At 56.3% G+C, this 87806-nt stretch carries 90 protein-coding genes, 2 tRNA genes and 1 pseudogene; 45 read left to right on the top strand and 48 right to left on the bottom strand.

What is annotated here, in order from left to right; genetic code table 11:
• The 4 genes from BM261_RS09740 to BM261_RS09725 form a co-directional block, all read left to right on the top strand.
• Nucleotides 1–2618: Ig-like domain-containing protein (locus BM261_RS09740; protein ID WP_143095772.1), on the top strand; the 2618-nt coding region annotated here is incomplete at its 5' end.
• Nucleotides 2619–2682: 64 nt separating this feature from the next.
• Nucleotides 2683–3558: a 1-acylglycerol-3-phosphate O-acyltransferase gene (locus BM261_RS09735; protein ID WP_369668770.1), complete on the top strand. Its 876-nt coding sequence runs from the start codon at nucleotides 2683–2685 to the stop codon at nucleotides 3556–3558.
• 155 nt (nucleotides 3559–3713) lie between these two features.
• Complete coding sequence (locus tag BM261_RS09730) at nucleotides 3714–4466, top strand: glutathione peroxidase (protein WP_074897794.1); 753 nt, start codon at nucleotides 3714–3716, stop codon at nucleotides 4464–4466.
• A gap of 292 nt (nucleotides 4467–4758) precedes the next feature.
• Nucleotides 4759–6207 (top strand): dihydrolipoyl dehydrogenase, encoded by a 1449-nt coding sequence (locus tag BM261_RS09725; protein ID WP_074897792.1) that lies wholly within the window; start codon nucleotides 4759–4761, stop codon nucleotides 6205–6207.
• A gap of 345 nt (nucleotides 6208–6552) precedes the next feature.
• Here the strand turns inward: BM261_RS09725 and BM261_RS09720 are convergent, their stop codons facing one another.
• From BM261_RS09720 to BM261_RS09700, 5 genes are all read right to left on the bottom strand, one after another.
• Complete coding sequence (locus BM261_RS09720; protein ID WP_070452924.1) at nucleotides 6553–6918, bottom strand: YkvA family protein; 366 nt, start codon at nucleotides 6916–6918, stop codon at nucleotides 6553–6555.
• 121 nt (nucleotides 6919–7039) lie between these two features.
• On the bottom strand, nucleotides 7040–8335 hold the full coding sequence (locus BM261_RS09715; protein ID WP_074897790.1) for an MFS transporter: 1296 nt from the start codon (nucleotides 8333–8335) through the stop codon (nucleotides 7040–7042).
• 15 nt (nucleotides 8336–8350) lie between these two features.
• Nucleotides 8351–8545, bottom strand: a complete 195-nt coding sequence (gene ccoS / locus BM261_RS09710; RefSeq protein WP_003773124.1) for a cbb3-type cytochrome oxidase assembly protein CcoS — start codon at nucleotides 8543–8545, stop codon at nucleotides 8351–8353.
• A gap of 2 nt (nucleotides 8546–8547) precedes the next feature.
• Nucleotides 8548–8865: an HLGFF motif protein gene (locus BM261_RS09705; RefSeq protein ID WP_074897787.1), complete on the bottom strand. Its 318-nt coding sequence runs from the start codon at nucleotides 8863–8865 to the stop codon at nucleotides 8548–8550.
• 77 nt (nucleotides 8866–8942) lie between these two features.
• Entirely contained in the window at nucleotides 8943–10082 is a 1140-nt protein-coding gene (locus BM261_RS09700; RefSeq protein WP_003773128.1) for a PilT/PilU family type 4a pilus ATPase, read from the bottom strand.
• Between the two features lie 275 nt (nucleotides 10083–10357).
• Between BM261_RS09700 and BM261_RS09695 the strand changes: the two genes are divergently transcribed.
• The gene (locus BM261_RS09695) at nucleotides 10358–10831 is read left to right on the top strand and encodes an OsmC family protein (protein WP_074897785.1); all 474 of its coding nucleotides are present in this window, start codon (nucleotides 10358–10360) and stop codon (nucleotides 10829–10831) included.
• A 158-nt stretch (nucleotides 10832–10989) separates the two neighbouring features.
• Here BM261_RS09695 and BM261_RS09690 read toward each other — a convergent pair whose 3' ends face one another.
• The 13 genes from BM261_RS09690 to ubiA form a co-directional block, all read right to left on the bottom strand.
• Complete coding sequence (locus tag BM261_RS09690) at nucleotides 10990–12213, bottom strand: beta-ketoacyl-ACP synthase (RefSeq protein ID WP_074897783.1); 1224 nt, start codon at nucleotides 12211–12213, stop codon at nucleotides 10990–10992.
• Nucleotides 12213–12941, bottom strand: a complete 729-nt coding sequence (gene fabG, locus BM261_RS09685; RefSeq protein WP_074897780.1) for a 3-oxoacyl-ACP reductase FabG — start codon at nucleotides 12939–12941, stop codon at nucleotides 12213–12215. Before fabG ends, BM261_RS09690 begins: the two co-directional genes overlap by 1 nt.
• 294 nt (nucleotides 12942–13235) lie before the next feature.
• Nucleotides 13236–13892: a leucine-rich repeat domain-containing protein gene (locus BM261_RS09680; protein ID WP_074897778.1), complete on the bottom strand. Its 657-nt coding sequence runs from the start codon at nucleotides 13890–13892 to the stop codon at nucleotides 13236–13238.
• A gap of 204 nt (nucleotides 13893–14096) precedes the next feature.
• Nucleotides 14097–14600, bottom strand: coding sequence for an ApeP family dehydratase (locus BM261_RS09675; RefSeq protein WP_074897776.1), 504 nt, complete (start codon nucleotides 14598–14600; stop codon nucleotides 14097–14099).
• Entirely contained in the window at nucleotides 14581–15807 is a 1227-nt protein-coding gene (locus tag BM261_RS09670; protein ID WP_074897798.1) for a beta-ketoacyl-ACP synthase, read from the bottom strand. The genes BM261_RS09675 and BM261_RS09670 overlap by 20 nt, the downstream gene beginning before the upstream one ends.
• Complete coding sequence (locus tag BM261_RS09665; protein WP_074897773.1) at nucleotides 15800–16222, bottom strand: hypothetical protein; 423 nt, start codon at nucleotides 16220–16222, stop codon at nucleotides 15800–15802. Before BM261_RS09665 ends, BM261_RS09670 begins: the two co-directional genes overlap by 8 nt.
• 139 nt (nucleotides 16223–16361) lie before the next feature.
• Nucleotides 16362–16940 carry a tetratricopeptide repeat protein gene (locus BM261_RS09660; protein WP_074897771.1) on the bottom strand — a complete coding sequence of 193 codons (579 nt, stop codon included), beginning with the start codon at nucleotides 16938–16940 and terminating at the stop codon, nucleotides 16362–16364.
• A 131-nt stretch (nucleotides 16941–17071) separates the two neighbouring features.
• Nucleotides 17072–18316 (bottom strand): NAD(P)/FAD-dependent oxidoreductase, encoded by a 1245-nt coding sequence (locus tag BM261_RS09655; protein ID WP_074897768.1) that lies wholly within the window; start codon nucleotides 18314–18316, stop codon nucleotides 17072–17074.
• Nucleotides 18317–18566: 250 nt separating this feature from the next.
• Complete coding sequence (locus tag BM261_RS09650; RefSeq protein WP_074897766.1) at nucleotides 18567–19985, bottom strand: TIGR00341 family protein; 1419 nt, start codon at nucleotides 19983–19985, stop codon at nucleotides 18567–18569.
• Between the two features lie 173 nt (nucleotides 19986–20158).
• A complete protein-coding gene (locus BM261_RS09645; protein WP_074897764.1) occupies nucleotides 20159–22471 on the bottom strand; it encodes an MMPL family transporter in 2313 nt (770 codons plus the stop codon).
• Nucleotides 22464–24119: an AMP-binding protein gene (locus tag BM261_RS09640; RefSeq protein ID WP_074897762.1), complete on the bottom strand. Its 1656-nt coding sequence runs from the start codon at nucleotides 24117–24119 to the stop codon at nucleotides 22464–22466. Before BM261_RS09640 ends, BM261_RS09645 begins: the two co-directional genes overlap by 8 nt.
• A 343-nt stretch (nucleotides 24120–24462) precedes the next feature.
• Entirely contained in the window at nucleotides 24463–25536 is a 1074-nt protein-coding gene (locus BM261_RS09635) for an MBL fold metallo-hydrolase (protein ID WP_074897760.1), read from the bottom strand.
• 200 nt (nucleotides 25537–25736) lie between these two features.
• Entirely contained in the window at nucleotides 25737–26633 is an 897-nt protein-coding gene (gene ubiA / locus BM261_RS09630) for a 4-hydroxybenzoate octaprenyltransferase (protein WP_074897757.1), read from the bottom strand.
• Between the two features lie 243 nt (nucleotides 26634–26876).
• On the opposite strand from ubiA, the gene BM261_RS09625 reads away from it, so the two are divergent.
• Nucleotides 26877–27131 carry a hypothetical protein gene (locus tag BM261_RS09625; protein WP_240317862.1) on the top strand — a complete coding sequence of 85 codons (255 nt, stop codon included), beginning with the start codon at nucleotides 26877–26879 and terminating at the stop codon, nucleotides 27129–27131.
• A 24-nt stretch (nucleotides 27132–27155) separates the two neighbouring features.
• Here the strand turns inward: BM261_RS09625 and BM261_RS09620 are convergent, their stop codons facing one another.
• A complete protein-coding gene (locus BM261_RS09620) occupies nucleotides 27156–27998 on the bottom strand; it encodes a ferritin-like domain-containing protein (RefSeq protein ID WP_074897751.1) in 843 nt (280 codons plus the stop codon).
• Between the two features lie 237 nt (nucleotides 27999–28235).
• Here BM261_RS09620 and lolA point away from each other — a divergent pair, with 237 nt between their 5' ends.
• From lolA to BM261_RS09560, 12 genes are all read left to right on the top strand, one after another.
• Nucleotides 28236–28856: an outer membrane lipoprotein chaperone LolA gene (gene lolA, locus BM261_RS09615; RefSeq protein WP_074897748.1), complete on the top strand. Its 621-nt coding sequence runs from the start codon at nucleotides 28236–28238 to the stop codon at nucleotides 28854–28856.
• A gap of 112 nt (nucleotides 28857–28968) precedes the next feature.
• Entirely contained in the window at nucleotides 28969–29523 is a 555-nt protein-coding gene (locus tag BM261_RS09610) for a DUF1287 domain-containing protein (RefSeq protein ID WP_107918779.1), read from the top strand.
• 44 nt (nucleotides 29524–29567) lie between these two features.
• Nucleotides 29568–29930, top strand: coding sequence for a hypothetical protein (locus BM261_RS13065; RefSeq protein ID WP_370446633.1), 363 nt, complete (start codon nucleotides 29568–29570; stop codon nucleotides 29928–29930).
• A 140-nt stretch (nucleotides 29931–30070) separates the two neighbouring features.
• Nucleotides 30071–30163, top strand: a tRNA-Ser gene (locus BM261_RS09600).
• 62 nt (nucleotides 30164–30225) lie between these two features.
• Nucleotides 30226–31281 carry an FAD:protein FMN transferase gene (locus BM261_RS09595; protein WP_074897741.1) on the top strand — a complete coding sequence of 352 codons (1056 nt, stop codon included), beginning with the start codon at nucleotides 30226–30228 and terminating at the stop codon, nucleotides 31279–31281.
• Complete coding sequence (nqrM, locus tag BM261_RS09590) at nucleotides 31278–31490, top strand: (Na+)-NQR maturation NqrM (protein WP_003771937.1); 213 nt, start codon at nucleotides 31278–31280, stop codon at nucleotides 31488–31490. The genes BM261_RS09595 and nqrM overlap by 4 nt, the downstream gene beginning before the upstream one ends.
• Before the next feature lie 68 nt (nucleotides 31491–31558).
• Entirely contained in the window at nucleotides 31559–32560 is a 1002-nt protein-coding gene (gene holA / locus BM261_RS09585; RefSeq protein WP_074897736.1) for a DNA polymerase III subunit delta, read from the top strand.
• A gap of 145 nt (nucleotides 32561–32705) precedes the next feature.
• Nucleotides 32706–33164, top strand: a complete 459-nt coding sequence (locus tag BM261_RS09580) for an NfeD family protein (protein ID WP_003771941.1) — start codon at nucleotides 32706–32708, stop codon at nucleotides 33162–33164.
• Nucleotides 33165–33253: 89 nt separating this feature from the next.
• A complete protein-coding gene (locus tag BM261_RS09575; protein WP_074897733.1) occupies nucleotides 33254–33754 on the top strand; it encodes a DUF1841 family protein in 501 nt (166 codons plus the stop codon).
• 144 nt (nucleotides 33755–33898) lie between these two features.
• The gene (locus BM261_RS09570; protein ID WP_074897730.1) at nucleotides 33899–34237 is read left to right on the top strand and encodes a hypothetical protein; all 339 of its coding nucleotides are present in this window, start codon (nucleotides 33899–33901) and stop codon (nucleotides 34235–34237) included.
• 301 nt (nucleotides 34238–34538) lie between these two features.
• Nucleotides 34539–34787 carry a hypothetical protein gene (locus tag BM261_RS09565; protein WP_049248545.1) on the top strand — a complete coding sequence of 83 codons (249 nt, stop codon included), beginning with the start codon at nucleotides 34539–34541 and terminating at the stop codon, nucleotides 34785–34787.
• Between the two features lie 42 nt (nucleotides 34788–34829).
• A complete protein-coding gene (locus tag BM261_RS09560) occupies nucleotides 34830–35159 on the top strand; it encodes an NGK_0946 family protein (protein ID WP_040665810.1) in 330 nt (109 codons plus the stop codon).
• A gap of 151 nt (nucleotides 35160–35310) precedes the next feature.
• Here the strand turns inward: BM261_RS09560 and BM261_RS09555 are convergent, their stop codons facing one another.
• From BM261_RS09555 to BM261_RS12695, 6 genes are all read right to left on the bottom strand, one after another.
• On the bottom strand, nucleotides 35311–35769 hold the full coding sequence (locus BM261_RS09555; RefSeq protein WP_074897726.1) for a DUF6636 domain-containing protein: 459 nt from the start codon (nucleotides 35767–35769) through the stop codon (nucleotides 35311–35313).
• A gap of 82 nt (nucleotides 35770–35851) precedes the next feature.
• Nucleotides 35852–36103 (bottom strand): DUF1289 domain-containing protein, encoded by a 252-nt coding sequence (locus tag BM261_RS09550; RefSeq protein WP_003771954.1) that lies wholly within the window; start codon nucleotides 36101–36103, stop codon nucleotides 35852–35854.
• A 4-nt stretch (nucleotides 36104–36107) separates the two neighbouring features.
• Nucleotides 36108–36551, bottom strand: coding sequence for a DNA polymerase III subunit chi (locus BM261_RS09545; protein ID WP_074897724.1), 444 nt, complete (start codon nucleotides 36549–36551; stop codon nucleotides 36108–36110).
• Nucleotides 36552–36735: 184 nt separating this feature from the next.
• A complete protein-coding gene (locus BM261_RS09540) occupies nucleotides 36736–37233 on the bottom strand; it encodes a hypothetical protein (RefSeq protein WP_074897722.1) in 498 nt (165 codons plus the stop codon).
• A gap of 106 nt (nucleotides 37234–37339) precedes the next feature.
• Entirely contained in the window at nucleotides 37340–39067 is a 1728-nt protein-coding gene (recD, locus tag BM261_RS09535) for an exodeoxyribonuclease V subunit alpha (RefSeq protein WP_074897720.1), read from the bottom strand.
• On the bottom strand, nucleotides 39060–39227 hold the full coding sequence (locus BM261_RS12695) for a hypothetical protein (RefSeq protein WP_162817042.1): 168 nt from the start codon (nucleotides 39225–39227) through the stop codon (nucleotides 39060–39062). The genes recD and BM261_RS12695 overlap by 8 nt, the downstream gene beginning before the upstream one ends.
• A 31-nt stretch (nucleotides 39228–39258) precedes the next feature.
• Between BM261_RS12695 and purN the strand changes: the two genes are divergently transcribed.
• The 6 genes from purN to BM261_RS09505 all read left to right on the top strand — a co-directional run bounded on the left by purN (nucleotide 39259) and on the right by BM261_RS09505 (nucleotide 43240).
• A complete protein-coding gene (gene purN, locus BM261_RS09530) occupies nucleotides 39259–39885 on the top strand; it encodes a phosphoribosylglycinamide formyltransferase (protein WP_074897796.1) in 627 nt (208 codons plus the stop codon).
• A 7-nt stretch (nucleotides 39886–39892) separates the two neighbouring features.
• Nucleotides 39893–40924: a tRNA dihydrouridine(20/20a) synthase DusA gene (gene dusA / locus BM261_RS09525; RefSeq protein ID WP_074897718.1), complete on the top strand. Its 1032-nt coding sequence runs from the start codon at nucleotides 39893–39895 to the stop codon at nucleotides 40922–40924.
• 15 nt (nucleotides 40925–40939) lie between these two features.
• On the top strand, nucleotides 40940–41500 hold the full coding sequence (locus BM261_RS09520; protein ID WP_074897715.1) for a nitroreductase family protein: 561 nt from the start codon (nucleotides 40940–40942) through the stop codon (nucleotides 41498–41500).
• A 61-nt stretch (nucleotides 41501–41561) separates the two neighbouring features.
• On the top strand, nucleotides 41562–41960 hold the full coding sequence (locus tag BM261_RS09515) for a hypothetical protein (protein ID WP_143095771.1): 399 nt from the start codon (nucleotides 41562–41564) through the stop codon (nucleotides 41958–41960).
• Between the two features lie 57 nt (nucleotides 41961–42017).
• The gene (locus BM261_RS09510; RefSeq protein WP_074897709.1) at nucleotides 42018–42356 is read left to right on the top strand and encodes a hypothetical protein; all 339 of its coding nucleotides are present in this window, start codon (nucleotides 42018–42020) and stop codon (nucleotides 42354–42356) included.
• 89 nt (nucleotides 42357–42445) lie between these two features.
• On the top strand, nucleotides 42446–43240 hold the full coding sequence (locus tag BM261_RS09505; protein WP_074897706.1) for a thymidylate synthase: 795 nt from the start codon (nucleotides 42446–42448) through the stop codon (nucleotides 43238–43240).
• 248 nt (nucleotides 43241–43488) lie between these two features.
• On the opposite strand, the gene BM261_RS09500 is transcribed toward BM261_RS09505, so the two are convergent.
• Nucleotides 43489–44583 carry a hypothetical protein gene (locus BM261_RS09500; protein ID WP_074897704.1) on the bottom strand — a complete coding sequence of 365 codons (1095 nt, stop codon included), beginning with the start codon at nucleotides 44581–44583 and terminating at the stop codon, nucleotides 43489–43491.
• A 150-nt stretch (nucleotides 44584–44733) separates the two neighbouring features.
• On the opposite strand from BM261_RS09500, the gene BM261_RS09495 reads away from it, so the two are divergent.
• The 3 genes from BM261_RS09495 (at nucleotide 44734) to BM261_RS09485 (ending at nucleotide 48053) form a co-directional block, all read left to right on the top strand.
• Complete coding sequence (locus BM261_RS09495; RefSeq protein WP_074897702.1) at nucleotides 44734–46026, top strand: murein hydrolase activator EnvC family protein; 1293 nt, start codon at nucleotides 44734–44736, stop codon at nucleotides 46024–46026.
• A 180-nt stretch (nucleotides 46027–46206) separates the two neighbouring features.
• Nucleotides 46207–47712 carry a S41 family peptidase gene (locus BM261_RS09490; protein WP_074897699.1) on the top strand — a complete coding sequence of 502 codons (1506 nt, stop codon included), beginning with the start codon at nucleotides 46207–46209 and terminating at the stop codon, nucleotides 47710–47712.
• A gap of 131 nt (nucleotides 47713–47843) precedes the next feature.
• Entirely contained in the window at nucleotides 47844–48053 is a 210-nt protein-coding gene (locus tag BM261_RS09485) for a hypothetical protein (protein ID WP_143095770.1), read from the top strand.
• Here BM261_RS09485 and BM261_RS09480 read toward each other — a convergent pair.
• On the bottom strand, nucleotides 48038–48487 hold the full coding sequence (locus tag BM261_RS09480; protein ID WP_074897694.1) for a CopD family copper resistance protein: 450 nt from the start codon (nucleotides 48485–48487) through the stop codon (nucleotides 48038–48040). The genes BM261_RS09485 and BM261_RS09480 overlap by 16 nt on opposite strands.
• 123 nt (nucleotides 48488–48610) lie before the next feature.
• On the opposite strand from BM261_RS09480, the gene BM261_RS09475 reads away from it, so the two are divergent.
• Nucleotides 48611–48817 carry a glycine zipper 2TM domain-containing protein gene (locus BM261_RS09475; protein WP_040665813.1) on the top strand — a complete coding sequence of 69 codons (207 nt, stop codon included), beginning with the start codon at nucleotides 48611–48613 and terminating at the stop codon, nucleotides 48815–48817.
• 76 nt (nucleotides 48818–48893) lie between these two features.
• On the opposite strand, the gene BM261_RS09470 is transcribed toward BM261_RS09475, so the two are convergent.
• Nucleotides 48894–49313: a hypothetical protein gene (locus BM261_RS09470; RefSeq protein ID WP_074897692.1), complete on the bottom strand. Its 420-nt coding sequence runs from the start codon at nucleotides 49311–49313 to the stop codon at nucleotides 48894–48896.
• A gap of 37 nt (nucleotides 49314–49350) precedes the next feature.
• Nucleotides 49351–49485 carry a lipoprotein gene (locus BM261_RS12935; protein ID WP_240317863.1) on the bottom strand — a complete coding sequence of 45 codons (135 nt, stop codon included), beginning with the start codon at nucleotides 49483–49485 and terminating at the stop codon, nucleotides 49351–49353.
• Nucleotides 49486–49641: 156 nt separating this feature from the next.
• Here BM261_RS12935 and rsmA point away from each other — a divergent pair, with 156 nt between their 5' ends.
• Together rsmA and BM261_RS09460 are read left to right on the top strand one after the other, a co-directional pair.
• Nucleotides 49642–50421: a 16S rRNA (adenine(1518)-N(6)/adenine(1519)-N(6))-dimethyltransferase RsmA gene (gene rsmA, locus BM261_RS09465; RefSeq protein ID WP_074897690.1), complete on the top strand. Its 780-nt coding sequence runs from the start codon at nucleotides 49642–49644 to the stop codon at nucleotides 50419–50421.
• An 11-nt stretch (nucleotides 50422–50432) separates the two neighbouring features.
• A complete protein-coding gene (locus BM261_RS09460; RefSeq protein ID WP_003771993.1) occupies nucleotides 50433–51158 on the top strand; it encodes an amino acid ABC transporter ATP-binding protein in 726 nt (241 codons plus the stop codon).
• A 78-nt stretch (nucleotides 51159–51236) separates the two neighbouring features.
• On the opposite strand, the gene BM261_RS09455 is transcribed toward BM261_RS09460, so the two are convergent.
• From BM261_RS09455 to BM261_RS09420, 8 genes and pseudogenes are all read right to left on the bottom strand, one after another.
• A complete protein-coding gene (locus BM261_RS09455) occupies nucleotides 51237–52115 on the bottom strand; it encodes a prephenate dehydrogenase (RefSeq protein WP_074897687.1) in 879 nt (292 codons plus the stop codon).
• A gap of 112 nt (nucleotides 52116–52227) precedes the next feature.
• The gene (locus tag BM261_RS09450; RefSeq protein ID WP_074897686.1) at nucleotides 52228–52530 is read right to left on the bottom strand and encodes a hypothetical protein; all 303 of its coding nucleotides are present in this window, start codon (nucleotides 52528–52530) and stop codon (nucleotides 52228–52230) included.
• A 136-nt stretch (nucleotides 52531–52666) separates the two neighbouring features.
• Nucleotides 52667–52779, bottom strand: a pseudogene (locus BM261_RS12520) (IS5/IS1182 family transposase); the annotation flags it as partial.
• A gap of 150 nt (nucleotides 52780–52929) precedes the next feature.
• On the bottom strand, nucleotides 52930–53943 hold the full coding sequence (ilvC, locus tag BM261_RS09440) for a ketol-acid reductoisomerase (RefSeq protein WP_003772002.1): 1014 nt from the start codon (nucleotides 53941–53943) through the stop codon (nucleotides 52930–52932).
• A 46-nt stretch (nucleotides 53944–53989) separates the two neighbouring features.
• Nucleotides 53990–54292, bottom strand: a complete 303-nt coding sequence (locus tag BM261_RS09435) for a putative quinol monooxygenase (RefSeq protein ID WP_070453752.1) — start codon at nucleotides 54290–54292, stop codon at nucleotides 53990–53992.
• A 71-nt stretch (nucleotides 54293–54363) separates the two neighbouring features.
• The gene (gene ilvN / locus BM261_RS09430) at nucleotides 54364–54855 is read right to left on the bottom strand and encodes an acetolactate synthase small subunit (RefSeq protein WP_074897673.1); all 492 of its coding nucleotides are present in this window, start codon (nucleotides 54853–54855) and stop codon (nucleotides 54364–54366) included.
• The gene (gene ilvB, locus BM261_RS09425) at nucleotides 54852–56633 is read right to left on the bottom strand and encodes a biosynthetic-type acetolactate synthase large subunit (protein WP_074897671.1); all 1782 of its coding nucleotides are present in this window, start codon (nucleotides 56631–56633) and stop codon (nucleotides 54852–54854) included. The genes ilvN and ilvB overlap by 4 nt, the downstream gene beginning before the upstream one ends.
• Nucleotides 56634–56922: 289 nt before the next feature.
• Nucleotides 56923–56998, bottom strand: a tRNA-Arg gene (locus tag BM261_RS09420).
• A gap of 269 nt (nucleotides 56999–57267) precedes the next feature.
• On the opposite strand from BM261_RS09420, the gene BM261_RS09415 reads away from it, so the two are divergent.
• The 7 genes from BM261_RS09415 (at nucleotide 57268) to hemH (ending at nucleotide 64459) form a co-directional block, all read left to right on the top strand.
• Nucleotides 57268–58137: a c-type cytochrome gene (locus BM261_RS09415; protein ID WP_074897669.1), complete on the top strand. Its 870-nt coding sequence runs from the start codon at nucleotides 57268–57270 to the stop codon at nucleotides 58135–58137.
• Nucleotides 58138–58413: 276 nt separating this feature from the next.
• Entirely contained in the window at nucleotides 58414–59547 is a 1134-nt protein-coding gene (locus tag BM261_RS09410) for an anhydro-N-acetylmuramic acid kinase (RefSeq protein WP_074897667.1), read from the top strand.
• A 96-nt stretch (nucleotides 59548–59643) separates the two neighbouring features.
• The gene (locus BM261_RS09405) at nucleotides 59644–62049 is read left to right on the top strand and encodes a DNA translocase FtsK (RefSeq protein ID WP_074897665.1); all 2406 of its coding nucleotides are present in this window, start codon (nucleotides 59644–59646) and stop codon (nucleotides 62047–62049) included.
• A gap of 55 nt (nucleotides 62050–62104) precedes the next feature.
• Nucleotides 62105–62638 (top strand): hypothetical protein, encoded by a 534-nt coding sequence (locus tag BM261_RS09400; protein WP_074897664.1) that lies wholly within the window; start codon nucleotides 62105–62107, stop codon nucleotides 62636–62638.
• Nucleotides 62635–63066: a hypothetical protein gene (locus BM261_RS09395; protein ID WP_074897662.1), complete on the top strand. Its 432-nt coding sequence runs from the start codon at nucleotides 62635–62637 to the stop codon at nucleotides 63064–63066. The genes BM261_RS09400 and BM261_RS09395 overlap by 4 nt, the downstream gene beginning before the upstream one ends.
• Nucleotides 63067–63136: 70 nt before the next feature.
• On the top strand, nucleotides 63137–63403 hold the full coding sequence (locus BM261_RS09390; protein WP_143095769.1) for a hypothetical protein: 267 nt from the start codon (nucleotides 63137–63139) through the stop codon (nucleotides 63401–63403).
• A 45-nt stretch (nucleotides 63404–63448) separates the two neighbouring features.
• A complete protein-coding gene (gene hemH, locus BM261_RS09385) occupies nucleotides 63449–64459 on the top strand; it encodes a ferrochelatase (protein ID WP_074897657.1) in 1011 nt (336 codons plus the stop codon).
• A gap of 71 nt (nucleotides 64460–64530) precedes the next feature.
• Here hemH and icd read toward each other — a convergent pair whose 3' ends face one another.
• On the bottom strand, nucleotides 64531–65769 hold the full coding sequence (gene icd, locus BM261_RS09380) for an NADP-dependent isocitrate dehydrogenase (RefSeq protein ID WP_041961321.1): 1239 nt from the start codon (nucleotides 65767–65769) through the stop codon (nucleotides 64531–64533).
• A 162-nt stretch (nucleotides 65770–65931) separates the two neighbouring features.
• On the opposite strand from icd, the gene BM261_RS09375 reads away from it, so the two are divergent.
• The 4 genes from BM261_RS09375 (at nucleotide 65932) to carB (ending at nucleotide 72665) form a co-directional block, all read left to right on the top strand.
• Nucleotides 65932–66252 carry a DUF2322 family protein gene (locus tag BM261_RS09375; RefSeq protein WP_074897655.1) on the top strand — a complete coding sequence of 107 codons (321 nt, stop codon included), beginning with the start codon at nucleotides 65932–65934 and terminating at the stop codon, nucleotides 66250–66252.
• A gap of 298 nt (nucleotides 66253–66550) precedes the next feature.
• A complete protein-coding gene (locus BM261_RS09370; protein ID WP_074897653.1) occupies nucleotides 66551–67933 on the top strand; it encodes a nucleobase:cation symporter-2 family protein in 1383 nt (460 codons plus the stop codon).
• Nucleotides 67934–68705: 772 nt separating this feature from the next.
• Nucleotides 68706–69419, top strand: coding sequence for a hypothetical protein (locus BM261_RS09355; RefSeq protein WP_074897650.1), 714 nt, complete (start codon nucleotides 68706–68708; stop codon nucleotides 69417–69419).
• Nucleotides 69420–69449: 30 nt separating this feature from the next.
• The gene (gene carB / locus BM261_RS09350; RefSeq protein ID WP_074897648.1) at nucleotides 69450–72665 is read left to right on the top strand and encodes a carbamoyl-phosphate synthase large subunit; all 3216 of its coding nucleotides are present in this window, start codon (nucleotides 69450–69452) and stop codon (nucleotides 72663–72665) included.
• A 338-nt stretch (nucleotides 72666–73003) separates the two neighbouring features.
• Here carB and BM261_RS09345 read toward each other — a convergent pair whose 3' ends face one another.
• The 3 genes from BM261_RS09345 to alaS all read right to left on the bottom strand — a co-directional run bounded on the left by BM261_RS09345 (nucleotide 73004) and on the right by alaS (nucleotide 77604).
• Nucleotides 73004–73603: a class I SAM-dependent methyltransferase gene (locus tag BM261_RS09345; RefSeq protein ID WP_074897647.1), complete on the bottom strand. Its 600-nt coding sequence runs from the start codon at nucleotides 73601–73603 to the stop codon at nucleotides 73004–73006.
• A gap of 345 nt (nucleotides 73604–73948) precedes the next feature.
• Nucleotides 73949–74500 carry a hypothetical protein gene (locus tag BM261_RS09340; RefSeq protein WP_074897645.1) on the bottom strand — a complete coding sequence of 184 codons (552 nt, stop codon included), beginning with the start codon at nucleotides 74498–74500 and terminating at the stop codon, nucleotides 73949–73951.
• A gap of 176 nt (nucleotides 74501–74676) precedes the next feature.
• On the bottom strand, nucleotides 74677–77604 hold the full coding sequence (alaS, locus tag BM261_RS09335) for an alanine--tRNA ligase (protein WP_074897643.1): 2928 nt from the start codon (nucleotides 77602–77604) through the stop codon (nucleotides 74677–74679).
• Nucleotides 77605–77792: 188 nt separating this feature from the next.
• On the opposite strand from alaS, the gene BM261_RS09330 reads away from it, so the two are divergent.
• Nucleotides 77793–78635, top strand: a complete 843-nt coding sequence (locus BM261_RS09330) for a 23S rRNA (adenine(2030)-N(6))-methyltransferase RlmJ (protein WP_074897641.1) — start codon at nucleotides 77793–77795, stop codon at nucleotides 78633–78635.
• Nucleotides 78636–78704: 69 nt separating this feature from the next.
• On the opposite strand, the gene BM261_RS09325 is transcribed toward BM261_RS09330, so the two are convergent.
• The 4 genes from BM261_RS09325 to BM261_RS09310 form a co-directional block, all read right to left on the bottom strand.
• Nucleotides 78705–78836 carry a hypothetical protein gene (locus tag BM261_RS09325; protein ID WP_003772058.1) on the bottom strand — a complete coding sequence of 44 codons (132 nt, stop codon included), beginning with the start codon at nucleotides 78834–78836 and terminating at the stop codon, nucleotides 78705–78707.
• A gap of 113 nt (nucleotides 78837–78949) precedes the next feature.
• Nucleotides 78950–80371: a phospholipase D-like domain-containing protein gene (locus tag BM261_RS09320; RefSeq protein WP_074897639.1), complete on the bottom strand. Its 1422-nt coding sequence runs from the start codon at nucleotides 80369–80371 to the stop codon at nucleotides 78950–78952.
• A gap of 82 nt (nucleotides 80372–80453) precedes the next feature.
• On the bottom strand, nucleotides 80454–81164 hold the full coding sequence (locus tag BM261_RS09315) for an SIMPL domain-containing protein (RefSeq protein WP_074897637.1): 711 nt from the start codon (nucleotides 81162–81164) through the stop codon (nucleotides 80454–80456).
• A gap of 85 nt (nucleotides 81165–81249) precedes the next feature.
• Complete coding sequence (locus tag BM261_RS09310) at nucleotides 81250–81975, bottom strand: YebC/PmpR family DNA-binding transcriptional regulator (RefSeq protein WP_074897634.1); 726 nt, start codon at nucleotides 81973–81975, stop codon at nucleotides 81250–81252.
• A gap of 191 nt (nucleotides 81976–82166) precedes the next feature.
• On the opposite strand from BM261_RS09310, the gene BM261_RS09305 reads away from it, so the two are divergent.
• Nucleotides 82167–82718: a YqgE/AlgH family protein gene (locus BM261_RS09305; RefSeq protein ID WP_074897632.1), complete on the top strand. Its 552-nt coding sequence runs from the start codon at nucleotides 82167–82169 to the stop codon at nucleotides 82716–82718.
• A complete protein-coding gene (ruvX, locus tag BM261_RS09300; RefSeq protein WP_074897630.1) occupies nucleotides 82711–83175 on the top strand; it encodes a Holliday junction resolvase RuvX in 465 nt (154 codons plus the stop codon). The genes BM261_RS09305 and ruvX overlap by 8 nt, the downstream gene beginning before the upstream one ends.
• A 96-nt stretch (nucleotides 83176–83271) precedes the next feature.
• On the opposite strand, the gene argF is transcribed toward ruvX, so the two are convergent.
• Nucleotides 83272–84267: an ornithine carbamoyltransferase gene (gene argF, locus BM261_RS09295; RefSeq protein ID WP_074897629.1), complete on the bottom strand. Its 996-nt coding sequence runs from the start codon at nucleotides 84265–84267 to the stop codon at nucleotides 83272–83274.
• 186 nt (nucleotides 84268–84453) lie between these two features.
• On the opposite strand from argF, the gene BM261_RS09290 reads away from it, so the two are divergent.
• A complete protein-coding gene (locus BM261_RS09290; RefSeq protein WP_049252289.1) occupies nucleotides 84454–85269 on the top strand; it encodes an undecaprenyl-diphosphate phosphatase in 816 nt (271 codons plus the stop codon).
• Nucleotides 85270–85330: 61 nt separating this feature from the next.
• On the opposite strand, the gene BM261_RS09285 is transcribed toward BM261_RS09290, so the two are convergent.
• Together BM261_RS09285 and BM261_RS09280 are read right to left on the bottom strand one after the other, a co-directional pair.
• Nucleotides 85331–86983, bottom strand: coding sequence for an electron transfer flavoprotein-ubiquinone oxidoreductase (locus tag BM261_RS09285; RefSeq protein WP_074897627.1), 1653 nt, complete (start codon nucleotides 86981–86983; stop codon nucleotides 85331–85333).
• Nucleotides 86984–87276: 293 nt separating this feature from the next.
• Nucleotides 87277–87720, bottom strand: coding sequence for a phage virion morphogenesis protein (locus tag BM261_RS09280; RefSeq protein WP_074897625.1), 444 nt, complete (start codon nucleotides 87718–87720; stop codon nucleotides 87277–87279).
• Between the last annotated feature and the right edge of the window lie 86 nt (nucleotides 87721–87806).

Raw genomic sequence — 87806 nt, 5'->3', positions numbered from 1 at the left:
TGATCAAAGGCCACGTTGAAGGCGTACCTGCGGGCAGCACCGTGACCCTGGTGGTGACCGATGCCCAAGGCGCAAGCCAGACCGTCACCGCCCAAACCGACGCCAACGGCGACTACCAAGTTGAAGTACCGGGTGCCTTGGCAGACGGCGTGTACACCGTTGACGCGAGCGTGAGCGACGCAGCTGGCAACAGCAGCACCGCCCAAGACAAAGGCGAAATCGACGCGACCGCGCCGGTGATTACCGTAGACGCAGCGGACGGCGTCAGCACAGACAACACTCCGCTGATCAAAGGCCACGTTGAAGGCGTACCTGCGGGCAGCACCGTGACCCTGGTGGTGACCGATGCCCAAGGCGCAAGCCAGACCGTAACTACTCAGACTGATGAGGTGGGTGACTACCAAGTTGATGTGCCGAAAGAGTTGGCAGATGGTAAATATACTGTTGAGGCTTCTGTGCGTGATAAAGTTGGAAATATTAGCCACAGTAGTGACAGTGGAGTAATAGATACAGTTGCCCCTGTAGTTGAATGCAAAACCGAAACGGTTGAAGAGGCATCTTCTGCAACAGTGAATGGGCAGATTAAGGTGACTGAAACTGGTGGACTTAGTTCTATTGAAGTTAATGGACGAGAAGTAATTACAGCAACAGAAACTAACCCTGTTGTAATTACAACCGCAAATGGTACGTTAACAGTAACAGGTTATGATGCAGTTTCCGGTACGATTATGTATCGCTATAACGAAAATGGTCAGGCTAAAGATCATACTGGCAAAGCAGATAATATGATTCGTGATAGCTTTACTGTATCTGTAACTGATTTGGCTGGTCATACTGCTCAGAATCTGTTGACTGTACGTGTTACTGATACAGCGCCAGTGGCGGCTAATGACGCTAATACCATTATGGAAGGTGATGCTTCAGTAACAGGGAATGTATTAACTAACGACACCATAGGTGTAGATGCACCTACTTTAGTTACCCAAACAGTTCAAGATGGCCAATTTGGTCAATTGAAACTGAATGCTGATGGTACCTATACCTATACCTTGGATAATAGTAATCCTGCGGTTAAGGCATTGTCTGAGAATGAAACGGTTCAAGATACCTTTACTTATACAATTACTGACGCTGATGGTGACACTTCTACTGCACAGTTGGCAATTACTGTGGAAGGTGCTCCTCAGAGCCAAATCATTGTAGATGGCAATACTGCAAATGGTAATTTGAATGGTGGTAAATTAGATGATGTACTAGTTGGTGATAAAGGCGGTATTGAAACTATCATTAATTCTGGTGCAGACTATAACGTTGCTATTGTGTTGGATAAATCCAATAGTATGAATACCCTGAAGTCGGGTGATAACCAGAGCTATTTCAATATGGCGAAACATGCTTTGTTGAAACTGGCGCATGACTTGGTTGGGCATGATGGTAAGGTTAATGTTTCATTCTTTACGTTCAATACGTTAGCAACATTAGAAGTTCATATTGCCGATTTGACTGAAGAGAATGTTGATCAACTGGTTCGTAGCATCATGAGCTTTAGAGCCAGCGGTCTGACCAACTATGATGATATCTTCCAAGATGTAACAGCATGGTTTAATTCGGTATCGAATAATGGTTACCAGAATGTGACTTATTTCATTACCGACGGTCAACCTACAGCTTATACTCAACAAGGTATCACTGTTGGTGGTGGTTACGTTAATCAGACAGTCATTGACGCAGCTCAGGCTAGCTTTAAAGACTTGGCTAAAGTTTCTTCGGTTCATGCGATTGGGCTGGCTAGAGGTATCCAGGAAAATGTGTTAAATCACTTTGATAACACAATGGAAAATGGTGGCTCTATTACTGAAGATTCCTACTCATACAATACGTACACAGGTACTGGTTGGAATGACGTTACCTATAGAGGTGCTACCGGTGATGCAGAGGTAGTGAACAATAAGAACGAGTTTGATGTCGCACTGAAATCGGGTACGCTCAAAACAGTAGATGTTGCTGTGTCCGACGACACCATCAATGGTGGTGCCGGTGATGATGTCATTTTCGGCGACAGTATCTACACTGACAACCTGACTTGGGTCAACGGCAATACAGGAGTTGCTTATACTGCAGCCAACCATGAAGGTGAAGGTATGAATGCTCTGAAAGAGTATCTGAAATGGTCTGTCAACGGTGGAAGTGATGTCGGCGATCAACAGATTCTTGATTATGTACAGAGCAATTGGAGCTCGCTCTTGGATGGCCGCTCTACCGGTGGTAACGATACCTTGAATGGAGGAACAGGTAACGACGTATTGTTTGGAGGTGCAGGTAACGACACCTTAACCGGTGGAGAAGGTGATGATAAATTCGTCTTCTTGGCCAACAGCAACAGTGGTAAGGATGTCATTACTGATTTCCAAGCGGGTTCGGATAAGGTTGTCTTTGCAGATGTGGTAAGTGCAGACAAACTCTCCAACGCAGTTTGGGATGATGCTTCTCATACACTGAGCTTCAGCGGTGTAGGTAAAGATGGTCATACTTACAGCAACAGCGTTACATTCAACGGTTTGTCCAGTGGTGAAACATTGGATAGCGTATTGCAAAAACATGTTGAATTCCTCGGTTAATAGCTGAAAGTCAAACCCCTCAATCCTAATCATTGAGGGGTTTTATTTCTTCAGCGGCAGAGGTATGGATTCGGGTACGGCCGTTTATGCAAAAAACCGAAAAACATCTGGCTTGATAGGCCGTCTGAATTTAGTATCGCACCCGTTTCGTATTTTATTGATTGTTCATTTTTGTATGAAAGACTATTCCACGCCATTTTTAACCCGCTTTTTCCGACTGTTTAAAATGCTTCTTTGGCTGTTTTCAACAGTACGGCGGATCAGGCGGTTGGACAAAGCTTCTGTCGAACAACGGAATGCCGAATTTTCGGCTATTTGTGCCGAAGCACTTTCCATATTGAATGTTCGTCTGATTGCAAATAACAGGCCGTCTGAAAGCTTGAAAGGCGTATTGGTGGTGGCCAACCACATATCGTTGCTGGATATTTTTGCAATTACCGCACTCTGCCCGAGCAGTTTTATCGCCATGAAGGAATTGAGTCGTTGGCCGGTAATCGGGCGGGTGGCGCGCAATGCGGATACGGTATTTATCGACCGGAGCAACCGAAAAGACATCAATATCATCAATGAAGCGATTTGCCGTTCGCTGGCAGAGGGAAAGAACGTCTGTTTTTTCCCTGAAGCACGTACTTCCAGCGGTAACGGCATCCTGCCGTTCAAAGCCGCGTTGTTCCAATCCGCAATTGATGCCGGTTCCAAAATCCAGCCTTTGGCCTTGCGATATTTCGACAGCCAAAAACGGCGGACCACGCAGCCTTCATTCAGTGAAGTCAATTTATTCGTTTCATTGTGGCGCATTGTTTCCATGCAAGAAATAGAAGTGCATGTGGACTTTTTGCCGCTTGAAAAACCGCAGGGTGACAGGTATGAGGTAAAGGATAAAATTGAAGCCGCGATTGGCAGGGAAGTCGGTAAAATTCATAAAGTTTTGGCAGAATAAATTATAATAAATAGTATAAAGCAATTAAAAAAATTTGAACAATAAATTATACAAATCGTGCAAGGTGTTTTAGAATGCACCTATTGAAATTCCACGGGTCAGACGCATTTCCCGTATTCCATTTACCCTTGAACCATTTAAGTCAGGAGATTGATATGAGCATCAACATTAAAACTTCAGAACAACTGGTCGGTACCAAAGTACCCTCAGTCGTATTCCACACCCGCCAAGGCGACGCTTGGGTAGACGTTTCTACCGACGACCTGTTTAAAGGCAAAACCGTGGTCGTATTCTCCCTGCCCGGTGCATTTACCCCGACTTGCTCTTCTACCCACCTGCCGCGCTACAACGAATTGGCCAAAGAATTCTTCAAACGCGGCGTGGACAGCATTTTGTGCGTATCCGTAAACGACACTTTTGTGATGAACGCATGGTTGGCCGATCAGGAAGCCGAAAACATCACCGTCGTACCGGACGGCAATGGCGAATTCACATGCGGCATGGGCATGCTGGTTTCTAAAGACCAACTGGGCTTCGGCGACCGCTCTTGGCGTTACTCTATGCTGGTTAAAGACGGCGTGATTGAAAAAGCTTTCGTAGAGCCGGTAAAAGACGGTGATCCGTTTGAAGTATCCGATGCAGACACCATGCTGAAATCCATCGATCCTTCTTGGAAAGAACAGCCTTCGGTTGCCGTATTCACCAAACCGGGCTGCCCGTTCTGCGCTAAAGCCAAAAAAGCCCTGCAAGACAAAGGCTTGGCTTACGAAGAAATCGTTTTGGGCAAAGATGCGACCACTACTGCCGTGCGCGCGATTACAGGCAAGGCGACTGCACCGCAAGTATTCATCGGCGGCCAATACATCGGCGGCAGCGAAGACTTGGAAGCTTACTTGGCTAAAAACTAAGTTTTCCGCTGTAAACGGGCGGTTTAACCACCGCCCGACGGATAACCTAAGGGTTATTCGGGTAACCCGACCCGCCGTGCCGTGTTACCCGAATAACCCTTTTCATTATCATGCCGTCCTCACGGCATCTTTATCGGGCTGCGCAAGACGCAAATACACCACCCAAACACACACATATCACAAAAGGCCGTCTGAAAAAACGTGCGGCCTCGACAATATTGCCAAAACGCAGCCCCAATATCAAGCCGCCATATCGACGGCAACCCCGCTAACCAATATGGAAGGAAATGCAATGAAACAACTGCAAGCAGACGTCGTCGTCATCGGCGGCGGTACAGCCGGCATGGGCGCATTCCGCAATGCCCGCCAATACACCGACAATGTTTACCTAATCGAAAACCATGTTTTCGGCACGACCTGCGCCCGCGTCGGCTGTATGCCGTCCAAGCTGCTGATTGCCGCGGCCGAAGCACGCCATCACGCCCTGCATACCGACCCCTTCGGCATTCATCTGGATAAAGACAGCATCACAGTGAACGGCGAAGAAGTGATGAACCGCGTCAAATCCGAGCGCGACCGCTTCGTCGGGTTTGTGGTGGAAGACGTGGAAGCGTGGCCGTCTGAAAAACGCATCATGGGTTCGGCCAAATTCATCGACGAGCACACCGTACAAATCGACGACCATACCCAAATCCGCGCCGACCGCATCGTCATCGCCACCGGTTCGCGCCCGATTGTTTTGCCGCAATGGCAGGCTTTGGGCGACCGCCTGATTATCAACGACGACGTGTTTTCATGGGATACCCTGCCTGAAAGCGTCGCCGTATTCGGCCCGGGCGTCATCGGTTTGGAACTCGGACAGGCACTTTCCCGATTAGGCGTAAAAGTTGAAATCTTCGGTAAAGGCGGCCTGATTGGCGGCATTACCGACCCCGTGGTGCTGGAAGAAGCCAAAACCGTGTTCGGCGAAGAACTGACCCTGCACCTGGACGCCGACACCGAAGTCGGCCTGAACGGCGAAGGCAATGTGGAAGTCAAATGGCGCGAAGACGGACAAAGCGGCACATTCACCGCGCAATACCTGCTGGCCGCCGTCGGCCGCCGTCCGAATACCGACAACATCGGTTTGGAAAACCTGAATATCGAATTGGACGAACGCGGCGTGCCGAAAGCCCATCCGCTGACCATGCAGACCAGCATCCCGCACATCTTCATCGCCGGCGACGCATCCAACCAACTGCCGTTGCTGCACGAAGCCAGCGACCAAGGCAAAATCGCGGGCGACAATGCCGGACGCTATCCGAATATCGCAAACGGCCTGCGCCGCAGCACGATCGGCGTGGTGTTTACCAATCCGCAGATTGCCAGCGTCGGCTTGCGTTACGCCCAGGTGCGTCAACGTTACAAAAATCCCGAATGCATCGCCATCGGCGAAGTTTCCTTCCGCAATCAGGGGCGCAGCCGCGTGATGCTGGTAAACAAAGGCCATATGCGCGTGTATGCCGAACAGGGCAGCGGCCGCTTCATCGGCGCGGAAATCTTCGGCCCTGCCGCCGAACATTTGGCGCACCTGCTGGCCTGGGCGCATCAGGCGGGTATGACCATTCCGCAGATGTTGGATATGCCGTTCTATCATCCCGTTATCGAAGAAGGCCTGAGAACCGCCCTGCGCGACGTGATGGCCAAGCTGAAAATCGGCGGCGAAATGCATAGCGAATGCAAGGAATGTGTTGGCGACTAAGTCGTGTTTTGATACATTGAGGCCGTCTGAAAGCCGGAAAACCGGTTTTCAGACGGCCTTTGTTTGTGTATTTGCCGCAATCGCTGATGGATTGGCTTAAACAGCCGAAGATTGTAAATCGGAAGCGGGCAGCATGCTAAGCGGTACGGCGTCGGTTTGTTGCCTGCCGTAACAAATACAATGTGTTTCAGACGGCCTGATGATGTTTTTGAACGGAAGGGCTGTTGATGAATAACAGACACATGATTGCTGCCGGTTCATCTATCATGCAGCGGGCAAAAATCCCGCCATACCGCATTACGGGTTTTCAGACGGCTTGATGGTTTCCGTCGGTGCTTAGAAGGTTTAGCGTTGCAGCAGTTCGTCGGTAGCGGCTTGGGCGCGGTCGAGGATGTCTGCGGTGAGGTAGGCTTTGATTTGGGCGTAGGCCAAAGCCAGTACGGCGATGTCGTCGGTAAAGCCCAAGGGGACCAGAATATCGGGAATGCTGTCTATCGGGCTGAGGAAGTAAATCAGCGCGCCGGCAATAATCCATTTCGCCTTGGTCGGCGTGGCGGGGGAGCGGTAGAGGTAGTAGAGCGCGTATAGCTGCTTGACCACCGGCGCGCCGAGGCGGGCGGCGTAGCGGGCGATTTTGCGCAGCAGGCCGGGTTCGTCCAGTTTGCGGCGGCGGAAGGAGGGGATGTAGTCTTCTGGTGCGGATTGGTTCATTTCAGACGGCCTTTCTTCTTAAAAAACAAACGGGCGTTTCCGTGGTGTCGAAGTACCGGAAAACACCCGCTATATGGTTTTCAGACGGCCTTATCTCAATACCCCTTTATGCAAAATCAGGTTAGGGCGCGCGGCGGATGAAGCGTTTGTCGAGCCTGATCAAATAAGCCAGCAGGAGTGGGTTGCCGACGGCAACGGCCAGGTAGAGCAGGGTGATGCTGTCTGACAGGAACAGCAAAACCGCGCTGATGATGGCGGCGGCCACCATAAACAGGCCGTTGATGATGTTATTGGCGGCGATGGCGTTGGCGCGGAATTCGTCGCTGCTGGCGGTTTGCAGCCAAGTGTAGAGCGGTACGGAGAAAAAGCCGCCGAAGAAGCCGATGGCAATCATGCAGGCCATAACGGGATAGGCATAACCGTTGGACAGAAAGCCGAATATGTCTTGGAATTGTCCGGCTTGGTAGTGGTTGCCGTGGGTGAGCCATACCAGCAGGATGCCGGAGGCGGTCAGGCCGAGGGTGCCGACGCTGACCAGCCTGAGGTGCAGGCGGTGGCGGCTGAGTTTGCTGCACAATATCGAGCCTACGGCAATGCCGATGGAAAACAGGGCAAGCATCAGGTTGTAGACATTGTCGTTGCCGCCGAGGTGTTTTTGCGTAAAGGTGGGCAGTTGGGTGGTATAAACCGCGCCAATCAGCCAAAACCATGAAATGCCGATGATGGCGGTGTAGAGTTCGCGTTGGGCGAAAGTGTCTTTCAAAAGCTGCTTGGTGCTGCGGAAGATGTTGAGGTCTATCGGCTGGTGCGGGTTTTTCGCGCCGACATAGGGCATGAAGAAGGAAGTCAGCGTGCCGCCGACGGCGATCAGGATGACGAGGGTCATGACAACCCAATGCGGCGCGCCGGCAACGACGGTGCCGATGATTTGGCCGAACAGGATGGCGATGAAGGTGCCCGACTCGATCAGGCTGTTGCCCATCATCAGTTCGCCTTCTTCGAGGTAGTCGGGCAGGATGGCGTATTTCAGCGGGCCGAACAGCGTGGACTGCGCGCCCATGCAGAACAGCATGGCCAAAAGCAATACGGACGACTGGATATAAAAACCGTAGGCCGCCACGCCCATGATGACGATTTCCAATATTTTGATGATGCGGGCGAAACGTGCTTTGTCGTAACGGGTGCTGAGTTGGCCGGAGATGGAGGAAAAGAGGAAATAGGGCAGGATGAACAGCAGTGCGCCGAGATTCAGCATTTGCGCGGGCGGCAGGATGCTGTTTTTCCCCAGGCCGTGATAGCTGATCATGACGAACAGGGCGGTTTTGAACAGGTTGTCGTTCAGCGCGCCTTGGAACTGTGTGCCGAACAGCGGGGCGAAGCGGCGGCTTTTGGCAAAGGAAAAATCGTTTGGTTTCATGGCTGTTCCTTGGTTTTAGTCGTCTGATTCGGCCGTATCCGCCTGTGTTTGTCCTGCCGGTTCGTGGTAGTTGTCGTCGTCCATCAGGATACGGTGGGCGGGGCCTTCGAGGTCGTCGAACTGGCCGGTTTTGCCCGACCACCAGAAGAAGTAGATGATGACGGCGCCGAGAATCAGGCTGATGGGCACCAGGATGTACATGCTTTCCATAATCAAATCAATCCGGTCAGGTCGTTAAGCAGGAAGGTTTTTCCGGACAGGGTAAGGTATTCGTTGCGGATTCTGCCTTCGATGCCGCCATCGCCGCCATAAAGTACGACATGGTCTTTTTCCGTTTGCCAGCGGCAGGCCGACCCGCTGTCGGTAAACGGTTCGAGCAGGAGGGCGATGTCGGCGGGCGGCGGTGTTTCGCTTTGCAGTTTGATGAGGAACTGCCCCGATTGCGGCGGCTGTTCGCTTTCGTCGTCGGCGGTCATAATCAGGAAGCCGATGTGGCTGCCGTTGTCGGTGTGGAGGCTGAAATAATGCATGGCGGATAAACGTGGTGAGAAAGGAAGAGGCCGTCTGAAAAAGTAGAAATGTGTTTTCAGACGGCCTCAATCGCGGGTTACAGCAGTTCGAAGTCGATGCCGGCATTTTGTCCGCGCCGGCTCTTCAGTTGGATGGCCAAACGCAAATCGTTGGCGGAATCGGCATTTTTAATCGCTTCGGCGTAGGAAATTTGGCCGCTTTCGAACAGTTCGTATAAGGCCTGGTCGAAGGTCTGCATACCGATGTCGGTGGATTTTTTCATGATGTCTTTGATGCCGTGCACCTCGCCGCGCAGGATGAGGTCGGAAATCAGCGGCGACTGTAACAGCACTTCCACTGCGGCCACGCGGCCTTTGCCGTTTTCTTTCGGAACCAGCCGTTGCGAAACAAAGGCTTGCAGGTTGAGCGAGAGGTCGGTCAGAAGCTGGGTACGGCGTTCTTCGGGGAAGAAGTTGATGATGCGGTCGAGTGCCTGGTTGGAACTGTTGGCGTGCAGCGTGGCCATGCAGAGGTGGCCGGTCTCGGCGAAGGCCAGGGCGTATTCCATGGTTTCCTGATCGCGAATCTCGCCGATGAGGATGACGTCGGGCGCTTGGCGCAGGGTGTTTTTCAGGGCGGCGAACCAGTTGTCGGTGTCCACGCCGACTTCGCGTTGGGTAACGATGCAGTTTTTGTGCGGATGGACGAATTCGATCGGGTCTTCAATGGTGATAATGTGGCCGTAGCTGTTTTCGTTGCGGTAGTCGATCATGGCGGCCAGCGAAGTGGATTTGCCCGAGCCTGTGCCGCCGACGAAAATCACCAGCCCGCGTTTTTGCATGGAGACTTTTTTCAGCACTTCGGGCAGTTTCAGGTCGTCCATTTTCGGAATCACGCTGTTGATGATGCGGATGACGAGGGCCACCGCGCCGCGCTGAATCATGGCGTTGACACGGAAACGCGCCACGCCGTCGAGGCTGATGGCAAAGTTGCATTCTTTGGTGTTTTCAAATTCTTCACGCTGTTTTTCGGTCATGATGGCCTGGGCGATTGCGCCGCAGGTACCTGCCGTCAGCGGGCGGTCGCTGATGGGGGTCAGCTTGCCGTCGAGTTTGATGGCAGGCGGAAATTCGGCCGTGATGAAGAGGTCTGACGCTTTTTGTTCGTACATATAGCGCAGCCAGTTGAAGATGGTTTCTTTGATGCTCAGCGGCTCGGTTGGTTTTTGAGTTTGCATGATGTATTCCCTGTAATAATTGGTTTTCCGTCCGATAATCCGCCTGTTTTTCAGACGGCCTGAAAGATGGCGATTATACTGTGATTTGTGCGGTCGGTAGGCGGTTTTTACCGTGTTCGATACGGTAGGCCGTCTGAAAAAGCAGCCTGCACATTCAATCAGTGCACGGTAAATCCGAATATTCGACTGCGCCGCCCGTTCGGTATAATCCGTGCAGGCTGCCATCAAAACGCAGTTTCAACGCAGCAAAACCACCAAGCCACAAGGAAACATCTATGAGCAAACAACACATCTACCGTGCCACCGTCGAATGGACGGGCAATTTGGGCAGCGGCACATCGTCCTACACCGCCTATTCGCGCGATTACACCGTCCAAATCACTGGCAAACCCGACCTGCTTGGCTCGTCCGACCCTGCCTTTCGCGGCGACGAACACCGCCACAACCCCGAAGACATGCTGCTGGCCGCCGTTTCCGCCTGCCACAAGCTCTGGTATCTGCACCTGTGCAGTGCCGCCGGCATCACCGTAACCGCCTACACCGACCACGCCGAAGCCGTGATGGACGAAGGCAGCCGCACGCAGCCCGGCAGGTTCGTCAAAGCCACGCTGCGCCCGCAGGTTACCATCACTCAAGCGCAGCACATCGAACAAGCCAAAGCCCTGCACCACGAAGCGCATCGTTTGTGTTTTATCGCCAATTCGTTGAATTTTGAGGTGGAATGTGAGTGTGAGATTGTGGTGGAGTGAGGGCTGATAAAACGCAGCTTATATCTGAATATTTAGGCTACCTGAAAGTTTCAGGTAGCCTTTATAGTAGTGTTGCCCCAAGTAAGTACAAACAAACGAAAGGCTACCTGAAAATATTTCAAACTGTTTTCAGGTAGCCTCTTAGTTGCAAACGAGCCTTACCAACGCTTGAATATCAGCGAGGTATTCACGCCGCCGAAGGCGAAGTTGTTGTTCATCACGTATTCGGTGTCGATGTGTCGGCCGGAGCCGGTGAGGTAGTCGGTTCCGCCGCAGCGGGGGTCGATGTCGTTCAGGTTCAGCGTGGGGGCGAACCAGCCGCTGCGCATCATTTCGATGGCAAACCAGGATTCGAGCGCGCCGCAAGCGCCGAGGGTGTGGCCGAGGTAGCTTTTTTGCGAGCTGATCGGGATGTGGCCGAACACGGCGGCGGTGGCTTGAGTTTCGGCGATGTCGCCTTGTTCGGTGGCGGTGCCGTGGCCGCTGACGTAGCCGACGGCGGAGGGCGGCAGGGCGGCATCTTCGAGGGCGAGTTCGATGCAGCGTTGCATGGTGCGCATTTCGGGGCGGGTGATGTGGCTGCCGTCGCAGTTGGCACCGTAGCCGACAATCTCGGCGATAATGTGCGCGCCGCGTGCTTGGGCGTGTTCCAACTCTTCCAGTACCATCATGCAGCCGCCTTCGCCGAGCACGAGGCCGTCGCGTGCGGCATCGTAGGGCCGGGGGGTGAGTTCGGGTTCGCCGTTGCGTCGGCTGGCGGCGTAGAGGCTGTCGAACACGTATGCTTCGGATGGGCAGAGCTGGTCGGCACCGCCGGCCAGCATCATAGGGATTTTGCCGTATTTGATGGCTTCGTAGGCGTAGCCTATGCCTTGGCTGCCGGAGGTGCAGGCGCTGGAGGTGGGAATCAGGCGGCCGGTGAGGCCGAAGAAGATGGCCACATTGGCGGCGGTGGTGTGCGGCATCATGCGCACATAGGTGTTGGCGTTGAAATTGTTGGGCTGGCGGGCGAGCAGCAGGCCGATGTCGAGCACGTCGGCAGTGCTGCCGCTGGAAGAGCCGGCGGCCACACCCATGCTGCCGTTGCGAATAACGGGATCGCCGAGCAAGCCTGCCTGTTTCAGCGCTTGTTCGGCGGCATCGGTGCAGTATTGCGCCAACGGGCCCATGCTGCGCAGCTGTTTGCGCGTCCAATGTGCGGGCGGTGCGTAGGCGGGCAGCGGCGCGCCGAGGAGGGTTTCCATTTCGGGGAAGGCATCCCACGCCTCCATGCGGCGCACGGCGTTTTTGCCTGCGCGGAAAGCGGCTTCGATTTCGTGCCACTCGCGGCCGAAGGCGCACACCGCGCCCACGCCGGTAATCACCACCCGTTTGGTTTTCATCAACACAATCCTCCGTTTACCGCAATCACCTGCCGCGTGATGTAGGCGGCGTGTTCGCTCATTAAGAAGCGCACGGCATGCGCCACTTCCTCAGGCAGCCCCATGCGCTGCGCCGGAATGGCTTTCAAAATTTCCTCCACCGGCACGTTTTCGTCCAAAATTTCCGTATCGATCAGGCCGGGGGCAACGCAGTTGACCGTAATCTTGCGTTTGGCCAGCTCCACCGCCAAAGCCTTGGCCGCGCCAATCAGCCCCGCCTTCGACGCGCTGTAGTTCACCTGCCCGCGGTTGCCGATCAGGCCGGACACGGAGGCCATGCACACAATCCGCCCCGGCGCGCGGCGGCGGATCATCGGCATGATGAGCGGGTGCAGCACGTTGTAGAAGCCGTCCAGATTGGTGCGCAATACGCGATCCCAATCCTCGTCTTCCAGCGCGGGGAAGGCATTGTCGCGCGTCAGCCCCGCATTCAGCACCACGCCGTAATACGCGCCATGCGCTTCGATATCCGCTTCCAGTACGCGTCGGCATTCGGCGCGGTCGGCCACGTCAAACTGCAATACCTGTGCCTGCCGCCCTAACGAACGGATTTGTTCCGCCACCGCCTCGGCATCCGCCATGCGGCTGCGGCCGTGTACCACAATGTCGAAGCCGTCTTGTGCCAAGGCCAAAGCGGCCGCACGGCCGATGCCGCGGGTGGAGCCGGTGATGAGGATGGTTTGGGTCATGATGTGTTCCTTTGATATGGGTTGGCGGCGGCCTATGTCGAGTGGAGGCTACCTGAAAACAAAGCGCGGCAAGTTTCCACCAAGCTGAAGTTTGGGCTGTATTTGGATTGGATGCGCAGCACGCGGATTGTACCTGCGAACCGGATTTGTCGGAATGGCTAGGCGGCTGTTTTGGCATTTCGTTGCCGTTTCATATTTGGATGGCATTGAAATTCTGTTTTCAGGTAGCCTGTGGCGGCTTGAAGCCGTCTGAAAGCCGATTATCCGTATCACCATGCCGCCGTTTTTTACTTTCTATTTCTGCCCAAACCCCTCGTCATGAAACTTTTCCGGCAGCCCAATATTTTTGACTTGGTGTATTGATTGCAGCCGGCGCAGGGCGAATACGTCGTTCAGGCTGTGGGCATAGCTAATGTCGATTGTTTCTAAGGCGGTGAGGTTTTCGATGCCGTTTAATGTGCACACGGAGGGGCGCACCAGCAATAAATCTTTCAGCCGCACCAGGTTTTGGAATTCAGTTAAGTCTTGGCCTTTGTAAGACCATAGGTATAAACGCTCTAAGCGGGTACATTGCCCGATATTTCGGATTTTTTTGTTGTAGTCCATCCTTAAATCTTTGAGCGCGGGCAATTGGGAGAGGTCGATGTCGATTGGCTGTTCGATGACCAGGGTTTCCAATTGCTCGAAGCGGTATAGGGCATCCGTATTGATGAATTCGGGCGACTCAAGATCGTGTTCGATTTGGAGGTGCGGCAGTTCGGGATAAGCGGCCAAATCGGCAAAATCCACCACGGCGTGTTTCGGCGCGGGTGTCGGGTTGATGACAACCGTCGGCCGGCTCAAAATCCGAATGCCGCAACGGTAACGCTTGGCCTGCCGCATGGCGGTACGGATAAATGCGGGCTGAACTTCGATGCAGTTGATGTTTTTATTGTAGAAATACGTTTCCATGGGTGTGCTCCGATGCGGGGTGGAGTAGGCGTGTTGGCAAATGTGGGTTTCAGGTAGCCTGGGAGAGGTTTGAGGCCGTCTGAAAACGGGATGCGGCAGTGCAAACGGCAGGCTTCAAGCCCGCCTTGCTTCATTCATTGTTTAGTTTCGTAGCAAACCATGTTTTCAGGTAGCCTTTCAGACGGCCTCAAGGCTACCTGGAACTTATCTGCCCAAAATCACATCCAAAGCCTCGCGGCTGGTGGGGCTGAATACATTGAGTGCGCCGGAGAGGAGCAGGGTACCGGGGGTGAGGTCGTCGCTGCCGGGGGGCGGGGTGCGGCAGGCGAGGGTGCAGTCGAACACACCCATGTTGGTGGCGTTGTCTTGCCAGGACAGGGTGATTTGCACGTCGAGCACGGTGCCGACGGGGATTTCGGGGCGGGCGAAGTGGAGTTTGCGGGTACTGAGCAGGAAGCCGAGCTGCACGGGGCGGCCGGCGTCCAGCGCATGCGCGCCCGCCCATGCGCCCACGCCTTGCGCCATGATTTCCATGCCGAGCCAGCCGGGCAGGGCATTTGCGCCGTCGGGGAGCAGGATGCAGTCGGGCCAGATGGTGCAGACGGCGTGCAGGCTGTTGTTGTCATAGGATAAAACTTCGTCCAGCAGCACCATGCGGCCGCTGTGCGGCAGGAGGGCGGCGGGTTGTTTAATCGGACATTGGGGCATGTTCTTCTCCGATGATGAGGACGCTGTTGTTGCCGCCGAAGGCAAACGACGAACTTGCGCCGATGCGCCGCCCCTGTGGCCACTGGCTGCCTGAAACGGTGAGCGCGATTGAGGGCAGTTCGGGGTCGGTTTGGCCGTCCCACAGTTGGGGCGGCAGGTTGCCTTCCGGGTTGTCGCGGCGGCTTGCGATGCCCCATACGAAGGCGGCTTCGAGCGCGCCGGCCGCGCCGAGGGTGTGGCCGGTGAGCGGTTTGGTGGAAGTGGCGGCGGTTTGGCTGCCGAATACTTCGGCCACGGCACGGCTTTCCATGCCGTCGTTGAGCAGCGTGCCGGTGCCGTGCAGATTAATCCAACCGATGCTTTCGGGCGGCAATTCGGCGTGGTTTAAGGCTACCTGAAAAGCCTGTGCCGCACCGAGGCCGTCGGGGCGGGGGGAAGACATATGGTGCGCGTCGCTGCTGGCGCCGTAGCCCAAGAGCGGCAGGGCGTCGCCGTTATCTTCGCGGGTCATCACGAACACGGCGGCGGCTTCGCCGATGTTGATGCCGTTGCGGTTGCGCGAAAACGGGTTGGCAATGCCGTCGGACAGCACTTCGAGCGAGGCGAAACCGTTGATGGTGAGCGGCGAGAGCGTGTCCACACCGCCGCACAACACCGCGTCGCACACACCCAGCCGCAGCAGCCGCGCCGCGCTGATGAGCGCCCGCGCGCCGGAGGTGCAGGCGGTGGACACGCCGTAGCACGCGCCCCGCAAGCCGTACGCTGCCGCGGCAAAATCGGCGGGCGAGGAAAGCAGTTGCGCCTGCTGTTTGAACGGAATGTCCGCCCAGCCGCCGCCGTTTGCAACGTGTTGGAACAGCGGGATATTTTCATCCGCACCGCCCACCGACGTGCCGATGACCACGCCGATTCTGTCCGCGCCGTAGCGGCTGAGGGCTGCCTGAATCTGCGGCTCGATTTGCGCCAAAGCGTCCCACAGCAATTGATTGTTGCGGCTGCGGTGTTCGGCGGGCAGATTGTCGGGAAACGGACGCAACGGCCGGTTTACCGCGCCGAAAGCACGGTTTTTGCCCTTCACCCATTCGGTGGAAAACGTGAGCGGGCTGTTTTCAGACGGCCTCAACAGGCCATTCAAATGCTCCGCCAAACCGCTGCCCAAAGCCGACACCAAACCCGGCCGGCCGAGGTATGCCCGCGCCTTATTCATCATTCTCTCCCAAAGGTGTCAGCCGCCATTTCGCCCCGCCGCCCTCCAACTCGCGCGGCCGGCCGTCTGAAAAACCGTTTTCCAACAGCGGGAACATCGCCGTGAACACCGCCTGCGCGGCATGGTTCGGCGGCACAAAACCGTCGCGCCGCCAGCCGCTCGGCGTGGCCAGCAAACGCGCCAGCGGCGCACCGAACGCATCGGTTTGAATCCAGCGCGACTGCCCGCCCGCCTCGCCCTGCACCACCAGCAGCGACACCTGATCCGCCGCACCGGTTTCATCCAGCCGCTCCAGCTTGAAACGGCGGCTCTCGCCCGCCGCCAAATGCGGCAAATCCTGCGGCGCGAAAGTGGCACCGCAGGCGGCAAGCAGCAGCGCGGCAACGATGGGGACGAGGAGCTTGGGGAAGGTCATTTCAGGCAGCCTTTGCGGAATGGGGATGGGGTGGGATTATAGACGAAGCGCAGCGGGAGTGGATTGTCGGGGATGAGCGTCTTGATGGTGGGCTTTCAGATGGCCTTTTTGTAGAAGGCCGTCTGAAAACGGCCGATGATTACTTGTCCAGCCGCTTCAATTGCTTGGCGGCATATTTGTTGCCTGCCTCGGCGGCACGGCAGTAGTACCGGACGGCTTTTTTCAGACGGCCTGCGTCTTCATAGAGATCGCCGAGGTTGGATAATGCACGGATGCTGCCCGCGCGGGCGGCGAGTTTGTACCATTTTTTCGCTAGGCTTTTGCTGCGGCGCACGCCTTTGCCGTTGTAGTAGAGGAAGCCCATGTTGTTGCAGGCGGTGGCATCTGCCTGCAGGGCGGCGCGGGCGTACCATTTGCGGGCGCGGCGGTAGTCGGGCTTTTCGGCAAATTCGTATAGGCAGCCTAGGGCTTCCTGTGCTTCGGCGTGGCCGAGTTTGGCGGCATGGCGGTAATATTTTTCGGCTTTTTCGGGGTTCGGCTTGACGCCGTAGCCGTATTGGCGGGCTCGGCCGAGGCCGAACCAGCCGTCGGGACAGCCTTTTCTGGCGAGTTGGCGGTAGCTGCGGTAAGCGGCGCTGGCTTCGGCCGGGTCGGCGGCAAAGGAGGCGCAATAGAGGTATTCGAGCAGGGCGGCGCGGTAGAGGGATTTGGGTTTCATGGTTGTTGCCTTTCTGGGGTTTTCAGACGGCCTCTGAGGCCGCCTGAAAGACTACCCGAACGGGTTTGAAACAAAATGCGGGCCATCGGGCCGTGCGGCAGTGCCGCCTGATGCCTGCCAGAATAAGGTTTTTATTGATACTGCTGCACGCCCACGGTTTCGGCCAGGGCTTTGAGGCGGCGTTCAGATTTTTCCACATAGGGGTTGTTGCTGTCCCAGGCGTAGCCGGCGAGGATGGAGCTGATCATGCGGCTGATTTCGGGGTTGCGGTTGGGGGCGTAGATGGCGTCTTGGAAGCTGCCGTCATACCAGCCGTTCACATAGGTGCGGAAGGCGTTGACGCCCGTCATCAGGGGTTCGGCGAATTCGCGCTGCCAATTGGCTTCTTGGCCTTTGAGCTGGCGGGCGAGCAGGTCGGCGGCGAGTTTGGCCGAGTGCATGGCGATGGTGACGCCGGAGGAGAAAACGGGGTCGAGGAATTCGGCGGCGTTGCCCAAGAGGGCGAAGTGGCGGCCGTGCAGGGTTTTGACGTTGGCGGAATAGCCTTTGATGTGGCGGAAGGGGAAGTCGTTTTCCCATTGGGCGTTGCCCAACACGCGCGCGAGCATGGGGATTTCGGCAGCGTAGCGGCGCAGGATGGCTTCGGAATCGCCCAGCCCGGCAAAGCGCTCGGGCAGGCCGACCACGCCGATGGAGCAGCGGTTGTCGCCGAAGGGAATCAGCCACAGCCACACGTCGCGGTGTTCGGGGTGGGTGGAAATCAGGATTTTGTTGCGGTCGAACTCTGGGTCGCTGATGTTGTCGTCGATATGGGTGAAATGGGCTTCGCGCACGGGCAGATGGGACGGGGTGTCCAAGTCCAACAGGCGCGGCAGCACGCGGCCGTAGCCGCTGGCATCGAGCACGAAGCGGGCGGTGAGTTCGTAGGTTTCGCCGTTGTCGGTTTCCACGCTGAGGCGGGCGGTGTCGCCGCTGTTGTCGAAGGCGGTAACGGCGTGGCCGAAGCGTACGTCCGCGCCTTGTTTGGCGGCTTCGTCGATCAGGATTTTATCGAAGATTTCGCGGCGCACTTGGTAGGTGGTGCCGGGGCCGGGGCTGAATTTGTCGGTGAAGTCGAAATAGGTGTAGCGGCTGCCCCAGGTGAAGGCGGCGCCGTTTTTAAACTGGAAGCGCTTTTCGGCTTCGACGGCGGGCAGGAAGCCGGCTTCTTCGATGAATTCCATGCAGTGCGGCAACAGGCTTTCGCCGATCACGAAGCGGGGGAAATGCTGTTTTTCGAGCACGCACACGGAAAAGCCGTGTTTGAGCAGCAGAGCTGCGGCGACTGCGCCGGAGGGGCCGGCGCCGATGATGGCGATATCGCAGGATTGGGTCATGTTTGGTCTCCTTAAAAGATGGGGGTGCGGGGTAGGCTTCAGGTAGCCTTTCAGACGGCTTGGAAGGCTACCTGAAAATGGAGGGATAAGGTTTGCGCGGCATCAATATATAAAACCGTTGGGTTTAAGTTTCAGACGGCCTTTTTGTAGTAGCGGGCGGGTTTCGTCATTCATAATTCACATTAGGGGAGGCTACCTGAAAAGTTCTAGCTAGCCTCCGGGGTTCAGGCGAAATATTTTGTGGAATGACCTATTGGTCTAACATTTTGGTATTGATCAACAAACGCACCGTTGTACCTTCATAACGCTGGTTCAACCATGCCTGTAACCGTTCGCGGTCTTTGGCGGGCAGAGGTTGGTCGAATTCGAGGGAGACAACAATATTGTTACTTGCGTCCGCTTCTTCGCTTTGAACTCTCTCAGGCTGCTCCTGCGTAGCGGGTGCAGTTTGTGCTTTTTCCCAAACCAAACCGCGCCCAACAACGATTTTTTCGGCTTCCGGATATTGGGCTTTGATTTCCCTCAGTACTGCTACGTCTTCGGGACTGGTGGTTTTGCCCGCCAGCACGGTATCGATGTAGGCCTGCTGCTCTTCCAGCTTGTTCTGTAACTGCACCGAGTTGTTATGGCTTGCCAGCAGTTCTTCAATTTTGGTGTCACTGCCCCCCGCATAGACTACTTTCACTTGCGGTTCTTTTATACCTGCCGCTTTCAGATTTGTGACCAGCAGAGTGGTAATTTTCTCGGCATTCCCTGTTCCGTTGACAATCAGCCCGACTGCACGTTCTTTGTAGTTCACCATTTTACGCAGCACGAAAAAACCTTCCTGCTGTTGTGCAGCGGCGATGGCATTGTTGGCTTTGGTATTAAACAGCTCCTGACGCACTAGTCCCGATGCCATATATCCGCTCGGAATCATCACTGCCAACACTACGGCTGTGATAATAATACGGTGCAGTCTGCGTTTGGTCTCACTTACCAGCCCCCTGCGCGGCAGCTTAAGTAGTTTGGAAAACAGTAGGGTGGAAAAAGCGATGAACACGCAGTTGATGGCAAACAGATAAAAAGCACCGAAAAAATAGTGCCAGTTACCGTGTGCTAGTCCATAGCCCGCCGTGCACAGGGGCGGCATCAGTGCAGTGGCAATTGCCACACCCGGGATGGCATTGCCTCCTTCTTTGCGCGTTAATGCCACAATGCCTGCACTACCGCCGAAGAAGGCAATTAACACGTCCCATAGGGTTGGCTGGGTACGTGCCAAAAGCTCGCTTTGTGCCTCTTTCAGCGGGGTTAGCAGGAAATACAGTGTAGCGGTAACCAAACTGATGGCGATGAACACAATAATATTGCGTGCTGCTTGGCGGATCAGTGCAGTATCGCCTACCGCGGCACCGTAACCCACACCGACGATCGGCCCCATCAACGGAGAAATCAACATCGCCCCAATCACTACCGCCGTGCTGTTTACATTCAAACCGATACTCGCCACGGCAATGGCAAACATCAATACCCACATGTTAGTTCCAGATACCCGCGTATTGGCACGGATGGCGGCATCGATTTTGTCAGGATGAGCTTGGTCATGTGCAAGGTTGAATACATCTTGCAGTTTGGTCATTGTGTGATTGTCTTGTACTTCCTGATTTTTACTATTTTCCTGTTCTTGCATTTTCTTATCCTCAAATTTTAACGATTGTTTTGAATGCCACCTCACAATTGTGATCAAGGATAGGCGGCACACTTTTTATTAAGAAGCTATATTTTAGTTTTGCAGAAGTCCAACCTTAGCTTTGCCAAGATGTCGATTCATTAGTTGAAGCTCACGTTTTCAGGTAGCCTTTTTCAGACGGCCTCCCGCCCCGCGCCTTCCTTCTTCAGCAGCCAGGCCGAGAGCAGTACGTTCAGCCCCACGCCGAGCGATACGGTGATGCCGAAGGCGGCGACGGCGGGGGTGGTGCTGATGGCGAGCAGCAGGAAGGAGATGGCGGTGGTGAGGGCGGCGAGGAGGATGCCGCCGAGTTTGGCGGCGGGGGTTTCGCGGGCGGTGAGGGCGTAGACGGCGTAGTCCGCGCCCACGGCGGCCACCAAGAGCAGGCCGAACATGGCGAACAGGCTGACGGGCAGGCCGAGCCAGCCGAGCAGGCCGACGGTGGCGGCGGCGGAAATCAGCGGCACGGCGAGGATGAGGCTGCCGCGCCGTGCGCCGAAGATGCGCCACAGCACGAGCCAGGCCAGGGCGAAGGAGGCGAGTTTGAGCCAGGCGGCGTGGTTGCGGGTGTGGCGGAAGAGTTCGTTCAGCCGGGCGCGTTTGTCCACCAGCCGGGCGCAGGTGCCGCCTTGGTTGCAGGGCAGCGCGGAGAGTGCGGTTTGCACGGCGGCGGCATCGTTCAGGCCTTGCACGCGCACGAGGGCGGCTTCTTGGCCTTGGATATTGCCCAGATAGAGGGTGCGCCAGGCTTCGGCGGTTTGCCCGCTTAAGGCTTGATCAAGCGGGACGACGGGCTGGACGGCAGCCTGTTGCAGGGCGGTTTGGATGGTGTCGGGCTTCAGGCCGAGTTGCAGCATGGGGTTGGTCGACGGGGCGGGCTGTTCGGCCAGGCGGTGCAGTTGGGCGAGCAAGGCTTGCTGTTCTTCGGCGGGCAGCAGCCATTGGTTGAGCGACTGCACGCCGCCGAGTTCGCCTTTGCCGACCAAGGGTTGCAGGGCAGCTTCCACTTGCGCGCTGCGGCGCAAGAGTTCGTCTGCATTGTCGGCCTGCACGAGGATGCTGCGGCCGCCGGTGTCGTTGCCGCTGATGTCGGCCACTTGGCGCATTTCAGCGATGAGTTGGGGCGATAAGGCAGCCCAGTCGCGGATGTCGTCGCGCCAGTCGGTTTTCAGGTAGCCTGCGGCGGCCAGCGGCAGGACGGGCAGGAGCAGCCAGTGCAGGCGGGCGGCGGCGAGTTTGTGCATGGCGGCGGCAAACCGGGCGGCGCGGGGGCGGTATCCGCGAAATAGCGGCGGCAGCAGGAGCACGGTGGCGGCAAACGCGCCGCCGAGCGCGGCCACGGAAAATACGGCGGTTTGGCGCAGCACGGGCAGCGGGGTGAAGGCGAGCAGCAGATAGCCAGTGGCGGTGATGCCCAGCCCGGCGAGGAAGGCGGGCTGGACGCGGCGCATGGCTTCTTTGGCCGCCCAGTCGGGAGAAAACACCGAGGGCGTGAGCCAGTGCAGCGGGAAGTCCACCAGCATCCCCACCAGGCTGGTGCCGATCACGACGGTGAGGATGTGAATTTGCCCGAACACGCCCACCACGGCCGCCGCGCCGAGCAGCATGCCCGCGCCCAGCGGCAACACCAGCGCAAACACGCGCGGGCTGCGGAACACGGCCAACAGCAGGGCGAAGGTGAGCGACAGGCCGATGGCGGACATCAGGCCGCTTTCGCGTTCGGATTGGGTTTTGGCTTCGGCGGCAAACAATGCGCCGCCGGCAGCCAAGAGGCGGTAGCCGCCGCGCTCGGCTTGGGCACGGGAATCGGCCAGAAGCGGCAGCAGGCGTTCGGCCTGATCGGCGGCGGCTTTTTCAGGTAGCCTGGCGCGCAGCCATACCCAAGTGATGCCGTCTTGTTCGCTATACATCATGCCGTTGCCGCTGTGCCATTGCAGGCGGCTGGAGGGCTGTTTTTGCTGCACGAAGCGGGCGAAGCCGAGCCAATCGTCTTCCAGCGGCACGATTTGCGCGGCAAACGGGTTGGCCGCGTCTTCGGCGCGCTGTTGGAAATAGGCGGCGGGGTCGTGCAAGAGCAGCTGTTGCTGTTCGCGCGGCAGGGCGTTCACGCCGAGGCTGCGGATTTCCTGCCGCAGTTGCGCCAAATCGGGGTTTAGGCGGCTGTCCACCGCGGCGAACAGGCCGCTGTTCTGCCAGCGGTCGGCCACTTGTTCGGCGGCGGCGAAGGCGCGGTCGGCATCTTCGCTGCCCACCAAGAGCAGGATTTGGCCGTTGAGCTGTTTTTCGCCCGCTTCGTCTGCCGCGCGCCACACCGCGTCCACCTGCGCGTCGGCGGGCAACAGCGCGGTGAGGTCGGTTTGCAGACGGCCTCCCTGCGCTATCCCCCAGCCCAGCCATGCGGCGGCGAAGGCCAGCAGCAGGGCATACAGCCACGCGAGCCTAGTCATGCAGCGCCACCCTGCCCGAAGCGCAATGCGTGTCGCCCTGCCTGATGGTGAAATGGATTTTGTTTTTCGCCGCGTCGTGCCGCAGCGTGAGCTGCACGGTGTCGTGCGGGCGCACAAAGTGCTGGTATTTCAGGTTTTCGATGTGTTGCACCGTTTTTCTGCCCCAGTCGAAGCACGCCGCCAAATCCATCGCCCACTGCACTTCAATCACGCCGGGCACCAGCGGGAAATCGGCGAAATGGCCGCCGAAATACGTCAAATCCAGCGGCACCGTGCCTTCAAACGCATATTCGCGCGTTTCTGCGTTTGCGTGCAGCACAGCCCACTGCGGCGCGGTTTGCGGCTGGGTAAAGGCCGTCTGAAAATCCTGTTCGCGGATTTTCGCCTGCGGATTGCGCGGCAGGGCGGCGGCGAAACGCCAATAGCGCGGCAGGGCGGCGGTGTCTTGCGTTTTGGCCAAATGCTGTTTCAGGGTTTGCACCACGGTGGCGCGCCCCTGCTCGCGCAGTGCGGCAATGCCCTCGGCGGAAAGTGCCGCCCAGGCGGCAATCCGGCCGTGCTGCGGATGGCGGGCGCAATGCGCGTCGGTCACCCAGGCGTGGGCCAGCAAATCGTGCTCCAGCTGCGAGAGCGACACGCGTTTGTCTTCCAGCTTGATGATGCGGTCTTGGCGGCCGAGCAGCTCCAGCCGGCGGCCATCCAGCCGCACCGCATCGGCGGTTTGCCGCACCCCGCCGCTCCACGGCGAGGCTACCTGAAAAATGTTTTCTGCGTTTACCGAAGCCTCCACTTCGGGCAACAGTTCCCACGCACCGCCCTGCCGCAGCGCGATGACGCCGGTTTCCGTGCTGCCGTACACATCGTGCGGCGCAAAGCCCAGCTTCTCTTGCAGCAGCGCGGCGGTGGCCTCCGGCAGCATTCCGCCCGCGCTGATGATGCCGCGCACATTCTGCCGCAGCCGCGCCCAATCACGCCCCTCGCCTAAGCGGTTCAACAGCGCGGGGCTGGCAATCCACACGCACTCGCGGCGCGAATCGGCCAGCAGCAATTCGGGATACACGCACTGCCGCCGCCCGATTTCACAGCCCGCCGCCAGCGACACGAACACGCGGAAGGTCAGCCCGTATAAATGCTGCGGGCTTACGCTGCCCACGGCGGCCAGGCCGTGCCAGCTTTCAGGTAGCCTTTCGGCCAGCGCCGCCGCTTCGGCCTGCATCTGCGCGCGCGTTTTGGCCTCCACTTTCGCCTCGCCCGAAGAGCCGGAAGTTTTCAGATACAGCACGTTTTCAGACGGCCATTCCAACGCTTCCGCCGTCGCGGCCGCCTGCTCAGCCGCCCCGTCGTACAGCCAGAGGCCGTCTGAAACTTCCGGCACGTCGCTCAACCACACCGCCCCACCCGCTTCCGCCCAACGGCGGTTTTCCTCCGCCAGATTCGGCGGCAGGTACACCTCCGCCCCCGCCAGCCACGCGGCCAGCAGCGCGGAAGTAAAGCGCGCCGCATCGTCGAACCACAGCGCGGCGGCCTGCACCTTGTACGCACACAAACGTGCGGCCAAAGCCAGCGTGGCGGCGGAAAACTGCGCGGCTGTCCAGCCTTCGGCCAGCAGGGAATCGGGGGAACGGTTTAAAAGCGGGAGTATGGGCATGGTTTCGGGTTAGGGTTGCAGTTGGATGGGACGGGCGGTTTGGGGCGTTTCATCAGCGGTTAAAAAATGTATTGCCGACTGACGCGCGTATCCGTGATGCCGTCTGAAAGTTTTGACGGCGGATTGTACAACGGGTTTGAAGGATGCGGGTATCCATACCGGCAGCATCTTGGGATTCCGGCATCTGATTGAAGCGGCGGAAGTCTGCCGTTTCCTGCGCCCCTCCATTATCGGCTATTTGTCGGGCACGACGCTTTGATACGGAAGGGCTGCAGACGGGGAACTATCGGAAAGGCCGTCTGGAAAACAGGGATGGTTTTCAGACGGCCTAGTGGGATTGGCTTTATTCGTGGTCAGGTTCGGCAAACCAATCTTGTGTGGTGGTGTCGGCATCGAATACCTGCCCCATCAGCGGGGTCAGCGGGTTCACGCCCAGGCTGCGCGCCAGCGGGAGGCTTTGCAATAGGGGTTCGTTCCAAGCGTGCAAGGCCATCGAATACGCGCCCCAGTGGATGGGCATGAAACGTTTGGGCGAGAGTTGTGCCGCATAGCGGGCGGTTTGTTCGGGGAAGAGGTGGTTGTTGGGCCAGTGTTCGCTGTATTGGCCGTTTTCGATAAAGGCGATGTCGAAGCCGTTGAATTTTCCGGCAATTTTATCGAAATGGCTGCCGTGGGCGGAGTCGCCGTGGAAATAGAATTTTTCGTTGCCGTGTTCGATGGCGAAGCTCGACCACAGGGCTTGGTTGCGGTCGGTCAGGGTTCGGGAGGAGTCGTGGCGTGAGGGCAGCGCGGTGAAGCGGATGCCGTTGCGTTCGGTATGCTGCCACCAGTCGAGTTCGGTGATGCGTTCGCGCGGCACGCCCCATTTTTCCAGCAGTACGCCCATGCCGAGCGAGACGACGAAGTGGCTGCCCTTTGAATTGAGTGCCTGCACGCTGTCTTTTTCGAGGTGGTCGTAGTGGCTGTGGGAAATCAGGACGACATCGACGGGCGGCAGTTCGCCGATTTCGGCAGGGGCGGGCTGAAAGCGTTTCATCATGACGGGGACGGGGGAAACGGAATCGCCGAATACGGGATCGGTGATGACGGTTTGCCCGCCGATGCGCATCAGCAGGGTGGAATGGCCGAACCAGATAAAGCGGCTTTTGCCTTCGGGGGCGGCGAGGAAGGCCGGCCAGTTGGGTTTGACTGTGGGTAGAGGCTTGGGCGGGCGGGTTGCCTGCGGGTCGGTCAGGATTTTCCAAAACGCGCCAGCCAGGCCGGACGGCTTTTGTTGCGGTTCGGGATTGAAGAAGGTTTGCGTTTCCGGGTCGTAGTGGTCGCTTGCAGGGTAAACGGGATGGCGGTCGGGATACAGGCCATAGGCCGATAAGGCGCAGGCGGCGGTGAGGGTGGCGAGTTTTTTCTTGTGCTTCATGGTGGTGCGTTTCGGCGGTCGCGCCGTTTTCAGACGGCCTGCATTGTAGCAGCAGGGCAGGGCCGGTTTTATTTTTTACTGAACGGGGTAATAAATTAACTTAATTTTTGCCTGAGGGGTGCGGCATCGATAGGCCGTCTGAAAGGTTGTTTGCAGTTTTCAGACGGCCTTTTCAGACGGCCTTTAGGGTGTGCGGCGGTTTATTGTCCGAAGGCAAAGGCGGCGATTTTGAAATAGAGGTAGTTGGCCAGCAGGGCGGCAAACCAGAGTGCGCCCAATCGGTTGTTGGCCAGGAATTCGCGGAAACAGGCGTTTCGGTCGCGCTGCCGGATGGCGCGGTATTGTTTGATTTGCCAGTAGAGGGCCAGGGGAACGGCGGGCCAATACGGCCAGGCGGCGGAAATCGTCAGGCCCAGCCAGATCATGAGGGCGGTGAAGCCGAGGTGACAGGCGAGTACGGCTTCGGCATCGCGGCGGCCGAAGGTGATGGCCGAGGTTTTGATGCCGATTTTGAGGTCGTCTTCTTTGTCGGCCATGGCGTAGGCGGTGTCGTAGGCCAGCGTCCACAGGACGTTGGCGGCAAAGAGCAGCCAGGCGGTGGGCGGGACGTGGCCGGTAACGGCGGCAAAAGCCATCGGGATACCGAAGGAGAAGGCCAGGCCGAGGTAGAGTTGGGGCAGGGGGAAGAAGCGTTTGGTGAACGGGTAGCTCATGGCCAAAAACAGTGCGGGCAGGCTCATCAGCCAGGTCAGGCGGTTCAGCGGCAGCAGGCAGAGCGCGGCGGCGAGGCAGAGCGCGGCGGTCAGCAGCAGTGCTTCTTTTTTGCTGACTGCGCCGCGTGCGAACGGTCGGTTTTTGGTGCGCTCGACCGCGCCGTCGAAGTTGCGGTCGGCAAAGTCATTGATGACGCAGCCCGCGCTGCGCATCAGGAAGGTGCCGATGACGAAGGCTGAGAGGATGGTCAAGTCCGGCATGCCTTGTGCCGCAATCCACAATGCCCACAGGGTCGGCCACAGCAGGAGCATGGTGCCGATGGGTTTGTCCGCGCGCATCAGTTGTCCGTAGATTTTCAGGCGTTCGGCTGTTGTGTTGTTCATGGTGTGTTTCCGTTGGTTTGAAACCGCCCGTGTCGGGTAAAATGCTTTGGAGGCCGTCTGAAAGCGGGACGGTGTTTCAGACGGCCTTTTGCATGCGGGGGCGGCGGTCTGTTCGATATGATAATAATTTACCGTTTGTCGGCGTGATATGCCGTTAATCTTTACCCGATTTAATGCCGCCATTGCTTTACTTGGCGGTTCGGCTGCCTATAATAACGCCTTCGCTGTGTTTGGTTTTGGACTATGAAACGCTCTGTCCTCTGTCCGATGCTGCTGGCCGCTGTCGGGCTGATTTATATCGTGCTGTTTACCTGTGCCATCAATTATATTGCCGAGCAGGTGTTCCGGTTTACTGTGTTTGCCAAGCCGCAGGCAGTCGTGATAACGGTTGCTTTGGCGGCATCGGTATTGTTTGCTTCGCCGCTGCTGCCTTTCTGCCGCAAGTTGTTCGAACGTTGCGGCGCGAAATGCCGTCATTATTTCGACCGTACCCGCTAATCCCATCCGTTCCGCCGTGTTTTTTCAGACGGCCTGTTTCCCTTCGGGCGGGTTGTCCGTCTTCATGCTCTGTTCGAAATCGTGCAGCAGCTCCAGTTCAAACCGGCTGAAGCCGGCTTTCTCCCGCGCATCCAGATTCACATATCCCCGAAATACGAACATGTCGTAACGCGACAACAGGTTGCGGAACAAGGCCATCGGTTCCAAGCTGCGTTGGCGGCACAAATGCTGATACCAGTAATTGCCGATTTTCACATGGCCGACTTCGTCGCGGTAAATGATGTCCAAAACACCGCATGTTTCCGTATCGCCGCGTTGCGCCACTTTGGCGCGTATGCCGGGGGTAACGTCCAAGCCGCGCGCTTCCAGCACCCTGGGTACCAACGCCATCCGCAGCAGGGGGTCGAAAGCCGTTTTGTAGGCCATGTCCCATAAGTGGTTGTGCGCGTCGAAATCGCCGTAGGCATAACCGAAGGCTTTCAGACGGCTCGACATCAGGCGGAAATGGTATTCCTCTTCGCAAGCCACCTGTATCCAGTCGTACACAAATTCGTCGGGCATCAGGCGGAAGCGGTAGGCCGCATCGAGCGCGAGGTTGATGGCGTTGAATTCGATGTGGCAGATGGCGTGCAGCATCGCGGCATAACCTTCCGGCGTATTCATTTTACGCGGCGTAACGGCTGAAGGCGGAACCAGCGCGGGTTTGTCCGGCCGGCCGGCTTCGCGGAAATCCAACGGCGGCGCGGCATTCTTCTCCAAAGGCGGGCGTTGTGCCGAACACTCGGCCAGTTCGCGCACCAGCCGGCATTTTTGTTCCGGGTCGCGGGACAAAAGTGCCTGTTCGAGCAGTGAATAAAGGGAGTGCATAAAGTTTCCCGACGGCGAAAAGCCGCTATTATAAGGTCAAACCCCCGCAAGGCCGTATCTGGCCCGGGCGGGGAATTAAATAATTGTCAAAGCTTGAGGCCGTCTGAAAATAAAACGGCAGTCAATACATATCCTTAACGGCTTTACAAAAATTAAACCCGTTCCGAAGTACTTGCCCGTTTGAAGATAGGCTTTATACTGCCGCTTTGTTGCAATCCAGCCGTAAGGAAATGTTTAATGAAACAGACGACTTATTCGAAATTCTTCGCTGCCGCTATGTTGGGCCTGGCAATCGGCGCGGCGCAGGCGGGCGGAATCGATGCCTTGAAAAAATTCAATGCCGATGCCGACGGCTTGAGCGGCTCGTTCAGCCAAACCGTGAAAAACAAAAAGAAAACGCAAACTTCCGGCGGTACGTTCCAAATTATGCGTCCCGGCCTCTTCCGCTGGGAATACAGCAAGCCCTACAAACAAACGATAGTCGGCGACGGCCAGCATATTTGGCTGTACGACGTCGATTTGAAACAGGTAACCAAATCCGACCAGTCGCAGGCCATCGGCGACAGCCCCGCATCCATCCTGTCGGACAAAAACGCTTTGGATTCCAGTTACAGCCTGAAGGAAGACGGCTTCGGCGACGGCATTGATTATGTGCTCGCCACGCCGAAGAAAAACAATGCCGGATACCAGTTCATCCGCATCGGCTTCAAGGGCGACACGCTGGCGGCCATGGAGCTGAAAGACGGTTTCGGCAATCAGACCAGCATCAAATTCAGCAATGTGAACACCCATCCCAACTTATCGCGCGGCAATTTCAAATTTGTGCCGCCCAAAGGTGTGGACGTGTTGAGTCAATAAACAAAACGGAGCTGCCGGCTTTACGGCGGCTCCGAATGTTTTTCAGGCCGTCTGAAAAACGGACGGCCGCGCAGGGGGAGGAGGAATGAAGACAAAAAGTAGGGCGATACGGATGAAGATATTCGCACTGGCTCTTTCGATGGCTGCCGTCCAGGCGCATGCCGTCTCGGCACAAAAGCTGGTGTGGGAGGCGCGCCAGCAAATCGGCCGCACCACCGCCTACGATCCCGCCTACAGCAATATCGGCTATCCGATGGGGGATGTGCCCGTGCACAAAGGCGTGTGTACCGATGTCGTCGTCCGTTCGCTGCGGCGGCAGAAAATCGATTTGCAGCAATTGATACACGAAGACATGAGCAAGAATTTTGCCGCCTACCCGAAAAAATGGGGTCTGACCCAGCCCGACCGCAACATCGACCACCGCCGCGTACCCAACATCGCCACCTATTTCCAACGCAAGGGCTATCAAACCCATGACGAAAAATTTCTGGCCGGCGACATCGTTACCTGGGATTTGGGTCGCGGCCTTACCCACATAGGCATCGTTTCCGACCGCAAAAGCGCGGGAGGAGAGCCGCTTATTCTGCACAACATCGGACGTGGGACCCGTGAAGAAAACATCCTCCGACGCTACAAAATCACCGGCCATTACCGTCTGCCGCGATAACCCCTTGTTACGGCACCGGAAGGCCGTCTGAAAAGGAGTAGTAAATGATGAAAACCAAATATCTGGCCGCCGTATCCGCCCTGCTGTTGGCGGGCTGCGTGTACAGCGAAACGCCGTACGGCCGTTATGCAGTCATCGACCTGCCCGTGGAAAGCCGCACCACCATCAACAAAACCGTGACCATCAATGCCCCGCCGGGCACCACCGTCGTTTACGGCGACGCCACCCCGGCTTCCGTCTATCAGGGCGGTTACGACTGTTATTACGACAGGGGCAACCGCCGCCGCTGCTATCCGCGCCACAATCCGCCGCCGAGACAGGTGTACCGCGTGGAAGGCCAAAGCGGCAGCATAGGGCAAACCTATGAAGGCGGCGGCTACTATATCGGCGGACAAATCAGCCGCTAGCCGGGTTTGCCGTATGCGGACGATTTGACAATGCCTTAATTCCTTAACATTTCATTTGCTTAAATCCGGGCCGTCTGAAAAAGCGGCTGCGGCGATTGACAGCGGCGGGCAAATTCCGTATAGTCCGCGGTTCTGAACACGGAGTAATGGCTGAGAGGCTGAAGGCACCTCCCTGCTAAGGAGGCATGTGGGGTCAACCTGCATCGAGGGTTCGAATCCCTCTTACTCCGCCAATCTTTGCAAAACCCCTGAGTTATTCAGGGGTTTTGCTTTACCTGCCGCCGTATTTCGATTTATGTCCTCCATCCGTCTTTTCTTTTCATTCTTCTTCATCGTCCTGCTTGCCGCCTGCGGCCCATCCGCCGAACGGCAGGCCATGGTTTTGCAGGGCAAAACCATGGGCACGACCTATACCGTCAAATATCTTTCAGACGGCCTCAAAGATTTGCCGCCTCCCGAACAGGTGCAAGCCGATTTGGACAAATTGCTGGTTGAAGTAAACCGCCAAATGTCCACTTACGACCCGTCGTCCGAAATCAGCCGCTTCAATCAGTTGCAGGCTGTCGGCGAGCCGATGGAAATTTCCGCTGATTTTGCCTTCGTTACCGCCGAAGCCTTCCGTTTGAACGGCCTCACCCAAGGCGCGTTGGACGTTACCGTCGGGCCGTTGGTAAATCTGTGGGGCTTCGGGCCTGACAAAACCGTTACCCTCGAACCGACGGACGAACAAATCCGGCAGGCTTCCGCCGTGGTCGGTACGGATAAAATCATCCTGGCCGGCGTGAGTGGAAAACAGACGCTGGCCAAAAAAGTTGCCGGCACATATCTCGACCTTTCTTCGATTGCGAAAGGATTCGGCGTGGACAAACTGGCCATCCATCTGGAAGGCCTGGGTATTGAAAACTATTTGGTGGAAATCGGCGGCGAATTGCGCGGGCGCGGTAAGAACGAACGCGGCGAAACTTGGCGAATCGGCATCGAACAGCCGCAAATCCTGCAAGGCGGCAATACGCAAATCGTCGTTCCGCTGGCCAATCATTCGCTGGCCACTTCGGGCGACTACCGCAATTTCCATGTCGACGCGCACGGCAGGCGGTTGTCGCACATCATCGACCCGCAAAAGCATGTCCCTATCAGCCACAACCTCGCCTCCGTCAGCGTGATTGCCGACAGCGCGACCACCGCTGACGGCCTTTCCACCGCCTTGTTCGTATTGGGCGAGCAGCGCGCCCTGCAGCTTGCCGAACAGCAGGGTTTGGCGGTATTCTTGATTATCCGCGACGGCAGCGGCTACCGCACGGAAATGTCTTCCGCATTCAAACAACTGCTACGCGACAAGGATAAATCATGAGTACCATCCTTCTGACTTTCGGTCTGTTTTTATTGATTATATTGGGCATGTCGGTCGGTTATATTTTTTCCAAACGCTCGATTAAGGGCAGTTGCGGCGGCATTACCGCGCTGGGCATGAAGAAAATGTGCGATTGCGAAACGCCGTGCGATACGTTGCAGCAAAAACTGGATCGCGAGGCATCGGAAAAAATTACCGTCGACCAATAAATCAGCCGCCGGATTGCTTTCCGGCGGTTTCATATCGTTTTACCCAACGCCCAAACTGGTTTTTCATCATGGCCGTCCAAAACATCGAACACATATCCGCCGCCGACAAGTTGCAACCGCTTTACGTCATCCACGGCGAAGAAGACCTGTTGCGCGTGGAAGCGTTGGACAAATTGCGTGCCGCCGCCAAGCAACAGGGCTATTTGAACCGTGAGGTGTACACTGCGGACAACGCCTTCGACTGGAACGAAATGCTCGCATCTGCCAACAGCATGGGTTTGTTTGCAGACTTGAAGCTGATGGAGATTCATATTCCGAATGGCAAGCCGGGGAAAACTGGCGGCGAGGCATTGCTGAGCCTGGCGGAAAACCTGCCCGACGATACTGTAACCGTCGTCATGCTGCCCAAACTGGAAAAGGCGCAGACACAGGCCAAATGGTTTGCGGCGATGGCACGGCAGGGCCTGGTGTTGGAAGCCAAAGCCGTTTCAGGCAACGCACTGCCTGCTTGGATTAAAGGCCGTCTGAAAAACGCGGGATTAGACATCGAGGCCGATGCCTTGACACTGTTTGCCGAGCGGGTGGAAGGCAACCTGCTGGCGGCCAAACAGGAAATCGACAAATTAGCTTTGCTGCACCCGAGCGGCAGCATTATCAGCGTGGCGGATGCCGAGCTGGCCGTGGCGAATGTGGCGCGGTTTGACGTATTCCAACTGGCGTCGGCCTGGATGAAAGGCGATGCCGTACGGACTTTGCATCTGCTGGAAGGCTTGGAGGCCGAAGGGGAGGAACCCGTGCTGCTGCTGTGGGCGGTGGCCGAAGACATCCGTACCCTGATTAGGCTGGCCGCCGTACTCAAGCAGGGGCAGAGCGTACAGTCTGTGCGCAACAGCCTGCGCCTGTGGGGCGATAAACAGACACTCGCCCCGTTGGCCGTCAAGCGGCTGTCCGTCAGCCGCCTGATCGGTGCATTGCAGGAGTGCGCCCGTATCGACCGGATGATAAAGGGCGCGGAGGACGGCGATGCTTGGGCGGCCTTCCGCCAAATGGTTTACGGCTTGGCGGTCTAGCGTTTCCGTTGCCGTCAATGAAGCGAACCGTACGGCAATATCGAAATATGTGAACCTGCCGTTGAGGCCGTCTGAAAAGATGCCGAAAAGGTTAATTCGGTTTACAATCCGCACTTCGAACCAAACACAAATTTAAGAGACAGACATGAACCCGAAAATGTTTATCCAACCCGCCATCCGCATCTCGGTTATCGCCGCCGTCATCATCGGTATCCTGATACTGTTCGGCGTCAGATGGTGGGTGGCATTGCTCAGCGTACTGGGCATCATTGCCGTTATCGCACTCTTGGCCGTGTGGGTCATCAAACGCCAACGCCGCCAGTTTACCGAACGCCTCAAAGCATTCAACATCGACCCCGAGAGCGGGCGCATCAATCCGGCCGACCTGCGCCGCATGTACAACAGCGGCGGCCAGGCGCAAAAAGATGCAGTGATGATTTACTGCATGGCGAACAATAACTGCCCCGAAGCCGATGCGCACAAAGCCTTTAAAGAAATGTCGATGTTCAACCCGAACGCCCGTCAGGCGCAGATGAAAGCCATGCAGGAAATGCAGGCTCAGCAGCGCAAAGGCAAAGGAAAAGGCAAGGGCGGATTCCGCTGAAATGTCGAATAACGATACACGCCGTCTGAAAAATGTTTTGCCGGGTCAAAACCATTTTCAGACGGCCTCTTTTTACGGAAAAGCAAACCATGTATGACGTAAACACCCACGATGTGCGCCGCTTCTTCGCCGACGTTTGGCGGCAGCGGTTTGCCCCGCTGCAATTGGATGCATTGCAGCAAAAAGCATTGCGGATTCTCGAAGCCCATCAGGAATATGCCGATTATCTGGAAAACATCGAGGACTATCTGGATGCGGAATGGAAACCGGAAGGCGGCAGGGAAAACCCCTTCCTCCACCTTTCGTTGCACCTCTCGATACAAGAACAGGCCGCCATCGACCAGCCGCCCGGGATCCGCACCATCCACCAAACCCTGTGCGCCCGCCATAACGGCGACTGGGTGCGGGCGGAGCACCACATGATGGAAGCATTGGCCGAAACCATTTGGGAAGCGCAACGTTACGGCCGAGGATTGGACGTAAACGCCTATATGACCCGCCTGAGAAAAGCCATCGGGCTAGGTCAGGAAGAGCGGGCACGGCTCAACCCGCATGAAGTCGGACTTGGGCAGGCGGCCATCGGAGAATAATGGCAGCGGTTGATATACTATAACAAAATTTTCATAAAAAACATATGCTTAGGTATTTACTTTTCCGTTTTGGGAGACTATTATCGCGTTTCCCTAAAACCGGGCAAGACCATACCCGGCCTTAATCAAATCGAAGGAAGCATCATGACACACTGCACTATTCATCACGACCACGCCCATGTTCACGGCAGCGGCTGCGGTCATACCGCCATCAAACATGACGGCCATATCGACTACCTGCACGACGGCCATTTGCACCATGAGCACAACGGCCATTACGACGAACACACCCTGCCGGTAAATGAAACCAACCCCGATGCCTGCATCCCGCTCGATACCTGTGCGGGCCATGTTCACGGAGAAGGTTGCGGACATGAAGCTGTCCCTCACGGCGACCATATCGATTACTTGGTCAACGGCCGTCTGCATCACCAGCACGGCGATCATTGCGATGACCACGGCTCGGTAGAAATCGTTGCATAATTCAGACCGATAAAGCATCGGGCAAACAGGGGAGTCGGCATAATGGCCGGCTCCCCTGTTGTTATATGTGTTGTACTTGAAGGTAAAAACAGTATGTCTATTTTTCGCTGTCAAATTGGATAAATAGGGACTTAGACGTTTAAAAAAATAATATATTCAATTATTTAATACTATCCGATACCCTGCGTTAATTAAATATTTTTATTAAACATCATGCTTTAATGTTTTATTTAAATTTGAAATTTACAAATCTTTAATGCAGAATGGTAATGTAAGCTTTTTAAATGTGAGGTTTTAAACTATGGTCAAACAGACTGTTTTGGTATGTGCTGTTTTATTGTCACTGACAGGTTGCGTTACTTATGGCGGTCAGCGTTTCATTCCTTCTCCGGAGCAAGAGGCCGCAATGCAGGCTGATTCGCGCCGTGTTCAGAACGATGAGCGTGCGGAGCGTGCAGAGCGTCGTAGGGAGCGCCGTGAAGAAATGATGGATGAGGCCGATGCCATCAACCGTGCTTATGGCAACAGAAAAGTCTATATCCTTCATTAATCTTTAGATTTATTCGATTTTTTCGTATTTCAGGTATTTATTATGAAAAATAAACTAGCGCTTATCCTTCTGACTTCAATCATTGTAACCGGCTGTGCCGCTCAGGGAAGCTCTGTCGGCGATTTGGCTGTAGGTGATGATTCTGCTGCCATCAAAGCCGGCCGTAACCGTGCTTCTGCCCAGTTGTCCCGTGCGGAACTGGAACAACACAGACGTCAGCGTCAAAACGTTTCCGAAGAATTGGCATTGGAACGCGAGAAACGCGCCAACAAACGTGATCAAATCAATGGTGCAATGGGTACTGCCGCAGGTGCGGTTGGCTTGATCGGCGGTATTGCCGGTACGGCTGCCGCCATTAAAGCATGGTTCTAAACCATTTGGACAAATGAAGCAAAACGGCTGTCGGTTATCGACAGCCGTTTTTTGTTTTCCAACAATGCTTTTTATAGTTGCAAAACATGCCCTTTCAACCGGAGGCCGTCTGAAAACGGCCTTCGGCAAAGCAGGGGCGCAGCCTGAATAGTTAAAACAGGCGGTATTCTTGGCGGTTGATTGAAAAGCCGTGGCCGTCGTTGTTTTTACAGCTTAAGCCCGATGTTTCGCTGCGGCAGCTCCAACCGTTGCCGCTGATGGTTTCGCCGTATTTCAGTACGCGTGTTTTTTCGTAGCCTTCGTTGTAAGGGACAAATTCGAAACCCGCGCAGCTCATAGCGGCTTTACCTTTGGCGTTAAGCGTGAAGTCCAAGCCTTCGCCTTGTTTTTCACAGCGTTTCGGCATGGCTTTGTTAAGGCCGATGAAGCAATACAAGTCGTTGGTATAGCGTTTGTCGGCCTTGGCGTGTTTATGGCTGTTGCCGCCACATAGGATATTGCCGCTGGGGGTGGCGAAAACGTGTTGGTAGTCATTGTTTAAATAGATGCTGGATGAGCCGGCAAAGACGGGTGCGGCGGCAGAGAGTAACAGAAGGGTCAGATATTTCATGGTGGTTTCCTTGATGAATGTTTCCTGTCGGAAAGATTGGGAAGTGGTTTTCAGACGGCCTCAATCGGGCTGACGGTCGGGGCTAATCGAATTCGAAGTTTTCCTGTTCGGGCGTTGTACCGAAATCCCGTCCTTTTTCCCATTTGGCCTGTTCGATTTTTTTGCGCCGTACGGCCAGCAGGCGCATGACTTGGTGTTTTTGGTCATCGTTCATTTGCTGCCAGTAGAGACGTTCTTCCCGGCTGCGCAGGCAGCCGATGCAGTAGCCTTTGTTGTTGGCGCGGCAGACGCCGATGCAGGGGCTGGGGATGGCGAAGAAGTCGGGCTGTTCCATGTTTTCAGACGGCCTTTCCCTGCATGTTGTGGTGTTCGACGGTGAAACCCGCGTCGCGGTAGGCGCGGAAGCGTTCCCTTGCTCCGGCCAGTTCGTCCGGGCTGTTGCCGACGATTTCGAGCACGCGTTGTGGCAGCGGTTGCGTCGTGTGCCAGAAGTCGTCGGTCAGGTTGAGGACGAGGGTGCCTTCGGGCAGGGGCGGCAGGTGGTCGCCGCAGGCTAAAACGGCGGCGGCATCTTGCGGATAAGGGTGTCCTTCAAACCATATTTCGTGCGGCAGGAAGCTTTCGGGCGGGTCTTGCCACAACTCTTTGTCCAAACGGTGCATTTCTGCTTCGCTGCCGCACCAAATCAGCAGGCGTTCGTTTTGGCCGCAAGCCCGGCGGGTGAGTTTGCAGGCGAAGGCGGCGGGGTCGGTTATGTGGACGTAGAAGGTGGCTCTGGGCATGGTGCGGCTCGCAATGGAAACGGCGGTATGGATGATGCGTTGCTTATACAGTACGGATATTTAATGGTTTTTTTGCTGTGTAAAAGTTTGGGCGGTAGTTTCGGCAAGGGCGGTTCGGGCAACGTTTGCAGGGTTGGCGGTTGTACTGCACATATTTCAGACGGCCGTTCGGCCATCAACCGGCCTATTTTCCCGCAACCTTATCCAACGAGATGCTCAAAATCTGCGTGCCGTCGGCCTCAACCAGTTCCGTCAGCACCCATTTGTAATCTTGGCAGCGGTAAATCTGCTGCCCATTGTCAAATGCCTGCCATCCTTTTTCAGGCAGCCTGAACTGCTTTTTGGCCTGTTCCGCATGCGCGGCAAAGGGCTTCCGCTTGTTGTAGTGGATGAACAGGTTGATGTTGCTGATTTTTCTGTCCTGATAAATCAGGAAGGCGGAATTTATATCTTTGCCCAACGGGTGTTCGTTTGCGAAAAGATGAATCCCACCTTCTTGCGTTTCGCGCTTTTCGAGCGCGGCCGTCGTGTCGTGCGCTTGGGGAAACCGTTTTTTGAACTGTGCCAAAGGTTCGCCCAATTTCAAGCCCCTCAAATCGGCGCGCGCCACTTCCGCTTCGCACGACTGCGCTACCGCAGTGCCGGATAAGGCCAGCAAAATCAAACACAATATTCGTTTCATGGTTATTTCTTGTACGGTATGCTTTATTTGAATTATACAGATTGTCAGCTCGTTTTTTTACATTCAACCGCATATGGCGGCCGGTGTTTTCAGACGGTCTTTTTACCTATATCCGTTCCGTTTCATCCGCCAGCATGTCGCGCAGGCCGCTGCGGCGGGTTTCGTTGCGGTTGCAGGCGGCGGCAAAGGCATGCCTGCCGCCGACAAAGGTAAATTTTTCGCGGGCGCGGGTGATGGCGGTGTAGAGCAGGGCGCGGTTGAGGCCTTCGGCATCGGCGGGCGGCAGCAGCCAAACGTCGCGGTATTCGGAGCCTTGGCTTTTGTGCACGGTCATGGCGAAGGCGGTTTCGTAGGCGGGCAGGCGGCTGAGGGGGATTTTTCGGTATGTGCCGCCGTCGGGGAAATAGGCCGCCAGCGCGCCGTCGCCGCCGTCGGTATCGCGCAGGATCAGGCCGATGTCGCCGTTGAAGAGGCCGAGCGGGTAGTCGTTGCGTTCTATCATGATGACTTGTCCGGCAAACCATTGTGCATCCGCCGGTATGCGCCCGTGCCGTTGCAGGTGGTTGCGGCAGGCGAGGTTGAAGCGGGCGGCATCGTCGCGCCTTGCCGCCAGTACGGCCAGATGGCTTTGGCAGTCGAAGGCGGCCGCGATGTCGGCATGGTCGGCGGCCTGCCAGTAGTCTGCCTGCTGACGGCAGAAGTCGGCGGCCAGTTGTTCGACGGATGCCGTGCGGACGGACAGTTGGTCGGGGAAACGGTCAAACTGCGCCCAAGCGGTTTCCTCGTCTCCGGCGCACACCGCGCGCGCCAGACAGCCCAGCCCGCTGTGTTCGCCGAAACGGTGGCTGACGGTCAGGCGGGCGGTGTTGGCCGAAAGCGCGGGCGGGTTGGAGGCCGTCTGAAAAGGGTTTTCGCGTTGCGGCAGCAGGGTTTTCAGACGGCCTGCCGTTTCGCTGTCCAAGATGGTGGTTTGTGCCAAAGAGGCCAATACCGCGCCCGCGCCGACGGAAGGGAGCTGGTTTTCGTCGCCCAACAGGATGACGCGGCAGCCGTCGGGCACGGCGCGCAGGAGGTTGAGCATCAGGGCGAGGTCGAGCATCGAGGCTTCGTCGATAATCAGGATGTCGAGCGGCAGCGGGTTGTCGGCATCAAATTGCGGCTGCATTTGCGGCGGGCGCAGTTTCAACAGGCGGTGGACGGTTTGGCCTTCGAGTGCCGAGAGGTGCCGCTTGAGGCCGTCTGAAAGGGAAAAGCCGGCCAGGGCTTTGTGCAGGGCGCGCGCCATGTGTGCCGCCGCTTTGCCCGTCGGCGCGGCCAGCGCGATGCGCGGCAGGCGTTCGCGGCCTTGGCAGAGCAGGGCGAGCAGTTTGGCGACGGTGGTGGTTTTGCCCGTGCCGGGGCCGCCGGAAATTAAGATGAAGTTTTGCAGCAGGGCCAGCGCGGCGGCGGCCTGCTGGCCTTCGCTGCCGGCTTGGGCAAACCATTCCGCCAGCAACTCGGCGGCGCGGGCGGTTTCGGGGATTTCGACCGGCGGGACGGCCAGGCGGCGGATTTCGCCGGCCAAGTCGCGTTCGAGCCGGTAGAAGCGGCCGAGGAACAGCCGCCGCCCGCGCAAAACCAGCGGGGCAAGGCCTTTCGAATCGGTCAGCGGGGCGGCCTGCGCCAGTGTTCCAGCTTCTTCGTCGGTCAGCCGGATAAAGCTGTGGCCGTCTTCCAGCGCGGCGAAAAGGCGGCGTAAAAACGGGGCGCACACCTCGGCGGCGGCAGGATAAAGGCGGCTGAGCAGTTCGACTGCGGCATCGGCGGCTGCGGTTTGGAATTCGTCGTCATTCATGGCGGCGGCAATTTAAAGAAAAGGACGGGCGGATTATAGCGGAAGCGGCTGCCGTTTTCAGACGGCCTGATGCGGCGGGAGGCCGTCTGAACAGCAGGTTGCGCGATTTAAAGGTGTTTTCAGACGGCCTTTCGGCTAAAATACGCCGCCCTAGAGCCATGAATCATCTTTCCCAATCCGATTTCCCCGTTATGAAAAACATCGTCATCCTGATTTCCGGACGCGGCAGCAATATGCAGGCCGTCGTCGAGGCCGCCGTTCCGAATGCGGACATCCGCGCCGTATTGAGCAACAACGAAAACGCCGCCGGACTGGCGTGGGCGGCATCGCGCGGCATCGCCACCGCCGCGCTGAACCACAAAAACTTCCCCGACCGCGAATCCTTCGACCGCGCCATGATGGAATTGATCGACCGCCATCACCCCGACTTGGTCGTGCTGGCCGGATTTATGCGCATCCTCACGCCCGCCTTCTGCGCCCATTACGAAGGCCGCCTGATCAACATCCATCCCTCGCTGCTGCCCGCCTTTACCGGCCTGCACACCCACGAACGCGCCTTGGCCGCCGGCTGCCGCGTGGCCGGCTGCACGGTGCATTTCGTTACGTCCGAACTCGATTGCGGGCCCGTGATTGCGCAGGGCGTGGTGCCGATTCTCGACGGCGATACGGCCGACGACATCGCCGCACGCGTCTTGAAAGTGGAGCACCAACTGCTGCCGCAGGCTGTGGCCGATTTTGCCGCAGGCCGTCTGAAAATCGACGGCAACCGTGTGCTCAACAGCCGTGCCGCCGATTCCGAAGCGCAATTCCTGGCTTGAAAAGACGATGAAAAACAATACATTGCCACCTCGCCGCCTATCCGTAGCCCCTATGTTGGACTGGACTGATCGGCACTATCGCCATATGGCGCGCCAAATCACCCGCCATACCTGGCTTTACACTGAAATGATTAACGCGGGCGCGGTGATTTACGGCGACCCCGACCGCTTCCTGCTGAAAAACGACGGCGAAAACCCCGTCGCGCTGCAACTGGGCGGCAGCGAGCCGCAGGATTTGGCCAAAGCCGCCGCCAAAGCCGCCGCTTACGGCTACGACGAAATCAACCTCAACTGCGGCTGCCCCAGCCCGCGCGTTCAGAAAGGCGCGTTCGGCGCGTGCTTGATGAAGGAGGCGGATTTGGTGGCCGACTGCCTGAACGCGATGCAGGAAGCCGCACCCGGCTGTGCCGTTACCGTCAAGCACCGCATCGGCCTCGACCGCGAAACCGATTATCAGCCGCTGGCCGATTTTGTCGGTACATTGGCGGAAAAAACCGATTGCACAACCTTCATCGTCCACGCCCGCAATGCCTGGCTGGAAGGCCTCTCGCCGAAGGAAAATCGCGACGTGCCGCCGTTGCGCTACGATTATGTCTACCGCCTGAAACGCGAGTTTCCCGCGTTGGAAATCATCATCAACGGCGGCATCAAAACCAATGACGAAATCGCCGCGCACCTGCAACATGTGGACGGCGTGATGGTCGGGCGCGAGTGTTATCACAATCCGATGCTGATGCGCGACTGGGACAGGCTTTTTTACGGCGACGACCGTGCGCCCGTCTCCTACGCCGAACTGGCAGGCCGTCTGAAAGATTATGCCGCCGCGCAACTGGCCGCCGGACGCGGCACGATTTTGCGGCACATGGCACGCCATTACCTCGGCCTGATGCACGGCCTGAACGGCGCGCGCCATTGGCGGCGCATGTTGTCGGATGCCGAACTGCTGAAACCGAACGACCCCGATTTGATTTTGCGCGCCTGGGAACAGGTGGAACGGGCGAATGATTTTTCAGACGGCCTCCCTGTGGATAAAGAGTAAACGAAAGGAAACAAAATGGACGCATTAGATTTGCTGACCACCCGCCGCTCGGTGCGCGAACTGGTCGAACCCACCCCCGACGAACTCGAGCTGGAAACCGTTTTTCAGGCGGCCACCCAAGTGCCCGACCACGGCAACCTGACACCGTGGCGTTTCGTCGTTATCACGGGCAGCGAGGCGAAACAGAAATTCCGCCGCGCGTTGGAAGAAACGGTGGAAGTGATGAAATTGGGTGAGGACGCGATGAGAAAAGCGGAAAAAGTTGCCAACTTCGCCCCCATGATTATCGCCGTGATTGCCGCGCCGAACACCGCCGCCGAAAAACCGAAGCCCGAATGGGAGCAGCTGATGAGTGCGGGCGCGGCAGCTTATGCCGTCCAGCTTGCCACCAACGCGCTGGGTTACGACAACGTGTGGATTACCGGCCTGTGGTGCGGCAGCCCCGTATTGCGCGAAGCCATGAACTGCGGCGAAAAAGACCGCATCATCGGCTTGATCATGGTCGGCACGGCGCAGCACGATTTCCCGAAAGAAGAAAAAAATACCGATTTGGAACGCTTCGTCAGCTATTGGTAAGATGAAAAGGCCGTCTGAAAACGGCATCCGTATTTTTCAGACGGCTTGGAAAGGAATCGATATGTCGCCGTTGGCTCGGAATTTGGCTTTAATCGCGCTGCCGCCGCAGGTGGCGGGATTTGTGCTGTTAGTTATTTTATTGGGCGGCGACTTCCCCGATTTTATTTTAGGCATCGGCACTTTGGCCGTTTTGGGGCTGCTGGTGGCTTCGGTACTCTACTGCCTGCCGATTACCGTACCTTACGCCGCACTGCTTTCCATCCTGAAGGTACGGCGCGGTTGGGCGGGGGCGGGTATTTCCGCCGTACTGCTCGGCGGGCTGGCGGTGTCGGTTGCCGCCTTGGTCGGATTTCTGTTTGCCGGCTATATCCCGTGGGATATGCTGTTGCCCGTTGCCGCCGCCTTTGCTTTTGCCGGCCTGCCGATGTCGCTGTTCCTGCCTGAAGGGAAGGCCGTCTGAAGCGGAATCCGTATTTTCAGACGGCCTGCCGATAGCTTTATTTAAAAAGGAAACCGAATGTCCGAACATAAAACATCCCATTTGGGCCTCATATTCATCAGGGCCGCCGTCATGGCCGGCGTATGGGCGGCGCACTTCGCCGGTTGGCTGATATTGGGCGCGGCCTACATGGGCGGCAGCTTCGAATGCTACGACCACCGCTACGAAAACATCGCGGGCACGGCGTTTTACCCCTTGATGCTGGTCAGTTTGATTGTATTCAGCGTCCTGTGCTGGCTGCCTGCCCGTCTGCTCGTCCGTGCCAAAACGCTGCTGCCCGCAGCCGTTGTATTATTGGCCTGGTTGGTGTTTTATATCCTGTTGCCGCACAACCACAATATCTGCATCGGCGGCTGAACCGCCGTACGACATCATTCAGGCCGTCTGAAAACCAACCTTGCGCGAAGCGGGATTTTTCAGACGGCCTCAACCGAAGGGACATACACATGAAACAATATCTCGGCCTGATGCGCCACGTCATGCAAAACGGCCACGACAAATCCGACCGCACCGGCACCGGCACGCGCTCCGTGTTCGGCTACCAGATGCGCTTCGATTTGGCGCAGGGTTTCCCGCTTTTGACCACCAAAAAACTCCACCTGCGCTCGATTATCCACGAGCTGCTGTGGTTCCTCAAAGGCGATACCAACATCAAATACCTGAAAGACAACAACGTTTCCATCTGGGACGAATGGGCGGACGAAAACGGCAACTTGGGCCCGGTTTACGGCTACCAGTGGCGCAGCTGGCCCGCGCCCGACGGCCGCCACATCGACCAAATTGCCAACGTGATGGAGCAAATCAAGAAAAACCCCGATTCCCGCCGCCTGATTGTATCGGCCTGGAATCCCGCGCTGGTGGACGAAATGGCCTTGCCGCCCTGCCACGCGCTGTTTCAGTTTTACGTTGCCGACGGCAAACTGTCCTGCCAGCTCTACCAGCGCAGCGCGGACATCTTCCTCGGCGTGCCGTTCAACATCGCCAGCTACGCGCTTCTGACCATGATGATTGCCCAAGTGTGCGGTTTGCAGCCGGGCGAATTCGTTCACACGCTGGGCGACGCGCATATTTACAGCAACCACTTCGAGCAAACCGAATTGCAGCTGGCCCGCGAACCGCGCGCGCTGCCGAAAATGAAGCTTAACCCCGCTGTAACCGACCTGTTCGACTTTAAATTCGAAGATTTCGAACTGGTGGATTACGACCCGCACCCGCACATCAAAGCCGCCGTGGCCGTCTGAAAAACACTCTGAATTATATTGGGTTAAGTTTAAATCAGGACGCGGCGGCGAAACCGCAGGCAGTACAAACAGTACGGCAAGGCGGGGCAGTATCGGGCTGGTTTAAAGTGAATCCGCCATACATGCCGCCGGTTCCGAAGGCGGTATTTTAGCGGCAGGTGTTTCGCGGCGAAGCCATGATGAGAGAGGCCGTCTGAAAACGGAAAACCGGTTTTCAGACGGCCTCTTGCCGTTCCAAATGCCCCACCTTAAAGCGTGGCCGCTTCGACATAGGGCACGCGGCCGTCGGGTTCGGGAGGCGTATCGAAGGCGACGACGAACAGCCTGCCGCCCGCCGCCAGATGCGGATATTCGTTCATGACGGGCAGCAGCGGGTCGTTTTCGTGCATGCTGCCGACCATGTAGTGCCAGCCGAGTTTGCGGCAGCGGATGTATTGCGCGCGCAGGAGGGCGCGGTAAACGTCGGCATCGTCTTTTTCGACGGCGGTCAAAGCCAGATAGCCGTAGCGTATCGTCCCGCCCTCGTCGGGCAGCAGCGGCAGGCGCAGCAGGCGGGCGGCGGCGTTGTACAACGGTTTGCCCAAACGCCACAGGCCGTTGTACCGTTCGACATGGATTTGGCGGAAACCGTGCTGGTCCCAGCCGGCCAGCGCGCCGACAATCCGGCCGTCCCGCCGCGCGATGCAGACGTCGCCGACGGACAGCCCGCGCAGCCGCCCGTTGTACCAGTCGGCCGGTTCATAATGCGGCGCAAATTGGCGGCGGGCGGCTTCGCGGTTGAGAAAATCGGTCAGTTCGCCTTCTTCTCCCGCACGGCCGAAGCGGAGTTCCACCCCCTCAGGTGCAATCGGGCGGCGCGGGCGGGCAAGGCGGATGAACGGCGTGTGCACCAGGCCTTGCGGGATGTAGTGCGGCATACCGCGGCGGTTGGCGGCGATGGTGGAAAGGGCGGCGGCGTTGTCGTGCAGGATCATGCTGGTGTGCAGCGGCAGCGGGTCGGCGGCAATGACGTTGCCCAGTTCGCAGTAGGCCCGGAAAAGGCAGCGGCCGGAACGGTAGCGGCGGTTGAGGCGCAGGTCGGCCAGATAGCCCAGCGTTTCCAGTCGGCCGTTGAAATAGGCGGCACGGCGGAAACGGCTGCCCAATACCGCGATTTCGCCCGTTTCGACATTGCAGCCTTTGTAAATTTCCGCCTGTTCGCCCTGAACCGACGAGGTGAGGAAGTAAGACGGTTCGCGGCGGAAGCTGACGCTGATGCCGCCTTCCATAACGTTTTCCCGCAACAGGCGGCGCAGGGCGTCGTCGTCGTCGGGCGTGGCGAGGGAGAAGATGAGGCGTGGCATAGGGGCCGTCTGAAAAAACATTGGACGGCGTGATTATATAGTGAAACGGCCGTCCCGATGGCGTGCGGCGTGGCGTGAGGAGGCCGTCTGAAAAAGCCGAAGCCGCCAAATTCCGCTATAATCCGCCGTTTTGATGACCCGTTTTACGCTATGTCCCCGCGTCCGCTGATATTGACCGTACTGCTTGCCGCCCTGCCTTTGTCCGCCGCCCCCGAAACGCCGGACGGAGGCGATTTGAACAGCATCCGCCACGCCATCGACGAGGCGCAGTCGGAATTGCAGCAAAAACAGCAGGCGCAGCGGCAGGCGCAGCAGACGCTGGCCAAAACCCGCGCCGCACTGGAAAAGGCGCAGCGCGAACTGGCCGGCATCACCCGCCGCCAGCAAGACACGCGGCAGAAGCTGCAAACGCTGCAAAACGAACTCGAAGGGCTGAAAACCGAAATCGCGGGACGCAAAGCGCAAGTTGCCCGCCTGTTGACCGGCCACTATAAAAACCGCCAAAACAACGCCGTCATCCTGTTTCTGAAAAACGCCGAACCGGGGCGGAAATCGCGTTACCTCGAATACGCCCGCCGCATCGGCAGTGCAAACCGCAACGTGGTCTCCGAACTGGTCGTCCAGCAGCAGGAACTGCACCGGCGCGAACAGGAAATCGATGCCGAACTGGCGAAGCTGGCCAAACTGAAAGCGGAAAAAGAAGCCGCGTTGAGCAGGCTGGGCAAACACAATTCTGCCGCACAGCGCGAAAACAGCCGTCTGAATGCCGAAATCGACAAGCAAAACCAAAACCTGAACAAACTGCGTGCCGACGAATCGAAATTAAACCAAATCCTTGCCGACATCGCCCGCCGCAATGCGGCCAAACGCAAACAGGAAGCCGCCGCCCGCACCAAAGCCGCCCGCGAGCGGCTGGCGGCGGAAAAGGCGAAAAAACGTCCGGCAAAACCTGACAACGCCGAAGACAAAGCCGCCTCCGCGCCGGCCAAGCCGCCCGTTTCCACCCTGACGGAAGAAGACCGCGCCTTACAGGGCGAATATGCCGCGCAGGCCAACAACACCTTCGGCCGCCTCCAAGGCCGCCTGCCGCATCCGGTCGGCGGCAGCATCACCGGCCGTTTCGGCAAACCGAAGCCGGACGGCGGCGTTTGGCACGGCCTGTTTTTCGCCACGGCCCCGTCGCCCGTCCGCAGCGTGGCCGACGGCACCGTGGCTTACGCAGGCGCGCTCAACGGTTACGGCAATACCGTCGTCATCGACTACGGTGGCGGCTACACCGGCGTTTATACCGGCCTGTCGTCCATCACCGTCGGCAGCGGCGGCAGCGTGAAAACGGGCGGGACAATCGGCACCAGCGGCAGCCTGCCGTCGGGCGAGCAAGGCCTGTATTTCGAAATCCGCTACCGGCTTGCGGCAATGAATCCCGCCGCCTGGCTGCGCTAGCGCGGGGAGGCGGAAGCATAGAGGCCGTCTGAAAGTCCGGCCGCCCGTTTTCAGACGGCCTTTGCGTTTTTCCGCCTATTGTATTTTTTGATAAAAGCAGTTGATGGACAACATCAAATCCAATACAGTTCGCATCTTTGCCGCAGGTCGGCATTCAGAAACAAACGAGAATATACAAACATGGCAAATTCCACTTTGAAAAAAGTCGCACTCTACACATTGGGCGCGTTCAGCGGCGCATTGCTGACCGTCGGCGTACAGGGTTTCGCCGCCTCCGAGGGCAAAAAACAGGACGCGCTGCCGGTACAGTCCATCCGTACGCTGGCAGAGGTTTACAGTCAGATTAAAGCCAACTACTACGAAGACAAAACCGACGACGTCCTGCTCGAAAGCGCCGCGAAAGGCATGGTGGCCGATCTCGACCCGCATTCCGAATACATGAACAAAAAAGACTATGCCGACCTGAAGGAAAGCACCAGCGGCGAATTCGGCGGTTTGGGGATGGAAATCGGCTCCGAAGACGGCTTTGTCAAAATCATTGCTCCGATTGAAGACACCCCGGCCGAACGTGCCGGCATCAAAAGCGGCGACTACATCGCGAAAATCGACGGTGTTTCGACACGCGGCATGAGCGTGAGCGAAGCGGTGAAAAAGATGCGCGGCAAACCCGGCACCAACATCGAACTGACCATTTCGCGCAAAGACTCTTCCAAACCGCTGACCTTCAAACTCACCCGCGCCATCATCAAAGTGCAGAGCGTGCGCTCCAAACTGATCGAACCGGGCTACGGCTACATCCGCATCAGCCAGTTCCAGGAACGCACCGTCGCCTCGTTGCGCGAAGCAGTGCAAAAGCTGACCAAAGAAAACAAAGCCCCGCTCCAAGGCTTGATTTTGGACTTGCGCGACGACCCCGGCGGCCTGCTTAACGGCGCGGTGGGCGTATCTGCCGCCTTCCTGCCCGAAGGTGCCAAAGTGGTCAGCACCAAAGGCCGCGACGGCAAAGACGGCATGAGCCTGTCCGCCCTGCCGAAAGATTACATTTTCTCCGGCCATGCCGACCCGCTCAAAGGCCTGCCGTCCGAAGTCAAAAACATCCCGCTTACCGTATTGATCAATTCCGGTTCTGCCTCCGCTTCGGAAATTGTCGCCGGTGCCCTGCAGGATCACAAACGCGCCGTCATCGTCGGCACGCAGAGTTTCGGCAAAGGCTCGGTGCAGACCGTTCTGCCGCTATCCAACGGCAGCGCCATCAAGCTGACCACTTCGCTCTACTACACGCCGAACGACCGCTCTATTCAGGCGCAAGGCATCGTGCCGGACGTGGAAGTCAAGGATAAAAACCGAACATACGAAAGCCGCGAGGCCGATTTGGCCGGGCACATCGGCAATCCGTTGGGCGGGGAAGAAGTAAACGGCGTGGTGCACGATGATGCCGTTGAAGAAAAAGCCGCATCCCAAGCCGACAAAGAGGCTGCCAAAGGCAAAAACAAGGGCAAGGACAAAGAGAAAGAGGCGGAAGAAGAACTCTCTTCGCGCTACAATCCCGATCCTGCGAAAGATGCCCAACTGAAAGCCGCACTGGATTTGGTGAAAGACCCGGCCAAATGGCGTGAATCGCTCGGTTTGGCTGCCAAAAAACCGGCAAAAAAAGATAAAAAAGAAACAACTAAAGAAGACAAATAAACCCGTCGGATATAGTTTGTAGCGAAAAGGCCGTCTGAAAGATGTTTTTCAGACGGCCTTTTTACGTCCCGACCCGCGGTCAAAGCAAGCAGGCGGAAATATCCATGCAAAGACTGCCGACGGAGGGAGAAATGCACCCGAACGATATGGCGGTTTCCCCTGTCGGGAAGGCGGCGCGTGCAACAGTCAATAAAACGGTTTGGGGCGGGGCGGGCAAATCCGCCATCCGTTCGGCTTCCATTCCAAAGTGTCAGCCATTCGGAAAAAAGACGGCTGCGATATTTGCCGCCGCTATTGGCGCGGAAGTTGGGATGTATGACGGGGGTTACCACACAAAATAAAACATGGTTTTCGCCAGTATCACAATCAGCGTCATGTGCAACAGCACGGCGGTATGGATATAGCGCGACCAGGCTTTGGTCAGCGTGTGCCGCCGCATTTTCGTAACGGCCACGATAAAATGCAGCAGGATGCTTGCCGCAATAATCACTTTCAGCGTCAGTTGCAGGTTGAAGGAAGAAGCGAAGGGCGCGGCCAAGTTCGGCAGATAACGCAGGTAAGCCATGGTCAGGCCGGACAAAAATACGGCCGCCACCACCCAAGGCATCACCTTTACGGCGCGTCGGGACAAAGCACGTTCGACTTCGCGGCGCGATTCGCGCGAAACGGCCGAGGTGTGCATCACGCTCAAAACCAAGGCCTCGAAAAAAACACCGCCGACAAAAATTACGGCGAAAAACAAATGGGCAAGATGTGCCCAGGCATAATCCGGCATAGCTAACGAACCTTTGGAGAATTTAACTTAAATAGACGGCAATACGCACGACAGACGTGTATCCTTACAACGCCATTTTAGCAAATGGTGTTTCTCATTCCCATAAAAACAAGGAGTTTCACAATGAAATCTTTATTCTTGAAAACCGCCGTATTAGCCGCTTTAGCCGTTTCCCTGACTGCTTGTAACGGCATGACCCGCACCCAGCGCAATACTGCCGCCGGTGCAGCCATCGGCGGTGTTGCCGGGAATCTGATCGGCGGTACAACCGGCGCGACTTTGGGCGGTGCTGCCCTGGGTGGCGTAATCGGCAGCCAAATCGACCGCTAAACACTATCTGTAGACAAACAGGCCGTCTGAAAAGTTCAGACGGCCTGTTTCATTATTCATTTGCAAAACTGGGTAATCAAAGTATCCCATGTTCTGCCGCAAGGGCAAACGCACTGTCCAGCGCGGTTTGCATATCCTGCGGCAGCGTGGCGCGGATGCGGGCGGTATAGGCATCGCGGCAGAATACCAAATCCATGCTCGGGCGTTTGTGTTCGATGCCGTATTGCAGGTTTAGCAGAACGGCGGCCGTATAGGCATGAGGGTGACCGTGCGGTTCGAACATGGCGTAATCCAACAGCTCGGTCAGGCCGAAATTCATTTGTGCGGGAAGCAGACGGGCGTTTTGCCGTCCGAATACCGTTTTTAATGCTGCAAAATTCTGCCCTCGCACTTTTTCGTCCAACGATAATGCGGCCAATGCGGGCAAAGCTGAACGGCCATGCTCGGACAGCCAGGTAAACAATGGTGGCGGATCATTCGGATGCGGATGCTTCATAACGGGCGGTCTGCTTTGCGGTACGGCAGGCGTTTGCTTAACGGGTGTGGGTATGGCCGACGCTGACGCCGCCTTTGATTTCGCCGTATAACTCATTGCCGCCGTTGGAATGATGGGTGGCGCAGGCGGCCAATATGGCGGCAGCGGCAATCGCGAGAACAATCTTTTTCATATGAATCCCTTTGGATGGCTTGGTTTTCAGACGGCCTTTTGGCATTTCGGCCCGTCAGCCGCCGCATTATATAGAAAACCGCCGTTACGGCGGATTTTTCAGACGGCCTGATGCGGTTTGGGCTACAATACGCGGTTTTCCCCACCTGTCAGCATCATGAAAGAACACAAAGCCAGAAAACGCTTCGGGCAGAATTTTTTGCAGGACACGCGCATCATTGCCGATATTGTCAATGCCGTGCGCTCGCAGGCCGAAGATGTCGTGATTGAAATCGGCCCGGGTTTGGCGGCGATAACCGAACCTTTGGCGAAAAAGCTGAACCGCCTGCACGTTATCGAAATCGACCGCGACATTGTAGGCCGTCTGAAAACGCTGCCGTTTGCCGACAAACTGGTGATTCACGAAGGCGATGTGTTGCAGTTTGATTTCAACAGCATCGCGGGCAAAAAGAAAATCGTCGGCAACCTGCCTTACAATATTTCCACGCCGCTTTTGTTCAAGCTGGCGGAAGTGGCGGACGATGTCGTCGATATGCACTTTATGCTGCAAAAAGAAGTGGTCGAGCGCATGGTTGCCGTGCCGAAAAGCAACGACTATGGCCGCTTGGGCGTGATGCTGCAATATTTTTTCGATATGGAGCTGCTGATTGACGTGCCGCCCGAATCGTTCGACCCTGCGCCGAAAGTGGATTCGGCGGTGGTGCGCATGATTCCGGTGAAACACCGCATCGGCAAGGCGGACGATTTCGAGCATTTCTCCAAACTGGTGAAACTCGCCTTCCACCAACGCCGCAAAACCATACGCAACAATCTGAAAGAACTGGCCGGCGACGAGGATTTACAGGCAGTCGGCATCAATCCGCAAGACCGTGCCGAACACATCGCGCCGGAGAAATATGTGGAACTGAGCAATTATTTGGTCCGTAAGGCCGTCTGAAAGAAATAAACATGATTAAATTCAAAAACGTCAATAAATTCTTTAAAGACCTGCACGTGGTCAATAATGTCAATTTGGAAATCGGGCAGGGCGAAGTGGTGGTGATTTGCGGGCCTTCGGGCAGCGGCAAATCGACTTTGATCCGTACGGTAAACCAACTCGAAAGCATCCAAAGCGGCGAAATTTGGGTGGACGGCATCAATGTGGCTGACCCGCAAACCGACTTGAACAAGGTGCGCACCGAAGTCGGTTTCGTGTTTCAGCATTTCAACCTTTATCCGCATTTGAGCGTGTTGGAAAACATCATCCTGTCGCCCGTGGTGGTGAAAAAGCAGCGGCGGGAGGATGTGATTCCCAAGGCGTTGCACCTGTTGGAACGCGTCGGTTTGTCCCATAAGAAAGATGCCCTGCCGGGGGAGTTGTCCGGCGGGCAGCAGCAGCGTGTGGCGATTGCGCGCGGGCTGGCGATGGAGCCGCGCGTGATGTTGTTTGACGAGCCGACTTCCGCACTCGACCCGGAAATGGTCGGCGAAGTGTTGAAGGTGATGAAGGATTTGGCGCAAAGCGGGATGACCATGATGTGCGTAACCCACGAAATGGGCTTTGCCCGCGAGGTGGCGGATCGGGTGATTTTTGTCGATCACGGCCAAATTGTCGAAGACGCGCCGCCGGAAGAGTTTTTTACCCGCCCGAAAAGCGAGCGGGCGAAGCAGTTCCTCGCGCAAGTGATGCACTAATCGGGTGGCGGTCAGGCCGTCTGAAAACGTTTCGGTTTTGTCGGAATGTTTTCAGACGGCCTTTTTGCGGATGACGGGTTATTGCCGTTCCAGCCAGTCGTCCCGCGTTTGTTTCGCTTCGGCGAAATAGCGGTAGAGGCCGTCTGAATTTCCGTTGCGGAGCAGGCCTGCGATTTTTTCCAGCTGGCGTTGTTGGCCTTCGAGCAGTTTCAGCAGGCTGCCGCGGTTGGCAAAGCAGATGTCCGTCCAGATGGCGGGGTGGCTGGAGGCGATGCGGGTGAAGTCGCGGAAGCCGGTAGCGGCGAAATCGAGATAGGTTGCGCCGTCGGCATGGTCGAGGATTTGGTGGACGTAGGCAAAGGCCAGTATGTGCGGCAGGTGGGAAACGGCGGCGAAGACGGAATCGTGTTCTTGCGCGCTCATGCGGAAGATTTGTGCGCCGACCGCTTGCCATAATCTGCCGACGAGTGCTTCCGCTTCGGGATTTTGCGTTTCGTGCGGGCAGAGAATCAGTTTTTTGTCTTGATAGAGGCCGAATTGCGCCGCCAGCGCGCCGCTGCGGTCGGAACCGGCAATCGGGTGGGCGGCCACGCATTGCGGCAGGTGTTGCGGCAGGTGTTCGGCGAAGGCGGCCAGTGCGGATTGTTTGGTGCTGCCGACATCGCTGACGACGGTGTCGGGCTGTAAAAACGGCGCGATGGTGCGGCAGATGTTGCCGAGTGTGGAGACCGGCGTGGCAATCAGCACCAAATCGGCCGCCGCGATGTGTTCGGCTTGGATGCCGACGGCTGCGCTGTCGATGACTTTCCGTTCCAGTGCGCGCTCAAGGTTGCTTTCGTTTACATCGATGCCTGTTACGTGGCGCACCAAGCCCAGCCGTTTCAGGTCGAGGACGAACGAGCCGCCGATCAGGCCGACGCCGATCAGGGTGATTTGGTTGAGGATGGGCGGGTTCATAAGGGTTGATGTAAAAGTGTGGAAGGAGGCCGTCTGAAAATACGGCAGGCGTGTTTTTCAGACGGCCTGAATCTTAACCGAGCGCAGTCTGCCGCTGCAAGCGTGGAGCCGTTTAATCGAAGCGTTTGCAGCGGATGTCGCGGTCTTCGCAGAACATGGCCGAGGTTTCGGCATTGCAGGCGCGGCGGACTTTGCCGCGTGCCAGGCCTTCGTTGTTGTCGGCGGCTTCGAAGGTTTTTCGGAAGGGGGTAACGCTGCATACGTAAACCGAACGGTTCGGGCGGTATGCCGTGTTGCCGTTGCGCTCCAATACGGCGATGCGGTATTCCAAATCGGCGATGCGCCCTTCGTCGGATGCGGCCGCGGATGTGGCGGCAGCGGCGGTTAGGCAGAGGGTGAGGATGAGTTTTTTCATGGTTTTGTCCTGAGGCGGTTGATATGTTTGACTTTCGTTGCGTCGTCATTATGCCTTGGTATCAAGGGCTTGATACCCCAAGGTGCGGGACGGCAGGAAAATCGGTTTTGTATGCGTGCCTGCGGTTTGCTGCTTTGTATAGTGAATTAAATTTAAACCAGTACAGCGTTGGCTCGCCTTGCCGTACTATTTGTACTGTCTGCGGCTCGCCGCCTTGTCCTGATTTAAATTTAATCCACTATATCGTGAATGAGGTTGGGCGGCCGGGCAGGGCGTTTTCAGACGGCATTGTAGCGCGAAATGAAAAACGGCAATCTGTACATGTAAATCAAACTGTTAAGGCCGTCTGAAAACCTGTTTTCCGGTTTTCAGACGGCCTTATGCTTTTAATGCAAGCGTTTAGTTTTTATCCAGATCGACCAGTTTGTTTTTGGCAATCCAAGGCATCATGGAACGCAGTTGCGCGCCGACTTTTTCGATTTGGTGGTCGGCATTCAAGCGGCGGCGTGCGGTCATGCTGGCGTAGTTGGTTGCGCCTTCTTGAATGAACATTTTGGCGTATTCGCCGCTTTGGATACGGTACAGGGCTTTTTTCATCGCTTCTTTGGTAGCAGGCGTGATGACTTCGGGGCCGGTAACGTATTCGCCGTATTCCGCGTTGTTGGAAATGGAGTAGTTCATGTTGGCAATGCCGCCTTCGTACATCAAGTCCACGATCAATTTCAGCTCGTGCAGGCATTCGAAGTAAGCCATTTCAGGTGCGTAACCGGCTTCAACCAAGGTTTCAAAGCCGCATTTCACCAGCTCGACCGCGCCGCCGCACAATACGGCTTGTTCGCCGAAGAGGTCGGTTTCGGTTTCTTCGCGGAAGTTGGTTTCAATCACGCCGCCTTTGGTGCCGCCATTGGCTGCTGCGTAAGACAGGGCGATGTCGCGGGCTTTGCCGCTTTTATCTTGGTAAACGGCGATCAGTGAAGGTACGCCGCCGCCTTTCAGGAATTCGCTGCGTACGGTGTGGCCCGGGCCTTTGGGGGCAACCATAATCACGTCCAAGTCGGCACGCGGCACGATTTGGTTGTAGTGGACGTTGAAGCCGTGTGCAAAAGCGAGTGCCGCGCCTTGTTTCAGGTTGGGCTCGATTTCGTTTTTGTACACGACGGGTTGGTTTTCGTCGGGCAGCAGAATCATTACTACGTCTGCTTTTTTGGTGGCATCGGCTACGGACAATACTTCAAAACCGGCTGCTTCTGCTTTTTTCCAAGAACCGCCTTGGCGCAGGCCGACGACTACGTTTACGCCTGAATCTTTCAGGTTGGCCGCGTGGGCGTGGCCTTGTGAGCCGTAGCCGATGATGGCGACGGTTTTGCCTTTGATCAGGGACAGGTCGGCGTCTTTATCGTAATAAACTTGCATTGTTTTTTCCTTAATTTGATTAAAAGTAAATCGGTTGGAGGGAGAATCAGTTGCCGTTGTCGGACACGTCTTTCATCAGGACGATGTCTACGGCTTCGGTTTTGCCGTCGATGGCTTTCAGGAAGTTTTGGAAATGGACGCTGGCGTTGTGGCTGTCCACTGCGGCCTGGTCTTTCCAGTTTTCAAAGAAAACGAAGCGGTTCGGGTTTTGCAGGTCTTGGTGTAAATCGTAGCGCAGGTTGCCGCCTTCCTTGCGGCTTTCGCCTACCAGTGCGGTGAATACGTCCAGCAGTTCGGCTCTGTGTTCGGCTTTAACGGCAACGATTGCGGTAATTTTGATGTTGCTCATGCTGTTTTCCTTTCGGTTTGGCTTTTCAGACGGCCTTTGAAGTGTTGAAGGCCGTCTGAAAGCCCAAAAACTCAAATTTTCAAAATCCTCTCGCCGCGCCCGATGCCTGCCGCGCCGGTGCGCACCGTTTCCAAAATCAGCGGCTTGCCCACGGTTTCCAAGAAAGAATCGAGCTTGTTGGTCGTGCCGGTTACTTCGACGGTATAGCTCTTGTCGGTAACGTCGACCACATGGCCGCGGTAAATATCGGCCAGGCGCAGGATTTCGTCGCGGTCCTTGCCCACGGCGCGCACCTTCACCAGCATCAGTTCGCGTTCGACAAAGCGGCTTTCGTTCAAATCGACCACCTTGACAACTTCAATCAACTTGTTGAGTTGTTTGGTGATTTGTTCGATGACCACATCGTCGCCGTGGGTAACGATGGTCATGCGCGAGAGCGTTTTGTCTTCGGTGGCCGATACCGACAGCGAATCGATATTGTAGCCGCGCGCCGAAAACAGGCCGACCACGCGGCTCATCGCGCCCGATTCGTTTTCCATCAAAACGGATAGGATATGTCTCATGGCACGCTCCTTGTATCGTAATCGCGGTCGTTCACATCATTGACGTCGCTGTCGGCCTTGGTTTCGCGCATGTGCAGCGGCAGCACCATCTCGTCCAAACCCTTGCCGTTGCCGACCATCGGGAAAACATTTTGTTTTTTGTCCGTGATGAAGTCCAAGAACACACAGCGGTCTTTCATGGCCAAGGCTTCGCGCAGTGCGCCTTCCACGTCGGACGGCTTCTCGATACGCATGCCGACATGGCCGTAGGCTTCGGCCAGTTTCACAAAATCGGGCAGCGAGTCAAAATAGGTTTCCGATTCGCGTTCGCCGTAATAAAGCTCCTGCCACTGGCGCACCATGCCCAGATAACCGTTGTTCAGACAGATGATTTTTACCGGCAGGCGGTATTGGAAGCAGGTACTCAATTCCTGGATATTCATCTGAATCGAGCCTTCGCCGGTAATGCAGCACACATCTTTGGACGGGTCGGCCAAATACGCGCCCATCGCATAGGGCAGGCCCACTCCCATCGTGCCCTGACCGCCCGAATTGAGCCACTGGCGCGGCCGTCTGAACGGATAAAATTGGGCGGCAAACATCTGATGCTGGCCGACGTCGGACGTGATAATCGCATCATTGTCCGTTAATTCGGCCAAAGTTTTGACCACCATCTGCGGCAGGATGACATTACCGTCCGTTTCCGGCAGGCGCAGACAATCGCGCGCGCGCCAGCTTTCCAGGCTATGCCACCATTTTTCCAAATGCTGGCTGTTTACCTGAAGATTTTGGCTTTTCCAAATCGCCGCCATCTCGCGTAAAACATTCTTCACGTCGCCTACGATGGGCACATCGGCGCGGACACGTTTCGAAATACTGGACGGGTCGATGTCGATATGAATGATTTTTTTCGGCTTTTCCAAAAACTTGGCGGGAACGGAAACCACACGGTCGTCAAAACGCGCCCCGACTGCCAAAACTACATCGGCATTGTGCATGGCCAGATTGGCCTCGTAAGTGCCGTGCATGCCCAGCATGCCCAAATACTGTCTGTCATCGGACGGATATGCGCCCAAGCCCATCAGCGTCGCGGTACAGGGCAGGCCGGCGAGTTTGACAAACTCCGTCAGCTCGTCGGTAGCATTACCCAAAACCACGCCGCCGCCGAAATACACCAAAGGCCGTTTCGCTGCCGCCAGCATTTGTACGGCCTTCTTAATTTGACCGATGTGTCCGTTGAGAACCGGCTGGTAGGAGCGGATAAAAATGTCTTCCTGAGGATAGCTGAACTTGGCCATAGACTGGGTAACGTCTTTTGCGATGTCGATAACCACCGGGCCGGGACGGCCGCTGCGGGCAATTTGGAAGGCTTTTTTTACCGTAGTGGTCAAATCATCGATATTCTTGACCAGGAAATTATGCTTCACACACGGCCGCGATACGCCGACCATATCGATTTCCTGAAACGCATCCGTACCGATGGCGGGCGAACCGACCTGGCCGGAAATCACCACCAGCGGAATCGAATCGGAATAGGCCGTGGCGATACCGGTGAGCGCGTTGGTTGCGCCGGGACCCGAAGTTACCAAGGCTACGCCGACCTTGCCGCTGACACGGGCATAGGCATCGGCCGCATGTATCGCAGCTTGCTCGTGTCTTACCAGGATGTGTTTGAATTTGTTGAGTTGGAAAAGCGCGTCGTAGATTTCGAGTACCGCGCCGCCGGGATAGCCGAAAACGTATTCGACGTTTTCCGCCTTCAGACTTTGCACAAGAATTTGTGCACCGGATAGTTGCATGATTGCCTCTTTAATTCTGCCTGTAAGGCGATAATAAACCCGTGCTTCGCGATGCAACGGTAATGCCGGTTTTCCGGACGGCGGTTTATGGTACGCGAACGGATGAGCCGGCGACAGCTTGCGGGTTTCAGAATCGCGCTTAGAGCGCAAAGTGTTTAAAAAAGTAAAGAGCGCATAAGATAACGCAAACTTGGGTAACAGGCAAGCACTGATTACGCGGCGGAGGCTGTCTTGAAATAATAGGAAAACAACAGGCCGTCTGAAAAAATTCAGACGGCCTGTTGGGAATTGGCGCACCCGACTGGGATCGAACCAGCGACCTTCAGCTTCGGAGGCTGACACTCTTCCAACTGAGCTACGGGTACAAAGTCTCGGCATTATCCCACATTTCGGCTGTTTCACAAAATCAATCTTTATGGTTTCGGCAACTTGTTGTCGAAGCATCGGAATTTAATCTGGTTTATTTCGTATGGCCTGCGGGGGTATTTTCTATTTTTTTGAGATAGGCCAAAATTTAAAGATTGGAAAGACGGAACGGATTCAGTATAATCCGCAAATTATTGTTAATTGATATTAACGCCACATAAAATTCAATTTCCTCATCACTAAACAAAAAACGGCGAGGCTTATAAATATGAACCATCCTACCAACCAAAATGCCCGCGGTTCCGCCCTAACCACACTGATCGGCGGCATCGTCATTCTGTTGGCTACCCTTTATCTTTTGGTTAAATTGGCCAGCAGCGGCTATCACGGAACGGTTGAAGAAACCACCGATGCCGCCACGCAAACGCGGATTCAGCCGCAAGGTTCCATTGTCGAGGGAGACGGTGTCCCCGTCGGCGAACGTAAAGGCGACAAAATCTTCGCTAAAGTTTGTTACCAGTGTCATGCTGCCGACAGTTCGACAGCAGGTTCCCCGAAAATCACGCACAATGCCGATTGGGCTCCCCGCCTGGCCCAAGGTTTCGATACCTTGTTCAATCATGCTTTGAACGGCTTTAACGCCATGCCGGCAAAAGGCGGTCAATCCGACCTGACCGAACTGGAGTTGAAGCGCGCGATTGTTTATATGGCTAATCAATCCGGCGGTAATCTGCCTGATCCTGACAAAGCACCTGCCCCAACCGAATCGGCTGCTTCAGGTGCCGCGTCCGAGGCCGCCGCATCCGGTACTGCGCCGGCTGCCGGAAAATCCGAAGCTGCCGCTTCTGCCGAAGGTGGAAACGGCGATGTGATGGCAACCGGCAAAAAAGTATTTGACGGCTTGTGCTTCGGCTGCCATGGTGCCAATTCCGCCATTCCGGATACGCCGCGTGTCACTCATAAAGACGAATGGGCTCCGCGTATCAAAAAAGGCAAAGATACCTTGTTTAAACATGCTCTCGAAGGTTTCCAAGATAAAGGCATGATGCCGGCCAAAGGTGGAAACACCGAATTGAGCGACGACGAAGTGAAAGCGGCCGTTGTTTATATGGTGAACGAATCCGGCGGCAAATTCTAAAAATACGATAATAAAAAGGGTATGCAAAACTGCATGCCCTTTTTTGTCGGCCGGCACATATCGCATTGGGATTTGATGGCTGCAATTCATATTGGGGCCGGAGAAATTTTCAAAGTTCCGGTTTTATATGATTATGGAAGGCCGTCTGAAAACCTGATTTCGGTTTTCAGACGGCCTTTCCTTTGTGTGCCGATTCTGCCGCAGGCGGCAAAGCGCGTTACAATACGGGCTGTCCTTAATCGGCAGCCCATCGTTATTTTTCAGACGGCCTCAATCATGACACACACTTCTACAAGCCAAACCGATTCGGCATCGAGCAGCCAACTCTATATCGGCATTATGTCCGGCACCAGCATGGACGGCGCGGATGCCGTGTTAATCCGTATGGACGGCGGCCGCTGGCTGGGTGCGGAAGCGCACAGTTTTTTACCGTATTCGGGCCGTCTGAAAAGCGAACTGCTGGCCTTGCAGGACAGCGGCGGGGACGAATTGCACCGCAGCAGGATATTGGCGCAACAATTAAGCCGCCTGTATGCCGATACCGTGAAGAAACTGCTGGAACAGCAAGGTTTGTGGCCGTCTGATATTACCGCAGTCGGCTGCCACGGGCAAACCGTACGCCATGCGCCGGAGCACGGTTACAGCATCCAGCTTGCCGACTTGCCGTTGCTGGCCGAGCTGACGGGGATTTTTACCGTCGGCGACTTCCGCAGCCGCGATTTGGCGGCGGGAGGGCAGGGTGCGCCGCTGGTGCCGGCGTTTCATCAGGCATTATTTGCCGCGCCCGACGAAACCCGCGTACTGCTCAATATCGGCGGTATCGCCAACATCAGCGTACTGCCGCCGGACGCGCCGGCTTTCGGTTTCGATACCGGGCCGGGCAATATGCTGATGGACGCATGGACGCAGAAAATTTGGCAGAAGCCGTACGACGAAGACGGCCGTTTGGCCGCGCAGGGCAGGGTGCTGCCGCCATTGCTGGAAAACCTGCTTTGCCATGACTATTTTTCCCGACCGCAGCCCAAAAGTACCGGCCGCGAATTGTTTGCCCTGCCGTATTTGGCCGACCGGCTTTCCGGCGGGGAAAATCCGCACGATGTTTTGCGCACGCTGACCGCCTTTACCGCCGAAACCGCCGCTGCCGAAATCCGCCGTGCCGCGCCGGAGTGCCGAAGGGTTTACGTTTGCGGCGGCGGCATCCGCAACCCCCTGCTGACAGCGGATTTGGCGGAACGCCTGCCGCAATGCGAAATACTCGGTACGGCGGCACTCAATCTTGATCCGCAGTGGGTGGAGGCCGCCGCCTTCGGCTGGCTGGCCGCCTGTTGGGTCAACCGCATCCCGTCCAACCCGCGCCGTGCCACAGGTGCGCGGCGCGACTGCATCCTCGGTTGCGGCCATTTTGCCTGACCCGTCATTCAGGCCGTCTGAAAATACTATATAATTCCGCGTTTTTACCGCCGTCCCTGTTTTCAGACGGCCTATTCGAATAATTTTGAAGTTTTTATGAGCAGCAAACCCGAACCACAAAAAAGCACACGCAAAACCACAGGCACGCGCCGCCGGACGCCGGCAGAAAAGAAAAAACAGGATGGCGGAAAAGGGGCGCGCGGTGCGGGTGTAGTCAGCAATGAGGCCGTCCGCCGCCGTTCCGAGCACATTGCCAATTTAATCGGCGATACCTTTTGGCTGTTCGGCTTGATGGTAACCATCTATTTCGCCATCACGCTGGCCAGTTTCGATATGAACGACCCCGCATGGTCGCGCAGCGTGATTGCCGACGAGTCCATCCACAATCTCGGCGGCCTGTTTGGCGCGTATTTTGCCGACGTCGGTTATTACCTGTTCGGATTGTCGGTGTGGTGGCTGGTGTTGGCCGCGCTGGTGTGGCTGTGGAAAAGTTTCCGCCCGCTGCGTTCGCCCGACAGCCGTCCGTACAGTGTGAAACTGGCCGTGGCGGGGCTGACGGTGCTGCTTTTGGGTAGCCCGGTTTTGGAATATGCCTTGTGGCAGCAGCAGCTCGGCGATTCCCTGCCCACCGGGGCGGGCGGTCTGGCAGGTTTGCTGATTGGCAGCGTTTTCAGCCATCTGCTCGGCAACGGCGGCAGTTTCCTGGTGATGCTGGTCATCGTATTGCTGGCTTTTTCCTTTGTCGCGCAGATTTCCTGGCTGGATATGCTGGAAAACATCGGCAGCAGGCTGGAATGGCTGTGGGAAAAAATCACCCGCCGCCATTCGCCCTACATCAAAGACCTGCCTGATGCAAAAACCACGCGGCGCATGGTGAAAGAAGCGGAAACCATCATGGCCGAACCATTGGACAAGCACGTTGCCGCCAGCAGCAACCGAAAAACCGTGGCGTTGGAAGTCACCCCGCCCGTTCCCGTTCAGACGGCCTTGTTCGACAGCAAGGGCGAAGCGGTCGAAACACCGCCGACGGGCGAATATGTCAAACCCGCGCTCGGCCTGTTGAGCAATCCGAAAGGCGAAGCGCTGCCGATTGATCCCGACAAACTGCAACAAACGGCCGAACGCATCGAAAGCAAATTGGCCGAGTTCGGTATTGAAGTGCAGGTGGTTTCCGCCACTTCCGGCCCGGTCATCACGCGCTATGAAATCGAGCCGGCGCAGGGCGTGAAGGGTAGTCAGATTGTGAATCTGGCCAAAGATTTGGCACGTTCGATGTCGTTGCAGTCGGTGCGTATTGTCGAGACCATCGCGGGCAAAAACACCATGGGCATCGAGTTGCCGAACGACCGCCGTCAGGAAGTTACCCTGCGCGAAATCCTGGCCGCCCCCGTGTTTGCAGAAGCCAAATCCAAGCTCACCGTCGCCCTGGGCAAAGACATCGCGGGCGTGCCGGTGGTGGGCGATTTGGCCAAAATGCCGCATCTGCTGGTGGCGGGTATGACCGGGTCGGGCAAATCGGTGGGCGTGAACGGCATGATTATGTCCATGCTTTACAAAGCCACGCCCGACGAAGTGCGCTTTATCATGATCGACCCGAAAATGCTGGAGTTGTCGGTATACGACGGCATTCCGCACCTGCTTTGCCCAGTGGTAACCGATATGCGCGAAGCGGGGCAGGCCTTGAACTGGTGTGTGGCCGAAATGGAAAAACGCTACCGCCTGCTGTCGCATCTGGGCGTGCGCAATCTGGACGGTTACAACGAAAAAATCGCCAAAGCGGCTGAAGAAGGGCAGAAAATCCCCAATCCGTTCAGCCTGAACCCCGACGAGCCGGAACCGCTGGAAAAACTGCCGCTGATTGTGGTGGTGATTGACGAATTGGCCGACCTGATGATGACCGAGCGCAAGGCGGTCGAACAACAGATTGCCCGCCTGGCGCAAAAAGCCCGCGCCGCCGGCATCCACCTGATTATCGCCACCCAGCGGCCGAGTGTGGACGTGATTACCGGCCTGATTAAGGCCAACATCCCGACGCGCATGGCCTTTACCGTGCAGAGCAAAATCGACAGCCGAACCATCCTCGACCAAATGGGCGCGGAAGACCTGTTGAAATACGGCGACCTGCTGTTCCTCCAGCCTGGCAATGCCGAGCCGACCCGCCTGCAGGGTGCGTTTGTATCCGACCACGAAGTGCATGAAGTCGTCTCCCACATCAAACGGCAGGCACCGGCCGATTATGTCGAAGGCCTGCTGTCGGGCGAAGCGGCGATGGAAACCGTCAATGCGGTCAATCCGAACGCGGGTGCGGACGAACTGTTCGACCAAGCCGTCGCTTTTGTCATCGAAACGCGCAAAACTTCGATTTCCTCGCTGCAACGCCACCTGAAAATCGGCTACAACCGCGCCGCCAATATGATGGATGCCTTGGAAGAAGCGGGCGTGGTGTCGCCCGCCGATGTCGGCGGCAGCCGCAAGGTGCTGGCGCGGAAAGATGATTTATAGTTTTCAGACGGCCTCCGATGCTTGAGGCCGTCTGAAAAGCGGATACGGAGAGGCGATGGAAAGAAACAGCTTGAAGTCTGTTGTGATGACGGTCATTTCCTGTTCCGCCACTTTGGCAGGCATTGCTTTCTTCCTCGGCATAACCGCGACACCGGGTTCGGCCTATATGCTGGTTTTCGCCTTGCCCCTGTTGTTCGCCGTCCGCCTGTCCGCATCAAGGTCGGCCCGGCAACGGCCGGAGGCGGCACGGAAAGAACGGCTCAGAAACATTGTGTGGGTAATCGCGGCCGCTTTGTCAGTGGTGATAAATATCTTCAACTATTACCATGCGCGGCACGAAATGGCTGTTTCGGCCGCCGCTTTCGGGCAATATTATGCACGGCACGGACGTTATCCCGAAACTTTGGCCGCAGCGGGTTTGGGCGGGAAAATATCCTGCCTGCGTTATCATTGGATAGACGGCAAACCGCTGTTGTTGTGCAAAGACCCGCTGCTGCTGTTCGAGCACTACCAATACGATTTCCAACACCGCCGCTGGCTCGAAGACAACGGAGAGCCCGTGGCCGACCAACCGGAGGACGAAACATGAAAAAACACCTGCTTGCCGCTCTGATCCTGCTGCCGCTGACACTCTCTGCCGCGCCCGCATCCGCCGCAGGCGAACCGGCAGATCAGGCACGGCTGATTAACCTGTTCGATATGGCCGAATTGAGCGGCATTCTGCACAAAGAGGCAATGGAGTGCGGCATCAGCCGTCAGGACGACCCCTTCTACGCACCGGGCGGGAAACTGCACACCGCCTTGTTGAAAGGCATCAAACAGACGGCGGCCAAACTCAAACTCGATATGAACGACAACGACATCCAAATCATCACCGCCCGCGCCTACGCGCAAGGCAAAGGCAAGAAAGAACGCCTGTTTGCCGAAACGGGCGGTTGCAGCGATGCCGCCAAAGCAAAAATCAAAGAAACACAGCAATGGCTGCTGGACAGCGTGCAGGCCTTGCAAACCCGTTAAACCCGAATAAGACTTTCAGACGGCCTATAATAGTGAGGCCGTCTGAAACCATGCTTCCGAGCGATAAAATATGAGCAATCCGAAAACCGCCCGATCTGTTGGGCTGATAGCGGTAATGCTGGTGCTGGCTGCCTGCAACGGCCAACCCCAGCCCGAACTGAGTGCGTCCGAAATCCAGGCGCAGGAAGCAGCCACCGTTATCGAAGAAGGCGGCAAAGACTACACTGCGCCGGCCGATGTGCCGGAAGACGATGCGTCTGCCGCATCGGTCGAACAGGCAACCGCTGCTTCCGCTGCTTCCGCTGCTTCCGCCGCATCGTCGGAAGGCCAACCCTAAACCCAACTCCGCCTGCCGCATAACAGGCCGTCTGAAAGGAAAAACGTGACCCGTTTCCAGACCGAACCCGCCCTGCCGCATGACCGGCAGCCGCAAACCGCCGTCCTCCTCATCAACCTCGGCACGCCGTCCGCGCCCACTGCGGAAGCCGTCCGCCCCTTCCTGCGCGATTTCCTGTCCGACCGGCGCGTCGTCGAACTTAAGCCCGCCCTGTGGCAGCCCATCTTGCGCGGCGCAATTTTGCCTTTCCGCGCCAAAAGCAGTGCGGCAAACTATAAAAAAATCTGGTTGAAGGAAGGCTCGCCGCTCTACATTTACAGCCGCCGCCAGGCCGATGCATTGGCGCAACGCCTGCCCGGCGTGTTGGTGCGTCCGGCCATGACATACGGCCTGCCCGGCGTGGCCGACACCATAGCCGAACTCAAAGCGCAGGGCGTTACCCGGATTTTGGCCGTCCCGCTTTATCCGCAATACGCTTCCTCCAGCAGCGGCGCGGCATTGGATCAAGTGTTCCGCGCCATGTTGCGCCAGCGCAACCAAGTCGGGCTGCGTACCGTCCGCAGCTTCTATAACCATCCCGCCTATATCGAGGCCCTGCGCCAACAGGTTTCCGCCTATTGGCAGCAGCACGGCAGGGGAGGGCACTTGATGATGAGTTTTCACGGCATCCCGCAGGCGCATCACGACGCGGGCGACCCCTATCCCGACGAATGCGGCGAAACCGCACGCTTGCTCGCCGCCGCACTCGGTCTGGGCGAGCAAGAATACACCGTCTCCTTCCAAAGCCGCTTCGGGCGCGGACGCTGGCTGGAGCCGAGCACGCAAGACCTTTTCATCAGCCTGCCGCGAAACGGTACCGACCGATTGGACGTCATCTGTCCCGCCTTCGTCAGCGACTGTTTGGAAACCATGGAGGAAATCGCTATTGCCGGACGTGAAACTTTTCATGCCGCAGGCGGGCGTGAATTCCGCTACATTCCCTGTCTGAACGACAATCCGGCTTGGATAGACGCTTTGGAAACTTTGGTCAGGGAAGAGGCCGCAGGCTGGCTGTAAGGCATAAAAAGGCCGTCTGAAAACCTTGCAACGGGTTTTCAGACGGCTTTTGTTATTGGCCGAACGGATTTTTACATGCGCTCAATCATCGCTTTGCCGAAGGCGGAGCAGGAAACTTCGTTGGCACCGTCCATCAGGCGGGCAAAGTCGTAGGTTACCTGTTTGTCGCCGATGGCTTTTTCCATCGCTTCAATTACCAAGTCGGCCGCTTCTTTCCAGCCCAAGTGGCGCAGCATCATTTCTGCCGACAGAATCAGCGAACCGGGGTTCACTTTGTCTTGTCCGGCATACTTCGGTGCGGTGCCGTGGGTGGCTTCGAAGATGGCGTATTCGTCGGAAATGTTCGCGCCCGGGGCGATGCCGATGCCGCCGACTTGTGCCGCCAGCGCGTCGGAAATGTAGTCGCCGTTCAGGTTGAGGGTGGCGATGACGCTGTATTCGGCCGGACGCAGCAGGATTTGCTGCAGGAAGGCGTCGGCAATCGCATCTTTAACGATGATGTCTTTGCCGGTTTTCGGGTTTTTGAATTTGCACCACGGGCCGCCGTCGATCGGCTCTGCGCCGAATTCTTTTTGCGCCAGTTCATAGCCCCAGTCGCGGAAGCCGCCCTCGGTGAATTTCATGATGTTGCCTTTGTGGACCAGGGTGACGCTCGGTTTGTCGTTGTCGATGGCGTAGCGGATGGCGGCGCGGACCAGGCGTTGCGTACCTTGTTTGGAAACGGGTTTGATGCCGATGCCCGAGGTTTCGGGGAAGCGGATTTTCTTCACGCCCATTTCGTTTTGCAGGAAGTCGATGACTTTTTTGCAGTTTTCGCTTTCGGCTTCCCATTCGATGCCGGCGTAAATGTCTTCGGTGTTTTCACGGAAGATTACCATGTCGGTTTTGCTCGGGTCTTTCAGCGGCGAGGGCACGCCGTTGAAGTAGCGCACGGGGCGCACGCATTGGTAGAGGTCGAGTTCTTGGCGCAGCGCGACGTTGAGCGAGCGGATGCCGCCGCCCACGGGCGTGGTCATCGGGCCTTTGATGGATACGGAATACTCTTTCAGTGTGTCCAAGGTTTCCTGCGGCAGCCAAACGTTGTCGCCGTACACTTTGGTGGCTTTCTCGCCGGCATACACTTCCATCCAGTGGATTTTTTTCTCGCCACCATAAGCCTTGGCAACTGCCGCGTCGATTACGTCGATCATGACGGGCGTGATGTCCACGCCGATGCCGTCGCCCTCGATGAAGGGGATAATCGGATTGTTGGGAACGGCTTGGCCCGGAATGATTTTTTTGCCTTCCGCCGGTACTTTGATATGACTCATGGTGTCTCCTAAAACAGTTGATCATTTTCTTTTGAAACGCATATCGGCACGGATACGCGCGCCGTGCGATTATGCTTGATTTGGTAAACTTTTGCTAGGGCGTGCCAACAATTACTTGTTACCATACGCCCTTCGAATCATATCTGTTCAAAGGAAACAAAAATGGCTTTTCAAGACAATTTGGCTGCCATGCCCGACATTTCCAGCCTGAGCGGGCTGGACGTATGCGGTGAAAACGGCGGCGTCCTCCACCACATCCCGGCCGTACCGGGCAAACTCGGTTCGCTGAAGCTGTATAACGCATTGGCCGAACGCTTCGGCGGCATATTGGACGGCGAAGCGGCGGAGCAGGGCTTGGAATGGTTTGCCGAACACGTTGCAGACGCGCAGGCCAATCCGGGCAAACATCCGAACATCGACCTGTTGTTCAAAGTGAAAAACGAAGGTTTGAAACTGCGGCTCCGTTCGCTTGTTGCCGACTGACGATGTAGAGGCCGTCTGAAAAACGGAGCAACGTTTTTTTCAGACGGCCTTTTTTTAGATTTGCAGAAACCTGCCGCAATCGGCCGTAGGCCGTTTTCAGACGGCCTCCGAACATATGGATGGCGGCGGCAACGCTTCAGGCCGTCTGAAAAACAAAACAGCCGGCTCATTTGCAGCAGCAGAGAATTGCCCGCCGCCGGCAAACGGCCTATAATGCCGCCTTTACAAATCTTCACAGCAAGCCGCACCGGATTTACGGCAGCGGCTTTGCCGTATCTGCCAACTGTAAGGAATCCGAATGTCCGCCCCGAAATCCCCCGCCACCGATTTGGTTTACCGCCTCGAAGACAAACCGCCGTTCGCCAATGCGCTGCTCAGCGCGGTAACGCACCTGCTGGCGATTTTCGTCCCCATGATTACCCCCGCCCTGATTGTCGGCGGCGCATTGAAACTGCCGTCTGAAATGACCGCCTATCTGGTGTCGATGGCGATGGTCGCTTCCGGCGTGGGCACTTATTTGCAGGTGAACCGCTTCGGGCCGGTCGGTTCGGGGCTGCTGTCCATCCAGTCGGTGAACTTTTCTTTTGTCGGCGTGATGATTGCGCTGGGTAGCGGCATGAAAGAGCAGGGCATGGACACCAACGCCATGATGTCCGCGCTTTTGGGCGTGGCCTTTGTCGGCGCGTTTCTGGTGGCCGGTTCGGCCTGGCTGCTGCCGTATCTGAAAAAAGTGATTACGCCCACCGTCAGCGGCGTGGTGGTGATGATGATCGGCCTGAGCCTGATTAGCGTGGCGATTACCGAATTCGGCGGCGGATTTGCCGCATTGGGCAACGGCACCTTCGGTTCGATGCAGAACATTGGGCTGGCGGCGTTCGTGCTGCTCGTGGTGCTGGTGTTCAACTGCATGAAAAACCCGCTGCTGCGGATGAGCGGCATCGCTGTCGGCATGGTGGCGGGCTACATTGCCGCGCTGGTAATGGGCATGGTCGATTTTTCCGTGTTGCAAAACCTGCCAGCATTCACATTGCCCGTGCCGTTCAAATACGGCTTTGAATTCCACTGGACGGCGTTTTTCGTGGCCGGACTGGTGTACCTGCTCAGCATTTTCGAAGCCGTGGGCGACTTGACCGCCACCGCCATGGTGTCCGGTGAAGACTACGAAGGCGAAGCATTCAGACGGCGTTTGCGTGGCGGCGTGCTGGCCGACGGGCTGGTGTCCGTGATTGCCACCGCACTCGGCTCGCTGCCCCTGACCACCTTCGCGCAGAACAACGGCGTGATTCAGATGACCGGCGTCGCCTCCCGCCACGTCGGCAAATTCATCGCCGCCATTTTGGTGCTGTTGGGGCTGTTCCCCGTCGTCGGCCGCGCCTTCACCACCATCCCCAGCCCCGTTATCGGCGGCGCGATGGTGCTGATGTTCGGCCTGATTACCGTGGCCGGCGTGCGCATCCTCATGAGCCACGGCATCAACCGCCGCGAAATGGTGATTGCCGCCACCTCCATCGGCCTTGGCCTCGGCGTGAGCTTCAAACCCGAAGTGTTCGGCCAACTGCCGCTGAAAGAGCTGTTCCAAAACCCCATCTGCATGGGCGGGCTGGCCGCACTGCTGATGAACCTCGTGATGCCGGACGACAACGCAAGCCGCGTCTATCTCAGCGACGATTTGGAAGTGTAAACCCGTTTCAGACGGCCGGAACCGGCGGCGTTGGGCGTATAATGGCGGAGCGCGGAGGCAGGAATGAAAAGCAGCCTGCACATTAGCAGACGGCTGATTTTGATTGTTTTTTGAAGATTATGGCGTGCAAGCTGCCTGAAGTAAGCGTTTAAAAGGCCGTCTGAACAGCAAAAAGCAGCCTGCACAATTTGCCTCCATTACAGCAAACCTTAATCCCAACAGCCACCCCGTCCTCTCTCCCCGTGGGAGAGAGCTAGAGAGAGGGCAACAAGCCGCAAGGCTTGTATTTTAGGCGGTTCGGGAATTGAGAAAGGTTGCCGCAACTTGGAGAATGCCCTCTCCCCAGCCCTCCCCCACAGGGGAGGGAGCAGATTGCAGCGGATTCAAGCGTTGCAGGCCGTCTGAAAAAAGAATGCCCGAAACATCAACAGCAGGAATTTTTCAGGTAGCCTTTATCGCAAGGCAGATGGAACAAACGCCGCGAGCGTTTTTTCAGACGACTTTTAAACCCATCGGTAGGGTGTGTGCCGCAAGGCACGCACGCGGTGGTTGGAGTTGCAGGGAAAATGGAGAACGCGTGCGTGCGTACCGCACACGCCCTACATGCAGGCTACGGCTTGCTACGCGCTGGCAGTAAAAACAAACCGTCAGATTTCAGACGATATTTGGTAGGTTGGGTTGGCAAACCCAACGTTTAACAGATAATTTGATAAGTTTTGTTGAGTCATGACCCAACCTACGCTTGCTACATATACTTGTTAGGACTAATTAAATGACAAATTCCAGCAAAAAAAATAAATTCATAGAAAATTTAAAAAAGAAAATCACAAAACTTGAGTCAGAGAAAAATGGAACTATATTTTTTGTATCCTTATTTTTCCTTGTTTTCTCATTTGCAATACTTGAAGAATTTTTTTTAGAAAAAAATAATGAAATATCTTATTTCATTATTTTCGTTACTGGACTTTTAACAGGAGTAGCGGAGTATCTGTTACAAATATTTTCTAGAAGAAAAATTATCAAATTGCTTCTTTATTTTTTATTCTTTATTCTTTTGTTTATTACCAGTGCAGTATCAGGGAGTAATATTTCCTTTATTTCAATAAATTCTCTCATCCTGTTTGCAGGAAATCGGGTAGCTTATTATACAATGTGCTCCATGATATATGATGGAATTTACTTATTTACAGATGAAGAAAGAATAACATTGTCTTCTATGCTTGAAGACAAATTAGTTATCTTGAATAAAGACATAGATAACTTGAATAAAGACATAGATAAAATAAAATTGGAATTACAAAACAAATCAGAGGAATTAAACAAAAAAGAGGCATATTATTCAGAAATAAAATCCTTATATGACAAAATAAAAATATGGAAAGGAGGAAAAATTCAAAACTTATCCCCTTCCAACAATCCAGAATTACGAGCTGCACTAAATACAAGGGCAGAATATCGAAAAAAACAACAGGAAACTGGCAAATAAAAACTTATTATTTTTAAAGAAAGACCCACCATGCCCAAACGTACCGACCTAAAATCCATCCTTATCATCGGCGCCGGCCCTATCGTTATCGGTCAGGCCTGCGAATTTGACTATTCGGGCGCACAGGCCTGCAAGGCTTTGCGTGAAGAAGGCTATAAAGTCATTCTGGTGAATTCCAACCCCGCCACCATCATGACCGACCCTGAAATGGCGGATGTTACCTACATCGAGCCGATTATGTGGCAGACGGTGGAGAAGATTATCGCCAAGGAGCGGCCTGATGCGATTCTGCCCACGATGGGCGGTCAGACCGCGCTGAACTGTGCGCTGGATTTGGCGCGCAACGGCGTGCTGGCGAAATACAATGTCGAGCTGATTGGCGCGACGGAAGACGCGATCGACAAGGCAGAAGACCGCGGCCGCTTTAAGGAAGCGATGGAAAAAATCGGCCTCTCCTGCCCGAAATCTTTTGTCTGCCACACGATGAACGAAGCCTTGGCGGCGCAGGAACAGGTCGGCTTCCCGACGCTGATTCGTCCGTCTTTCACGATGGGCGGTTCGGGCGGCGGCATTGCCTACAATAAAGACGAATTTTTGGCGATTTGCGAACGCGGTTTCGATGCGTCGCCCACGCATGAGCTGTTGATTGAGCAGTCCGTCCTCGGCTGGAAAGAGTACGAGATGGAAGTGGTGCGCGATAAGAACGACAACTGCATCATCATTTGCTCGATTGAAAACTTCGACCCGATGGGCGTGCATACGGGCGACTCGATTACGGTTGCGCCGGCGCAAACGCTGACGGACAAAGAATACCAAATTATGCGCAACGCAAGCTTAGCAGTATTGCGCGAAATCGGCGTGGATACGGGCGGCTCGAACGTGCAGTTTGCGGTGAACCCTGAAAACGGCGAGATGATTGTGATTGAGATGAACCCGCGCGTGAGCCGTTCGTCGGCTCTGGCTTCCAAAGCGACGGGCTTCCCGATTGCGAAGGTGGCGGCGAAACTGGCGGTCGGCTTTACGCTGGACGAATTGCGCAACGACATCACCGGCGGCCGCACGCCCGCGTCGTTCGAGCCTTCCATCGACTATGTGGTAACCAAAATCCCGCGTTTCGCGTTTGAAAAATTCCCCGCCGCAGACGACCGCCTGACCACGCAGATGAAATCGGTGGGCGAAGTGATGGCGATGGGCCGCACCATTCAGGAAAGTTTCCAAAAAGCGCTGCGCGGCTTGGAAACAGGCTTGTGCGGCTTCAATCCGAGAAGCTCCGACAAAGCGGAAATCCGCCGCGAACTGGCGAACCCAGGCCCTGAGCGTATGCTGTTTGTGGCAGACGCATTCCGCGCGGGCTTCACGCTGGAAGAAATCCACGAAATCTGCGCCATCGATCCTTGGTTCTTGGCGCAAATCGCAGACTTGGTGAAAGAAGAGCAGCAGGTAAGTGCAGGCTGCCTGCAAGACTTGGATTTCGCCGCCCTACGCCGTTTGAAACGCAAAGGCTTCTCCGACAAACGCATCGCGCAGCTTTTGGGTGTAAAAGAAAAAGAAGTGCGCGAACACCGCTACGCGCTGAAGCTGCATCCCGTGTATAAACGCGTCGATACCTGCGCCGCCGAGTTCGCCACCGAAACCGCCTACCTCTATTCCACTTACGAAGAAGAATGCGAAGCGCGTCCTTCCGACCGTAAGAAAGTGATGATTCTCGGCGGCGGCCCGAACCGTATCGGTCAGGGCATCGAGTTTGACTATTGCTGCGTTCATGCCGCGCTCGCCCTGCGCGAATCGGGCTTTGAAACCATCATGGTGAACTGCAACCCCGAAACCGTATCCACCGACTTCGACACCAGCGACCGCCTGTATTTCGAGCCGCTGACGCTGGAAGACGTGTTGGAAATCGTCCGCACCGAAAACCCGTGGGGCGTGATTGTGCATTACGGCGGTCAAACCCCGCTGAAACTTGCCAACGCGCTGGTTGAAAACGGCGTGAACATCATCGGCACGTCCGCCGACAGCATCGACGCCGCCGAAGACCGCGAACGCTTCCAAAAAGTGTTGAACGACTTAGGCTTGCGCCAACCGCCCAACCGCATCGCCCACAACGAAGAAGAAGCGCTCGTCAAAGCCGAAGAAATCGGCTATCCGCTGGTCGTGCGCCCGTCTTACGTCCTCGGCGGCCGCGCCATGCAGGTCGTCCACTCCGCCGAAGAGCTGCAAAAATACATGCGCGAAGCCGTGCAGGTATCCGAAGACAGCCCCGTGTTGCTCGACTTCTTCCTGAACAACGCGATTGAAGTCGATGTGGACTGCGTTTCAGACGGCAAAGACGTCGTTATCGGCGGCATCATGCAGCACGTCGAACAGGCAGGTATCCACTCCGGCGACTCCGGCTGCTCGCTGCCGCCCTACTCGCTCAGCGAAGAAATCCAAGACGAAATCCGCCGCCAAACTAAAGCCATGGCCTACGCGCTGGGCGTGGTCGGCCTGATGAACGTACAGTTTGCCGTGCAGGACGGCGTGGTGTTCGTGTTGGAAGTGAACCCGCGCGCCAGCCGTACCGTGCCCTTCGTCTCCAAAGCCACCGGCGTGCCGCTCGCCAAAGTCGGCGCGCGCTGCATGGCAGGCATTTCCCTGCAAGAGCAAGGCGTGGAAAAAGAAGTCGTCCCCGATTTCTATGCCGTTAAAGAAGCCGTGTTCCCCTTCATCAAATTCCCCGGCGTGGACACCATCCTCGGCCCCGAAATGCGCTCCACCGGCGAAGTGATGGGCGTGGGCGAAACCTTCGGCGAAGCCTACCTCAAAGCCCAACTCGGCGCAGGCGAACGCATGCCCGCCACCGGCAAAATCTTCCTTTCCGTGCGCGAAGAAGACAAGCCGCTTATCGTGAAAACCGCACAAAACTTCCAAGCCCTCGGTTACGGCGTTTGCGCCACACGCGGCACGGCAGGCTACCTGAAAGAGCACGGCGTGGTGGTGCAGGCGGTCAACAAAGTGCCCGAAGGCCGCCCGCACATTGTGGACGCGATTAAAAACGGCGAAATCGCGCTGGTGGTGAACACTGTCGCCAGCAGCCCGCAGTCCGTGGCCGATAGCCACAGCATCCGCCGCAGCGCCCTTAACCAGCGCGTGCCGCAATACACCACCGTGGCCGGCGGCGAAGCCATGAGTGAAGGTGTGAAGAACCTGAATTCAACTAATGTGTACAGTGTGCAGGAGTTGCATGCACGGTTGAAGGCGCGGAAATAGGGTGTTTGGAAGCAAAGCAGCAACCAGCCTTTTAATTGTCTGCCTTGCCTGTCCGCTAAGCCGGCATACTTCCCGATATGCCTGATTGGACGCATAGAGTTCAAATATCTGCAAACAGCCTGCATTCCGGTTTAACGAGTGCAGGCTGTTTTCGATAGTGAAAAGCCGTCTGAAAATCATCTTTCAGACGGCCTTTGATATTACAGGTGATATGAAGTCTTGGTCGGTTCATCATTCCAGCCTATATTGACCTGTTTATTTAGGAAATCACCAAAAATAGAATGTGTGGCAAAAACCATGCTCATGGTTTATGGGTATGCAGGTTGTGGTTTGCTGCACTACCTCTCAGTGCAGGACACTTTGAAATTCAACGTGAAATTGCGTTCGCTGCCATATTCATCAGCCGTCTCAAACCCGTTTTGCCGCATCAACTCGCGCAATTCGGCGCGGCTCGGTTTATCGGGGTCGCCTGCCGTTTCGGAAACCGACAGCAGCCCGTCAGCACGAAGCAGCCTGCGGAACTCTGTCAAATATTCGGTTTGGTTGGAGACTTCGCCCAACACGGTAATCAGCACAATGCGGTCAAACGATTGATTGGGAAAATCAAAATGCGTGCCGTCGCACAGATAATAATCTACATTGTCGATATGCCGACGACGCAAACGTTTTTCGGTATAAGCCAACATTTCCGGCTGTATATCCGCCGCTACCAGTCGTCCTTGCGGCACCGATTGCGCCAGTGTCGGGCTGAAATAACCCGCTCCGCAGCCTACTTCCAAAATGCGGTGGTGCGGTGCAAGGTGCAGCCGTTGTACGATTTGTTGCGGCGAAAGCGCCCAGTTGCGCAAAGGAATCAGCAGCGTGAATGCAAGTTGATACGGGAAGATTTTGCCTTTTTGCGTGAGTCCCTGCCAAATGCTTTTGAACGTCTTAAACATGGGGATTCCTTCGGGTGATGTTGTTTCACCGTGTGCCTGCACAATATACAGTATAAAAATAGTGTGCGTTTTTTCCAATCATCACAAAAAGCAGCCTGCACTTCGATTTTTGAAAGTGCAGGCTGCTTTCGATAGAGAGAGGCTGCCTGAAAATTATTTTTCAGACGGCCTTTGATATTAAGTTTTGTTGGGTCATGACCCAATACCCCCTTGTTGCCGGCTGTATTACGGCATGGTTTGGAATAATTCGGTAACGACAAAACCGAGTGCGTACGTACCACACACACCCTGCATCTTGCTAGGTGGGTGTGGCACGTAATTGGCGGAGGTGCGGGTTACAGCTTACTAATGAACAGACAAATTGAAACGCCTTTCTAAAATTTTTCTCATCATATCGACATGATAAGTCTCAATAAGCCAATCCATATAAATCTTATATATGACAACTACACTGAGTTCGCCGTTAAGTAGATTTTTCATGAGAGGATGATCGTTTTTATTATCCGCCTGTAGAAAACTCTGTGCATCTTGTTGAAAAATGATTTCTTCAAAAACGTCGGCATAGGCTTTTTTTGTGGAATTAGGAAGGTGACGAAGAGAATGGATATACTCTTCTACTTCGCTATGAATAATAGCTAAGTTTTTATTATTTAACTGAAAACTTGGATGATTTTTGGATAAATCCCATTGTGCAAACTTTTCCAGCAAAATTATTGCTTGTTCCTCAGCTGGAAAATATTCCGCTATCTCTTCAGCCTGTCCGCGTGTTATTTTTTGGCTTGACTGAGGGAGAATGACAGAATCTTCAGTAGGTTGTGTAACCGTTTCTGTATTTTTTGCGTGTATTGTAACAGCAGATAATAGGCATACCATCGAAATTAAGATTATTTCTTTCATTTGTTATCTTTCACATACTGTGCTTTTCACTATGAGCAAAAATTTGTTCGTTTTAATTTTCTCTTTAAATCTATATATCTTCTAAAAGTTTTTGTAACTCTGTTTTAGTGTACATTCTAACAATCCAAAATATAAGCCATTTGAACAAGACTCAAATGGCTTATTAAGATTTAAATTTAACTTAATTTCTGACTAAGCCAGCCTTCCACGCTTCCTAGCATTTCAGGCAGTTTCGCAACATCCGTACCACCAGCCTGTGCCAAATCCGGTCTTCCGCCGCCTTTGCCGCCGACTTGTTCGGCTGCAAATTTGACCAAATCACCGGCTTTCACTTTTCCGGTCAGGGCTTTGGATACGCCGGCGCACAGAGAGACTTTGCCGTCGTTCACTGCCGCCAAAAGAATTACGGCGTTGTCGGATTTGCCGGTTAAGTCGGTAACGATTTCGCGCAGGGCGGCTGCGTCGGCTTCGATTTGGGCGGCGACGAGTTTGGCTGCGCCCAAGTCTTTGGCGTTGTCCAAGAGTTTGGAGCCTGCGTGGACGGCGAGTTCGGCTTTGGCTTTTGCCAACTCTTTTTCCAAGGCTTTGGCGTTCGCGGCGTTGGCTTGGATTTTGGCAAGTACGTCTTTTTCGGTTTGGGCTTTGACTTCGGCGATGATGTTTTTCATCAGACTTTCTTGGTTTTGTGCCCATGCCAGTGCGGCAAGGCCGGTGATGGCTTCTACGCGGCGGATGCCTGCGGCGATGCCGCCTTCGCTGATGATTTTGAAGAAGCCGATGTCGCCGGTGCGGGCGACGTGGGTGCCGCCGCACAGTTCGGTGGAGTAGTCGCCCATGGTGATGACGCGGACGAAGTCGCCGTATTTTTCGCCGAAGAGCATCATGGCACCGGATTTTTGCGCGTCTTCAATAGACATGGTTTCCACTTTGACGGGCACGTTGGCGATAATCGCGGCGTTGACGCGGCGTTCGACTTCGGCAATTTCTTCCGCGCTGATGCCTTGCGGATGGGAGATGTCGAAGCGGGTCAGCTCGGCGTTTTGCAGGCTGCCTTTTTGTTCGACGTGCGTGCCCAAAACGTCGCGCAGGGCTTTGTGCATCAGGTGGGTAACGCTGTGGTTGCGCATGATGCTGTCGCGGATGTCGTTGTCGATTTCGGCGGATACGGTATCGCCGACTTTCAGACGACCTGATACGACTGCGCCGAATTGTCCGTGTACGGCGGCTTTGATTTTCTGCGTGTCTTCGACGCGGAAACGGTTTTCGCCCGATACGATAAAGCCTACGTCGCCGACTTGGCCGCCGCTTTCGGCGTAGAACGGGGTTTGTTCCAAAACGACTACGCCTGCTTCGCCTGCTTGCAGTTCGTCCACGGCTTCGCTGCCTTTGTATAAGGCGATGATTTTGGTTTCCTGACTGCGTTTTTCATAGCCGGTGAACTCGGTGTCCGCGCCTGTGTAGTCCAGTTGCGCGTTGGCTTTGAAGTTTTGCGCGGCGCGGGCGCGGGCGCGTTGGGCTTCCATTTCGCGGTTGAAGCCCTCTTCGTCCAAATCGATACCCAATTCGCGCGCCATGTCGGCGGTCAAATCGTATGGGAAGCCGTAGGTGTCGTAGAGTTTGAACACAGTCTCGCCCGACAAAACCCATGATTTTCCTGCTAATTTTTCGTTGCAAAATGCGTTAATCGCATCGACGGTTTCGCGATAATGTTCCTTGCCGCCGTCCGCATCCAAGCCCGATAAATCGTAGCAGTCCCAGCGCAGTGTTTCCGCGCCTTTTGCCGTGCCCGCCAGCTGTTTGACGGTATCGGCCATTTTGCTGTACACCGCAACGCTTTTCGCGCCGTTTTCTTCACTGTATGCCGTCTGAAAACCGGTGCCGCCCGCGGTGGACAATGTGTGCAGGCTACCTGAACCGACATCCGGAAGCCATGTTTTCAATTTGGCAAACTTCATTTCGTTCAATGCGTTGCGGAACAAGCCTATGCCTTTTTCCAGCGTTTCGCCGAAGCGGCTTTCTTCGTTTTTCAGGGCTTCTTCGATTTGCGCTTGTTTCTCTTTCAACTCGGGATACGCGTCGCCCATCGCTTTGACCAAATCAGGCACGAGCTTGTAGAAAAACGCTTGTTTCTGACCGAGTTTGTAACCGTGGCGTACGGCGCGGCGGATGATGCGGCGCAGTACATAGCCGCGACCTTCGTTGGACGGCATCACGCCGTCTGCAATCAGGAAGGAGCAGGAGCGGATGTGGTCGGCGATGACTTTCAGGCTTGGTTCTTCCATGCTGAACGGTGCGCCGGTTTCGCGGGCAACGGCTTTGAGCAGATCTTGGAACAAGTCGATTTCGTAGTTGCTGTGAACATGCTGCATGACGGCGGCCATGCGCTCCAAGCCCATGCCGGTATCGACGGAAGGCTTAGGCAGCGGATTCATATTGCCTTGTTCGTCGCGGTTGAACTGCATGAATACGCAGTTCCAAATCTCAATCCAGCGGTCGCCGTCTTCTTCAGGGCTGCCTGGAATGCCGCCCCAGATTTCTTCGCCGTGGTCGTAGAAAATTTCGGAGCAAGGGCCGCAAGGGCCGGTATCGCCCATTTGCCAGAAGTTGTCGGACGCATATTTCGCGCCTTTGTTGTCGCCGATGCGGACGATACGCTCGGCAGGCATACCGATTTCGTTCAGCCAAATGTTGTAGGCTTCGTCGTCTTCTGCGTAAACGGTCGCCAACAGTTTGTCTTTAGGGATGTTCAACCATTCAGGGGAAGTCAGAAATTCCCAAGCAAAGTGGATCGCGTCGCGCTTGAAGTAGTCGCCGAAGGAGAAGTTGCCCATCATTTCGAAGAAGGTGTGGTGGCGGGCGGTGTAGCCGACGTTTTCCAAGTCGTTGTGTTTGCCGCCTGCGCGTACGCATTTTTGCGCGGTAGTGGCTCGGTTGTAGGGGCGTTTGTCAAAGCCGAGGAACACGTCTTTAAATTGGTTCATACCTGCGTTGGTAAACAGCAGGGTCGGGTCGTCGTGTGGCACGAGCGAGGAAGAGCGGACGATGGTGTGGCCTTTGGATTCGAAGAATTTTAGGAATTTTTGGCGTAGTTCGGAGGTTTTCATTGTGGTCTTTCAAAACGGTTTTCAGACGGCCTGATTCGGACAGGAGAGGCCGTCTGAAAAGGGTACTAAACAGAATAAATCAAAGCCGCACATTTTATAGCACTTCCCCCTAAAAGCCTATCCCGCCTTATCTTTTGCAGCGCAATCCCGTAAAATGCGCGTTTCTTTTTTCAGACGGCCTTTTCGCCATGCTCAGCTACCGACACGCCTTTCACGCCGGCAACCATGCCGACATACTCAAACATTTCATCCTTTGGCTGGTGTTGGATTACTTCAACCGCAAAGACAAACCTTATTGGTACATCGACACCCACGCCGGTGCGGGTTTGTACGACCTGTCGGGCGGCGAAGCGCAAAAAGTGGGCGAATACCGCGACGGCATCGCCCGCCTGACAGCGGCGGAAAAACTGCCTGACACGCTTTCGGCCTTCCGCGCACGCCTGCAAGCCATGCTGCCGCAGGCCGGCCTGTATTGCGGTTCGCCGTGGCTGGCGCAGGCGGAAACGCGGGAAACCGACAAACTGCGCCTGTTCGAACTGCATCCGGCGGATTACCGGCATCTGCAGAACAATATGGAAACGGCGGGCTTGAAACGGCGCGGCATCATCAGGCAGGAAGACGGCTTCCAAGGCCTGATTGCCCTGCTGCCGCCGCCGACCCGCCGCGCCGTGGTTTTAATCGACCCGCCGTACGAACAAAAACAAGATTACGCCCGCGTCGCCCACACATTGAAAGAAGCGCGCAAACGTTTCGAACAGGGCTGCTATCTTGTTTGGTATCCCTGCCTGAGCCGCGAGGAGAGCCGCAAACTGCCCGAACAACTGCAAAAGCTTTCGCCCGACAATTTCTTGCAGGCCGAGTTGTACGTCAAACAGCCCACCCGAGACGGCTTCGGTATGCACGGCAGCGGGATGTTCGTCATCAACCCGCCTTACCTGCTGGCGGAACAGTTGCGCGACAGCCTGCCGGTTCTGACCGAGCTGCTGGCACAGGATGCGGGTGCGCGTTTCGTATTGGAATACCGAGGATGAGGATAAGAATGGAGGCAGTCTGAAAAAAAGAAAACCGCCCGAAAGGGCGGTTTTTCATATCTTGCCGAATTAGCGTTGTGCAGACTGCACGGTGGGTTTCAACAAATGGTCTTTGTTGAAGGCCGAAGTATCGACATGGTTTTTGACAAAATACATGCCGCCGAAAACGGCTGCGGCGATAACGAAAACGCTAACTTTCATTTGCACTCTCCTGTGGTTGCCTGACGGCTGTTATTTTGATTTGAATCGTGGGAAGGAATGTGCGGCATGGTAATCGAACAGGATTTTTTTACACAAGCTTACGGATAATCGGTTTATTTTTTAGGCAGGCGGTATAGGCGGCGGGCGGCCTGAACCACGGTGCCGATGCCTGCGGCGGCCAGCAGGAACAGCAGCGGCCATACGACCAATTGCGGCAGAAACCACAGCATTAGGGCGGCGAGCAGGAATGTTGCGCCGATACTCAGTTGCGCCCATGCTTCGGAGGGCGCGACGGGACGGATTTTGCCGATATGGCCGTCCAGCATGGCCGCCAGTTGCAGTGCCTGCCGCACCATGCCGTTTACGCGGCCCCTGTACGGCCGCTTCCATGCGCGGGCGCGCCGCCGCAGCAGTTGCGTGTGGGATTGTTCGTCGAGTACGACTTCGGTGGCGTGTTGCAAATCGTCCAAAAAGATTTTTTCCAGTTCGGCCACGGTGTCGGAATCTTCGATGGAGATGTCCAGCTCGCGGTTGGCATACCAGCTCGACAGGTTCAGGTTGGTGCTGCCGACCCGTGCCCATGTGCCGTCGATGAGGGCGGATTTGGCGTGCAGCATGGTGCCGTCCCACTCGAACACGCGCACGCCCGCGTCCAGCAGCTGGCGGTATTGCGTGCGCGACACGGTGCCTATCCATTTGATGTCGGAGGTGCGCGGGACGAGTATCCGCACGTCTACGCCGGCGGCTGCGGCGTTTATCAGTGCCTGCGTGTACATGCGGGTAGGCATGAAGTAGGCATCGGTAATCCACAGGTTGTCCCGCGCCAGGCCGATAAGGTTCAAATCCAGCCGTACGGTGTTGGTGTTGTCGGGCGTGGTGGCCAGCACGCGGGCCTGAATGTCGCCGCAGGGGTCAAGTGTGCCGCGTTCGTAGTTTTTCAGCGTGGCGGGCAGGGATTTTCCCTGAGAGGCCAAGGTGTCGGCAAAGGCGGCCATGATGTCGTGCACCGCCGGGCCGTCGATGCGCAGGCCGGTGTCGCGCCACGGGGCGATGCCGCGGTTCGGGTCGCCTTCCCAGGCCGAAGAGATGCATAAGCCGCCGACGAAGGCGGTCCGCTCGTCGATGATGATGGATTTGCGGTGGTTGCGTGAGACCATGCCGAGTCCGAGCGAGAGGCCGGGCGGGTTGTAGGCCGTGATGTGCGCGCCTGCTTCGCGCAGGGGGCGGAAAAAGCCGGTAAGGTGTGCGGGCAGGCAGCCCAGCCAGTCGTAAGCCAAGACGACGGTTACGCCCTGCGACAGTTTTTCCAACAGGATGTCGCGGACGCGGCGGCCGAAGGCGTTGTCGGCGAAGATGTACATTTCGATGCAGATGCTCTCTTCGGCCGCCAGCATGGCCGCTTCCCAGGCGGGGAAGTTTTCCGTACTGTCGAGCAGGATTTCGATGCGGTTGCCCGAACCGGCCTCCGCACCGGAGGCGCGGGAGACCAGTTGTTCGATCAGGCTGTTGGTGGTAACGGCGGATTCGCGGCTCATGCTGTTCCTTTGTGCTGTCGCATATGTCTGAGGCCGTCTGAAAAAGTGCAGGGCGGCTTTTCAGACGGCCTGTGCGGTTCGGTTACATTTGTATCGAACCGCTCACGGTTACGCGGATTTCTTCGCTGCCGGGCGAAACGGGCAGGTCGGGTGCGGCGGGCGCGGACAGTGCTTCCGGCATGGCGGCGTATCGTCCTTCGGCCAGGGATTTTTCCAGTACGGCGGACGGGCTGCCGGATTCGTTGATGCGGAGTTTGACGATTTTATAGCCGGAGAAGCCCAGTGCTTTGCCCAAATCGGCGGCGCGTTCTTGGAAACGGTGCAGGGCGGTGCGGCTCAGTTCGTCCACGGTTTCTTTTTGTTTTTGTTTGGATAGGGAGAAAGAGGTGTTTTGCACTTCGGCTTCGGCCTGCGAGTCGGCAATCAGGCGGTTGAGTGCGGCGAAATCCTTGCTTTCCACCGAAAATTCCACCGATTCCTGCCAGCCGGTCAGGATGCGCTTGTTGTTGCGGTATTCGTAGGTCGGGACGGCGGTGCGGCCGAACTGCGCGGTTTCGAAGGTTTTGCCTTCGGCACGGCGGGAAAAAGACTGGAGTTTGGCAGTAAAGGCGCGGTTTACCGCCGAACGGTCGCGGCCTTCGGCACGGATGACGAAGGAGGCGGTCATGGTGTCGCGCGGCACGGTGGCGGAAACGCTTTCGTCAAATTCGACGATGTTGTAGTTCAGCGGTTCGGCACCGGCGGCGGTGCAGGCCAGTATCAGGCTCAGGAGTAGGGCGGGCTTGTTTTGCATTTTGGAAGTCCTTTCCTGCGGGCGGATATTTTTCAGACGGCCTTACACTGCGGTAGAGGCCGTCTGAAAAGTGTTGCCGCCGGGTTTATTCAAGCTCCAGGACGGCGGAGGTGTAAACGTTTTGCACGTCGTCCAAGGCTTCGAGCGCGTCGATGAGTTTCTGCATTTTGACGGCATCGTCGCCGCTCAAGACGGTTTCGTTCTGGGCGCGCATGGTAACGTCCCCGTCTTCCGATTTGAAGCCTGCCGCTTCGAGCTTGGCTTTGACTTCCGCCCAATCGGCGGGGGCGGTGATGACTTCGATGATGCCTTCGTCGTCGGTAATCACGTCTTCCGCACCGGCTTCCAGCGCGGCTTCCATCAGTGCGTCTTCATCGACGCCGGTGAAGACCAGGTAGCCCTGATGGACGAAGTTGAAGGCCACGCAGCCGTCGGTGCCCAGATTGCCGCCGTTTTTATTGAAGGCGTGGCGCACGTCGGCGACGGTACGGGTTTTGTTGTCGGTCATGCAGTCTACCATCAGGGCCGCGCCGCCGATGCCGTAGCCTTCGTAGCGCAGTTCGATGTATTCCACGCCTTCCAGATTGCCCGTGCCTTTGTCGATAGCGCGCTGGACGTTGTCTTTTGGCATGTTGCTGGCCGCGGCCTTGTCCATGGCCAGGCGCAGGCGCGGGTTTGCGCCGGGATCGCCGCCGCCCAGGCGCGCGGCTACGGTGATTTCTTTAATCAGACGGGTGAAGATTTTGCCGCGCTGTGCGTCGGCTCGGGCTTTTTTGTGCTGGATGTTTGCCCACTTGCTGTGGCCTGCCATATATTTTGTCCTTTTTATTGCTGTTTCGGAGGGCGGTTTCAGACGGCCTGCCAAACGGCACCGCCTGCCGCATTGAAAAAGAAAGGCGCGATTTTATCATACCGCGCCGTCTGAAAACACTTGCCCGCCGGGCTTGCAATTTCGCCCTGCGGCCTAAATATTGCCGCCCATCGAAAAGGAACAATCAAACCATGGATAATCTGACCGACCATTTCCTGATTGCCACGCCCTCGCTGGAAGACCCGTTTTTCGGCGGCAGCGTGGTCTATATGTGCCGCCACGACGGGGACGGCGCTTTGGGGCTGGTCATCAACAAACCTTCGCCGATACCGATGGATGCGGTATTTTACGCCATCGACAAGCCCGTGCCCGAACAATTCCGCAGCAGCCTCGTGATGATGGGCGGGCCGGTGCAGATAGACCGCGGCTTCGTCGTCCATTCGCCCTGCGGGGAATGGCAGAGCAGCATCGCCGTCAATGCCGATACCGCGCTGACCACGTCGCGCGACATCATCGAACGGCTGGCGGAAAACGATGTCGTCGGCAAGGCGATTTTGACCATAGGCTGCGCCAGTTGGGATGCGGGGCAGCTGGAACGCGAATTGGAAGAAAATTCGTGGCTGGCCGTGCCTGCCGACGGCAATATCCTGTTTGATTTGCCGTTTCACGAACGCTACCGCGCGGCACTGGCCAAGCTCGGCATCGAGCCGGTGATGCTGATGAGGGAGGCGGGACATGCCTGAGGCCCTGTATTCCACACCGGCCGGGACGTGCCTGGCCTTCGATTTCGGCGAGGCGCGCATCGGCGTGGCGCAGGGCGGCGCGGAAGTCGGCATCGCCCATCCGCTGCAAACCGTTTCCGGCGAGGGCAACGAACGCAAATTTGCCGCGATTGCCCGTCTGATTGAAGAATGGCGGCCCGATTATCTGGTGGTCGGCCTGCCCGTCCACAGCGACGGCACGGAACACGAGCTGACGCGGTTGGCAAGGAAATTCGGCCGCCGCCTTCACGGCCGCTTCGGCCTGCCGGTGTATTGGGCGGACGAACGGCTGACTTCGCTGTACGCCGAAAGTCTGTTGGGTGAGGCGCAGGTGTTCGGCCGCAAACAGAAGGCGGTGTCGGACAGTGTGGCGGCACAGGCCATTTTGCAGGGCTTTTTTGCCGGCGGGGCGGTTGAGTTTTTCGACGGTAGGGAATGACCGCAGTCGTGTGTTTTTTGTTTGAGTTGCCGTTGGAGAGGCCGTCTGAACAATCTGTTTCAGACGGCCTTTTTGTGTTTGTGTTTGTGTTGCGGTTTATTTGTCCAACAGGGCGACGAGTACGGCTTTGATGGTGTGCATCCGGTTTTCGGCTTGGTCGAAAACGATGCTGGCCGGGCTTTCAAATACCTCTTCCGTCACTTCCACGCCGTCGAGGCCGAAGGTTTTGTATATCCATTCGCCGACTTTGGTTTCGCGGTTGTGGAAGGCGGGCAGGCAGTGCATGAATTTGACTTGTGGGTTGCCGGCGGCGGCCATCAGGTCGGCGGTAACGCGGTAGCCGCGCAGCAGGTCGATGCGTTCATGCCAGACTTCTTTCGGTTCGCCCATGCTGACCCATACGTCGGTGTGGATGAAGTCTGTGCCGCGTACGGCTTCTTGCGGGTCTTCCGTCAGCAGCAGGCGTGCGCCGCTTTTTTCGGCCAGGCTGTGTGCCTGCGCGATGATGTTTTCAGACGGCCACAGGGCTTTGGGTGCGCCGATGCGTGTATCCATACCCAGCAGCGCGCCGATCAGCAGCAGGGAATTGCCCATGTTGTAGCGCGCGTCGCCGACGTAGGTGTAGGCGGTCTGTTGCAGGGGTTTGCCGCTGTGTTCGCGCATGGTAAGGAGGTCGGCCAGGATTTGGGTGGGGTGGAATTCGTCGGTCAGGCCGTTGAATACCGGCACGCCGGCGTAACGCGCCAGTTCTTCCACGACTTCTTGTCCGTAGCCCCTGTATTCGATACCGTCGAACATTCTGCCCAACACGCGGGCGGTGTCTTTGATGCTTTCTTTGTGGCCGATTTGGCTGCCGCTCGGTTCGAGGTAGGTTACGCCCGCGCCTTGGTCGCGCGCGGCTACTTCGAAGGCGCAGCGGGTGCGGGTGGAGGCTTTTTCGAAAATCAGGGCGATGTTTTTGCCGCACAGGCGCGGTTTTTCGCGTCCGGCTTTTTTGTCGGCCTTCAGTTCGGCGGCCAAGTCGAGCAGGGCACCGATTTCTTCGGGAGTGTAGTCGGTGAGTTTGAGGAAATGTTGCTGCCGCACGGTCATTGTCGTCTCCTTGTTTTCAGACGGCCTTTCGCAAAGCCGTTTTAAAAGGCTATCTTAAACGGATTTAATCTTTTTTAACAGTGCTGTTTCAGACGCTTTTGCGCCGCGTCAAAGGCCGTCTGAAAACATTCGGCGGCGAAATCGGGTAGAATCCGCGCTTTTGTTTTGAAGTTGCAGAATTAAGTTATGTTGGAAATATTGAAGGCCGCGTTGTTCGGCATTGTGGAGGGCATCACCGAGTGGCTGCCCGTCAGTTCGACAGGGCATATGATTTTGTTGAACGAGTTTGTGTCGTTGGACATGACGCCCGAGTTTTGGAAGATGTTTTTGGTCGTGATCCAGCTGGGGTCGATTATGGCGGTGGTGGTGCTGTATTTCGACAAGCTTTGGCCGTTTGCCGGCGGTCTGCGCCTGAAGCCCCATGCCGTGCCGCTGTGGAGCAAAATCATGCTGGCCTGCGTGCCGGCGGCGGTCATCGGTTTGGCTTTGAACGATTGGATAGACGAGCATTTCTACAATCCGTGGACGGTTGCGCTGGCTTTGATTACGTTCGGCGTTGCCTTTATCGCGGTGGAAAACCGCAATCAAAGCCATCGTCCGCATACGGTCGAGCTGGCGGCGATTTCCTATAAGCAGGCTTTTTGGGTGGGGATGTTTCAGGTGATTGCCGCCGTGTTTCCCGGAACCAGCCGTTCGGGGGCGACGATTTTGGGCGGCATCGCCGTCGGCCTGAGCCGCGCGGTGGCGGCGGAATTCACGTTTTTCCTGGCCGTGCCGGTGATGTTCGGTGCCAGCCTGCTGAAAATCGCGAAACACGGTTTGTCGTTCAGTGGTCATGAGTTGGCGGTAATGGCAGGCGGGATGCTGGTGAGTTTTACCGTCAGTATTCTGGCCATCAAATTTTTGATGTCGTATATCAAACGCCATGACTTCAAGGTGTTCGGCTGGTATCGGATTGTGCTGGGTTTGCTGGTGATTGCGTATTTCACATTGATTAAATAGCGGTTTGAAAAGGAAGAGGCCGTCTGAAACGCCGGAAAACGGTTTTCAGACGGCCTCTTTTTTACATTGCGCCGTAATTGGGCCCGCTGCCGCCTTCGGGGCAAACCCAAGTGATGTTCTGCGTCGGGTCTTTGATGTCGCAGGTTTTGCAATGTACGCAGTTGGCGGCGTTAATCTGCAGTTTCGGGCTGCCGTTTTCCTGCACGATTTCGTACACGCCGGCCGGGCAGTACCGCGTTTCGGGAGAGGCGTATTCGCGGAGGTTGATGCCTATCGCGGCCTGCGGGTCGGCGAGTAGCAGGTGGACGGGTTGGTTTTCCTCATAGCTGACGTTGGCGAGGAAGACGCTGCTCAAACGGTCGAAAGTCAGCACGCCGTCAGGTTTGGGATAGTCTATCGGTGTGCAGTCGGCGGCTTTTTTCAGGCTGCCGTGGTCGGTGCCGTGGTGGCTGATGGTCCACGGCGTGCGGCCTTTGAACAGGTATTGTTCCAAACCGGTGTAGGCGAAGGCCGGCCACATGCCCCATTTGAAGGACGGGCGGACGTTGCGGACTTCGTGCAGCTCGCGGTAGAGCCAGCTTTGTTCAAACAGGGTTTGGTAGCTTGCGGCTTCACGGCCGCTTTCGGCATGGTCGTTTCCGTCCAACACGGCCAGCACGGCTTCGGCGGCCAACATGCCCGATTTCATGGCGGTGTGTATGCCTTTGATGCGCGGCACGTTTAAAAAGCCCGCCGCATCGCCGATTAACAACGCGCCCGGGGCGGTGAGTTTCGGCAGGCTTTGGAGGCCGCCTTCGCTCAGGCTGCGCGCACCGTAAGCGATACGCCGCCCGCCTTCGAAGGTTTTGCGGATTTCAGGGTGGGTTTTGAAACGTTGGAATTCTTCAAACGGCGACAGATAGGGGTTTTGATAGTCGAGTCCGACGACGAAGCCGACGGCGACCTGATTGTCGTTCAGATGGTATAGGAACGCGCCGCCGTAGGTTTTGCTGTCGAGCGGCCAGCCCGTGCTGTGCATTACCAGTCCCGGCCGTGATTTTTCGGCGGGGATTTCCCAAATTTCCTTGATGCCGATACCGTAGGTTTGCGGCTGGCTGTGCTTATCCAATTCGAAACGGCGGATAAGCTGTTTGCTCAACGAACCGCGGCAGCCTTCGGCAAACAGGGTTTGTCTGGCGTGCAGTTCCATGCCTGCCTGAAACATTTCGGTCGCTTCGCCGTCCTTGCCCACGCCCATGTTGCCGGTGGAGATGCCTTTGACCGAGCCGTCGGCGTGATACAGGATTTCGGCGGCGGCAAAGCCGGGATAGATTTCCACGCCGAGGTTTTCCGCCTGTTCGGCCAGCCAGCGGGTCAGCAACCCGAGGCTGATGACATAGTTGCCGTGGTTTTGGAAGCAGGGGGTAACGGGCAGTTTGAACGCCCGCTGTTTGGTGAGGAAGAGTACGCGGTCTTCGCTGACGGGGCAGTTGAGCGGTGCGCCATTTTCGCGCCAGCCGGGCAGCAGTTCGTTTAAGGCTTTCGGGTCGATGACCGCGCCGGCCAGAATGTGCGCGCCGACTTCCGAGCCTTTTTCCACGACGCAGACACTGATTTCGCGCCCGTCTTTTTCGGCCAGCTGTTTCAGGCGGATGGCGGCGCTCAGCCCGGCAGGACCCGCGCCGACAATCACGGCATCGTACTGCATACTTTCGCGTTCGATGGTTTGTTCCATGTTTGTGTGTTCCTTGGTTTTATTCAGGCGCGATTATACCGCAGGCCGTCTGAAAAATATGTTCAGACGGCCTGCGGTGCGGGCGGTTCAGCGGTTGAAGCGCAAACCGTCCGACGGTTTGCCGAATTCGATGGGCGGGCATTGTGAAACCCAATGAGATAAATATATAGGAATGATGAGATAAATGGGAAGAAGTGGGATGATGGGGGATGGGGCGGGATGGAAAAAGTGAAATGGAGTTGCAAATAGTGCAACAAGAAACGGACGACATTTTATCGTCCGTTTCTTTATTGTCAGAGTCCTTTTTTGAGGGCGGTGATGGCGATGTCTAGGATTCTGCGTTCGGCATCGGGTTGGAGTTGGTTATTGCCGTTGATGGGGAGATAGGGGCGTGCTGGGAGGTTGGTTTTGTGGCCGCGGCCTGCTTGACCGCCGAGGTGGTGGATAGCGGCGTATTTTTTGTTGCTGCCGATGAGGGCATAGTTGCTGCCGACCTGTGTGGTCAGGCTGGCGGCAAGTTGCCCGCTTTTTTGCAGGGTCTTGCCTCCCTCATCTACGGCGCGCCGGCTTTGTTTCCATCGCTGTCCGCCCCAACCTTCGGATTCGAAGTTTTCTTCGGTCATAGACAGCAACTCGGTGGCGATGCCCCGCATCATGGCGCGGGTGTCGGTGGCGTTTTTGAGCAGCGTACTCAAGCCGTGGTCGAACCTCTCCGCGTCTAATTTAATCTCAAGCATGGTCAGCCCCTCAATAATTCGCGCACCCATGCCAACGATTCGGGGGTTAGGGCGTTTTTGAATTTCTGGTTAGCCATCATGGTTTT

The organism is Neisseria elongata subsp. elongata, from assembly GCF_900113545.1.
Lineage (GTDB): Bacteria > Pseudomonadota > Gammaproteobacteria > Burkholderiales > Neisseriaceae > Neisseria > Neisseria elongata.
This window is presented reverse-complemented; position numbering and strand designations above follow the sequence as displayed.

Coding starts and splice junctions, on each gene's coding strand:
- BM261_RS09735 (WP_369668770.1), top strand. CDS start 2,683: ATGGATTCGGGTACGGCCGTTTATGCAAAAAACCGAAAAACATCTGGC.
- BM261_RS09730 (WP_074897794.1), top strand. CDS start 3,714: ATGAGCATCAACATTAAAACTTCAGAACAACTGGTCGGTACCAAAGTA.
- BM261_RS09725 (WP_074897792.1), top strand. CDS start 4,759: ATGAAACAACTGCAAGCAGACGTCGTCGTCATCGGCGGCGGTACAGCC.
- BM261_RS09720 (WP_070452924.1), bottom strand. CDS start 6,918: ATGAACCAATCCGCACCAGAAGACTACATCCCCTCCTTCCGCCGCCGC.
- BM261_RS09715 (WP_074897790.1), bottom strand. CDS start 8,335: ATGAAACCAAACGATTTTTCCTTTGCCAAAAGCCGCCGCTTCGCCCCG.
- ccoS (WP_003773124.1), bottom strand. CDS start 8,545: ATGGAAAGCATGTACATCCTGGTGCCCATCAGCCTGATTCTCGGCGCC.
- BM261_RS09705 (WP_074897787.1), bottom strand. CDS start 8,865: ATGCATTATTTCAGCCTCCACACCGACAACGGCAGCCACATCGGCTTC.
- BM261_RS09700 (WP_003773128.1), bottom strand. CDS start 10,082: ATGCAAACTCAAAAACCAACCGAGCCGCTGAGCATCAAAGAAACCATC.
- BM261_RS09695 (WP_074897785.1), top strand. CDS start 10,358: ATGAGCAAACAACACATCTACCGTGCCACCGTCGAATGGACGGGCAAT.
- BM261_RS09690 (WP_074897783.1), bottom strand. CDS start 12,213: ATGAAAACCAAACGGGTGGTGATTACCGGCGTGGGCGCGGTGTGCGCC.
- fabG (WP_074897780.1), bottom strand. CDS start 12,941: ATGACCCAAACCATCCTCATCACCGGCTCCACCCGCGGCATCGGCCGT.
- BM261_RS09680 (WP_074897778.1), bottom strand. CDS start 13,892: ATGGAAACGTATTTCTACAATAAAAACATCAACTGCATCGAAGTTCAG.
- BM261_RS09675 (WP_074897776.1), bottom strand. CDS start 14,600: ATGCCCCAATGTCCGATTAAACAACCCGCCGCCCTCCTGCCGCACAGC.
- BM261_RS09670 (WP_074897798.1), bottom strand. CDS start 15,807: ATGAATAAGGCGCGGGCATACCTCGGCCGGCCGGGTTTGGTGTCGGCT.
- BM261_RS09665 (WP_074897773.1), bottom strand. CDS start 16,222: ATGACCTTCCCCAAGCTCCTCGTCCCCATCGTTGCCGCGCTGCTGCTT.
- BM261_RS09660 (WP_074897771.1), bottom strand. CDS start 16,940: ATGAAACCCAAATCCCTCTACCGCGCCGCCCTGCTCGAATACCTCTAT.
- BM261_RS09655 (WP_074897768.1), bottom strand. CDS start 18,316: ATGACCCAATCCTGCGATATCGCCATCATCGGCGCCGGCCCCTCCGGC.
- BM261_RS09650 (WP_074897766.1), bottom strand. CDS start 19,985: ATGCAAGAACAGGAAAATAGTAAAAATCAGGAAGTACAAGACAATCAC.
- BM261_RS09645 (WP_074897764.1), bottom strand. CDS start 22,471: ATGACTAGGCTCGCGTGGCTGTATGCCCTGCTGCTGGCCTTCGCCGCC.
- BM261_RS09640 (WP_074897762.1), bottom strand. CDS start 24,119: ATGCCCATACTCCCGCTTTTAAACCGTTCCCCCGATTCCCTGCTGGCC.
- BM261_RS09635 (WP_074897760.1), bottom strand. CDS start 25,536: ATGAAGCACAAGAAAAAACTCGCCACCCTCACCGCCGCCTGCGCCTTA.
- ubiA (WP_074897757.1), bottom strand. CDS start 26,633: ATGAACAACACAACAGCCGAACGCCTGAAAATCTACGGACAACTGATG.
- BM261_RS09625 (WP_240317862.1), top strand. CDS start 26,877: ATGAAACGCTCTGTCCTCTGTCCGATGCTGCTGGCCGCTGTCGGGCTG.
- BM261_RS09620 (WP_074897751.1), bottom strand. CDS start 27,998: ATGCACTCCCTTTATTCACTGCTCGAACAGGCACTTTTGTCCCGCGAC.
- lolA (WP_074897748.1), top strand. CDS start 28,236: ATGAAACAGACGACTTATTCGAAATTCTTCGCTGCCGCTATGTTGGGC.
- BM261_RS09610 (WP_107918779.1), top strand. CDS start 28,969: ATGAAGATATTCGCACTGGCTCTTTCGATGGCTGCCGTCCAGGCGCAT.
- BM261_RS13065 (WP_370446633.1), top strand. CDS start 29,568: ATGATGAAAACCAAATATCTGGCCGCCGTATCCGCCCTGCTGTTGGCG.
- BM261_RS09595 (WP_074897741.1), top strand. CDS start 30,226: ATGTCCTCCATCCGTCTTTTCTTTTCATTCTTCTTCATCGTCCTGCTT.
- nqrM (WP_003771937.1), top strand. CDS start 31,278: ATGAGTACCATCCTTCTGACTTTCGGTCTGTTTTTATTGATTATATTG.
- holA (WP_074897736.1), top strand. CDS start 31,559: ATGGCCGTCCAAAACATCGAACACATATCCGCCGCCGACAAGTTGCAA.
- BM261_RS09580 (WP_003771941.1), top strand. CDS start 32,706: ATGAACCCGAAAATGTTTATCCAACCCGCCATCCGCATCTCGGTTATC.
- BM261_RS09575 (WP_074897733.1), top strand. CDS start 33,254: ATGTATGACGTAAACACCCACGATGTGCGCCGCTTCTTCGCCGACGTT.
- BM261_RS09570 (WP_074897730.1), top strand. CDS start 33,899: ATGACACACTGCACTATTCATCACGACCACGCCCATGTTCACGGCAGC.
- BM261_RS09565 (WP_049248545.1), top strand. CDS start 34,539: ATGGTCAAACAGACTGTTTTGGTATGTGCTGTTTTATTGTCACTGACA.
- BM261_RS09560 (WP_040665810.1), top strand. CDS start 34,830: ATGAAAAATAAACTAGCGCTTATCCTTCTGACTTCAATCATTGTAACC.
- BM261_RS09555 (WP_074897726.1), bottom strand. CDS start 35,769: ATGAAATATCTGACCCTTCTGTTACTCTCTGCCGCCGCACCCGTCTTT.
- BM261_RS09550 (WP_003771954.1), bottom strand. CDS start 36,103: ATGGAACAGCCCGACTTCTTCGCCATCCCCAGCCCCTGCATCGGCGTC.
- BM261_RS09545 (WP_074897724.1), bottom strand. CDS start 36,551: ATGCCCAGAGCCACCTTCTACGTCCACATAACCGACCCCGCCGCCTTC.
- BM261_RS09540 (WP_074897722.1), bottom strand. CDS start 37,233: ATGAAACGAATATTGTGTTTGATTTTGCTGGCCTTATCCGGCACTGCG.
- recD (WP_074897720.1), bottom strand. CDS start 39,067: ATGAATGACGACGAATTCCAAACCGCAGCCGCCGATGCCGCAGTCGAA.
- BM261_RS12695 (WP_162817042.1), bottom strand. CDS start 39,227: ATGGCTCTAGGGCGGCGTATTTTAGCCGAAAGGCCGTCTGAAAACACC.
- purN (WP_074897796.1), top strand. CDS start 39,259: ATGAAAAACATCGTCATCCTGATTTCCGGACGCGGCAGCAATATGCAG.
- dusA (WP_074897718.1), top strand. CDS start 39,893: ATGAAAAACAATACATTGCCACCTCGCCGCCTATCCGTAGCCCCTATG.
- BM261_RS09520 (WP_074897715.1), top strand. CDS start 40,940: ATGGACGCATTAGATTTGCTGACCACCCGCCGCTCGGTGCGCGAACTG.
- BM261_RS09515 (WP_143095771.1), top strand. CDS start 41,562: ATGTCGCCGTTGGCTCGGAATTTGGCTTTAATCGCGCTGCCGCCGCAG.
- BM261_RS09510 (WP_074897709.1), top strand. CDS start 42,018: ATGTCCGAACATAAAACATCCCATTTGGGCCTCATATTCATCAGGGCC.
- BM261_RS09505 (WP_074897706.1), top strand. CDS start 42,446: ATGAAACAATATCTCGGCCTGATGCGCCACGTCATGCAAAACGGCCAC.
- BM261_RS09500 (WP_074897704.1), bottom strand. CDS start 44,583: ATGCCACGCCTCATCTTCTCCCTCGCCACGCCCGACGACGACGACGCC.
- BM261_RS09495 (WP_074897702.1), top strand. CDS start 44,734: ATGTCCCCGCGTCCGCTGATATTGACCGTACTGCTTGCCGCCCTGCCT.
- BM261_RS09490 (WP_074897699.1), top strand. CDS start 46,207: ATGGCAAATTCCACTTTGAAAAAAGTCGCACTCTACACATTGGGCGCG.
- BM261_RS09485 (WP_143095770.1), top strand. CDS start 47,844: ATGCACCCGAACGATATGGCGGTTTCCCCTGTCGGGAAGGCGGCGCGT.
- BM261_RS09480 (WP_074897694.1), bottom strand. CDS start 48,487: ATGCCGGATTATGCCTGGGCACATCTTGCCCATTTGTTTTTCGCCGTA.
- BM261_RS09475 (WP_040665813.1), top strand. CDS start 48,611: ATGAAATCTTTATTCTTGAAAACCGCCGTATTAGCCGCTTTAGCCGTT.
- BM261_RS09470 (WP_074897692.1), bottom strand. CDS start 49,313: ATGAAGCATCCGCATCCGAATGATCCGCCACCATTGTTTACCTGGCTG.
- BM261_RS12935 (WP_240317863.1), bottom strand. CDS start 49,485: ATGAAAAAGATTGTTCTCGCGATTGCCGCTGCCGCCATATTGGCCGCC.
- rsmA (WP_074897690.1), top strand. CDS start 49,642: ATGAAAGAACACAAAGCCAGAAAACGCTTCGGGCAGAATTTTTTGCAG.
- BM261_RS09460 (WP_003771993.1), top strand. CDS start 50,433: ATGATTAAATTCAAAAACGTCAATAAATTCTTTAAAGACCTGCACGTG.
- BM261_RS09455 (WP_074897687.1), bottom strand. CDS start 52,115: ATGAACCCGCCCATCCTCAACCAAATCACCCTGATCGGCGTCGGCCTG.
- BM261_RS09450 (WP_074897686.1), bottom strand. CDS start 52,530: ATGAAAAAACTCATCCTCACCCTCTGCCTAACCGCCGCTGCCGCCACA.
- ilvC (WP_003772002.1), bottom strand. CDS start 53,943: ATGCAAGTTTATTACGATAAAGACGCCGACCTGTCCCTGATCAAAGGC.
- BM261_RS09435 (WP_070453752.1), bottom strand. CDS start 54,292: ATGAGCAACATCAAAATTACCGCAATCGTTGCCGTTAAAGCCGAACAC.
- ilvN (WP_074897673.1), bottom strand. CDS start 54,855: ATGAGACATATCCTATCCGTTTTGATGGAAAACGAATCGGGCGCGATG.
- ilvB (WP_074897671.1), bottom strand. CDS start 56,633: ATGCAACTATCCGGTGCACAAATTCTTGTGCAAAGTCTGAAGGCGGAA.
- BM261_RS09415 (WP_074897669.1), top strand. CDS start 57,268: ATGAACCATCCTACCAACCAAAATGCCCGCGGTTCCGCCCTAACCACA.
- BM261_RS09410 (WP_074897667.1), top strand. CDS start 58,414: ATGACACACACTTCTACAAGCCAAACCGATTCGGCATCGAGCAGCCAA.
- BM261_RS09405 (WP_074897665.1), top strand. CDS start 59,644: ATGAGCAGCAAACCCGAACCACAAAAAAGCACACGCAAAACCACAGGC.
- BM261_RS09400 (WP_074897664.1), top strand. CDS start 62,105: ATGGAAAGAAACAGCTTGAAGTCTGTTGTGATGACGGTCATTTCCTGT.
- BM261_RS09395 (WP_074897662.1), top strand. CDS start 62,635: ATGAAAAAACACCTGCTTGCCGCTCTGATCCTGCTGCCGCTGACACTC.
- BM261_RS09390 (WP_143095769.1), top strand. CDS start 63,137: ATGAGCAATCCGAAAACCGCCCGATCTGTTGGGCTGATAGCGGTAATG.
- icd (WP_041961321.1), bottom strand. CDS start 65,769: ATGAGTCATATCAAAGTACCGGCGGAAGGCAAAAAAATCATTCCGGGC.
- BM261_RS09375 (WP_074897655.1), top strand. CDS start 65,932: ATGGCTTTTCAAGACAATTTGGCTGCCATGCCCGACATTTCCAGCCTG.
- BM261_RS09370 (WP_074897653.1), top strand. CDS start 66,551: ATGTCCGCCCCGAAATCCCCCGCCACCGATTTGGTTTACCGCCTCGAA.
- BM261_RS09355 (WP_074897650.1), top strand. CDS start 68,706: ATGACAAATTCCAGCAAAAAAAATAAATTCATAGAAAATTTAAAAAAG.
- carB (WP_074897648.1), top strand. CDS start 69,450: ATGCCCAAACGTACCGACCTAAAATCCATCCTTATCATCGGCGCCGGC.
- BM261_RS09345 (WP_074897647.1), bottom strand. CDS start 73,603: ATGTTTAAGACGTTCAAAAGCATTTGGCAGGGACTCACGCAAAAAGGC.
- BM261_RS09340 (WP_074897645.1), bottom strand. CDS start 74,500: ATGAAAGAAATAATCTTAATTTCGATGGTATGCCTATTATCTGCTGTT.
- alaS (WP_074897643.1), bottom strand. CDS start 77,604: ATGAAAACCTCCGAACTACGCCAAAAATTCCTAAAATTCTTCGAATCC.
- BM261_RS09330 (WP_074897641.1), top strand. CDS start 77,793: ATGCTCAGCTACCGACACGCCTTTCACGCCGGCAACCATGCCGACATA.
- BM261_RS09325 (WP_003772058.1), bottom strand. CDS start 78,836: ATGAAAGTTAGCGTTTTCGTTATCGCCGCAGCCGTTTTCGGCGGCATG.
- BM261_RS09320 (WP_074897639.1), bottom strand. CDS start 80,371: ATGAGCCGCGAATCCGCCGTTACCACCAACAGCCTGATCGAACAACTG.
- BM261_RS09315 (WP_074897637.1), bottom strand. CDS start 81,164: ATGCAAAACAAGCCCGCCCTACTCCTGAGCCTGATACTGGCCTGCACC.
- BM261_RS09310 (WP_074897634.1), bottom strand. CDS start 81,975: ATGGCAGGCCACAGCAAGTGGGCAAACATCCAGCACAAAAAAGCCCGA.
- BM261_RS09305 (WP_074897632.1), top strand. CDS start 82,167: ATGGATAATCTGACCGACCATTTCCTGATTGCCACGCCCTCGCTGGAA.
- ruvX (WP_074897630.1), top strand. CDS start 82,711: ATGCCTGAGGCCCTGTATTCCACACCGGCCGGGACGTGCCTGGCCTTC.
- argF (WP_074897629.1), bottom strand. CDS start 84,267: ATGACCGTGCGGCAGCAACATTTCCTCAAACTCACCGACTACACTCCC.
- BM261_RS09290 (WP_049252289.1), top strand. CDS start 84,454: ATGTTGGAAATATTGAAGGCCGCGTTGTTCGGCATTGTGGAGGGCATC.
- BM261_RS09285 (WP_074897627.1), bottom strand. CDS start 86,983: ATGGAACAAACCATCGAACGCGAAAGTATGCAGTACGATGCCGTGATT.
- BM261_RS09280 (WP_074897625.1), bottom strand. CDS start 87,720: ATGCTTGAGATTAAATTAGACGCGGAGAGGTTCGACCACGGCTTGAGT.